We start from the raw sequence: 80,894 nt of genomic DNA, 5'->3' as shown, positions 1-80,894 counted from the left end.
ACTTAGCTAAGTGTGATCGCACAACATATTTATATTGACCTAGCCAAAGGCGATCGCTTATCCGCCTACATACAATTTTAAAGCGATCGCTAGCTATTGTTTTAGTAATTATACTGATACATTAACGTTAACTTTTCTCTTCCAGTGATTTAGTTGGTATTTCAATAGCTGTAACATCAATTGTGCCTTCTGGTGTGAAGCGCTGAAAATGTCCTTGTTTTACTGACAGTGCTTCTCCACAATTCGGACACTGCAATTGACTGTTATTTAAGCCTGTAAATTCGTAATTACAAACAGGACATTGATCAGTCACTAAATTGCGTTGCAGCCACCAGCGAAATCCAAAGAAGGCGACAACGGGTGTCAACATGAAGAAGCCAACGATAATTAGCAACGAATTCACCAACCAGCCTAAGCCTAATGACGCCAGCAACCAGAAAACGGCTAACACTGTGAGCCAAGGGCGAAGATTTTCAAGACTCAATTGCAAAGATTTAAGGCTCATTTTTTAAATATTGTCTTGCTCTTCTTCTAGGATAGCGAGTTTAGTTGAGAGTCAAAAGCCAAAATTCAATTACCAAAAGTCAAGAAATATTACTCAAGCTTTGGGACTATCTGCTTACGACTCAGGATAAAAGCAGTTCTTGTAGTCGCTGTTGAAAGGCTTCCATACCAAAAACAGCGATCGCTTGTTCTCTCAGCCATTGTCCATCACAACGTTGATCATTCCCTTGGAGAATTTCTATACAAGCTTTTGCTACTGCTTCTGGATCACGATGTGGTACTCGCCATCCTAGTTTACCATCCTGCAAGGGGTCAGCAGAACCATCATCATCACCGGATAACACCGGCACACCACAAGTCATCGCCTCTAAATAAACAATGCCAAAGCCTTCTTGAGAGGGCATAATGTAGGCATCGGCAAGGCGATAGTGTGCCATTAACTCTTCTGTAGGCACAAAACCTGCAAAAACCACGCGATCGCTCACACCTAAATCTTTTGCTAGCTGGGCTAATCGGGGTTGGTCATCGCCGCGACCAATTACTAAATATTTAATTTCTGGGAAAACTTTAGCTATTTGAGGTAGTGCGCGAATAGTTACATCTACACCTTTGTAAATATCTCCTGACCATAGTCGCGCCACAGTCATTAATACTTTTGTACTATCTAATCCATATTTCTCGACTAATTCTGGCTGTTTAGATCCAGGAATAAATTTATTGCTATCAATGGCACAAGCTAACATCTTTATTTTTTGAGGATCTAGACCATTGGCGGCGCAAGCGCGATCTCGGCTGTAGCGACTAATAGTCCAGATACTATTTGCTGATGCTAGTGCGCGTTGTTCCTGCTTTTTGAGTGGTTCCCACACTTCCTTGCCATATGTAAGTACGGTGTAGGGAATCCCCAACGGCTGACAAAGAGTTTGAATCAGTACTGCCAAGTTAATATGTCCGCAGAAAACGTGCTGGGGACGTTTGTACACGAGAAACTTGAGTAAAGCCACTGCCATTGTCAGCCTTCCTATTTGGGAGAACTGATTCTGAAAGTAATGGAATTTTAAATTATCAGATTCAAAAGGATTTGAGCAGTGAGAACTATCTCGCAATAAAAAAACTTCGGCTCTACAACCTGGTTTCAACTCTGAATATGCACGAAAAATATCTTTGACATAAGATTGAATACCACCTTCTCGGGCAAAAATTTCTAAGAACACGAAGACGTGGTTAGCTGCTCCATGAACTTTTTCGGCTAAATTGAGGTTTTCTCCCACTGTATCAATCAACATTTATGTTTTTTATACTCCGAGAGAGGGTACAGATGCAGGTGTAAATGAGCTAAGACGCAAGTTAGGCGAGTATTCCATTGTGCCATCGCTCTATATCTGCTGGTACCAATTTCTCTAATAGTTCCTCAGAACGAAATTGAAGTTCCCAAAGCAGGTTTTTTAACTTTGCAGGGATGAACTACTGCTGGACGTTTTTCTGCTTAGAGGACTTTAGCATTGATAATTACAAATCTTTTCTATTCTCATCCCATGTAAAATTTATTGATCCCAGTACTATATTCTGCTGGTTAATTAATTTTTCGTATTCGTCTCATAGCTTCAGCCCCGTCTCTAGCAAAATCTCTATAAAATGTTTATACAAATAACAAAAATTACCTCAGGGCTGAAGTCGCTTTGTCATGGTTATGGCATTCTTTCTAATTTTTACCTTCTTTAGCATATTTAACGATCAGTAAACAATTTCTCCCATCTGCGCTGCGTTCGTAGACAACATGGTCAGCCAATCGTCGCAGGAGAAACCATCCATATCCCCCAACTTGCAGAGTGCCTGGTTGTGGCTCGGCGATGGCATCGGGATTAAACGGTTTTCCATGATCCCAAATTCTCATCTCTAGTCTATTAATCCACAGGCTAACTTCAATTTCGATGGTAGTTTCCGGTGGTAAAGCACGATGAGCATGACGGACTGCGTTGGTAAAACCCTCTGCTAATGCTAAATTAAGGCGATAAAGTTGGCTTTCTGACCAGCCAAGTTGAGATAGATATTGTAAACAAAATTGCTCAAACCATTGTTGTACGTAGTTTAGGAGCTTAAGTTCGCTCTTCACCGTCAGATGGTCGTGCTGCACTATGCTAAGCATTGACCTTGACTTGAATATAAGATGAGTAAAAGATGTCTATATTGGTCGTATTTTGGCGATTTTAGATTTGGGAATCTTGTTTTTTACCAAAACTAAAAATCCCAGATGCTACCTGGATGAATAAAATTGACGCCTGTAAGTCGCAAAAGTACATCTGCCAAAAGTATGAGCAGCTTTCCAAGAACACTTCCTGGGTGATTGCGTCAGCAGTTGCCAGGAGGAAAACCCTCCCCATAACTACTAAATTCGGTAGATGCTCTAGAAACTACAGGCGTCAAAGGCTTGGTGTTAACTAAATTAGAATAATCCCAAAGTCAGAGATTTATCTAATGGGAGGGCAGCACCAATACCCAACCACAGGGTGACAAGAGTGCCAAAGAGGAATACTGTAGTTGCAACTGGACGACGGAAGGGATTTTGGAATTTATTGACGTTCTCAATGAAGGGAACGAGGATTAATCCCAAAGGCACTGAGGCCATTGCTAGCACTCCTAAAAGTTTGTTAGGAAGCGATCGCAAAATCTGGAATACAGGATACAAATACCACTCCGGCAAAATTTCCAGTGGTGTAGCAAAAGGATTTGCTGGTTCACCTGTCATTGCAGGATCTAGTACAGCTAGAGCCACAATACACGCGAAGGAACCCATAATCACAATGGGGAATACATACAATAGGTCATTAGGCCAAGCGGGTTCGCCATAGTAGTTATGACCCATGCCTTTGGCGAGTTTGGCTCTTAACTGAGGATCGCTCAGATCGGGTTTTTTTTGCGTTGCCATGTTTGAATGCGCTCTCCTGCTCAAATTCAGTTAAAGCATTTGTGGAAGCCATCAGCTATGAGGCAACCCTGGACTGCGGCAAGCCGCTTGGAGGGGGTCTACAGCTTTCAGCTTAAAATACAGCCTTTGTTTTTATTGTCGCTTATGAGTGATTTTTTTCTGATTTCTCATAAGTTTAAAACAAACAACTGAATCTGCAAACTGAAAGCTGTTGCCTTTTCGCATTTTGGCTGAATTTAGATTACAAAGGTCCGGAAATACCTTGTTTGCGGATCATCAAGAAGTGGAACAGCATGAAGACTGCAATTAACCAAGGTAGTACAAAGGTGTGAGCGCTGTAGTAGCGAGTCAATGTAGCTTGACCAACACTAGAACCACCGCGCAACATATCAGAAATCAAAACGCCAACTACGGGAATTGCTTCTGGTACGCCGCTAACGATTTTTACAGCCCAGTAACCTACTTGATCCCAAGGTAGGGAGTAACCTGTAACACCAAAAGAAACAGTGATTACAGCTAGGATGACACCACTTACCCAGGTCAATTCGCGGGGCTTTTTGAAGCCTCCTGTGAGGTACACCCGGAAGGTGTGCAAAATCATCATTAACACCATCATGCTGGCAGACCAGCGGTGAATGGAGCGGATTAGCCAACCGAAGCTCACCTCATTCATGATGTACTCTACTGAAGAGTAAGCTTCAGCTACAGTTGGCTTGTAGTAGAACGTCATGGCAAATCCAGTGGCGAACTGGATGAGAAAGCAAGTTAGGGTAATGCCGCCCAGGCAATAAAAGATATTTACATGGGGAGGGACGTACTTGCTAGTGACATCCTCAGCTAGCGCCTGAATCTCCAAGCGCTCCTCGAACCAGTCGTAAACGTTGGCCATACAATCTCAAGTTCCTAAAAATCGGTTGCGGTTGATCAATCTCCCAATTAGCAATTTTGGGATTTTCACAAAAGGGAGTTAGTTCGTTTGCTTTGGAGCCTTCAAAGTGATAAGAGTTTTCAGAAACTTAACACTCTGTAAATATGGAATATATTGCGTTCTCTTTGCAAGCCAACACAAAAAATGCTGGACACCAAGTAGATCTTATCGTTTGCTGAGTGGAATACACCGCATCAGTTGTCTTGACAAGTTGATGAGAGCAATGCACCACTTCTATAAAAAAAGTAACATAGTTGAGATATAGATTTCATCAATAACGAGGTAAACGGGCAGTTTTCAGCAATTTGGGATCAGGTGAAATAGAAAATGGGGTTCATGCACAAACAGGTTTTTCGGTTAGGATTTTCACTGCTAATGGCATTTTGGTTGGCGTTGGGCGCCCTCATCCAACCAGCAGTAGCTTTGACGGATGAGCAAAAGCTAGTTTCAGAAGTTTGGCGAATTGTCAATCGTACTTATTTAGATGAGACGTTTAACCATCAAAATTGGTCGGCGGCGAGGCAAAAGGCATTAGAGAAGCCGCTGAAAAACAATCAAGCAGCTTATGCAGCAATTCAGAATATGCTGAAGTCTTTGGGCGACCCTTTTACCCGCTTTTTAGACCCGGAGCAGTACCGGAGTTTGCAAGTCAATACGTCGGGTGAACTGACTGGGGTGGGTTTACAAATTGCCCTGAATCCGGAGACTGGAAGGCTAGAAGTAGTGTCACCCATTGTGGATTCACCAGCAGATAAAGCCGGAATTAAACCACGCGATCGCATTCTCAAAATCGAAGGCATTTCCACAGAAGATTTGACCCTCGACGAAGCAGCAACTAGGATGCGGGGCCCCGTTGGTAGTCTAGTTACCCTGTTGATTGAACGAGATGGGGTAGGGGAAAAAGAAGTGAGAATAGTGCGCGATCGCATTGAGCTTAACCCTGTGGTGTCTGACTTGCGTTTTTCTTCCCAAGGAACACCCATTGGCTACCTGCGCTTAACTCAATTTAACGCTAACGCTTCTACAGAATTAGCACATGCTATTTCTAGTTTAGAGAAAAAAGGCGCTGCTGCCTATATTTTAGATTTGCGAAATAATCCCGGTGGGTTATTACAATCAGGAGTAGAAATTGCCCGCCTGTGGTTAAATTCCGGTACCATTGTTTACACGGTCAATCGCCAAGGTATTCAGGGCAGTTTTGAATCATTTGGCCCTGCCTTGACAGATGATCCATTAGTAATTTTAGTCAATCAAGGAACCGCCAGCGCTAGTGAAATTCTTGCTGGGGCCCTACAAGACAATGGTCGCGCCCAGCTAGTAGGGGAAACTACCTTTGGTAAAGGCTTAATCCAGTCTTTGTTTGAATTATCAGACGGTTCTGGCTTGGCAGTCACAATTGCTAAGTACGAAACACCTAATCATCGGGATATCAACAAATTAGGTATTAAGCCAGATAAAGTAATTGCCCAAGAATCAATTACCCGCGAACAAATTGCCACCAACGCCGATGTGCAATATCAAGGAGCATTGGAATTGTTAAAGACAAATTCTGTATTGGCGGGAGTGGGAAGTAGGGAGTAGGGCGTAGGGAGTGGGGAGTTTTTTCCTCATCTCTCTACCTCAGCACTCACAAGTCCCTGATAAGCATTCTCTATGAAACGTTTGCCTCTGAGGAAGCCTGTGTTAGCGCCTGGACAGATGTACTGTAGGGTTTCTGGGGTGAAGCGTGCTTGTAGTAATTGAAGACTTTTAATTTGTCTTGGCCAGTGAAATGTTTTTGCTGTCCGCTGTAGTACTGGTTCTCCTTGGTGATTGGGGACTAAATGGCGACCAGAAAACAGCACACCTCCCTGTTTACTGTAGTAGAGACAAGATGAACCGGGAGAATGCCCCGGTGTCCAAATTACTTGTGTTGTAGCCGTGAGTGTAAAATTTTGGGTAAAGGTGGTTACAGTTAATCCAGGTAATAAATAAGCTTCTTGCTCTTGAATGAGAACTTCGGAGCTAAAGATTTGTTGAATTTCTGAAGTTTTACCAATAGCACCTCTATGAGTGAGAAATAGCCAACGCACGCCGCCATGCGATCGCAAAAAATCTTGATTTGTTTGATCTAAAGCCGGGGAATCGATGAGGATATTGCCTTCATTTCCTACAATAAGGTAAGAGGTTCCCCCTAATGTGTCTCGATTTGGCGGAAAGGCAAAGATACTATCTAGTACTGGACGTGGTGGCTTGGCTATCTGACTTGGCTGTTGAGGTAAGGGACACATGAGCAAAAACCGAACTGAGGAGTGGTAAAAATTGGGTGACAGAGTTGAACTTCTTAAGAATTTACATTTGAGACTTAATAAGTTCTGTTAACCGTTGTAGACAAATTGGGGTTTAGAGTCTGTCTAGTAGTGAAGGCTGTGGTACCGACACGCTGGTGGGACATATTTTTAAAATTACTGAAGAGCAAATGACATCTTGGTTTCTCCTCCTATTGGGACTAGCTACTTATCTAATGGTGCAGCGCAGTGTCGCTAACATCACCCGGACACCAGTCTGGTTGTTGTGGTTGGTGTTAATGACACCAGCATTGATATTAAGCGGGTGGACGATAAGGTATGGGACACAACCACCCCCGCCGGCAGCACTGATCATTTGGCCGTCAATTATCTGCCTTCTGTTATACTGGCTGTTGTTTCAATGGGGCCGTCGAGCGCCAAAAGATCCACAAACGGAACCCCCAGCTATTGAACCACAGTCGGCTATCCATCCTACCGCAGAAGCAGTAACAGTGCGTCCCATTGAACCAACGGAAGAAACCCAACTACGAAATTGTTTTCCCTGGTCTGTTTACTACATCCAAAACATTGAGTACAGACCCCAGGCTGTTGTCTGTCGTGGTCAGATCAGAACTACCCCTACTAAGGCTTATCAGCAGATTAAGGCTAATATCGAAGCACAATTTGGCGATCGCTTCTTGCTCATCTTTCAAGAAGGTTTTAATGGTAAACCTTTCTTTGTGCTGGTTCCTAACGCTCAAGCTGCTAAAAATGCCAATGCCACTAAGCCAGAACGGTTAACACGTCCAGGATTAGCTTTATTTTTACTATTCGCTACTTTACTGACAACTACTTTTGTAGGGTCAACACTCGCCGGTTTTCAACCACAAGAATTTGTCTCTCAACCAAGTATTTTGTTACAGGGCTTACCCTATGCTTTAGGGTTGATGACTATTTTAGGTATCCACGAACTTGGTCATTATATGACCGCTCGGCATTACAAAATTCGCACAACCCTGCCTTATTTTATCCCTCTGCCATTTTTCTTAGGCACTTTTGGCGCATTTATTCAAATGCGTAGTCCCATACCCAACCGGAAAGCTTTATTTGATGTGAGTATCGCTGGGCCTATTGCAGGTTTTGTGATCACATTACCGTTTTTAATCTGGGGTTTGGCTAATTCGGAGGTGGTTCCCATGACTGATCAAACAGCATTGTTGAATCCTGAAGCACTCAACCCCAAATATTCAATTTTATTGGCACTGCTGGCGAAGTTAGCATTAGGGAGCGAATTAACAGCACAATCTGCTATCAACCTGCATCCTATAGCAATTGCTGGTTTTCTGGGACTAATTGTCACAGCTTTGAATTTGATGCCTGTGGGACAACTCGATGGGGGTCATATTGTCCATGCCATGTTTGGACAGAGAACCGCAATGGTTATCGGTCAAATTTCCCGCTTGTTACTGCTACTGCTTTCTTTAGTCCAGTCAGGATTTTTTATCTGGGCGATTATTTTATTATTCATCCCCTTGATTGATGAACCCGCCTTAAACGATGTCACCGAATTAGATAATGGTCGTGACATTTTAGGATTGATGGCAATGGCACTGCTGGTAATTATTGTGCTGCCAGTACCGCAGGCGATCGCTAACTTCTTACAAATGTAAATAAAGGAAAAGGAAACGGGGAAGACTTTAGGTTTGTAAGACATCTTTCTTCACCACCTCTATCCACTCCTTTCTGATGATTAAATGAACTTTTTCTGAGCCAAAACTGAGGGTTGAAGAGACTTTTTATTTCATGGTAAATCCTTAATTGTGGTTCAGAGAAGAGATGTAAATTTAACATCCAGAAGGAGATAAATTTATGGTGCTTACACATCCTTTAACTATTGCTGCGGCTTCTGTTTTCATTGCTATTAGTACGCAAAGTCAAGCATTAGCATTAGTGAATTCATCAAAGTCTGTCCTAAATTTGGTATCTAGTAATACTAGAATCCAAGCCCCCAAACAGCCTATTTTAATCGCAGAAGATAATACATATTGGGGGCCAGAGCGTGATTTTCAAATTTTTATGCCAGGGGAAGTTATCAAAAATACCCTTGATCAACTGACATCTATCAGTGCTAATCAACGGGTGTACACCATTATACACAGAAACTTTCCACAAGCTTCTAGTATACCTATTCCCCAGTTGCGGCAAGTGTTACGAACTGCAATGAGGGAAACTATTGGTCGCCAAGGCAAAATTATTCAAACTACTAATCTGGTAATTAATAAACATCCAGGCTTACAGTTACTGATACAGCATTCTGATGGGACTCTGGGACAATATCGCGCATTTGTGGTTAATCAGCGTCTTTACTTTATGGGAACTGTAACAAAAGATGAGTTAACTACAGAATCTGTGGATTTCTTCGACTCTTTTCGGGTTTATCCTGAGCGAATCCCTTATTCAAACCTGAATTTTTATTAATTGTATATAAAACACAAATTAGTTTTATATATCTCTTGCTAAAAAGTAAGCAATTTTAGTTATTTCATACCAATAAATAACTTTTGTTTATTTACATACAACCTAAGTAAAACACTCAAATCAAGTTTAATTAGCAGTAAATAAAAGTTAATGTTTTTTCTAAATCATGAATTAAAGTTTATGCACATATTACCCTGGAATCCTTGGAAATATATTGGCAATAAAAAAAATCTCGATACATTTAGAATGATTGATTGGGCAGCCATATTTTTCAGAATTATTAAATCTGAAGCGAGGCAAAAAATGAATACAATACAAGTATTGTTGGCAATACGTCAGTATATTCTATTTTTATTTTTAATCCAAAAATATCCTGATATCAGAATGGTTCCTAATCAACAAATTGATGTAGTTTTACACGCACATATGGCTAATCTTCAGCAATTTGAGCAAGACTGCCTGTATCTCTTTAATACATGCTTGCAACATATTCCGGATTTTGGAGTTATGGGAGAGGCAGAACGTTTAGAATGGCAATTAGCTTTTGCTCAAACTCAAGAACTATTCGAGCTAAATTATGGGCAAAATACTATGGGTAATTCTCCAGCGGCTTGTTGTGAAATTCTGTTGGGGTGTACATAGTTTATTTGCTAATAAAATATTTTTATAAACTAGATACCCTACATCTTTAAATAGTAGGGTATGTAATACTTATATATCAAGCGATCGCAGCAAATTTTGAGTTTCTTCAACTTCTGGTAGCATCCCCAGTTTCTCAAAATTCTCTAATGCTTTAGTTGCCCAATAATGAGCATCTACTAACTTCCCTTGTGCCTTAGCTAGAGAGGTTAATGAGCGCTGACAAAATGCAGCGCGGCTTTTGTCTTCATTAGCTTCGGCTACACGTAATCCTTCTGTTAGCAGTCGTTCCGCTTCATCTAGTCTGGATTGTTTGATGGCAATATCAGCCAGCCAATTTTGCGTACAGAAAATGGCACGTATCCAGTTCATCGATTGTGCAATTTCTAAAGTTTCTTGAAATATTATTTTGGCTTGCGTATATTTTTTATTTTTAAATAAAATCTCACCTTGATAATATCGAATTTGCACTAACTGCCGCGATCGCTGCTGTTCATCTAGTTTTTTTTGTGCCAGTGCCAGTATTTCTTGTGCTTGTATTAGCCAAATCTGTGCCTCGTCTAATCTTTGCTGTTGAATGCGTAAAACTGCAATATTTCTGGCCAACGTCAATCTAAATAAAGCTTCTTGATGGTGACGTAACTCCCAAGCCTTAGTAAATAGTTTGTCTGCTTCTTCTAATTGCTGCGGCTTTCCCATCGATGTCAGCGTCCAACCCCGGTGAACCATCACTTGTGCTAAGACTGACCAGTCCCCACGTTGTTCGGCTGCGGAAATTAACCAGGCTGTCCAAGTTAGACGTTCTTCCCAGTATCGTAAGCGACTTTCTCGCCTACCCATCATATATGTATAGGCTTCAATATTTTGCCAGAAATTTAACATCTCAGCATATCGACCCTCGATTACACACCACTCAATAGCAGCTTGTAAATTTTGCCACTCTTCCTCCAAACCATCAAATTGTCCTTGCCATCCTTTAGCATCCTGTCCGATATACCTCTGGGAAAAGTGTAAGTACCATTGAATCCACCTCTCCCTTGCTTCTAATTCAAAGTCAGGGTGATTCTTCAGTTCGGCAAGGGCATACTCGCGGGTGAGTGGTAGCATACTATAGCGATTATTCTCTTGTCTAACTAACGAAAGTCCCCGCAATCTAGCTAAGTCAGCACTTGTGGTATGCAAATTCATTTCGGACACTGCAACTTGCACCAAAGCATCCTGTAAAGCAGGTATGGGAAATAACGCTAGTGCCATAAGTAACTTGTGAGCTGATTTTCCTATCAGTGGTTTTACGGAATTCTCAAAGCAAAAACGTGCCACGTCTCCCCTAGATTCAGAGACTTGTCCCAAAACTTCCTGAATAGGATAACCGTTATATAATTGACCTATGGCATAGCTAATGGCGACTGGAATACCTCCTGTAACTTTGTAAAGTGCTTGAATAGCTTGGTGTGTGAGATGTACTCCCTTTTCTTGGGCTTCGTGCTTAATTAAACAAATGCCATCTGATTCTGGCATAGATGTTAAACGCACAGGTACAAACACAATTTGTTCACGGGTAGTAATTACTGCCTTAACGGTTGGTGGTAATTCATACAAAAAGGCCAACACATCCTGCTGATTATCCACCGTCTCCAAATTATCTACAATTAACAATGTCTGCTGACAGGAAAGAGCTTCTTTAATTAAATCTAATTGCTCTTCAAAACTAACCCCTGTAATATCTAATTCATTTAATAACCGAGCAATTTGTTGAAAGATATCACGTAAAGTTCTTCTGGGAGCTAAACTTGGTAAAAAACCAGAGGAAGTTAGATAAAATTCTTTAGCTGAAGTAAAAATAATAGTATCAAAAGTAGGTACACCAAGAAAACCTTCGTTATTTTTGCTGGCATCCACACAAAGATAAGCAGCTTGAAGAACAAGAGTTGTTTTACCCACACCACCAATACCATCAACGCTAACTAAATGTGCAGAATGCCTGGGTGACAGTAATTCTAGCAACCGGGCAATTTCTTCTTCTCGACCAACAAATGTTGTGCAACTAGGTGCAGGTAAGTTGTGGCGTGGGCGTTTGGCAGGAATTGATGAAGAAACTAAAGGCGGTTCGATGGGGATAGTAGTTTTATCTGTGTCATTTTGAAGATAGTTTGGTTCTCGTAGTAATTTTTCTAATACTAGTTTTACAGTATTAATACGTATTTTTTGCCCTGTAGCATCTGATAATAATTCCCAAAGCTTGGGACAAAACACCCGCTGTACAGTGCTGTCAGAATATCCAGTTACCTGAATTTCTTTCAGCTTTTTACCTGTAAATACCTGCTCTAGAATCGACTTTTGTACATCTGTTAAAGATAATCCTGTTTTGGGGGTAACTAAAGTATTTGCTACTCTTATGAGTTCCGATATTTTTTCAGTGCCCATCTGTCAACTGGAAATAAGTCCTGGTAGTGAGCTTACCTTAATTTCTAGAATAAATTTATACCTGTAACAAATTGAGCGAAAAAACTGAAAATGTTGAATATTTTGAACTTAAATGTTGAATATTTGGCTGAAATTATAGCTACAAAATTAACAATATTTCTGATACTTTAAAAACAAAGCGCCTCTGTAAATTCATATAAAGGCAATATTAGGCACTCAACAAAGTATTGAGCAACTGCCTAAGAATAAATTTCAGTTTTTTGCACAGAAAATTATTATCCAGATAACAACATGTTGAGTTTTATTAAAGCTGCACTCAGCTTAATTTCTCCTGCCTTGATTTTGATTTTTGTACTAACGCCTATCGCTAAAGCTCAAGCTGGAAATTTATCATCTAGTCAAAATTCAATAGACGTGACGACAGAAGAGAACAGCACTGAATACTGGCAAAAAGTTAATCAATATATACAACTAGATGCTGTACAAGTTACTTCAGTTTCTCAGCTTGCTGATGTGCAGCCGACTGATTGGGCATTTCAAGCATTGCAGTCTTTAGTTGAGCGTTATGGTTGTATTGCTGGATACCCTGATGCCAGCTTTAGGGGTAGTCGCGTCATAACTCGCTTTGAGTTTGCGGCTGCATTCAACGCCTGTTTAGACAAAGTTAACCAAGGTATTACTGCTGATATTAACAACGTAGTTGTCAAGGAAGATTTAGCAACTTTACAAAAGCTGCAAGAAGAATTTGCGGCGGAAATTGCTACCTTACAGAGTAGAGTTGATGTTGTAGAAGCACGTACCGAACAGCTAGAACAACAGCAATTTTCCACAACTACAAAACTCAATGGTCAATTTATTTTGGCTGCTGTAGATGCGTTTGGGGATGCTAGTAGTAATGGTGATGGAGACGATAGCAATCTTACATTTTCTAGTCGAGTGCGCCTCAATTTCAGAACCACCTTTATCGGACAAGATGAGTTACTTGCCCGTATTCAAGCGAGTAATGTGATTAATCCTCATGCACCTGGAAATGAAGCTCGCGTAGGTTTCCAATCTGATACAACTAGTAATGCGGTACTCAGTAAGTTGCAATATCGTTTTCCGCTCAACGAACAAGTATCAATTTTAGCAGCTACAGGCTTTAATACTTACTTTGATGATGGGGATGTTATTAACCCTCTACAAAGCGATGCCAATGCTACAATCTCTCGCTTTGGTCGATACAATGCCATTTATCGTTTAGGTGGAGATACGGGTGTCATACTTACTTATTGGCCGAATAAAAATATTAAAGCAGAGGCTATGTATCTAGCGAAAAATGCCAACAACCCTCGGAGTGGCTTGTTTAACAGTGGCTATGGTGCATTAGGGCAGATTATATTTTATCCCAATAGTCAAGATCCAGATACCAAATTTGCTTTTAGCTACGTTAATGCTTATAACGAGGATGGTTTAGCCCATAATACTGGCAGTTTAGCATCTAACCTAGGAGGCAGAAAAGTTGCTTCTAATTCCTATGGCGTGCAAGCAAATGTCAAAATTAGTAGTGGTTTTCAACTTGGTGGATGGGCCGGCTATACCAATGCACGGGTGCTAACTGGAGAAGTTACAGGTAATGCTGATATTTGGAACTGGGCGGTTACTCTGTCCTTTCCTAATTTGGGCAAAACAGGTAATTTGGGAGGAATTATTATAGGAATGCAGCCTAAATTGACTAGTACTTCAGCATCTCTATCAGGTTTACCTCGTCGTGACCCAGATACTGGATTTCACCTTGAAGGATTTTATCGGTATCAAATTAATGCCAAAATTAGCATTACTCCTGGTTTGGTTTGGCTGACAGCACCAAATCACGACAGCCAGAATGGGGACATTTTTTTGGGAGTTATTAGAACTACCCTAGAAATATAAACAAAAATTTACAGCATAAGTCATAGACTTTACCCCTGTTAAGGTGTACCAATAAAGTACTACTCATAAGCCTCATTTTACGTTGTGTCCACAACCCTGAAACCTAAATTTGAGCGCAAATCTGATTTTTTGCTTTGAAATTTTTATGGGTGCAAGACTGAAACCCTTATTAATTGCTTAGTACAAATGTTCACATTAACAGGGGTAGTCATAGACTTGTACCTATGGAATGCATAGAATATTCATCTGGTAAAAAAGACTATTTCACTAGATATTGCAAAAAACATGACTATGGTACAGAATTATTACGTAAGTGAAAATTCTGAGAAATAAGCGTAACTTTAAGTAAAAACCTAAGTATTGACTAGTTGATTTGTGACGTGCCACACCCGTGAAGGATTATACCAAGTATTAAAAAATAACTCATTTTCATCACCAGGTGCTACTGATGCCAACGTTGAATTTAATTCGTCTCATGACCGCAAACAAGCTACAGGAATTGGTATTTTAGTCCAAGCAAATTCTAGCGATAGAGCCAGTGATGAATATAGTTTTACTCTTCTGCATACTCCAGAAAGAGATACTCCACAAAGATAATCATTTTTTGGCTATTTTTAGCAATCCCTGGAAATTTATGTCTCAAATATCATGCGAACTGTCAAGGCTTCTGAACGCGGAAAACGGTTGATTAGGGAATCTAGAAGCAACAAAATTGAACAAGCCAGAAATAAAATCATTGCCAAGCAAGGCAGAATTGACAGGGCTTGGGATATGGATGAAATGTTTCTCAGGGAAGCAAGTAAAATTCTTGAGCCGCATCAAAACTGGGATAATGCTTACACATTTGCAGTAGCATCAGCGACGTGGAAACGCTTTCGGGACGCAAAGCAACCCATTAAGGCTGATACTTTTAGGGCTTTTTGCCAAGTCTTAGATTTAGACTGGGAAGATGTTATAGAAAATGACGCAGATAGCCGCAAAAAAAAATTTAAGCGAAGCGCCAGATATATCAAGTTTTTATGGTCGCACTCAAGAATTAGCAGAACTTCAAAAATGGCTGACGCAAGAACGCTGTCAGTTAGTTATTTTGCATGGTATGGGAGGAATTGGGAAAAGTGCTTTAGCTCGTCGTTTAGTAGATAAAATTATTCACCAGTATGATTATGTAATTTGGCTCTCTTTAGCATCAGCACCACCATTTTCAGAAATTATACTCAAACTCATGCAGTTTCTGACTCACGGTGAACAAGAAGCAGATGATATCGCGCCAATCATGCGGTGTTTACATCGTCACAGATGCTTAATAGTGCTAGATAGTTGGGAAGAATTAATAGAAGATGAAAGTGAAAATTACACCAAATATAACAACTTTGTAGAAATAGTTGCCCAAGAATCCCACCGCAGCAGTTTATTATTGCTGACTAGAAAATTAACCCATAATATTGACATCTTAAAAGGTAAATTAATTCGCTTCAAAAAACTAACAGAAATTACACCCGAAGCTGCTAGACAAATTTTCTTGGCAGAAGGTATGTCTGGTACAGATAGGCAATTAGCTGAATTAAGTCAGCGTTATAGAAATCCCTTAATGATTAAAGTAGTTGCCCAACAAGTAAAGAGGGTATTTTCTGCTGATATATCACCATTTATTGATATGTCAGTTTTTGTGGGTGATGCGATTACAAAATTCTTGGATGAGCAATTTCAAGGATTAGCAAAAATAGAAATCAATTTAATTTATTGGTTAGCTATCAGGCGCAATTCAGCTACCTGGAATCAGTTATCACATGACAGTGAGCAATTTTTATCGGATCAACAATTATTTCAGACATTAAATAATTTAATAGCACGCCATTCATTTATATCCAACAATGTTGAAGATATTCCCACCATTTATATTTTAGATCCAGTCATACTTAAGTATACCACTGAGCGATTTGTTCATGAAATTTTTCGGGAAATTCTACACTTATTAAATTATCAAAATCTTCAAGGTTCTGAACTGCTGATCACCCATAGTTTCATCACACAAAATCCGCAAGATGAGGAGCTAAATCAAGAACAAATGCGGCGAATTGTCAAACCTATTCAAAAAATGTTGGTAGCTAAGTTAGGTAGTCAACAGCAATTAAAAGATGAATTGACACAAGTGATATCTCTTTTGCAGTATCAAGGCTTATCTCCAGGGTATGCGTACCAGAATATTTCACAATTGATTTCAGTTTGTCAGTGAGGGACGGGGAAACCAGGGAGAGAAATTTTGACGTTCGCCTTGTGGTATTAGCCCAAAGTATTCTTCCCTGCGCCCTGTCCTCTTTCTTTAGGGAATCACTAACTAGAACTAGAGGTAGAATTAGCAGCCTCTGATACCTTGGCCGCAGACGGACTACCACCCATGCGAATTTCCGAAGTAAAGGAAGCCATGCTAAAGCCACCAAAACGCTTGAGGATACTGACTCGCATCCGTAAATTGGGACTGGCAAACCATAAACGTTCTTCAGACCACATGGTTTCATATTCTGTGGTGAGAGTTAAAGCACCATCGCTACCCATCTTGTAGCTTCCAGCAACAGGTGCTTTTTCGGCGTAACCCATTTCTCTGAGTAACTTGCCTTCTTGTGGATTATCGGCATCGGGGACTGAAACTAACACGGTAGATCCATTGTGTTTTTCTTCATCCCATTCCATCGTGCCATTCCAGGTAACTCTAGCACCACAGGATGCTAAGTGAGGCGCAATTTCGTACTGTTGACACAGTTTAATGACCTCTGGATGATCAGCGGCGAGGGTTTCAATAACGATATCTGATTTACCGTCTTCTGCTTGTTTAAAAGCCAAATGGTGACTAGTGCGATGGGAAAACCATTTACCAGCACTCAATTCAAAAAATTCTTCAATATTCATGTTCATGAATGAAATTACCCTGCATCAAAACTCTAAAAATCCCACTTAATTTATTAAAAGGTAGCAGGAGAAGTTGATATTAAGCTTGATAACCTTGTTCTTCAAGCCTTTTGAGGGAAATACTCGCTGCTGCTGCTACATTGGGATGGCTGTCTTTTTCTAAATATTTTAAAGCGGAAATGGTCTTAATAGTAGGAAGATTTCCTAAGGCTTCTGCAAGACGTTGCCTTACTAACCAATCATCAGATTGGGCAAAGCGCAGGATACTATCTACAGAATCAATGTCTTGAATTTCTCCTAGTGCGGAGATAGCAGCTTCTTGTAATACTGTTTCCTTGCTATCTAAGGCTTGAATGAGAATTTCCCGCGCGCGTGGATCTTTAATATTACCCAGGGAAACGGCGGCGCTAAAACGTACTAGCCAATCAGTATCTTCATAAAATGTCCTTGCCAGTACCTCAAAGGCTCTAGTATCACCTAAATATCCCAATGCACCAGCAGCATCGGCACGAATACCGTAGTCTGGGTCATTTTCTAAAATTTTGACCAGAATTGAATAACATTCTGCTGTGGGTTTAATTCCTAAGGCAAATATTGCCATCGATCGCAGTTGCAGAGATTCATCATCCAACACCTTTTTAATTAAAGGTACTGCGTCTTCAGGGGGTATATGACGCAAACTGGCAAGGGCTACCATGCGATCGCGTAAGTCTGGACTTTCTAACTGAGCAGAGATTTCCTCTAGGGGTAGAGCAGCCATTTAATTCTCAGCAATTTCTTTACTTATCTTTACTTTAACTGATTCTTGAATGAGGCTGTAGCTATCAACCCTGAAGAGGTGGTTAACTTACTTAATACTTTTGGTAGATGACTATATACCTATAAAGAAAGATAAAAGGCTCTGCTAAACAGGGTACCATTTGCCTTAATCCTGATAATTGCTGTGCTATTTACATTTCATGCAGTGAGACTATAAACACCTTGCCGCAAATATTACCCCGGATATCGGGGTTTTTTTAGCAGTATTTTAAGACAGGCTATAAGCTTAACGTACTTATTTTTTTCACCGTATAAAAACTAGTACCTCAAATTAACAATTTTTTACTGATTTTTTTTATTTTATAATTGTTATATTTATAACATCGATCATGCTTTTTCCTAGCAAAAAAGTATTTTTTGACAAAAAGAATTGCGTATTTTTACCGTAAGAAAGATATGAAGACCAATTTAAATTCACTAAATACATCAAATAATACGGTTATTTAGTTAAGTATTTCACTAAACTAAGTACTTTAAGTAAGTGATGACGAATATGTATAAAGGGGTTAGAGTTAGTTCACAAAGAGATTAGATATAGGTAAAAAGCTGAAGTTATCAGACAACGGCTTTTGATATAGAGTTAGAGTTCAGTAATCCACTCTAAAGAACCGTAGTAGTCCAGCTACGGTTTTTTTGTTATGAGATATTCTCTCAAGTATTATGAGAGTGCTTGATTTAACTTAATCAGCAATTCAGAAAGTTTTTTTTAATTAAGAGTGCCACTTTGTATATTTAATCTCTATTATTGGGAATAATAAATTTATAAATCATCATTGATATTCTCAAATCCAGGCTTGAAAAAAGTACTGGATTTTTTTATGCACATAAATAAATATCGATCAGTCCATTTTTTCTCATGAGAATTGCTGTAATTGGAGTCTGAATATTATATTATCTCAATAAATTCACTAGGATTATTTTTTTTGTATGTATCGATTATTATCATTAGTTTAGTGGTATCACCGCGCCATAAAGCACCTTCATAGGAATAAGAAGAATATATAGTTTCTTTTTTTTCAAAAGTATGTTTTTCAAAAAAATTAGTATCTTAGTTGCAGTGATAATTGCTTCAATTGGTAGCACAGCAAATGCAGAAATTACTGATAATGGTTTTTCCTTGGATATTCAAGTAGGAGCCGATAATTATGGCAATCCGATTATCCTTGATTTGGCATCTGTGAAAGGAACCGAGTATACTCTTTCACAGAAACATGGCGATGGTGTGGCGAAAACGACGTTGCAAGCTGCTTGTAATCAGGGTAAGCTTTATGTCACAAGATTGGCTGTCTATAACTCCACAGGGCAGTTAACCAGTGATCAGACAATTAAAAAAGAAATTGTTCTCAAACCTGGCAATGCTGACGCTAACGCTACCTCTATGCAAATTGTTTGTCGAGCAGCAAATAAGCTTGGTAGTGAGTAAGGATGACTTAACGGTCGTCTCTATGGTAGTGGCAATCATTGACATCTCCGAAAAAGAATCTACGGACGTAGCAGTGCTATCTCTCTACAAGAGTTCGGGATAACGCATATTTAATTTCTGGAGATGTCTAATGCCCCATTACCCATATTTTTAACTTAATTTTTTTCTTGCCGTTGTTTGAGTTTTAGCATAATTTCTGCGTGCATCTCGCGGGTAATTGGGTAAAAATATGTGAGAAATAAGCCACAAATTAGGAAAAATGTGGGTAGAGGGCCAACAGCAAGGCGAATAGCTAATAATGCCGAGTCTGGTTGTATGGGTAGTGTAGTTTGTCCTGGTATATTTGCTTGAAAACCAGATGCTTGCAAGGCGTTACCTACTAAAAACAATCCCAAAGCTAAACCCAGTTTTTGTAGTAATACCATGAAGCCGTAAAAAATTCCTTCTCGGCGTTGTCCAGTTTGGAGTTCATCTAATTCAATTACATCTGGAATCAGCGACCAGGGGACTAGATAAGCAGTAGATACGCCAAAACCTGCCATGACAGCCATCAAATACATTAAACCGATTTGACCAGGCTGGAGAAAAAATAGTCCCCCGGCGGCTATTATCCATAAACTCATGCCCATAAAATAAACTGGTCTTTTGCCAATTTTCTTGCTCAAAGCACTCCAGACAAACAACATAAGTAAAGCAGTCCCCTGTACTGCAATCATGACTGAGGGGACATCTGAATCTTGGAGACGCATATAATTAACGACAAAATAGGGAATAATGCTGGCTGTAACCTGCACCCCTAACCAAGAAAAGAGATATATACCGATAACAAATAGAAAAGGCCGATTGGTAAAAACGATTTTGAGTTGTTCAAAGAAGGGTATGGATGGAGTTGCTGCGGCTTGGCTGCGTTTGGCTTCAAAAGCTAAGACGCGATCGCGGACACCAAAAATGCAACAATAAAGAGCCACAACCGAAATTACTGCACAAATTGCGGCTAAAACTAAATATTGTTGCTGACGATCGGCGATGGTCGAAAAAACCACTTGTGCCAAAATTAAAGATAAAATACTGCCACCAATGGAAAAAGCAAAGCGAAAGCTATTCAAAGTTGTGCGTTCGTCATAATCTTGAGTTAATTCTGGAGTCATTGCCGTATAAGGCAAACTGACAACGGTGTAAAACACCTGAGACATTAACCCAACTACCACGTAGTACCAAAATAATGGCCAAACATTAGTACTCGGATCGGCACTAAATTGCGGTACAATCCACTGCAAGAAAAAGATAATGCCAAAAGGAATTGCTCCGTATAACATCCAAGGGAGACGACGACCCCAGCGACGAGATTTAGTTCTATCTGACAGCACCCCAATAATCGGATCATTGATGGCATCCCAGATTTTACCAATCATTAAAACGCTGCCAGCCAAACCAGGCGGAATCCCCGCAACATTGGTAAAGAAAACCAACAGAAAAAATATCGAAATATTGCCAGTAATCGCTGGGCCTAAATCTCCCGCACCGTAAGCCAGTTTTGTTTTAAGATTTAGTTTTTGACTCTCAGGAGTAATTTGGGCAAAGTCATCTGCCGAGTCGGTCATAATAGCTTGCGCTCATACTAAAATGTTGACTTTAGTATCACCTACAAATCTCCTTTCTTATGCCAGACCTTTACGTTTCTTGGTCAGATTATCACCAAAAAATTGAACACCTGGCGGTTCAAATTTACCAATCTGGTTGGAAATTCAATCAAATTGTCTGTCTTGCTAGAGGGGGGCTGCGAGTGGGAGATATTCTTTCCCGTATATACCAACAGCCTCTGGCAATTTTAGCGACATCATCTTACAGTGGCCCCGGTCAGCAAACAAGAGGAGCTTTAACCTTTTCTCGCCACTTAACAATGACAACCGAAAATTTAGGTACGCGTATTCTCCTAGTGGATGACTTGGTGGACTCTGGAATTACACTCCAACAGACTATCCCTTGGTTAAAGCAAAATAGTGATTTTGTCGTTGACGAAATTCGCAGTGCTGTACTCTGGTATAAAGCCTGCTCCGTCATTACACCTGATTATTATGTCGATCATTTGCCCGATAACCCCTGGATTCACCAACCTTTTGAACACTACGAACAGATGAACCTGGCAGAATTAACTGCAAAGACCAGTAAGTTGACGGAAATAAATCAAATTATGTTAAATAATGTCACAAAAATATGAAATAAGCTTTTATTGACACTCCCACACATTTCTAGCTGTAGGAGTGTCAAGCTGTCCTAGTCTCAATTCACTCCATGAAACCAGCGAAAAACTCCAGAGTTTCTTTCAGGGCTTTGATAAAAATATCAATTTCTTCGCGGGTGTTGTAAAAAGATAAACTTACCCGTGCGGTTCCCGGTAAATCCAAGTAACGGTGTAATGGTTGAGTGCAGTGGTGTCCAGAACGAATGGCCACACCTTCTTGATCTAATAATGTAGATAAGTCATTGGGGTGGACATCGGCGGCTGTAAATGCAGCTAAAGCAGCTCTACCCTCACCTTGAGCATTTGGTTTGGGCCCGTAAACTTGAATTTGGGGAACTTGTGCTAATTGCTGGAATAAATAAGCAGTTAACTCTGCTTCGTAGGCGTGGATTTTATCCATACCAATATTACTCAGATAATCTATCGCCGCACCAAGAGCGATCGCTTCCGCAATGGCTGGGGTACCAGCTTCAAATTTATGTGGTAATTCTGCGTAGGTAGAATGATCTAAATACACATCGGCAATCATTTCACCACCACCAAAAAATGGCGGCATAGATTCGAGTAATTCTAACTTGCCATACAAAAAGCCGATGCCAGTGGGGGCGCACATTTTATGCCCAGATGCCACCAACCAATCACAGTCGATTTCCTGCACATCCACAGGCATATGAGGGACACTTTGGCAAGCATCAATTAATACTTTCGCACCGTATCTGTGAGCTATATTGGTAATTTCTACTACTGGGTTAATACAACCCAAAGTATTAGAAACATGAGCTACTGCTACCAATTTGGTTTTGTCAGAAATCAGTTGTTGGAACTGTGATAAATCAAAACTTCTCTCTGGTGTAAGTTCGACAAACTTCAACACCGCACCCGTTTTTTGTGATACAAATTGCCAGGGAACAATATTACTGTGGTGTTCCATCACCGACAGAATAATTTCATCTCCCGCTTGCAAATTGTTCATTCCCCAGCTGTAAGCTACCAGATTAATGGCTTCACTTGCGTTGCGGGTGTAGATAATTTCCTGGCGTGATGCAGCATTGATAAATTTAGCAACTTTGTCTCGCGCTGCTTCATAAGCATCAGTAGCTTTAGCACTTAAAGTATGCGCGCCGCGATGCACATTGGCATTGTATTGTTCGTAATAATCCCGCAGGGTATTTAACACCAACAAAGGTTTCTGGGAGGTAGCAGCATTATCCAGATACACCAAAGGTTTACCGTTAACTTCCTGATGCAGTATGGGGAAGTCAGCGCGCACCTTATCAGCTAGGGTTTTGGTAGGGGTGAAAGTCATCGGTAATTAGTTATGAGTCATGAGTCATGAGTCATTAGTCATTAGTCAAAGACTTGAGACTGTTGACTGTGTTTAACAGGGTATCTTGCAAAGAAGCCACTGGAATTTGGTTAATAATTTCCGCAGCAAAGGCGTTAATTAACAACTTACGTGCATCGGTTTCATTAATCCCCCGACTTTGGAGATAGAAAATTTCATCATCTTCCAATTGACTGACAGTTGCACCGTGAGCGCATTTCACATTGTCAGCGGTAATTTCCAGTTGAGGTTTAGTATCAACCCTCGCCTTCGGTGACAGTAGTAAATTGCGATTTAATTGGCCTGCATCCGTTAACTGTGCTGGCTTTGGCACAAAAACCTTACCATTGAACACCGCATGAGCGCGATCGCCGACGATACATTTATGCAATTGTTTACTACTACCATGAGGATGATTCAGTGCGATCGCACTGTGAGTATCAGCTAACTGCTTACCAGAAATCATCGTCAACCCATTAAGAGTAGTTTGGGTTTGTTCACCAGTCTGGAAAATCTCTAAATTATGGCGTGATAACTTCCCACCACAACTAAAAGCATGACAAGTATAGCGACTATCACGAGCTTGAGTTACAGCCGTCTTCCCAATATGAAAAGCCTCTAAACCATCACGCTCAATCCTCGTGTGAGTTACTTCGGCATTTTCACCAACCCAAATTTCCGTAACTGTATTGGTGAAATAAACCCCCTCTGTTTCTGGAGTAGTGACATAATCTTCCACAAAACCAATACTGCTACCAGTTTCCGCCACCACCAAACAACGCGGCTGGGAAATCACAGCATCCTCACCCACCACCGAAACAAACAGCAAATGAATTGGTGACTCAACAACCACATTTTTCGCCACCAACACCACCGCTGCATCAGTCATCCCAGCAGTATTCAGAGCAGTAAAAACCTCCTGAGAAACCTCAGACTGAGCCAAATACTTCCTAATATTCTCCGACTCAGACAACCCAGCCAAATTACTGACAGTCACCCCAGTCGGTAAACCTGCAACAGCCGATAACTCTGGCGCATAAACACCATTCACAAACACCAAACGGTTAACAGCCTCAGGTAAAATCAACCCTGAAATATCAACAGCAGTTAATTCCCTATCAACCCGAAATTGCACCTGACGCAGCGCCGACAAATCAGTAAACCGCCATTCCTCATCACGAGTATTGGGAATCACCGCATGACGCACCCAATGAGCCGCACCTTGGCGTAATTCCTGTAACCAATCCTCGCCTTTCGCTGGAGTCACTTCCTGTAACAACCCAGTCAAAAAAGCATCTCTATCCACCAAACTAGCAACTGAAGGAGAAACTTGCATCGTCATTACACACCCACCTCAGCAGCTTCCAGCACCCAGTCATAACCGCGAGACTCTAATTCCAGTGCTAATTCCTTACCGCCACTGGTGAGAATGCGACCATTTGCCATCACATGGACAAAATCCGGCACAATATAATTAAGTAACCGTTGGTAGTGAGTAATCATAATCGTGGCATTTTCCGGACTAGTTAATTGATTAACGCCATTAGCCACAATCTTCAGCGCATCAATATCCAAACCCGAATCAGTTTCATCCAGAATTGCCAACTTTGGCTCTAACAAAGCCATTTGCAAAATTTCATTCCGCTTCTTCTCACCACCAGAGAAACCTTCATTCAAACTTCTATTGAGAAAAGCCGGATTCATTTTTACCACATCCAACTTTTCTTCAATTAAATCATCAAAATCAAAAGCGTCTAATTCTTCTAAACCCTGAGCTTTACGGCGAGAATTGTACGCCACTCGCAAGAAATCTAAATTACTTACACCCGGAATTTCTAATGGATATTGAAAAGCCAAAAACACACCTAATCTTGCGCGTTCCTCAGGCTCCATTTCCAACAGATTCTGTCCTTGGAAAATTACTTCCCCACCAGTCACTTCATAGGCGGGATGTCCTGTTAATACCTTAGAAAAAGTACTCTTACCAGAACCATTTGGCCCCATAATGGCATGAATTTCACCAGCGCGTATCTCCAGATTCAAACCCTTAAGAATCGGAGTCCCATCAACATTAGCCGTCAAATTTTTAACTGACAGCACAACTTCACTATTTTCAATAATCATGTTCTCTCTTCTCTTCTTTATTTGGTTTGTAGTAGGCGCTAAAGCGCCTTTTTGAAAGCACTGAAGTGCTTACTACAAGCATTACCCAACGCTACCTTCTAACTTCAGACTCAATAATTTATCAGCTTCTACCGCAAATTCCATCGGTAGCTGATTAAATACATCTTTGCAGAAACCGCTAATCATCATGGAAATAGCGTCCTCCGACGAAATACCTCGTTGAGCAAAGAAGAATAGCTGATCTTCTCCAATCTTAGAAGTAGAAGCTTCATGCTCCACTCTTGCAGTATTATTCTGCACTTGAATATAAGGGAAAGTATTCGCATGGGCATTATCCCCAATTAGCATCGAGTCACATTGAGAATAATTTCTCGCACCCTTAGCGTTGGGATTAACTTTCACCAAACCCCGATAGCTATTGCTAGAGTTACCCGCTGATATCCCCTTAGAAATAATGGTGCTGCGAGTGTTATTACCTACGTGAATCATCTTCGTACCCGTATCAGCTTGCTGCATATTATTTGTCAGCGCCACCGAGTAAAATTCACCTACAGAGTTATCACCCACCAATACACAACTAGGATATTTCCAAGTAATGGCTGAACCGGTTTCTACTTGAGTCCAGGAAATTTTGGAATTTACACCCTGACACAAACCGCGCTTGGTGACAAAGTTGTAAATCCCGCCTTTGCCTTTTTCATCGCCGGCGTACCAGTTCTGCACGGTGGAATATTTAATTTCCGCATTATCCAGCGCCACAAGTTCTACCACAGCCGCGTGTAGTTGGTTGCTGTCATACATCGGCGCAGTGCAACCTTCTAGATAAGAAACATAGCTACCTTCTTCAGCGACAATCAAAGTCCGTTCAAACTGTCCTGTATCACCGGAGTTGATGCGGAAGTAGGTAGATAATTCCATTGGGCATTTCACACCCTTGGGAATATAAACGAAAGAACCATCGCTGAAGACAGCCGCATTCAAAGCCGCAAAGTAATTATCGGCTGCGGGAACGACGCTACCCAGGTATTTCTTGACAAGTTCTGGATGTTCTTGCAATGCTTCGGAAATTGAACAGAAGATGACTCCATCTTCGGCTAGCTTGTCCTTAAATGTCGTAGCCACGGAAACGCTATCGAAAATTGCATCGACGGCGACGTTGGCTAGTCGCTTTTGTTCAGACAGGGAAATGCCTAGCTTCTCGAAGGTTTCTAAGAGAGTGGGATCTACTTCATCCAAACTGTTGAGTTTTGCTTTCTTTTTCTTAGGCGCGGAATAGTAGATAATATTCTGATAATCTATGGACGGATACTTGACACTAGGCCAAGTTGGTTCCGTCATTTTTTGCCACTGGCGATAAGCCCTGAGGCGGAAATCCAACATGAACTGCGGCTCGTTCTTCTTGGCGGAGATCAAGCGGATCACGTCCTCGTTTAGTCCACGCGGAATAGTGTCGGCTTCGATATCGGTGATAAAGCCGTACTTGTAGGGTTGGTTGACTAAGGTTTTGACAGTGGCACTCATCGGTATTAGTCTCTCGTGTTCAGAACTGAAATCTCGAAATCTCTTTAAGGATGGAAGACGGGCTGGGGCCTAGCCAATTCCTTGCTCGCGTTACGAGTGGTTGAATGGCTGTTAATATATAAGTTAAGAGTAAAACAACACGACTGTTGTTTAATTTATTTTCATTTTACGCTAAATTAACAACAACAATGTTGTTAAAGTCAAATTTTCTCAAAAAATTTTGGGACGTTCGCGAAGCGTCTTGTCAAGAAGATGGCGATTACCCACCAGTCCTCAACCAAGCAAGATATTTTGGAGTATCTGCTGAAACGCTCACAAGCAACTGCTTTGGAGTTGGCCGAAGTTTTAGATGTTAGTCCCCAAGCGATTCGTCGTCATCTCAAAGATTTGGAGACGGAAGAGCTAGTTGTATATTCATCTGTACAAACGGGGATGGGACGACCCCAGCACATATATCAATTAAGTCGTCAAGGACGCGATCGCCTGTACAGAAAAATCAATAATCATCAAAGCGATCGCTACGGCGAATTTGCTGTTTCGCTGCTGGATACCCTAGCGGAAACCGTAGGACGCGAACAAGTCAGCACAATTTTACAAAAACAATGGGAAAGGAAAGCTCAAGAATACCGCGATCGCCTGGGTCATGGTTCACTGCAAGAGCGTGTAGCTAACTTAGTGGAACTGAGAAAATCTGAAGGTTTCATGGCAGAGTATCACTCTGTAGAATCAGATACATCTTCCCCACAGGATAGCTTCATCTTTATGGAACATAACTGTGCGATTTCCAACGTCGCTGAGTCTTTTCCCAGCATTTGTGGTCATGAATTAGAAATGTTTGCCGCTGTTCTCCCCGATTGTCAGGTAGAACGTACTCATTGGATTATCAATGGTGAACATCGTTGCGGCTATTTGGTGCAAGCACGTAAAGTACAGGCTGATGAATAAATTTTGTTTTCACATCCAGTGTAGATCATGGGTCATAGCTTAGTAGTAAAAGCTTTTACTAATTGGTAATTACCTATTGTTCATGACTCAACATTTAATAACTAATTTAAAAAATAAATTTATGGAGACACAACCACAGCAACCTTCCACACAGTTTCTCACCCTAGAAGAGTCAGCCAAAGTAGATGCTGCTTTGTTGTCATCCTCAGAAAAGTTTTTAACAAGATTAACAATTTCATCCCTCAAGCTACTCAAGTATATTGCTCAAGAGTATGGTGTTGCTATGGAAGATTTAACCACACAGCAACTAATTACTTGGTTTGAAAAAGATGCCAAGACCAAGCGTGAACAAGGAATTGAAGCTTCTTATCTCAAATGGTGATTTATCATTCATCAATAAAAAGCACCTGGAAAATAGGTGCTTGATTAATTATTAGTTCTTAACTATTACTTTTTATGCTCTGTAAGCATGAGATCTAGGGCTGCGTGTACCGACAACTGCACCTATTAGCGAAGCCGCTAAACCCAATAATGAACCAATAACAAAACTCCACAAAGCTCTAGAAGTTGCAGCAGCAATATCACGAGCTTGCTGTGCAGTTACTTCCGTTTGTGTTCCAGGAGTTACACCAGGTTGTTGTTGTACTTGATTAATAATTTCTCCTGCATTAGCCGCAGCAACACCAAATGTGCCAGTCACGCCACTCGCTAATAACCACGCACTTAGTGCTAAGGTAGTTGCCCAAAGAATTGCGCCATTGAGAAGCGCTGTATTGCGATTCATTGGCCCACAAGCACGGGCTGTTACCCAACCGCCAACGAATAAAGAAATCAATAAAGCGACAGTTGACCAAATGCCTACATTACCAGCAACATCAGGAGTTATAGTTCTAGGCGCTCCTGAATCGGCAATACTACCTGCCCCAATTGCACCAAACAAAGAACTCAAGATTAATTGTGTAGCTAAAGCAACTAACACACCAGCAATTATTGGACCCCAACGGACACGATCATGATATTCAGCTACTCTCCCTGCTACTCCAGGCTCATCAATAACATCATCATTTACGCGATTTACGTATGACATAGACTATGTTCTCCATTGCTGCTTCAGCAAAGTTTTGCTTAGGTATACTTAAAATAGCTCTCTTTAAAAACATTAAACGGCTATAAATTATTTTTAATATCTATCAATAGAAGGAATTAGATAATCTATCTTGAGTAAGAATAAAGCGAAATTTATTTATATTTTTTAATATACTTTATTGATTCTTTATGTCTGATTTTTTTGAATGACTATTTGATTTTAATATATATTTTAGATATATTTAAAACGTCTTTTATTACATCTCAATTATTTTGCATACTTGCTAGAGGAACTTTTATTTATGGCTAATGAGTATACCCATTAGCCACAAGCCAGACAAAACCCAAAATTTAACGCATTTTTACAGCGGTACCCGTGGCAGTAATCAGTAACAAAACTCCCGACTGATCAACATTGATGGTACCCGTATCAAATTCAATGCCAATGACGGCATCTGCACCTAAACGCTGCGCCCGTTGTTTTAATTCTTCTATGGCCTTCTGTTGACCCTCCTCAAATAAACGCTCGTAGCTAGCAGTACGTCCACCGATAACATCACGAATGCTGGCAAAAAAATCTCGGATAAAATTACTGCCGTAGACGACTTCTGCTGTGACAATACCTAAATATGATTCAATTACAGCACCTTGAATCACATCAGTCGTAGTTACAATCATTAATTAGTCCTGTAAATGGTAAATTTAGTCATTAGTCATGATTAAAAGGAAACAGGGAAACTTCTTCTTGATTCTCTCATCTTCCTCATATCCCCACCTCCCCAACTGTTCTGCGTAAGGGACTTCCAACTAAATAAATGTCTAATTCCTGGGTAAGCAGGGGAGCAGGGGGGAGAAAGACAACCTTGCATCCCAGTAAATTGGATAATTTAATTTCTGGGACTCCGTAATATACTGAGTACTTATAAATGATAGCCAATTCCTGATTCAGTATAAACTCAGGACGTTTTGTGCTGGAAAAAAGGATCTAGCTTGACAATTTATTAATATTTTATGAAGGTGAATAAATACAGTTTTCAAAAGTGAATATTTTTGTTTTAATGTACAAAAAAAAGTCCTCTAGAATTTCAGGAAATTTACGGTGTACAAACGCATATCACTTATAGTTGGCCTTCTGTCATTAGGATTTTGTACCATTACCATCCCCTCAGCGGTTCAGGCTCAGGTACTAATGGCACAAACGACTAACCCAGAACTGAAACGGCTTTTCGAGGAAGGCAAGAGGCTTGTAGAAGCTAACGACTATAATGGGGCGATCGCTATTTATGAGCGAGCAGCTAGCATCGAGCCAAAGAATGCTAGAGTCCATTCGGGTATTGGCTACCTCCACGCCCAACAAGGGAATTTCCAACCAGCACTGGCTGCTTATCGTCGGGCGATCGCTATTGACGGTAATAACAGTGATTTTTACTATGCTGTGGGTTATGTCAAAGGTAATTTGGGTGATACCAATGGGGCCAAAGAAGCTTACCGTCGTGCCATCCAACTCAACCGCAATAACTTGAATGCCTATTTGGGATTAGGTATTACCCAAGCTCGGATGGGAGACTTTACAGCCGCTAATTGGGCATATGAAGAAGCTATTAAACTTGATCCAAATAATGCCCAGACCTATGAGTTTATGGCTGCAATGTATAAACAGCGACAACAAACCTCACGAGCCAGCGACTTACTCAGACAAGCGCGTAACTTGTACCAACGGCGGAATGACTACAATGGCGTCAACAGAGTAGAAGGTATGTTGCGAGAATTAGGAGGTTGATATTTATTTAGCATCTGTTTCTACCATTTTAGATTGTAGTCAGTCCCAGACACATACCATTACTTACTGGTTTAGAAGCGGGGAAAAACTCATATTCTCAGTCCCGTGCGCTATCATCTCCTGCTTTTGTAACACCTAATTGCTTCATCACTAAATCTTCACCGTGAATAGAATGCAGTTTTTTCCATACAGCTCAAGGAGTTGCACATAATAATGAAAATTTGCCATTGATGTCAATTAGACGTCAACACTATTAATTAATCATGGGACGGGTGGAGACACCCATCCCCCAAGAAAACTAGGAATGTTTTTTATTTGGCAGTTCCTAAACTGGGAGTAGAAAGATTTTTACTTGGAAAAGCATTTGTCACACCAGCCCAGTTACTAGCAATTGGCATTCGCCAACCAGTACCAAAGGCACGATCGGTAATTTTTAATCCAGGGGGTGCTTGTCGCCGCTTAAATTCTGCCCTGGCCACCATTTGGATTACTCGGTTGACAATTACCGGATCATGTCCTGCGGCGACAATTTGTGATGCTGATTGGTGGTTGTGAATTAAGCGTTGCAAGATGTCGTCTAAAATATCGTAGGAGGGTAGAGAATCTTGATCTACTTGACCTGGTTTAAGTTCAGCACTGGGTGCTTTAGTTAGGATATTTTGGGGAATGATTTCGTTGTGGCGATTTAACCAATCACACAGTGAATAAACACGAGTTTTCGGCACATCGGCAATGACTGCCAAACCACCGTTCATGTCACCGTAAAGGGTGCAGTAACCCACTGCCATTTCTGACTTGTTACCTGTAGATAACAATAGATATCCGAATTTATTTGCGATCGCCATCAATAAGTTACCGCGAATCCGGGACTGGATATTTTCTTCGGCAATGCCAAACTCAGTACCAGCAAACATTTCGGCTAAGGTGTGATCGAATCCTTGCATTAACTCCCCAATCTTCAATAGCTTGGTTTCGATACCCAAATTTTCGGCTAATGCCAAAGCATCACTAACAGAATGTTCGGAACTATAAGGAGAAGGCATCAATACACCGAGGACATTTTCTTTACCAAGGGCAGCAGTTGCGATCGCTGCTACCAATGCCGAATCAATTCCTCCACTTAAACCCAGGACAACTTGAGAAAACCGACATTTGCGGGCATAGTCTTGGACTCCCAAAACTAAAGCTTGCCAAATTTCCTCTTCTGCTGACTCATATACAGGGGCGACAGAACTTAACTGTAAATCTCGCTGCGCTGCGTCAAATTCAAGTGTGACTAAATCGCTGACAAAACCACGGGCCCGACACATAATTTCACCTTGACGATTCAAGGCAAAACTGCGACCATCAAAAATTAAATCGTCATTGCCTCCTACTTGGTTAGCATAAATCATCGGTTGTTGAAAACGTACCGCGCTATGCTTCAGCATCGATTCCCGATAGTCCTGCTTACCCACGCTGTAAGGTGAGGCAGACAAATTGACAATTACATCCACCCGGAGAATTGCTAAGTCAGCAATGGGATTTACCGCATAACTGCGTTTACCTAAAAACTCTTCATCATTCCACAAATCTTCGCAAATAGTAACACCAATATCAATTTCATCTAGAGTGAAATAACTAGCTTGTAATCCTGATTCAAAATAGCGATTTTCATCAAAGACATCATAAGTAGGTAACAGGCGCTTATGAAAGACTTGCTTGATTTTACCTTTTTCTAACAAAGCGATGCTATTAAATAAACTTTTGCCGCCTGTAGTATGCGCTTTTAAATTTTGAGAAACAGTTCCTACCAACACAGCTAAATTAGGCGGTAAATCTTGGGCTAGCTGTTGCAATGTCTTACCCATCGCCACCACAAAACTAGGATTTAATAATAAATCCCTTGGAGGATAGCCACACAAAGACAGTTCTGGTGTTAATAATAAACGCGCACCTGTGGCTGCTGCTTGTTGCGCTGCTTCCAGAATTTTTTGAGCATTTCCAGGCAAATCACCAATTGTGGGATTTAGTTGAGCGATGGCAATTTTCATTGTGGATGTGGGATGTTGGATTGTACAAAAAAATAATTGAGCTTTTAGTGGTCAACAGCAGTCAATAAATTGACCGATAACTGATGCAAGTAATGGGTTCCCTGTTTCTATTTATTAGTTTCTATGTTACTTAATGAGATTGCCAATTTTTCAATTCTTCATCAATAAAATAACTGACCAAATCTCGATATAAATTTTCAATGACGTCGGGATTTAAACCCGCTGCTTCAGCCCAAAGTCTTCTTTGCTGTAACATAGCATTAAACCTTTCTGGGGCTTACACTTTCTTCGTTATTTTTGAAATTTGCTGCTGCTTTCACGTATTCAAAGCGGTTACCAAAAGCAGTAATAATCTGATGATCAATTGTATCAATTTCTTTACGAATTTCCTGGATGTTCGCACATTCTTTTGCTGCTTTCATAAATGTATTGCCTGAGATTTTGGTAGTTAAATAAAAACTAAAGGTTTGTCTTTGAAGGGTGCAAAAGCCTCAGCATCAAACTTATATAAACTAGCTGGACGACCAGCACCCCGGGATACTTTAATTCCGGTATCAGATAAAAACCCTAATTTGAGTAACCGGGCCCGAAAGTTAGAATAATCGGCAAAATTATCCCCTAAAATTGTGGTGTATAACTGATACAAATCATTCAACGTAAACATGGCCGGCAAAACATCAAAAGCTACTGGGCTATATTCCAATTTATTTCGCAACCGCCTGTGTCCATAAGCCAAAACTTCATTATGATCAAAAGCTAATTGGGGTACTTGCTTGACTGGATACCAAGCAATCCCAGCGACTTTATCAGCAATTAATTCTGCTTCTTCAAACCTCACCAGCGCAAAATAACTAACTGATAGATAACGTACACCATAACTATCAGTAGCTTCCCGTGGGTCACGATGAGGGCCCCCAAAGGTATATAACTGCTCTAAATAAAGATTATTAACCCTGATTTTCTCCGCCATAATGCGATAGGCAGCATCTTCTAAAGACTCCCCTTGACGTACCAAAGTACCGGGAAGACTCCAAGAATTGACAAATGGTTCCTGCTGTCGCATGACTAAAAGCACTAGCAGCCGATTTTGAGCAGTATCTACAGAAAAAATTACATTATCAACACCAACCTTGAAATCGGCCAAAGGTTGTTGAGTGGAGTCGAAACAAGGTTGTTGATTTAGCGGAGTTGGTATCTTTTTGTGGTTGCGTCCTGGCATTTGTACAAATGCTCTTGATGAATATAAGCGACAATGGGGGGAGTAAGAGCTTCAGTATCTCCATGTTCACGATATGCTGTGGAGGACACGTCTATACCTGTTAAGCTAGCGATCGCAACTTGACCACCCAGATTTTGCACTGCCTCCAAGCTAGACTGATCTATGGCATATCCCGGTCGTGGCACAATTAACAGCTGCACCTGCTGTAACAAATCTTCAATACGATACCAGCGCGGCAATTGATTTAACAAATCCGAACCAATCACCAAAGTAAAGTCAGTATCCTCACCCCAACGGAATTTTGCCTTTTCCACTGTTTCCAGTGTTCTGAAGCTACTCAAATCCTGTTCTAAAGCAATATTCTGCCGTGGCGTATCGATATCCGTAATCAACAATCGCAGCATAGTTGCCCGATGTGCCAAAGGCGTTTGATGCGACTTAAACGGATTATCAGCCGCCCAAACAGCCACCCAATCATAACACTCAGATAACCACCTCAGAATCTTTTGATGTCCAGCAGTTGGTGGATCAGCACTAGTCCCAAACAAAGCAATTCTCATCATCTTACTTCGCGCCCTTTGCTTCCTTTGCGGTTTGTTTCTCCGTCTCTTCCGTCAACCTTTGCAACCCAGCCGAAATCTCCACCGACATCATCCCAGGATTCTGCAAACGCCGTACCTCCTCAGGCAAACTAGCCACAGAGGCCGCAGTCCGTTGGCGAATTTCCTGTAAACTTGCAGTTGGTTGCACCCGTTCACCCGCCTTCACCACTAACTGCAACAAAGGTTCTCCTGAGATATTACCTTCATCCACCAACGCCAAAGTGTCCTTTGATACCTTACCTCCTGTAAGCGGTCGTAAAATTTGCTTGCGTCCGGGATAAGTCGCCTTACCGCTAGACTTTTTCATCACCGGGATCCCATCAATTTCCACGAGTTTATAGACTCCATTGACAGGCGCACCTGTAACTAATCGTGTTCCCAACCCATAACCATCAATTTCTGCACCCGCAGCCTTGAGTCTGGCAATTTCCCACTCATCTAAATCACCACTAGCAAAAATTGACACATCAGGTAGGAGCGATCGCACTTGTTTTGATAAAGTAACCAAATCCCCAGAATCTAACCTCACACCAGTTAATTCCATTTCTCCAGCCTTGACTTTTGCCGCTAACTGCTGGGCAGCAGCGATGGTATCGTAAGTATCAATTAACAATGGCGCACCCGGAAAATAGCGATGAAAAGCACTAAAAGCCTGCTCTTCACTACCTGCCATTGCTGACAGTGCCATAACTAAAGCGTGAGCCATCGTACCACTTGGCTGTTCACCCAGTTGTAACGCCGCTAACACATTGGACGTAGAATCTAAACCCCCAGCCAAAGCAGCCCGCGCCGCCCATAAAGATGCTTGGGGACTAAATGCCCGCCTAGTGCCAAATTCCAAAAGTGGTGCTTCTTCCCCCGCAATATCCCGCAGACGTGCGGCTCTGGTGGCAATTAAAGTTTGATAGTTAATGGTATTGAGTAAATAAGTTTCCACTAACTGTGCTTGCCATAAAGGTGCTTCTACCCGTAACAATGGTTCATTAGCAAATACGGCTGTTCCTTCCGGTACTGCCCAAACATCGCCCGTGAAACATCCCTCAGCTAACAATGACCAAAAGCTTTCTTTTGCATGAGTAAAAATTCCCGTAGCCTGTAAAGCTTGTATCTGAGAGGAACTAAAGCGAAAATTTTGTAAATATTCCAGTACCTGCGCCAGTCCCATAGCTATTAGGTAGCCAAAATTTTCTGGCAACTTTCGCACAAATAATTCAAAGCAGGCCCGTCGTTGTTCTACACCTTCACCTGTATAACAAGCTGCCATTGTCAGCTGGTAAAGGTCAGTGAGTAGGCTGTAATCAGCTGCACACAGGGTAAGTTCTTGTTTCTCTGTGCTGTCCAAGTCTGGAAAAATTGTCATGCAAGAGCTTCCTTACAAGAATGCTTCTTTTTATTATGGTAAGATTTACCATAAATAATGTCAACTATAAAACCAGCAAAGTCTGTTAACGGGGTTATACAGCCCAAGAAGCAGATTTTAATCCTAAAAAAGTAAATTAATTAATATATGTTAATAGTTAATTTTAATAATATTAGAGGACAAAAAACTCTTGCTGGGGAGAGAAAAATAAATATCAAAGTATTTAGGACTTACGCACTCGCTACGAAAATCAAGGCTTTGAGATTGCTTCTCTACGGTCGCAATGACGAAAATACGTGGTTGGTTACGTAAGTCCTGGTATTCTTGAATCAGGAATCAACAGTTATTATTTTGTGATAATTTTAGATATTAAGATACAAGTTATACTTCAATTAGACTAAAGTATTGCAAAGATACTTGACACTTGATTGCAGATATTTTCGATATATTGCGAATTAATCCCAAACCAGAATATCAGCACTAGAGTAGATAAATTAACAATCACTCGACTCAAAAATAGGAGTCCTAGATATGGCTATTTCCAGAATGCTTGATAGGATCACTCAATATATTTCTGAAGCAGTAATGCGGATTTTCGGGCCTACCGATGATGCCTATCCGATAATTGGGGTACAACCATTTACGGGGAAACCTTATAAACGAGGCACAGCCCACAGTTGGTAAATCATGACTATCAAATCTAATATCAAGGCGTGGGAAAAATCTCACGCCTTTCTGTTTTTCATCAATAAGTCGACTCAAAGACAGAATTTTGTTGTTGCTGTAACCAATCCTTACCTATCTGGATAGTGATATCAGAATCAAGAATACCAGTGCTTTCCACGCGCACTTCGCCAAATCCTAAAATATTACGAACTGCATCGGCGTTATCACTGTCGCCTTGCTGGGCGATAATATTAGTTACCTCTAAAGGTTCATGCCAAGGTGTAGAGATTTGGATATTGCGATAGCCAAATTCGTTTAAACTTTTGATTAAAGGTCTGAGGTCAGAGCGATCGCTACCTGTGCTGTCTTGAATGTATACTCGTAAAGAGCGGGTATTAATTTCTCGAAGTTCACGAGTTAATTCCAAACCAAAATGTTGCGACATCATTCTAGCAATACCAGTTTCACTGGGTAGCCAATAGCTAGCAATATATTCATCCTTTTGGCTAAAGCGACCTGGTAGCATAAACATGTGCATATTGGAACGATTGGTTCGCACACCAAAACCCACTAACGCAACTAATTCTTCAACTGTTAAGTTAGTGTCGATATTTTCCTTAACTACATTGAGAACTTTGGGTAATTGAGCTACTGTGACCGGGTTCAAGGTCTGATCCATCAAAGCACGGATCACCATTTGTTGACGTTGCACCCGACCAATGTCCCCTAGTTCATCCTGACGAAAGCGCAATAGTTGCAGAGCTTTATCACCGTCAAGATGCTGTTTACCTGCCTTTAAATTAATATACAAGCGCTGGGAATCATCTTGGTATTTCAAGTCTTTGGGTACATTGACTGTTACCCCACCCAAGGCATCAATTAGCTTACCAACTCCGAGAACGTTAATGCGGATATAGCGATCAATTCCTACACCACCCAGGAGATTACTCACACTTTTGGCAGTTAAAGCTGGCCCGCCATCAATATTGGCATGGTTCAGCTTTTTCACGCCATAGCCAGTTACTTCTGTACGCGTATCTCTAGGAATAGAGAGCATGGCTACTTTTTTGTTTGCTGGATCAAACTTGATCAACAGCATGACATCAGATAGCCCTTCAAAAGAGTTTACCTGTGGCTCATAGCCTAAATTCTGCAATTCCGGGGGAGCATTTTGAACATCGGATGGGAGTACACTCATCCCCATGACTAAAAGATTGACAGGACGAGTTAATTCCGAAAATCGCAACCCACTTCCAGAGATGCGATCGCTATCAAAAACTGCCTCATCCTGGGGACTTAACTGTGCTTGCTGCAACGGCGTACTGGTCAAAGAAACCGCCAACAGTGCGCCCGCCGTTGCTGACACCATTGCTATACCGCCCATTCCTACCCAGAACAATAGCCAACGTCCAGATTGAGGATTACGGGCCCTTTTCTTCAATTTGAGGGCTTTTGTTGACTGGTTTTCTTCCGCCGAAGTTCTTTGACTGGTCACAGACTTCCTCACACTTACTGAATCAAACTCGGTAAATTTTCTGACTAATTAATATGCAAAAAAATTAACCTATAAAAGTTAACTCTTAATTAACTGTGCCAACTTTTTCACTGTGGTGTTAACCACAACACTTATAGCAGGATTTCTCCTAGCTTTGAAGCAAATCCGGAAATGATTTATTGCAGTATGACAACAATAAGTCGGTTTGACCAGATCTGAATAGAAGATTATTTGTAATTTGGTGAAATTTAAGTAAAAATACTCGTAAATACATTTTTCTAGCTGACATAAATTAAGACAAATACTTGCCCAATACCCGTTCAGCAAGTTGACTGAAACCCGATACACGGTGAGATTTGCCTTGAATGAGTCGAATAATTAGCCAGACACTAACCAAAAAGTAACCAGATGTTAGAAAGCTATTGAGGATTAAGATACGCAATGTAAAAAATTCTGAAGTTGCTGCCCCTGTTGCCAACAGGAAATACCCCAACAGCCAAGTAAATGCCAAAGTAATAGACAGACGACTCACAGCCAGTTGTTCCCGTGTTCCTTGGCGGCGATAGAGAGTCCACAAGGATGGAAAAAATCCAATTACTGGAATTAAATACAAAAACAATTGTTTTTTGGAAGTAGCCGCGTCTTGAGTGTACTGGGAATCGTCCATTGGTTCAAGATTTTCCATGAGGGTAAGTCTAATCCTATAACTAGAGGGATGAAATACGGTGATGTAGTTAGAGATAATAGGCTGTAGAGAAAGTTTTTATTCAGTTCTATCCCGCAATCGGCTAAAGATGCAGACACGCAAGCTACTCAACTGGTGGCAGACACTTACACCCATAGCGCGAATTGGGGCGATCGCCTTATTCGCCCCACTTTTAGTTCTCAATGGTTGGGCTATTTCGGCAATTTTCCATTATTTCCACTCTCTGATAGTTATTTTAGTAGGAGCTTCAGTGCTAGCATTTCTGCTTAACTATCCTGTGAGTTGGATGGAGCGTCAAGGTGCTAGGCGAGAACAAGTTGCTATTTTAGTCTTTTTGTTAGCCTTATCGGTGCTATTGGCTTTGGGCGTGACTTTGTTTCCCCTAGCTTTGACTCAAGCCCAACAATTGGTGGCTCGATTGCCAGAGTTAATCGACTCTGGACGTTCTCAGTTAATGATGTTAAATGAGAAAGCTGAAACCCTGAACTTACCAATTAACCTTGATGCTCTTGTAGTGCAAATTAACGATCGCGTCAAGGGACAACTACAAGCGATCGCCGGACAAGTTCTCAATCTCGCCGTGGTGACTTTCACTAGCCTGCTAGATTTTCTGTTAACGATGGTTTTGACTTTTTATCTTTTGCAGCACGGTGGTGAACTTTGGCAAAGCTTAGTGGAATGGCTACCCACCAGATTTCGTAAACCTTTTTCTCAAACAGTCCGCCTCAGCTTTCAAAACTTTTTTATCACCCAACTGATTTTATCTACCTGTATGGCATCAGCGTTGATTCCGACGTTTTTGTGGCTGAAGGTGCCATTTGGTTTGTTATTTGGCTTAACTATCGGCATCATGGCCCTTGTACCCTTTGGTGGTTCCGTGGGTATCGCCCTGACAACTTCCTTAGTAGCACTGCAAGATTTCGGCATGGGAATTAGAGTTTTAATTGCCGCAGTCATCGTCCAACAAATTTTAGAAAACTTGATTGCACCCCGGATTTTAGGTAGTTTCACTGGATTAAACCCAGTTTGGATTCTGATTTCTGTGCTTACAGGAGCAAGAATTGGGGGACTTTTAGGGGTAATTGTAGCAGTACCCACAGCTGTAATTATTAAGACTGCTTTAACCGCCCTACGTCCTCATGGATTAAATGGCGAAACTGAAGAGAAACCTGCACCAGCACCAGAAGAATCACTAAAACCTGAAGTCAATAATTCCTTAAGTATTTCCGAACCAACCTTACCCTAACCCCTAGCGGGAAGTCAAAAGTCAAAATAAACAAGTTTAGATGATGGATTATCCATTGATTGGTTTTGTCAAAATCTAAAATTCTCTAGCTTCTCATTGTGGATCTGTAATTGCACCCATAAACAAAATGCTACCTGTTTGATGATCACGAATAACACAGAAAAAGGGCCGGTCAACAATCATGCGGAAAGGTTCAGGTTTTTCTCTAAAAGCCGTGGGTACCATTCCCACTGATGTAGAGGCTGCTGCTTCTGTACCTTCTTCATTGACTTCCAAAAATGTTTTATGCTTAACCTGACTAATTTTGAGATTTGTACCCATGTCTGAAAAATTAGCTTGATTACTAAAAGCTTCTGCCATCCCTAAAGCTGTCAGCGCATCGTTGAGTGTGACATCATAGTCGGTTTTGAATCTGGGTACACGAATAAATCCATCTCGATTTTGGAACTTAGTCATCCATTTTTCCCAGTTCTCAAAATTCAAGTTTTGATAAAAGGTATTGAGGTTAGATTCCTCTTTAGGCAAGAAGATGTAAAAACTGACTTTACCATCCTCTCCATAAGGTAAACTTACCGCCTGAAACTTGTCATTTTCATAGTAGCGATATTCGCCGGTTTGCGACATCATCGGATGTTGTTTCTGTACGCCAGATGAAGTGAAAAAGGGCTGTTCGGCAGTTTGTGACTTATCAAACTGATTAGTCCATTGCCCTTTAAAATATATGGCATTAATCAAAAACAACACCTGATCTGGTTCAATTTGTTCGACTATTTTGTTAATTTTGCCGCGAGTATTCTCTTGCACCCAATTATTAATAGTATTGAGAGATGTCGCATCTTGAAAGTCTAAATTCGTTACCTTCGCGTTGTAAACATCTTGAGTGCGTTTGATAAAACTTGGCTGCAAAGTAGCATCTTCATTTGCCCACAGCGAGTTAGCAATAGTTAGTTGCACATTTGGATCAGGATTTTCCAGTAATTCTCTTAATGTGGCGTAAGCAGAGTTAATTTCTGGTAGATTCATACCTTGTAATTCCAGCGCTTTAGCCATTGCTTGTTGAGTGGAACCACTCGCACCATTGTAGGTCATAGCCAAGGCGATCGCTACACTTGAAGGTGAAACAAAAACGTTGTTGTTTCTACTAGGCTGTTTTAAAATTTCCGAAAAAAGTTTGAAGCCAAATTTGTTATTAGCATTCACTAATTTTGTATCAGAAATTAGTTTTTTTTTAGGCAATGGAGTTACTGACTGAGCTAATCCAGATTCTGTCAGGGTATTGGTACTACTATTGACCGGGGAACACCCTAATACACCAAAAAGAACAACACTAGCCGCTGCCAAAACGTAGCGTCTTCCTAAACTCACACCGTAACGTCTTTGCAGAAAATCGTTTTTCACACCACTCAATTTCTGCCTATTCATTCTGCCACCTCTCTTACCAAATATATTTAGCTGTATCGCAAAAATGACGCTAGCTAAATCATGTTTCACTTGCTTACTATTGCATTTACAACAACACAAATATTAAGCGGTTACAGTTTTGGTAACAGTGAGTTGGTAGGGACAATTAAATATAACTTATGGCATCTAATAATTGGGGCAGCTAGATTAATTAAGTTGGCAACAATTTGGAGCTTTTAAAGAAAAATTCTAACTAAATGTATTTTAAAGTACCAATTAATAAAATTCCCCATCTTATTTAATTTATAATCATAAGTAAATTTAATCAATTAAATAAAATTTAGGAATTTACTGCACAATGATAACTACTATACATTTTACATTAAATCAGATAGATAGCAACTTTTTGATTCAGGCAAGATCACCGGATTACATAACAGTTTGATAGGTATTTTTGCTTATTATTAGTAACCTAGTAAACAAAATTTCCAAGGTATAGACCATTATCTATTATACTTCCTAGAAAAATTTTTGTTTTATTTTTTTTGATAGGTTCTGCAAACGTAATTTTGTCACCCGAATTGCTGTCAAATCCTTGATATTAGGAGGAAAGTTCTTTTTGTGATCAAAAAATGTATTTAATTCCTCCAGAATTACTTGGAACCGCTTGATAATATTTTCAGATCGGTACTCGGCAAAAAAGTTTTCTGATAAAGTAGTGTTTTCTGAGTATTTCAGCACATTTAGAATACGTTGGACATCATACTCTTGAGAATAACAGGTAATTTTATGACAATTAAATCCTGGATCTAAGTAATCTGACAAACCACCATTAATACTAGAAAATACCTGACAACCACAAGCAAGAGCTTCCATTGGTTGTAGACCAAAACCTTCACTCACGCGCTGTTGCGCCCAATATTCACCAGAGTCATAAAGGTAAACTTTGGCTTGATTAAATAAACCTGGCAAATCCTCTACATAAGAATCTACTAATTTCACAGCACATTTTTGTTGCAAAGCAGGAATCAATTCTTGCAGTAAATATTCAGAAGATTTGCGAGCTTGGACTAAAACATCAATATTTCGCTGAAGATGCAAATTTTGAAATTCGTTACTAATTTCGTTGGGCAAATAATAAATCAGAGAATTAAGAGACTTTTGCCCCCAATATCCCATTGTGTTACGGCTAACAGTAATAATGGGAACACTCGCAGGTAGCTGGAAGTTGTAACCTGCACTATGGGCATGGTAAACGACGTTGTATTGCTTAAGCTTTTTAGCGAGTTTAGCTACATCAAATCCCCAGCTAATCACAAAAATTACATCATCTAAATTTTTTTCCGCAAGCAAATCATTGATAAACAATTTGCCTGTTTCCCTTTGACGGTAAGTGACAACCTCCGCACTACAAATCTTCTGAGCCAGATGAACTGTTTTTAACTCTGCCCAAAGACCCCCGCAAGCAAATTTACCATCTGTGCCTGGAACTAAAAAATAAAGCTTTCTCATGCAATCACTCTTGATAATATTTACTCTTGCCAGCTTACCTTGACAAAATGCCCTTGTCGTCCCCAAACGTCACGAGTCAATGTAATATTTTCAATTGCCAGGTTAAACGGAATGGCCGTTGTCAGGTATCGCTGCGCCATAAAACCTAAATCTGGTGCGATTTCCGCGGCTGTAGTAGCAGCTAATCCCAAACCTATCAATTGCTCCACTGGTCGGAATGGCAGCAACAAATTTACCCCCACAGCTAACCCGGCTGTCAACAGCATAGCCACTGATACATTTGTGCCACAACGGGGATGTACAGCCAAATCCCATTCACCATTAACCAACCGATTTAAGCCTAGTATGACCGCACGTCGCAAATCACTAATATTCACTTCTCCATAAAGGTAAAATCCTTGTTCTGTAGACAAACCACCTAGTAATTCGTTATCTACTTGAACCTTAATGGGTTGATATTTGGAGGTACGGACACTGTTGGATTCACTCAGAACCCAAACCGTAGCATGTTCTAAGGCGTGAACCTGTCGCAACATGATCATTTCTTTCAACCCAGGGATGAATGCTAGCTGCTTGAGTAAATCAGCATCTTGTGTGGGTTGAGGTGCTGTAAAATCAAAACTCAAAAAATCAAAGGGAGACGAGCTACTTTGCATAGAAGCGGAAGTATTCATGAGAACACTTTACTCCAAGTTGATGGAGCAACATAGATTTCTTACAAATGTAGCGCTTGAGGTAGTAGTTTGTTGCTAATTTTTGTTAGAGAGTGGTGAGGGGTCACAGCTGGTATAGCTCCGCCCCTCTAAATATTGTTAAGCACAACAGGATTTTTTCAAGTTCTGGCTTGGTGTTGTATCCGCAACTTTTACTACAAAAACTTCCCAACGGTTGCCATCTGGGTCTGTTACCCACACCTTATCTTGCACAGCATAACAACAGTCCGTATTGTCTTCAGTAAACAATGCTAGCCCTGCCTCTGTAAACCGTTGTATGGCAGATTGCACTTCTTGAGTACTTTCAACTTGTACACCCAAATGAGACAATGCACCACCAGACTGGACATTACTTCCTCGGTTGAGAGTCAGGTTTAATGCCGGATGAGAAATATCAAACTTAGCGTAGTCCGCTTTATATTTGACAGGTTCCACATCAAACATTGCGCGATAAAAGGCTACGGACTTTTCAATATCATTGACATTCAAAGCCACATGAGTTTTCAAAACTGCCATAATTTCAGCTCCTTGATATTACAAATTACTAATACAGCGTGGATCTCGCAATGTAGCTTTTTGCGGTTCCCTGGGAAACCAATTTGCTGTGCGTTTACAAACTTCAACCAGCATTAACATTACTGGTACTTCAATTAAAACCCCTACCACTGTAGCCAGTGCTGCACCTGAATTTAACCCAAACAACATCACAGCCGTCGCAATGGCAACTTCAAAGTGATTGCTGGCTCCAATTAATGCTGCGGGGGCGGCATCTTCATAAGATATATTCAATTTTAATGCTGCCACATAACTAATTAAGAAAATGAAATTAGTTTGAATGAAAAGTGGTACAGCAATTAGCACAATGTGTAAGGGATTATCAACAATAACTTCACCTTTAAATGCAAATAGCAAGACCAAAGTAATGAGCAGGGCAGTAATTGAAATTGGAGTGAGATACTTTAAAAACCGCCTTTCAAACCACTCTCTACCTTTGTGTTTGAAAATCCAGTAACGGCTGTACATTCCTGCTGCTAATGGCAAACCAACATAAATTATCACTGATAAAACTATGGTTTGCCACGGCACTATTAAATCATTGGCTGCTAGTAACCATCTGCCCAAAGGTGCATACAAAAACAACATCAACAGCGAATTAACCGCCACCATCACCAAAGTGTGTCCTTGATTAGCGTAGGAAAGATATCCCCACATCAAGACCATTGCCGTACAAGGAGCGATTCCCAATAAAATTGTCCCAGCAATGTAGGAATTTACTATTTCTACTTCGTTACCACGAATTAATTCTGTACCTGTAATTAATGGACGAAATAACCAACCCAAGAAAAACTGAGCAAATGCCACCATTGTGAATGGTTTAATTAACCAGTTAACCACTAAGGTGAGAATTACAGGTTTGGGGGCGCGGACAGCATTGATAGCTTGGGTAAAGTCAATTTTCACCATGATGGGGTACATCATGAAGAAAAGACATACCGCAATGGGAATTGACACTTGATAAATACTCATCGCATCTAGCGCCACAGCCACCCCAGGAAATAATCTTCCTAGTGCAATACCCGCCACGATGCACAAAAACACCCAAACGGTGAGGTATTTTTCAAAAAAACTGAGATTACTCCCAGCCTGCACTGGGGCTGCATTAGCTTTTGTATTCATCGATATCACCTTGAGATGGGTATTGGGAGATGAAGAAGAGACTTAACTCAATTCTTCCTATTCTCCACCTTCAGCTTTCCACGCAATAGCTTTGGCGGGTTTGGGGTCGGGTAGCTTCATAGTCACCAGTCCGGCTGCTAGTACTAACAATGTGGATGTCCACAGACAACCTACTAAGTCGAAATATTGAAAGACTAATCCTGATAAGACTGTGCCGGCTAGTCGTCCACCAGAGTTAGCCATGTAGTAGAAACCGACATTCAGCGCTACTTTATCGTCGTCGGTGAAGGCTAAAACTAAATAAGAGTGAACGGCGGAATTAAAAGCGAATACTACACCAAATACCAGTAGTCCTCCCACAATGGCAATATTACCAGGGACACCCAATTGTAATGCTAAGGCGATCGCAGCTGGCACAATGGTGAGGGTAAATGTCCAAAACTGGATAGTCTTTGATTGGGGTGGCTGACCAGAACCAAATCGCTGAATTAACACTGGCGCTAAGAACTGAATAATGCCATAGCCAATTACCCAACAAGCCAAAAAGCCACCGACTTGATAGAATGACCAGCCTAAAGTTCCCCTCAAGAAAACTGGTAAACCGACAACAAACCAAACGTCCCGTGAACCAAATAGAAAGAATCGAGCAGCTGAGAGAATATTAATTTCTCTGCTTTTAGAAAAGAGTTGGCTAAACTTGACTTTCGTTTTGATTTTACCCATGCCTCTGGGCAACATGAACCCAGTGAATAAAATCAAGAACAGTCCCCCGGCCATAATCCATAGGGCATTGTTAAACCCAACAGAAGTTAACAAGACACTACCGACAAAGAAGCCAACTCCTTTGAGGGCATTTTTGGAACCGGTTAATACTGCCACCCATTTAAATAAAGATGATTGGGCTTCTTGGGGAACAACCAAGCGAATGGCACTTTTAGAACTCATTTTAGTTAAATCTTTGGCAACCCCAGAAAAGGCCTGTGCTACCATCACATAACCGACAGCCATCCATTCAGCCCAATCTGGATTCAGCCAAGACAGCATCACCATCGAGAACACTTGTAACCCGATACCAGTGTAAAGAGTTATCTTTAATCCAAATTGCGAACCAATCCAACCACCTAAAAAATTAGTAACAACGCCAAATATTTCATAGAACAGAAATAAGGAAGCGATTTGTAATGGTGTGTAGCCAATACTGTCAAAATACAGCAGTACCAGCATTCGCAAAGCACCATCAGTAATGGTGAAACCCCAGTAGGCTAGGGTAACGAGGATATAGTTTTTAAGATTGCCTTTAGAAGCTGTAGAAGTCATGAAAAATTGGGGAGTAGGGAGTAGGAAGTGGGGAGAAGAAACCGCCTAATGACCAATGACTAATGACTTAAAGCAATTTTTCGGGCGAGTTCAACCATGCGGTTGGCGTAGCCCCATTCGTTGTCGTACCAAGCGAGTATTTTGACTTGAGTTTCGTCTACCACCATTGTGGAGAGGGCATCAATGATGGAAGAACGTGGGTCATCTTTGTAATCGATGGATACTAAGGGACGTTCTTCGTAACCTAAGATGCCTTTGAGGGGTGCTTGTTCTGAAGCGGTTTTTAATAAACTATTGATTTCTTCTACTGTCGTCGGACGCACAACTTCAAATACACAGTCTGTTAAAGAAGCGTTGAGTAATGGCACTCTGACAGCTATACCGTTGAGTTTGCCGTTGAGTTCGGGATAAATTAAACCGATGGCTGTAGCAGAACCGGTGGTGGTGGGAATTAAAGATAAGCTGGTAGCCCGCGCCCGACGTAAGTCTTTATGAGGTGCATCAACAATAGTTTGAGTATTGGTGTTGTCATGGATGGTGGTAATAATTCCATGTTTAATACCCAAACCCTCATGAATTACCTTGACTACGGGGGCTAAACAGTTGGTGGTACATGAAGCAGAAGTCAAAAGATGATGCTTTTCTGGTTCATATAGATGGTCATTTACCCCCATGACTATATTTAAAGCTTCTTCCTTCACAGGGGCGGCCACAATTACCTTTTGTACCCCTCTTTTGAAATAAGGATCGAGGGTGGCGGGGGTACGGAATTTACCGGAACATTCTAGTACTACATCAACACCAAATTCTTCCCAAGGCACGTCACCAGGTTTACTATATTCACTAAAGCTCAGAGGTGTACCGTCAATTAAGACACGTTCCCCTTCTGCTTCTACTTCTGGTGTCCAACGTCCATGAACAGAGTCAAACTTCAACAAGTGTGCAGATGTAACAGCCCCACCTTTGATTTCGTTGATGTGAACAAACTCTAATTCTGGCCAACCCCACGCAGCGCGCAAGGCTAACCGTCCAATGCGACCGAATCCATTGATGCCTACACGAACTGTCATGGACTTTTTGGGGTGATGTGAAAAAGTTATGTTTATATCATTTCAAAAAAACTTGATATGTCAATCAGTCTAATGGCACTGTACATAAAAATTCATCAAAAAAAATTGATGTATCAGTCAAGCTTATATAATTTGTAAGAGCAGCCAAGGTTGGTTGATGATCAGCGGAGGGTTTCAAGGCTGATCATCTTTGCTAAATTTGATAGGCGATCGCTTAAAATTTAGAAGTTGGTGATTTCTATCTTCCCAAGAGAATGTCTCAGTCAAGTTTTCAGCGTGCCAATACTCTTAAATCGGCTTTTTTGGCTTGTAATGTTGAGCCACTTGAACCGGCAGAAATGGAACGGTATTATGTCGATCTATCGGTGGTGCGAAAAACTTCGGCTATTGATAATGTCAGCACAATTTTGGACTTTCAAGATGCAGGTGATTTTACAACAATTTTATTTACAGGTCATCGTGGTTGTGGTAAGAGTACGGAGTTAAAAAAATTCAAAGTCTTTGGGAAAACAATTATCGGGTTATTTATTTAGAAGCGAATGAAGAGACAGATATTAATGATGCCCGGTATACAGATTTATATTTAATTGTCATTAAACAAGTTGAATTTGAATTACGGAAATTAGGTTTGACTTTTAATGAAAAGCTATTAAAAAGTTTTGAAACATGGTTTAAAGACATTACTCAAGAAACTGAGCAAAGTGTTGAAAAATCAGTCAATCTAGAAGCAGAAGCAACTCTCAGCCCTACAGCTCCATTTCTCGCCAAACTTATGGTCAAATTGTTGGCGCAAATTAAAGGCTCAGACAAGCAAAAGACAACTATTCGGCAAACTCTAGAAAAAGATTTATCTCGCCTGAAATCTGATACCAATCTGTTATTAAGCGATGCTTATACAAAATTGCGCCAAAAGTTTCCTGAATGCAAGGGTTTACTAATTATCTTTGATAATTTGGATCGGGTTCCGCCTGTAGTAGCAGAACATTTATTCTTTGATTATGCGGCGCAGATGCAGGAATTAAATTGTACAATCATTTATACAGTACCGATTTCAATTCTTTGCTCACCGAAAAATCCCCTGAATCAATTTGAGGTTTAAGGTTTGGTAATTCCCGTTCAATCACCAACCAAACAACATCTAAATCGATTTCAAAATAGTTATGAGTTAAAATATTTCGCATCCCAATCATTTGCGACCAAGGAACATCTGGATTTGCCTCACGAATATCGGCAGATAATACACGTGATGCTTCTCCAATAATTTGTAGGTGTTGAATAAACCAAGTTTGAATTAGTTCGTTGTCTTCAAAAGCTTTTCGACCTTGAACTGCATACTTGTCGATACGTTCGATAGCTTCTAAAATATCGCGCAACTTTTCACTATTATCCCTCACAACGGAACTGCCTCATTTAATACCCGCTCTCGAATGCGCGATCGCAATCCCTTTTCTGTGACGATATCGACTTCACAACCAAGTATTTCTTGTAACTCCATCAATAATCCACCCAAATCAAAAAGGCTACGTCCTGTCTCCATTTCAACTAAAAAATCGACATCACTGTTAACATCAGCTTCACCATGGGCTACAGAGCCAAAAATTCTGATATTATATGCTCCGTATTTTGTTGCTATTTGCAAAATTTCTTCCCGTTTGGCTGTCAGGATTTCATAGATATTCATAACTTAATACAAATATGTAGGTCAATTATCAATGCGATGTCTAACGACAAGACGCGTTGCATCTACGCATTTTGTAATTTTTTGGAGGTGCGATTGTGGTTGATTACAAGTGGAGTGTGATCATTATACAATTTCCACTGATTGAGTATTAATTTCTGTTAGATTGGTTAATCTAGTATCGTTTGTAAACAAAATTGTATTCAAAGATTGTGCAGTTGCAGCAACAATTGCATCAGGAAGTTTGAGTCTATATTGTTTTCGGAGTGAGATAGTTAAAAATTTGATATTATTATCAATACCCATGACTGTAATACAATTTAAAAAGTTCATAATTTGTTTTTCTTCTTCTAAACTGAGACTAGAATAAGAGAGCAATTCAATCTCAGTAATTATTGAAGCAAAATATTTCCCTAATGGTAGAGGATTGGCTAACTTACAACCCAATAAATATAGGATGATATTTGTATCCAGTAAAATTAAAGGCAGCTCATCTCCATTCATTCCTAATTTGCTGCTGATATTCTAAAGGATCTTGAGTCAGAGTTATTGTACCTGCAAATCGATTTAAATCAATATTCGCTTGTTGTTCAGATTGATAAGTTTGTAATATTTTCTCTATTTTTTGCCAATCTTGATAATCAATTAAAACTGCAACTGGACGCATAGATTCATCAGTTACAATTTTTTTGTTAATAGGCAGCATACTTTTACATTGAATTTAGGGATTGACTTTTTTATCTTAGCTTTTTGCGATCGGATATTTTGGCTATATGGTCAATAATCCTGGTTGTATACTGAGATAAATTTTGGGCGATGTAAGTATAAATTGCAGATAGGTTTTCTACGGCTGTTTCTGTCCAAAAAAGTTTCACTCTGGTAGCCCAAATTTTGCCCTAACTTCCTGTTGTCCCTTCCGCAAAATATCTTGATAAATTACTGATTCTTGCATAATATCCTCACATTGAATTATCTCTAATCTGCTTCCCTGTTCCCTTTCATATCACAACAACGGGCGGGTGATATTTGGCTAATACAGCGATAATCAGCTAAATATTCTTCTAAAACGGCAAATTGAGATACATGGAGACTGTAATAAATCCAGCGTCCTTCTTGGCGGGCATTAACTAATCTGGCTTCTTTGAGGGTTTTGAGGTGAAAAGATAGTTTAGACTGACTAACCCCCAAAGCATCGCATAAGTCGCACACACACTGTTCTTGCTGTTTTAGTAGCTCTAATACACTAATCCTAATGGGATCAGAAAGGGCATGAAAGCCAGCAGCAATTAACTGAGAATTGGTAGCAGAGGGGGTGGGCATCAGTGACATTTTTAGAAGGTATGCTATCTATCTTTATTCTGAACCAGAGACTACGGCTTCGGGTTGATAGCGAATACCAGCTTGTTTAAATCTGTGCAAAACTTCGCCTAAGCGATCGCAGTCTGCAATTAAACTTATCCGCACATAGCCTTCACCTGCAACCCCAAAGGCGTTACCGGGGGTGACAACAACGCCAGTTTGCTGCAATACATCCAAAGCAAAATCAGTGGAACCCATACCCACAGGACATTTCACCCACAGATACATGGTGGCTTTGGTTGTGGGAATGTCCCAACCTAACTTTCCTAAACCTTGAATTAAGAAATCGCGCCGGGTACGGTAACGTTGCTGGACTTCATGCAAGTATACATCTGGTAGTTGCAAGGCGGTTTCGGCTGCGGTTTGTAAGGCGGCAAAAATCCCATAATCTAAGTTGGTTTTTAAAGTCCGTAAACCTTGAATCACATGGCGGTTCCCCACCACAAAACCCACGCGCCAACCAGCCATGTTATAGGTTTTCGATAAGGTGTGAAATTCTACGCCAATTTCTTTAGCACCGGGAATTTCTAATAAGCTTGTGGGTTGATATCCATCGAAAGCTAGCTCGGCGTAACATAAATCATGCACCAGCAGAATTTCATATTTACGCGCAAAAGCCACGATTTCTTCAAAAAATTCGCGGGGGGCTGTAGCGGCTGTGGGATTACTGGGATAGTTGAAATAGAGAATTTTGGCTTGTTCGGCCACTGCGTCGGGAATGGCTGCTAAATCTATTAACCAGTTGTTTTCTGGTTTGAGAATTAAGCTATGAATTTTCCCCCCAGCAATTAAGGGGCCGCGAAAATGGGCAGGATAGGCGGGAGAAGGAACCAGTACTAAATCACCAGGATTAATGTAGGCGATCGCTAGATGGGTTAATCCTTCTTTAGAACCCAATAGAGGTAAGGCTTCACTGTCAGGATCAAGTACCACACCATAGCGGCGCTTGTACCAATTAGTAATGGCACGGCGGAAACTCGCAGTACCTTCAAAGGGTGGATAACCGTGATTGGCGGGATTTTGCAAGGCAGCCATCGCCGCTTCTACCACTGGCTGTGGTGTGGCACCATCGGGGTTACCCATGCCCAAATCAATTAAATCTAGCCCTTGTTCTCGTGCTTTAGCCTTGAGTTCGTCCAGACGGGCAAACACATAAGGAGGCAATTGTTGTACACGTTCTGCGGGGGTAATCCAATTCAAGCTCATTCTGAAACCTCTTCACTCATTCCCCTAGTGGAGACACGATTTGTCACCTCTCTACTATCTGTTGGTGCAGTTGTAGAAATCATCGCTGCCATCAACTGTTCTAATGCCACTTTAAAAGGTAGTCGATGGATATCTGAATTAGGATCTAAGGCGATTTCGGCGGCTGTTTGTAACTCGCCTAGTGTCATGTTGCCTAATCCCAAATGCTCTAATTTTTGCGGCAGTCCAATCTCTGCGTAAAACTTTAATAGCTGTTGTCGTGCGGAGGTTGCTAGTTGATTACCCTGAATCATTTCTTCTAGACGCAGTTGTACCAAAATACCGTAGGCAACCTTTTCGCCATGTATACTGCTATGTCCGGCGATGTGAGTTAACCCGTTATGTACGGCATGGGCAGCTACGGTGCGACATTGCGCCCCCCCTAGTCCACCAATTACCCCAGCCAATAATACGGTAGCATCGACGACTTCTTTCCAAATCTCACTACCTGGTTCTTGCAGGGCCATAGCTGCTTTTTGCAATAAAATATCTCGCAAAACTCGCGCTTGTTGCACGGCGGAAATAATTAAAGTTTGTTGGGAATTACCACTACTAACAGAAGCTTCATACCATTTAGCGATCGCATCCCCAATTCCGGCTACTAATGTATGTGGTGGTGCAGTTTGAATTAAATCATAATCAAGTATCAATAAATCAGGACAGTGAGACAGCGCCACATCGTAAAGAAAAGCACCTGTCTCAGAATAAACATTGGAAAGGGCAGTCCAAGCGGCACAGGTAGCTGCCGATGTGGGAATTGTCACCACTGGCAACTGCAACTGATGAGCTACTAATTTAGCTGTATCTAACGCTTTACCGCCACCAACACCAATAATTACATCAGCTTGATGCTCTTTCGCTGCCTTTGTTAAAGCTTTTAAGCTAGCTTCACAGCAATCTGCACCATAGGAAGCTGAGGCAGTTGGTAACTTTTGCTTGGTTAAAATTGGTTGCAAACTCTTTTCGCACATGGCGAGCGTAGAATTACCCGCCACAATTAAAGGACGACTTCCCAACCGGGCAATCTCTGCTGGTGCTGCCTGTAACACGCCAGACCCACGAATTATTTTGCCTGGGGCAACAGTCAGTGTCAATATCGAGCTAGATGTTTGAGTAGACAAAGCTTGTGTATAAAGATGATTGGGCATATAAATACTAGTTTGCCAAAACATTAAGATTTTTTAATGAAATTTTCGGCTTATGTCCCGGAATTTTTGTTTTTATGCTCATATCCGCATGATTATTCGAGACAAATTGCCATTACTAGTGATTTATTTGACTTACATAGGCTTTAATCTACTGATAAAATAAACTAGATGTTTATCAACTGTTTGAATGGCTTGACTCTAAACTATGCCCATTCGCCTCAAATTCTCAACTCTGGAATTGTTGAATAATAAAATAAATGAAGAGTTAAATGTACATGAGCTTAGTCAATAAAATCTTAATCTAAACCTAATGATTATTGTATATTAAAACACAGAAAAAATAATGTAAAAGTTATTTTGCTCTGGCTACAGTCACCACTTTAATTTTTGTTGCTATGGGCTGCACTAGGCGCTGAAAAACTCAGTACAACTCCAATAGCCTGATTGCCTCTTGCCTGCCTACACTACCCAAACTCTCTAAGGGACCCAATTTAAAAAATAATCAGTCACTGTGTAGGCAGGGGAGCAGGGAGCAGGGGGGAAAGAAAAATATCACCTGAATAAATTGAGTAATTTATTCTCTGGAAGTCCTTAAAACATCAGCCGACAAACAGCTAAAGATGCCAAAATTCCCGCAGCATCAGCACAGAGAGCCGCTGGAAGTGTGTAGCTTGTGCGAATAATGCCAATGCTACCAAAATAAACTGCCATCACGTAAAAAGTCGTTTCTGTTGACCCTTGCATGGTGGAAACGAGAAAAGACAGAAAACTATTGGGGTCATTTTTAACAATTTCTGACATCAACCCAAATGAGCCACTACCTGACAGGGGGCGAATTAATGCCATTGGTAAGGCTTCTGGTGGCAGGGTGATGAGAGAGGTAATGGGAGAAACTATCGCTGTCAGAATATCGAGAGCGCCACTAGCACGAAACATACCAATAGCGACAAAAATTGCGACTAAAAAAGGAATAATCCGAATGGCAATTTCAAAGCCTTCTTTTGCTCCTTCGGTGAGGATTTCGTAAACTTTCACACCTCGGAAATAACCAAACAAGAGGAACAGACAAATGAGAATCGGTAGTAGCCAGTTGGAAAGGTTACTGACAAAAGCCATACTGAACAGATAAGGAAATCCTCGGATTGAGAGGCGGTAAAAGACAGCGGCGAAAAATGCCACAATTAGCCCGCCGAAAACAATATTGCCCATCATCCCCGGAGGAATTAATTCAGACTCAGGAATTTCATCAGATGCAGTTTTGGCGTCTAGGTTGTTAGTCTCTGACTCATACGCCAACGGTGTCAGCTCAGATGATTGTTTACGGGCGAGAATTTTACTAGCAATAATGGCAACAGATGTAGAGACGATAGTAGCAATAATGGAAGGCAAGATAATTCCCGCCGGATTGCTAGCCCCAGCACTGGCTCTGACAGTAATTACGCCTAAGGGTAACAGTGTCACCGATGAGGTATTAATGGCTAAAAACAAACACATTGCAGGTGTAGCCGTTCCCGGATGAGGATTGAGCTTATTCAGTTCTGCCATAGCTTTCAAACCCATTGGTGTGGCGGCATTTCCCAGTCCCAGGGCATTGGCTGCCATATTCATCACCATAGCTGACATGGCAGGGTGATTGGCTGGGATTTCGGGAAACAGTCGGCTCATCACCGGACGAATCAAACGGGCAATGAATCGCATCATACCTGCGGTTTCGGCAACCTTCATAATTCCCAACCACAACGCCATCGCCCCAATCAGTCCAATGGCCAGCGTGACTGCACTTTCAGCTGCTGTAAACGACGCTTCAGTTAATGCCCCCATATTGCCGTTATAAGCTGCAACTACAGTGGCGGAAACAATCAGGAACAGCCAAATGGCATTGAGTGGCGATGATGCTTTTTTCATCAAAAGTTGAAACTCTGATTAAATAATTTTTTGCATACTAAGCGATCGCACGGGCAATTGTGAAGACTAATCGCTCGATCATCCGATGTTACAGTATTTTTGCTCTGATAGTATGCAAATATAATAGGCCTCATAGCTAATTGGAACACTTATTTATACGAATTTGAGCAGGTAAACAATGAAACACAATTCATTATTTACTAACCGTATAGCAGTGCTGGCGACAATGCACCAAAAAGAAAGAGCGATCGCTCCGATTTTAGAAGCAGACTTAGGCATTCAAGTTATCGTGCTTGAAAATTTTAATACTGATATCTTCGGTACATTTACTCGAGAAATTCAACGCCCTGGTACTCAAATTGCAGCTGCTAGATTAAAAGCTGAAAAAGCATTAGAATTGACCGATGAAAATTTAGTAATAGCTAGTGAAGGTAGTTTTGCACCTCACCCCAGCATACCTTGGATTTCTAGTAATCGAGAAATTGTCATCATTTTAGATAAAAAACATAATTTAGAAATTATTGGAGAGGAGTTTTCTCTAGAAACTAATCATAACCATATAGTTGTGGAAAGTGTAGAACAGGCATTTCAGTTTGCCAATAAAATAGGATTTCCCTCACATGGTTTGGTAGTTATGTTTAGTGAATCTCCTCAATGTAGTCAGCAAGTTATTAAAGGGATTATTACTGAAGAACAACTTGTAGAAGCGGTACAATTCGTTCTCGAAAATTCGCCTACAGGGAAAGCACATCTAGAAACAGATATGCGGGCAATGTATAATCCTACACGCATGAATAATATTGCCAAAGCTACTGAAGATTTAGTCAGAAAAATTAACAGTCTTTGTCCAAAATGTTCTACGCCAGGTTTTGCAATTACAAAAAAAATTCCGGGTTTACCTTGTGCAATATGCCACTCCCCAACTCTTTTAACGCTAACTGTGATTTATCAATGTCAAAAATGTGGTTTTAGTCAAGAAAAACCATTTCCCAATGCAAGTCAATATGCTGATCCAGCACAATGTATGTATTGCAATCCTTAAAAAAAAATAGGGAGTAGTAGGGGGAGATGGATTTTGTTAGTAGTTTAAAGTTTTCCTCCTATTGCATGTTGTCTTACGCTTAGAGCCATAGTGGAACGAAGTAATTACAAATTTTTTGGACTTGTGTCAGAAATTTAATGCAAGTCTCAATGATAAAAATAGGCAAAGCTTATAGAAGTTGAGTTTTAAATAACTAATCAGTCTCTTCAAGAATTGACATTTTACAAAACTAGTGTAATTGGATAACCATAGGAGTAAGAAACACTTAAGGTTTGGAGGCAGCAGCGTATGGTTGCAGTTACTACTCAGTTAGAAAATACCAAAAAGCAAGCTCGCCTGACCATGCAAACAGTCGAGATTGGCGCTCAAACTACGGCTATTCGCTCTCTTGACTGGGATCGCGATCGCTTTGATATTGAGTTCGAGTTACACAACGGCACAACCTATAACTCGTTTCTTATTCAAGGTGAAAAAAAAGCTCTGATTGACACGTCTCATCGCAAGTTCGAGCAGTTGTATTTGGAGATATTGACAGGGTTAATTGACTTCTCAACGCTTGATTATTTAATTATTAGCCATACCGAACCAGATCACAGCGGTTTGGTGAAAGAGGTGTTGCAGTTAGCTCCCCAAATAACGGTAGTTGGCGCGAAAGTTGCCATCCAGTTTCTGCAAAATATGGTGCATCAACCATTTTCATCTTTGATTGTGAAAAATGGCGATCGCTTAAATTTAGGTAATGGGCATGAGTTGGAATTTGTTTCTGCCCCGAATCTGCATTGGCCAGACACTATTTTCACCTACGATGTGAAAACTCGCATCCTCTTTACCTGTGATGCATTTGGGATGCACTACTGTGACGACCATACCTTTGATGAAGATGCAGAACTAATTGCCACAGATTTTAAATATTACTACGATTGTCTCATGGCTCCCAATGCCCGTTCTGTTCTGTCTGCCATCAAGCGGATGGAAAAATTAGATGTGGGCATGATCGCCACAGGACACGGGCCTTTATTGCACAATTACTTGTCAGACTGGGTAAATCACTATCAACAGTGGAGCCAGGAACAGACAAAAATAGAGACTTTCGTTGCTCTGTTTTACTCAGAAGATTACGGTTGGAGCGATCAATTAGCCAGAGCGATCGCCCACGGTATCCAGAGGAATGGGATAGCGGTGGAATTGGTAGATTTAAGTGCTGCTGAAACTCATGAAGTTAGGGAATTAGTGAATCAAGCCGCAGGCTTAGTCATGGGAATGCCATCCCAATCTGATCAAAATGCCCATGCGGTTTTAAGTACCATTCTTGCAGCTGTACATCACAAGCAAGCCATAGGATTATTTGAAACTGGCGGCGGTGAAGATGAACCAATTTATCCTTTACGCAACAAATTTCAAGAGATTGGACTAACTGAAGCTTTCCCGCCGATTCTGATCAAAGAACCACCAACGCAGACTACCGAACAGATGTGTGATGAAGCGGGAACAGATATCGGACAGTGGTTAACACGCGATCGCACCATCAAACAAATGAAAGCCCTAGATAATAATTTAGAGCGAGCATTGGGAAGATTAAGTAGTGGACTTTATATTATTACCGTCCGTAAAGGAGACATCAAGAGTGCCATGTTAGCCTCTTGGGTGACACAAGCAAGCATGAACCCTTTAGGAGTTGCCATTGCAGTTGCCAAAGACAGAGCCATTGAATCATTACTCCACGTAGGCGATCGCTTTGTCCTCAACGTCTTAGAAGAAGATAATTACCAAAGTTTGATGAAACACTTCCTCAAGCGTTTTCCCCCTGGTGCAGATCGCTTTGCAGGTATCAAAACCTATGCCGCTAGCAATGGCTGTCCGATTCTGGTAGATACACTCGCATATATGGAATGCGAAGTCACAAGTCGCATGGAATGTAGTGATCACTGGATTATTTATAGCAACGTCCAAACCGGCAGAGTCTCTAAATTGGACGCCTTCACCGCCATTCACCACCGCAAAGTCGGAAATCATTATTAAGAAAGAGAACAGAAGAAGCAGGAGGCAGAGAGACAAGGGGACAAGGGGACAAGGAGAAAAACTTGGGAATAGTCACAAAAACTTACCCCCCATCTCCCCATCTCCCCATCTCCCCACTCTCCATTCATCAGGGTATTGAAACAATGCAACTACTTAAAAATGTGCCAGTCAAACCCATAAAGCGGGAAAGCTGGTTAAATCTGGGTCGAATTGTCCAAGCACTGGAACTGATTCAAGACTTGATTGTGATTTCGCTGTGCATGGGGCTATTTAGCTTTATGGTGCTGCAAATCCGCACTATGTTTCTCTCTCTTATCCCTCCAGTTCAGTTCCATGTTGTCATGGCAGATATTCTGTCATTGCTGATTTTAGTAGAGTTATTCCGCTTGTTAATCATTTATCTACAAGAGCAACGAGTTTCAATTGGCGTTGCTGTAGAAGTTTCCATTGTTTCTGTATTGCGAGAAATGATTGTGCGTGGAGTACTAGAAACCACATTTATGCAAGTTTTAGCTGCTTGTGCTTTTTTACTGGTTTTAGGCGTGTTGATGGTTATTAGAGTTTGGTTACCTCCAACCTTTGAAGGTATCGATCCAGAACATCAAGTCTCTAAGCGGTACAAAAAGCGTTTTCCCCAAGAAATGGCTGATGTCAATCATCATGCCGATTAATAACTAATAATTCATTGCTAATTTCTGAATTGTGAATTGATATCACCCTTCCCCACCAAGTAAATTTATGTCTCTTCTATCTTCTACCCCTACAAACACACGCCCCCGTGACGTTCAAGTTGCCGAAATTAGTACAAACACCTTAGTTTTGCGATCGCGTACTTGGGAACGCCTAAAATTTGAAGTTGAATATGCCCGCCAAAAAGGAACAACAGCTAATTCTTATCTCATCCAAGCTGAACGCACTGCTTTAATTGACCCTCCTGGGGAGTCTTTTACCGAAATTTTTCTGCAAGAATTAGCAAAACATCTAGATTTAACTCAGTTAAATTACATTATTCTCAATCACGTCAATCCTAACCGGATGGCAACTTTAAAAGTTCTCCTTGCACAAGCACCCCAAGCCAAAATAGTTTGTTCTAAACCCGGTGCTAATGCCTTGAAAACAACTTTTCCTGAATGGATGTCGAACATTCAGTCTGTGCGTGAAGATACACTTGACTTGGGAGGAGAACATCAACTGCAATTCATTACTGTACCCACTCCGCGTTGGCCTGATGGACTAATTACTTACGATGCTGCTACCCAAATTCTCTATACAGACAAGTTCTTCGGGGTTCATGTCTGTAACGATATCCTACTTGATGAAAACTGGAAGCAACTAGATGAGGATCGCCGCTACTATTTTGACTGTCTCCACGCTACCCAGTCCAAACAAGTGGAAGCAGCTTTAGAAAAATTAGCCCCTTTCAAAACTAAATTCTACGCTCCTGGTCATGGCCCCATTGTGCGCTATAGCCTCAGCCGCTTTACTTACGATTATCGTCAATGGTGTCAGGAACAGAAAACCCAAGAATTGCGAGTTGCTTTGCTTTATGCTTCTGCTTACGGTAACACGGCGATATTAGCCCAGGCGATCGCTCAAGGTTTAATTGAAAATGGAGTTTCTGTAGAATCAATCAACTGTGAACTTACAGATTCCACCGAAATTACCCGTGCAGTGGAAGCTAGCGACGGCTTTATCATCGGTTCTCCGACCTTAGGTGGTCATGCACCTACTCAAATTCAAACTGCTTTGGGAATTATCTTATCTACAGCAACGAAAACTAAATTAGCGGGAGTGTTTGGTTCCTATGGTTGGAGTGGTGAGGCTGTCGATTTAATAGAAAGCAAATTACTAGATGCTAGTTTCCGTTTGGGGTGTGAAACTATCCGTGTTCGCTTCAGTCCCACTGAATTCACGTTGCAGCAGTGTCAAGATGCAGGAGCAGAATTCGCCCAAGTTTTGAAACAAAATAAAAAATTTCGCGTTCCTCGGCAAGTAGTCACAGAAACGCATATTGATCGCACAGAACAAGCTGTGGGGCGAATCGCTGGTTCTCTCTGCGTAATAACACACCAACAAGACAATAGCCACAGTGGTATCTTGACATCTTGGGTATCCCAGGCTACCTTTAATCCCCCTGGTTTGATGATTGCGATCGCAGAAGATCAAAATGCCGATCTGCTCATTCATCCAGGTAATCAATTCGTCCTGAATATTCTCAAGGAAGGACGCAATCTGCGGCGATACTTCTCCTCTCGCAGTAGCACTGAAAACTCCTTTGCCGAATTAGGAATTAAAACTGCTAACAACGGTTGCTTGATTCTCAATAATGCCCTCGCTTATCTAGAATGTACTGTGCAACAGCAAATGGCATCTGGCGATCGCTGGTTAATTTATGCAACTGTGGACAACGGGGAAGTCCTAGAACCTATCGGTATTACCGCCATCCAGCAGCGCAAATCGGGTAGCCATTATTAAAAGGTTTTCAGCCTCAACATTCTTCCTGACTTTTCACATCATGTGGAAAGGTCCACGGACAATATAACTTCCAAATCAGGACTTCAAAGTCTCTCGCCTCGCAGGAGAGAGATTTAGAGAGAGGTTTTCCAGATATCGTGAAAAGTTAATTAGCCCAGCGCTCCTATGTCAAAATGAGAATAACTGAAGCGAAGGGCTACGCCCCGCCCTTGGTGAATGCTCCCAAAGCAAGACAAAGGATTGACCTGAGCAATGGCAGAAGAAAAAAATCATAATCAAGCGGGAGAGGTTGCTCCCAGCACTGTTGACAAACAGGCTCCCACTGACGCCGAAAAAAATGCTCCCAGCACTGACGAACCAGCAGCAACAGATATCCCTACTGCCAACACGCCAGATCCCAAAGCAGCGAACCCGGAAACTAACCCCAACGCCGCCAAGCCAAAAGCTGCACCCCCCAAGGGAGATAAACCCCCCGCAGCAGCCAAAGCCGCGAAAAAGGAAAAACCTCCCGCTGTAGAAGATAAGCCGTTTTTAGAGTTCATGGAGCAACACTACTTACCATCTTTACAGAAAGCGATCGCCGAAGAAGGTGTACAAGACTTAGATCTGTCTTTTGCCAAACAGAAGCTCCCCATTGCTGGCTTTCAATCATCTGAAGAATGCTGGCAAGTTATTGGTAGTTGGCAAAATGGTCAGCGCCAGTTTAACTTGTATTTCCCTGACGAAGATATTAGCGGGAAAAAGGGATTTTCTTGTAATGAAGGAAAAAAACCTAGCACCCTTGAGTCATTCTTAATTGATGAGCGGAGAATTACACTTGACCTTTTAGTGTTTGGCTTAGTCCAACGTTTAAACGGTCAAAAGTGGTTGGGTAGAAATTAGTTAAGTTCATCAAAATTGTAGGTGACGGCTCCAGTAATGGGGTCGTTGTCTATTCTCACATACCCTGATTTCAACATTTCTTTGAGAGTAGATTCTACTTCCGCGAAGCTGGCTCCTGTTGCACTGACACCTTGAGTTACCGTTAAAGCACCGCCCTTTTTTTCTGCGGCTTGAATCAGTGCCACCACAAGTTGATTACCCGTGGGACGGTAAACTTGAGAGGCGATCGCAGGTTGATTCACAGGTACACCCAAAGAAGATAACCCTGCTTTAGCTCTGAGGTTCTCTTCGTACTCATTAACCATATTAGGAATCAGCAACAGATCCACGAATTGTCCTATCCCAAAAATCCCACCAGTAAACAGCCACAAAAGACCCGTTCCTATTTTGCCATTGTATAAACGATGCAGCCCTCCTAGTCCAAAAAACAACGCTGCACTCAAAATATAAGAGACAAGAAGACGGTCTTTATGCTGATTATTTTCCAGATTCATCTTGTTTTCAACCCTTTGGATTTTTTTTGTGATCTCAGATGGATTGTTGATGCTGTTTTGTTTGAGGTTAGCAGGTCAGCTATATTCAGGGGCTGACAAATAAAAAAATAATCAAATCCCTGCGGGACGCTACGCGGTAAGCGCAGCTATTCCCGTTAGGGCTTTACTCTTTAGGGAGCAGGGGAAGTAAGGGTGAATACATTTGATAGTCGTATTAGATACAGGAATTGAGTAATTTAATTTTTGGATGCCCCTAATTCAACAGTCTTCAGTAATCATGATAATTCACTTTATATTTGTCAATTTTAAGTGCATAACTTAAGATAATATTGCTTAGTTGGATGTATTAAAAAACACCAAATTTTACTGGATATAGAAGTTATTTGTGCATGACCATGAGAGTGCGCCAATCTGTTGTCAAGCTAGTCCCTCACGGACAAAAGCTTACAATAAAGGCCTGAAAATGTTTCTTTTCTAGCCTCTAGTACAGCACAACATAACCGTGAATACCCTTGATATGACTACCAATTCTTGATTTTTAGTTCCGTAAATGTTGAAATATTGTTGCAACTCTTAACCTTTTATATACCTTTTTCCCGGCTTCACCTTGGTAGACTGAAATTTATACAAATAAATTATTGTCGTCTCCTGCGCCTTGTGAGAGCATTATCCTTGGCTGACTGGTGTACTCAAGATAATAAAGAGAAAAGAGCAATCAAGACATGGTAGATTCCCTCCAAAAACCAGGCTTTGAAGAAATGCGTCCAGGGGTTAAAACCCCGGCAAAAGAAACCCTGTTAACACCCCGGTTTTATACCACCGATTTTGATGAAATGGCGCGGATGGATATATCCGTCAATGAAGACGAGCTAAAAGCCATCCTCGAAGAGTTCCGTGTAGACTACAACCGCCATCACTTCGTTCGGGATGCCGAATTTGAACAATCCTGGGATCATATTGACGGGGAAACTCGCCAATTGTTTGTGGAATTCCTAGAACGGTCTTGTACAGCGGAATTTTCGGGATTTTTACTGTATAAAGAACTCGGCCGCCGTTTGAAGGGGAAAAGCCCTGTATTAGCTGAATGCTTCAACCTCATGTCAAGGGATGAAGCTCGTCATGCAGGCTTTTTGAACAAAGCGATGTCAGATTTTAATCTGTCACTAGATTTAGGCTTTTTGACCAAGAGCCGCGCTTACACCTTCTTTAAGCCTAAATTTATCTTCTACGCCACTTATCTTTCAGAAAAAATTGGTTATTGGCGGTATATCACCATTTATCGTCACCTAGAAGCAAATCCTGAAGATAGAATTTATCCGATTTTCCGCTTCTTTGAAAACTGGTGTCAAGATGAAAACCGTCATGGAGATTTCTTTGATGCCATCATGAGATCCCAGCCACAAATGTTGAATGACTGGAAAGCAAAGCTGTGGAGTCGCTTCTTCCTGTTGTCAGTGTTTGCGACAATGTATCTCAATGACATCCAGCGCAAAGACTTTTATGCTTCCATTGGGTTAGATGCACGGGAATACGACATCCATGTAATTAAAAAGACCAATGAAAATGCAGGTAGAGTCTTCCCATTAATGCTGGATGTAGAAAACCCAGAATTTTATCAGCGATTGGATGTATGTATCCAGAATAACGAAAAGTTAGCTGCGATCGCTAAGTCCAATACTCCCAAATTCCTGCAATTCTTCCAAAAGCTACCCATTTACGTTTCTCATGGCTGGCAGTTACTGAAGTTGTACTTGATGAAACCCATTGATACTGTTTCTACTCACGGAGCAGTTCGCTAGGTTGTAAACACTTTATACAACGATTTTGTGGTTCTGTTTAACAGGGCCACTTTTTTTATGCAAAACATTTAATATTTTAACAAAAATATAGCTTTCCTCAATCATTTGATATCAAATCCACATAAAGCATCACGATTAAATTTGCCTTGCTGTATCTCTTTTTTAGATTAAGTTGCAAAATATTAATAATTATTAAGTTTGTATTTTTTATAGTGAATTATATAAAGAATCTGAAAATTTATCCCGTAAATTTTGACTTTTTTAGTAAATTACAGCACTTGAAAAAGCATCCCTGAGATGCAAATCGAATCACCTTTTTTGATTGAGCATGATACTTTAGTAAAGGTTTAATAAGTTACTATAGAAATCTGACAGTCCTTACCTAATAAAAATTGTAGAACTGTGCAAATTCATCATCACTCAGACTTTGAACCTAGCCCAGAAGGTAATACTGAACAGGGTTTACAAAGAGTCCTCACCCGACTTGTCAAAACCATGCATCGGGATGCCTTAATTCAACAAACGACTCATGAACTAAGAGAATCACTCCAGGTTGATCGTGTGGTTTTGTATTACTTTTACTGTCAATGGCAAGGACAAGTAACTTTTGAAGCATTAAGTTCTGATGAATTTTCTATATTAGGTTCCACAGGGGCAGATAATTGTTTTAATGATGAGTATGCTGCCTTATATTTAGCTGGAAGAGTCAGAGCGCTCGCTGATATCGAATTAGCAGCAATTCACACTTGTCACCGAGATTTTCTCCGCAGTATTCAGGTGTGTGCTAACTTAGTTGTACCAATTTTAACTCCTAAAGGATTATGGGGATTACTAGTAGCACATCACTGTCAACAGCCTTATTCTTGGGCGCAATCTGATCTCGAACTGATGCAAATAGCAGCGCAAACTTTAGCCACAGATCCTTTAATCTTAGAGAGTTAGGCTTATTCAGGATGAGATAAATTTTTGTTTGTAGTCAGCGATTTATCGCTTTCTTGTGAAGTTTTAAAGGGCTAGAGCCTCTAACTACGAACTTTAATTTTATTAAGTCTTTTTACTTAGGGTTTGAATTTATTATTGCCTACTTAACTCAAACAATAGGGAGCAAATTTCCTTAACTTAGCGTCAACAATAGTTGATACATTTTGAGTTTACCCTGATGCACAAAAATTTTAGTAGTAAGCTGCCACTATTGCTAACATTCAGTTTATTTACTAGCTTTTTGCCTGCTTCTGGCTCCGTTTTATGTTCAGCTGTTGCCTTGGAAAAATTTGATCGCGTCAGCAGAAATTATGATAGACATGGAAGTAGAGGTACTGATGGGCGCTCTGGTAGAGATGGTAGAGATGGTCAAAATCAGACTATTTTTGTCGATGGTTCATCGGTAAATCTCGACCTTTCAGGACAAGATGGAGAAGATGGTGAAGACGGCAGTCGTGGTTATCGACCTACTTGCAATAGGCAACTGGGCAACGTACACTATGACATTCACGCACCAAATGGTGGTACAGGTGGAAATGGCGGTAGAGGCGGAGATGGTGGAAATGGGGGTTTCCTCACGGTTCATTACACTGATTTAGCAGACTTACGAAATATTTTCGTCCGTACAACCCCAGGAGAAGGCGGACGTGGTGGCCGGGGTGGTAGCGGTGCATTAGGTTGTAGGTGTCATAGACGGAGTTGGGAAGTGGAAACCTGTACAGGAACTCCTGGTCAACCCAATTATAAATGTACCAAGAGGCGTTACAGATGTTATGACGGCAGTTCTGGGAGCAGTGGTATTAATGGCAGAAATGGTAATAGAGGAAGCTTAGGAATCTTGAGTATTATTAACGGCAAGGAACCCTTAGCCGCCGATAATCCCACTCTCAAGCTACCAATTTCCGAACTTACTAGTCAGCAATTCAACCTGGCAAAAAATAAGTGGAATATTCGCCAAGGGGCAACTTCTTTATTAGCCCCTGGTTCTGTAATTGCCGACGAGTACCGAGAATTTGAACAACGCTTAGAAGAGAATTTTCAACTTGTTTGGCAGGAAAAACAACCCATCACTAGTTTTGAAAATCAAACTGTAACAGTGAATTTAACTGACAGCAAGCAAGTGGAAACTACTTTTCCTGAAGATTTATGGGTGGAAGGCAATACAAAAACCGAGGCTAATTTGACCACATTTACTGTTAACCATGCGATTCCCCAAAAGGATGTAACGCGGTTAGCAGTAGCAGAGTTTGCAGATGCAGGGGAAAACCTCAAATTCAATATTGTCGATTTGGCAGCAAAATCAGAGGTGATTCAAACTCAATTTCGGGTGAAATTTCGCGCACGGGAGAGGTTTGGCGGCTACAAAACTGAATATGACGGCGATATTCCTAACGAACTTGTCACCCGTGACCATAACCGTTTTATTCTCGCTTTGGGCAAGCTAAAAATTCCTGATTATGCTCTACGTCCTGGTGTCAACGTTGACATTGAGGTGCTAGCAACTCGCTCCTTAGGGGAACGTTCCGCACAGCAAACCATTAACTGGCAGAGTGCTATCCGCAGTCCTAGATAACATCTACCAAAAATTTAAGAGGGTTTTTTTCCGTCTGATACGATCTGTGCCAGAAGATTGCCGGCAAAATCTAGCAACTGATCCAGCAAAAAACCAATAATACCAATGTAAAGCACCGAGTCAATTATGTAATTGCTGTTGCCAGCTTTGTAAGCATTCCAAGCGAGAAATCCCAGTCCCTTGGGGCCTATCAGCATTTCTGTGGCAATAACTGTAAACCAAGCTACCCAAATACCCACTTTTAGAGCGTGAAATATATGAAAGATGGCTACGCGAAAGTTATTGCTCTGTCTCAGAAAATGTTGCATACCTATGGCGGTATTAATAATCATCGACCAGAGAGTTCCTAGAAAAACAATGACTATAGTTGCCGGTTCACTGTTATCTCCAAAAACGACGAGTCCAATGGGTAGCAAGGCGATAGGAGGGATACTATGTGGTATTTGAAATACTCGCTTGAATATCTGATAAACAGCGGCATTTATACCTATGAAATAACCGACAAAACCACCTAAAACAGCGGCTGGAATGTAACCTACAAATAACTTTTGTAAGCTAGCTAAAACATCTAAAAATATACTAGGTTCCATGCCTCAGTTCTCATTTGGAACGTCTGGGGAATACTGCGGCAATCACGAAAAATGGCGAATAGACAAACACTAAAAAGGTTATAAAAGTTTAGGGCTGTTTCATTTGGGCAATGCTAATTAACCAGCTAGAAAGCTTTTGCTATATAATAGTCTCACTTAACAAAGTTTTTTGTAGTGGGACATACTAGGCGCTAATATTGATATTCTCAAATAATGAAATAGCCCTGATTAAAGTTTTCTTGAATTAAATTTACCAGAAAATAAAAGTTTAATGAATAAATTAAATGAAATCTCAATAATTCATTTTCTGGTTACTGCTAGTAAAAATTACATTAAAAATAATATTCACCCGCAGGCTAGAAGCCTGGGGCTACAAAAACAAAGCCTGCCTATGCAGGCTAATTATATGGATTTTGGGAAAATGGAATTAACTATAGGATTCCTATTTGATTTTTGAACAAATTAAGTACCAATCGAAAAGGCTTATTCCCTACTCCCCACTCCCTATTCCCTACTCCCAGCCTACGCAAGTCAGTTCAATAATCAAAGCGGATCACTATAATACTGTTCACCAATAACTAATTATTTCCCCAAATTACGTTTCATTTGTTCCAACTCATCTTGAGTTTCCCAACGACGAAACTTTTCTTCTAAATCATCCAATCCACTAGAATAACTGCTAGTTGGACTCCACCAGCCATTGGTTTCTATGCACTCCTGAGTTTGCGCTTGAGTGCGGGCTTTTTCGGCTTCGGTTGCTTTGGCTTGCACCTCTTGTCGCCGCACTTGAATTTTCCGCAGCAGTTCTTGCGATTGGGCGATGCGTTCTTTTAGCCCTTGCATATGTCCCCAACGTTGGTTTCCTTCACGCAATAAGGCGGCTTCCCTATCTTGGGCTGCGGCTGCTAAATCTTGCCTACCAGCATCCTTGGCCTTTTGTACACGGATATGCCAACGTTGAATTTCTTGGGCGGTGGACAAAATTTCGTCTTGCGATCGCTTCTCTTGTAATTGTAAATCTGCAATCAATTTTAAAGTATCTTCCTCTTGCTGCCGCAGCTGTTCTAACAGCGCTTCTAACTCCAAATGTGGATTATTACGCAAGAATTCTTCTAAACGGTTTTCTAGAAACCGACTCAAATCATCAAATAAGCCCACGGACAGAACTCCAGAGGTCGAGTGTGTAACTAGTTTATTGTAGTAATTATTATGGTATGCCGAAAGTGAATTGTCATAGTATCCCTCTATGGGGTAGTCTCGATGATGTGGGGCTGATGGTTTAATATCCGTTAGGGTTAGTGTTTTACAAGGGTGTTACCCAATAGGTAATTCCCCGAACCACCTTATTTTGAAAACCAAACTGAGATAGTTCTTCCTCAGACAAACCGACATAAGTCCAATGAGGAACATCATTTTCTACAGTCTGAAACCAGCCATATTGATTGAGCGCTTGTCTTTGGCGATCATGAGAGACACGTAAATCTACCGCTAGTCCCCAAAGATGCTGTGATGTTCCCGGTGGTGCAACTATGCCCAAAATTGCTGTTTCTTTACCTTGTTTGACTTTTTCTAAAGTTTTATTGTTAGCATATTTGTGCCAAAATCTTAAATTCGTGGCAAAACTGCGAGTGCAATCACTAGCACCGTAACCAGATTTTAAAGGAATATTTGTGAGTTTTTGTGCCTTATTTAAAGCTGTAGCTGCCGACTCTTGTAAATAACAATCTCGACTACCATCTACTTTTGCCATGTTCAGATTAGCTTGAAAATCAAGAGTTTCCTGCTCATCGGCAAAAATAACTGTTGATGGTAGGGTAATTGCTGATTCCTGATTTACGAATGCTGCACCGTATGCACGGAGCAAAATATAGGCAAAAGTATCAGCCTGGGGAATAGCTGTTAAATTACGAGCGATCGCAGATAAAAAACGCTCTTTGTCGCTCAATTCTAAATTAGGGATATATCCCCGAAATTTTGGTTTTGTTGATGTCTGATCACAGGGTAATAAATTATTAACTACGCAAGTATTGACTGAGCGATCGCTTGGCATAAATTTGTAGTGATTTATGCTGGTACTAGAAATTATTGTCAAAGCAATAGAAATATAAATTACGAAAAATTTTATTTTTTTTGAGACATATTTCATATTCTCATAATATAAAGTTCCCATGATTTACTTTATAAAAAAAATGATGGAATTAAAATTAAAAAAATATCACAGGACTTACGCGAGTGTCACAAAAAATAAAATTTTTTTGCTTGTAGTAAGGGCTTCAGCCCTTATCTTGTCAAGCCCTGCGGGCATAGCTGCGCTTACCACAGAGCATCTCGCAGAGAGGACTAAAGTCCTCACTACAAACTTAAAATAATATGCCAGTTGCGTAAGTCCTATATCATTTAGTTACCAAATAATCATATTTAAAAAAGCTGAAATTAACTTTCTTGGCACCTTGGCGGGTCGTCTATAATTTCCAATTATTTTGATAGCTTATTTAACATCAAGATACCTCAATAAAACCACTAGATCGGTTAAAATTATTCATACACACTCAGCCCGCTAATCCTGTTAAGTATGACCATGCACAATTCCGTTGAATTCCAAGACGCTTTTGATGTCATTGTCGTCGGTGCAGGTCACTCCGGTTGCGAAGCCGCCCTTGCATCTGCCCGCCTCGGCTGTCGGACTCTGCTATTGACACTCAACTTGGATAAAATCGCTTGGCAACCTTGTAACCCAGCTGTAGGGGGCCCAGCTAAATCCCAGTTAACTCACGAAGTAGATGCACTCGGTGGGGAAATTGGTAAAGTGGCAGACCGCACTTATTTACAAAAACGTATCCTCAACTCTTCACGAGGCCCTGCGGTGTGGGCATTACGCGCCCAATCAGACAAGCGCGAATATGCTGCTGTCATGAAAACCATTGTCGAAAACCAAGAAAACTTAACCATCCGTGAAGGCATGGCCACAGACTTGGTGCTGGGTGCTAATGATGAAATCATTGGCGTTGAGACTTACTTTGGTGTAGCATTCCAATGCCAAGCCGTAATCTTGACAACCGGCACCTTCTTGGGCGGAAAAATTTGGGTTGGGAACAAATCCATGCCAGCAGGCCGAGCTGGGGAATTTGCGGCTGAGGGATTGACCGAAACTTTAAATCGTTTAGGCTTTGAAACCGGCAGACTAAAAACTGGGACTCCAGCCAGGGTAGACAAGCGCTCAGTTGACTACACTAAAATGACCATCCAGCCAGGGGATGAAGAAGTCCGCTGGTTTAGCTTTGACCCCCAAGCTTGGGTAGAAAGAGAACAAATACCTTGTTACATTACCCGCACCACAGCCGAAACTCATCGCCTGATTCGGGAAAATTTACATCTATCTCCCGTTTATGGTGGTTGGGTGGAAGCAAAAGGGCCTCGTTACTGCCCCAGCATTGAAGATAAGATTGTCCGCTTTGCTGATAAAGAAAGCCACCAAATATTTATTGAACCAGAAGGACGGGATATACCCGAACTATATATTCAAGGGTTTTCCACAGGATTGCCCGAAAATTTGCAACTGCAAATGTTACGTAGTCTCCCTGGTTTAGAAAACTGTTCGATGCTGCGTCCGGCTTATGCTGTGGAGTATGACTATTTACCAGCAACTCAATGTTTTCCCACACTGATGACCAAGAAAATTGCCGGGTTGTTTTGTGCAGGACAAATTAACGGCACCACTGGCTACGAAGAAGCAGCCGCCCAAGGAATTGTTGCGGGAATTAATGCTGCGCGGTTGGTTCGCGGTCAAGAAATGATTATTTTCCCCCGTGAGCAAAGTTATTTAGGGACACTGGTTGATGATTTGTGTACCAAAGACTTGCGGGAACCTTACCGGATGCTCACCAGTAGGTCTGAATATCGCCTACTACTACGTTCTGACAATGCCGACCAACGCATGACGCCCTTGGGACGAGAAATTGGCTTAATTGACGATCGCAGATGGAATTTGTTTACCCAAAAACAAACCCAGATTACTACTGAAAAAGCCCGTTTATATGCTACCAGAGTCAAAGAACATGAAGAAATAGGTCAGGCGATCGCTTCTGCATCTGGTCAAGCAATTAAAGGTTCCATTACCCTGGCTGACTTACTCCGCCGTCCAGGATTTCATTATGTTGACCTCGAAAGTCATGGACTAGGCAACCCCCACCTCCAGCAAGCCGAGAAAGAAGGCGCAGAAATTGACATTAAATATTCTGGCTATTTAGCTAGGCAACAAAATCAAATTGACCAGATTGCCCGTCAAGCACACCGCCAGTTACCTGCGGACTTGGACTACACAACAATTGATACCTTATCTAAAGAAGCACGGGAAAAACTCAGTAAGGTCAAACCGCTGACTCTCGGTCAAGCAGCACGCACCGGTGGCGTTAATCCAGCTGATATCAACGCCTTGCTAATATATTTAGAATTGCGTAAAACCAAGAACCAGTCAGAGTTTCGGGCGTTAGCTTAACTTAAACTTCATCAAGGTTGAGTATAGTAGATATGAAGGAGTTAGTATGATAGATGACATGACTTCAGTAATGGCATCGTCAGCAGTCTCCAGATTGAAGTTGAATTTAATACACCAAGCTACTAACTCTTCTAGTTGCAAGAGAGCTTGAAACCTTCTGCAAAAATCCTGATTTCCAGGTAATAGGGGCGGCATTGCCCCGTCCTGGCAGCCACAACCCAAAATGCCTTATGTTACAAGCAGCCAGAACCCATCTCATTATTCCAGAACCATCAGAGGACTTGATCACCAACGAACCTTGGTCGATAGAATTCTATGCTGATGGTTTGATGGATGAACTTTTTGCCGATATTGACGAAATTTTGGATGTTAGTGGGAATCTGCCTTCCCAAACTTTAAGGCATGGCAGTCGTACACCACGCATTATCGAAGAAACCTCGGCACGCGATTGGTTTTCTCCATCGAGTCAATCTGCTACCGCAGTAGCTTCAGAATACGAGCATCTGCCAACTATTAATGTGCCGCAGATTGTCTTACCAAATTCCCTAACTCGCACAGGCAAAACGGTTCCTCAAGTGAGGAACAAGCAAGTGAGTACAGTTATAGTTGACAAGCCTGGGGTAATTAGTAGATCCCTGAGAACTAGGCAATCCTGGAAAAAACTGTTGATTGCCGGAACAACTATTAGTGTGGCCATCGCCGGGACAATTTACTTGGTAAACTCTGGATTGCTGATTCTATTTACTTCCAAATTAACCCAGCCAGAACTTTATCTACAGCAAACCCAAACACAGCCTACTACCAAGGTAGATGTCCAAGCAGAGTTAGTTAACTATATGTTGGGAGCGCTGGCAATTATCGAGAAACAAGGGGAAGCCAGTAATCGCCAATTTGCTAACACCAGATTCAACAATCGCGGAATATCCAACCCTTCAAACTTAGCTGTAGCCAGTAATCAATCTATTGGTGATTTAGCGCCACCTCTAGCGGCTAATAATGTATCCCCCGCTAACCGTTCTACAAGTGTCGTCGAGCGCATTTACGTTCCTGTTTATCAAGCGCCGTCGCCCATGCGCTATGCGCCACCACCAAATCCTGGTGCGGCAACACAAACGCCACAGGTAGCAAAGAATCAATCTGATGCCGTGAAAACTGCCATGAACACAGCGCAACCGCCAGCCAAGCCTGCGGATGTGAATATGGTAGCCTCGGCCGTGCGTCCAGAATTGAAACCTGTAACCGTACAATCTGCACCAATTAGCGTACAGCAACAACCCGCGTCTTTACCTGGATTGCCAGTGGCCCCACTACGTCCCGCAGCACCTAGTCAACCTGCACCAGCCGTTACTCAGCAACAGGCATATGTACCTATTTCTGCCGCAACTGTTGCTAACCATACCTTAGAGGGGTTAATGGAATTAGGTGAAAAATCCGTGGCTTTATTTCAAATTGAAGGTGTAACTCGCCGGGTAAATATGGGAGAAAGCATCGGTGTCAGTGGTTGGACGCTAGTTGATGTGAGTAATGGTGAAGCGATCGTTCGTCGTAATGGCGAAGTGCGATCAATATTTGCAGGGCAGAGATTGTAATAGTTGTAATGCTTTTCAGCTAGCTTGACTTACTTTCATCTTCAGACGTACCTGTCTGGGGTAATTTACAATTGATTTTGTAGACTGCGGCTGCATCTACTCAATATTGTTTATGGAATACTTTTTTGCCGAGATAGCTATGCTGAATTATCTCTAGAATAGAGAGCGTATCATTGATTCTAGTTAATTAGTCAATAATACAGAAATTTTTCAGATTTTAGCTTCTTTGGTAATGTCCGTTTAACTTGGTTTATACAGAGAAAAAACAATGTACTGACGGGGTGAGGAATCTTTGTTGAGCTTTTCCGCATCCTGTCAAAACTCCTCATATTGGAGAGGTTAATTTAAGCGATCGCTTTACTAGTTGGTATATTTGTACAAGTAGTTAGCCAAGCGATCGCTGTAAACTAAAGGTGTAACTAAAAGTTATCCAATGAAGTCTTTGCAAGAATACACTATTGTTATTCGTCCCGATGACAATGGCACATTTGTTGCTTATGTCCCAGCAATTGTTGGTTGTCATGCTTGGGGACAAACACCAGATGAAGCGCGTGCCGAACTCGTTTATGTTTTGGAAATGATTCAAGAAGAATATGAAGAACAAGGGCGTTCTTTACCTGAAGATGTTGAATTAAGGATTGCAAATGCCAGCTAAAGCCCGTGAATTAGAAAAGGTAGCACGGAAACTTGGTTTTGAAAAAGTGCGGCAGAAAGGCAGTCATGCTCGTTGGCAACATTTAGATGGAAGAGCAACAACAATTCCTATTCATGGCAACGCTGAAATTGGTCAATGGTTATTTTATGAAATTTTGAAACAGTTGGGTATTACTGAGGAAGAGTTTAACCCACATTCCGCACCCCCCGGTGTCACAATCGGTAATTTCGTATTTTTGAATTCATTTTAGGATGTTTTTTATACAAAAAGGTCGAAATCTTAGGTGGCGATCGCTAATCCCAAACCCCCAAACGACCATTTTTCGTTGTGTGACAGTTTAGGGTGCGGAAGATGGGTTTAACCAACTTCGATAAATATGTGTACTAATATTAAGCGATCGCACCCTCATATCAAAGAATGCGATCGCCTGCGTACAACGAAACTGATATTATCTATCAACCACCAGCCACAGCCGGGACAATACTCACTTCATCGCCATCTTTTAGGGGTGTATCTATCCCTTCTAAAAAGCGAATATCTTCGCTATTAACATATAAATTTAAAAAGCGTCGCGGCTGTCCTTTTTCATCGCACAAACGTGATTTGATACCAGGGCAGTTGGCCTCTAAGGAATCAAATAGTTCGCCAATGTTGGTACCACTACAGGTTAGGGTAGCTTGGTTATTGGTAAATTTTTGCAGAGCAGTAGGAACTAAAACTGTAACAGCCATAGAAGTAGAAATTTAGGAGTGAAAAGTAAGGAGTTAAGAGTCAAGTTAATAGTTGAAAGTTAGGAAGGAAACTCTTAACTCACAAGTTATAACTAAACGAGAACTTGTTGCCATTCTAAGCGGTCAAGTGTGCGAGAGCGCTCTAAAGCACGTTCAAAACTATCGAGTTTGGCATCAATTGTCAAAGGTTCGCCAACGTAGCCTTGGACGGCTTCTTGGGTTTTCAAACCATTGCCAGTAATATAAACCACGGTAGTTTCATCTGGGTCAATTTTGCCAGCTTCTACTAGTTTTTTCAGCACGGCAATAGTTGTACCACCTGCTGTTTCTGTGAAAATGCCTTCTGTTTCTGCTAGCAGCTTGATTCCTTCAATAATTTCTGCATCATTGACTGATTCAATGTTACCGCCAGTTTTCTGGGCAAGCTCAACAGCATAAACACCGTCAGCGGGATTGCCAATGGCGAGTGATTTAGCAATTGTATTCGGTTTCACGGGTTTAATAAAGTCGCGTCCTTCTTTGAAGGCTTGGGCGATGGGTGAACAACCTTCAGCTTGCGCGCCACTGAAGCGGACATCTTTAGCGTCTACTAAACCCACTTCTACAAATTCTTGGAAACCTTTATAAATTTTGGTAAATAGTGAACCAGATGCTAAGGGAGCAACAACATGATCTGGTAGTTCCCAACCTAATTGTTCTGCAACTTCAAAGCCCAGGGTTTTGGAACCTTCAGAATAATAAGGACGTAGATTAATATTAACAAAACCCCAACCATGTGTATTGGCAACTTCCGAACACAGGCGATTTACCTGGTCATAATTACCCTTCACTGCCATGAGTGTGGGACTGTAAATTAAGCTCCCCAGGATTTTACCAGCTTCTAAATCTGCGGGAATAAATACACAACAATCTAAACCGGCGTGGGCGGCGATCGCAGCTGTAGAATTTGCCAAGTTACCAGTGCTAGCACAGGAAACAGTAGTAAAACCTAATTCACGTGCGCGGCTGAGAGCGACTGACACCACCCGATCCTTAAAGCTGAGGGTGGGCATATTTACAGCGTCATTTTTGATGTAAAGCTTATTTAGACCCAGGCGACGAGCAAGACGGTGGGAACGTACCAGGGGAGTCATACCTGTTCCCACATCAATCACATTGTCAGTTAAGACGGGCAAAAAGGGGCGGTAGCGCCAAATTGAATTGGGCCCAGCGGCTATTTTTTCACGGGTGATGGTCAGGCGTAGCTCACTGTAGTCGTATTTGACTTCCAGTGGCCCAAAGCATAATTCACAAACATGACTGGCTTGGAGTTCGTATTCCGCGCCGCATTCCTTACACTTCAAAGCTTTTAAAGTGGCGTTTGTTGTTTGGGTGTCTTTAGTTATTGCCTGAGTCATAAATGAAGCCTTCCCTGTTTGTCAGTCAACTGTCGCCTGATAGTAACACGAGTAAAAATACCAGTCAAACATACCCGACTATTTTTATCGGGTATTGTTGAGTAGTTAATCTCACACTCAGGTGTAACACTGACTCAAACCCTTAGATAGAGCAGTCAAACAGGCATGACACACCATTAGTCAGAGGAGAAGAGACTTCTGACTTTTTAGGATGGACGGGAGGACACACACAAAAGCTTTGAAGTACTAAGAGTAGAGACTGAAATTTTGTTAATCCCGACTAGGCGATCGCTCTAAGTAATCAAGGCACAAAACAGGAGCCATCCCTATGACAATGACAGGACTAGATATCTTCGATACAACAGTTCAAACAACTATTCCTTGGGTCAATGACTTGTGTAATAAGCTGGGTTGGGAAAGTAAGCACCAAGTATTTCAGGCATTACGAGCGACATTGCACGCTCTGCGCGATCGCCTGACTGTACCAGAAGCTGCCCATTTAGGAGCGCAATTACCCATTCTTTTGGGAGGATTTTACTACGAAAATTGGCGCCCTGGTGCGACACCCACAAAAGAACGCAATAAAGAAGCATTCTTACAGCATATTCGTGATTACTTCCGCAACACTGATCCAGAAATCGATGCAGAACGTGTTGTTCGCGCTGTATTCCAGCTACTTTCTGAGCGCGTTACTCAAGGCGAAATTGAAGATGTGATTAATATGATGCCACCGGCTTTGCGAGAACTCTGGACTGAAGAAGTACGAGCTTAATTTAATACCATAATTTTTGGTAAAAAAAGGCGGTTGGCATACGGAACCAACTGCTTTTTTATATAGTTAAAATTGGGGGTAAATTTATTACCTGTGATTCTTATGACTACAGTTAGCGAATATTTATTTCATAGGTTAGAAAGCTTAGGTGTTCAACATATATTTGGTGTACCGGGAGACTATGTTTTAGATTTAATGGATGTCTTAAACCAAACTCCCATCAAATTAATTTGTAATTGCAACGAATTAAATGCGGGTTATGCGGCGGATGCTTATGGACGGGTACGGGGATTAGGTGCAGTTTGTGTTACTTACGGTGTTGGTGGCTTTAGTTTAGTCAATGCGGTGGTTGGTGCGTATGCAGAACGAGTTCCCTTGGTAGTAATTAGTGGAGCGCCTAACAGTTCTGTGAGCAAAGACAACCTGCTATTACACCACACCACGGGAGACTATAACCTCCAGTTTTCCATTATGGAAAAAGTAACGGTTGCTTCTGTCATTCTCACCAATGCAAGTCAAGCAGCAAGTCAAATTGATCAAACATTAGCAGCTTGTCTGCATTACAAACGACCTGTTTATATCGAAATTCCTGTGGATTTGGTGCATCAACCTTGCATTTTGCCGGAAACTTATCCAGATTCATCATTCAAATTAATAAATCCAGAGACATTAACAGCAGCAGTTGAAGAAGCTGTGGAAGAAGCAGTTGACTTATTAGAAACGGCACAACGTCCTGTAATTTTAGCAGGTGTGGAATTTAATCGCTTTCATTTACAAAATAAGCTGCTGCAACTGTTAGAAACTACTGGTTATCCCCTAGCTACCACCATGCTGGGTAAATCTTGTATTTCCGAGATGCACCCACAATTTATTGGTAACTATGTAGGTGCTTTGAGTCGAGATTATGTCTGTCAACGAATTGAAACAGCTGATTGTGTGCTGTGTCTGGGTGCCATTATGTCTGATATGAATTTGGGAGGATATACAGCTAACCTAGATGAGCGCAAGTTAATTAATGCCAACTCCGAGAAAGTGAAGATTAAGCACCATTTTTATCAACCTGTTTATCTAGGAGATTTCATTGATGGTTTAATTGGCAAGTTGCAGAAAAAAGACGCTGAAACTTTAGAAATCACACCGGCTTCTCATATACTTTCTCAAAGTTTTATTTCCCAACCAGAAGCCAAATTAACAAATCGGCGGTTTTATGAACGCATCAACCATTTTCTGGAAGATAAATTTATTGTCATAGCAGATACCGGGGATGCAATTGTCTCGGCAATGGATTTATTCATGCCCCAAGATACCGATTTTATTGGTCAAGCCTTTTATTTATCTATTGGTTATGCGATTCCTGCTTGTTTGGGTGCAGCTATGGCTGATCCTCATCGTCGTCCCATAATTTTTGTCGGGGATGGCGCTTTTCAGATGACTGCTCAAGAATTATCTACAATTATTAGGTATAAACTTAATCCCATTATTTTCTTAATTAATAATGATGGCTATACCATTGAACGTGTAATTCAAGATGGCCCCTATAATGATATTCAACCTTGGAAGTATCATCAAATACCCCAAATTTTTGGCGAAAGTTGGAGTTGCGAAGTTTCCACAGAAGGCGAATTAGAAGCAGCTTTAGTCCAAGCTAAAACCAATATTCACTGCGTTTCTTTTATTGAAATTCACCTCGATAGATTTGATTGTTCTCAAGGATTAACTCGTCTCGGTAAGGCTGTCAACAAAAAGGCACAGACTTAACCACCACTCACAGGTGGAATTAGTACAACTTCATCGCCATCTTGCAGCAGGCTATCTGGTTCAACAAATATTAAATTAATGCCAAAACGAGTGATATCGCGCCATTTAGTCAGTTCTGGGTGTTCAACAATCAGGCGATCGCATACTGCGCTGACTGGTGTATCCTGGGGCAATTCCAGTATCAGTTCTGATACTCCATAGGCTTCTTGATAAGCTGCGAACAACTTGACGGTGACTGTAATTGTAGACTGGGACATAAAAAAATGAGAATAGTCTGGGATTTACACCCTAGACTAGAGTCAACAGTGAAACTTGTAATCTATTACTCATAGCTTAAAGCTTTTGTCCTCAGCATAGCTGGGCTGTTTCATTTTTTCAAAGCCTTACAGGTTAATGGGCAATCAAATGATATGCTATGCGATAGGCGTAAAGCCCTAGCGGGCATAGCTGCGCTTACCGCGGTAGCGTGCCGGAGGCTCTAGCCATGCCCTCCGGGTTTATCGCCTCCGTGGGCGCTTTGTGCCATCGCCTCTAGGGCTGCACCCCGCGTAATTCAAGCTTTGAGACAGTGAATAGCGAAGCGTCAAGCCCTAACGAGCTGCCGGAGGCTCTAGCAATCCCAAGCCTTGCGAGCGCTTCATTCCGCTCCGCTATATTCGCAATGACATTGTGTAATTAATTTTGTTTAACTACTTATCCAATCTGGTGAGAGCATCTTAAAAAATCTGCTCTAATTTTTGAAAATCACGCTGCACCTCAAGCCACAAAGCCTTATTGTTAGGGTCTGTCTTGAGGGCTTTTTTGAGGTAAATCCTGGCTTTTAACAGTTGATTTTCCGAAATTAAAGCCCGTCCCCAAATCTGATAAGCAACGGCTTGCCATTGGCGCACTTCTGCGTCTGTGGGTAAACGTGCAGCCAAAGCTTCCGCGAGGGCGATCGCTTGGGGAAATCTTCTTTCTTTTAAAAACCCTTGCAATTGCTCATAAGTCTTCCACTTAAGCCGCTGTTCTATTTCTCCAATGTTAGGAGGCTTGGGTGGCGGCGGTTTTTCAGCGGTTACAGTGGCCGTTGGTGTTTTTTCTGGGCGGGTAGCCTTTGTCTCATCATGCCCAGACGCATAAGATTGACTTGAAGGTGGGGCTATCTCCTCGGAAGGTACTACCGTTAAAAGGAGTCTGTAAGCCTCTGTCAAAGCAATAAACTTATCTTTAGCTCTTATATCGCTGGGATTAATATCGGGATGATATTGCTGCGCCAATCGCCTGTACGACGATTTTATGTCAGCAAACGAAGCGCCCGACCTTAAACCTAATAAACGGTAGCAATCTCCAAGATCCATTTTGATCTATCAGCTATCTAATAATTAGCCTTCGGCTATGAGCTTCCAGCCTTAAGGTTTTAATTATAAAGACTAATTGAATAATTGATGGTTCAATAGTGACGGTTTTTTTTGAGGCTGGGGAATAGGGAACTAGGAACTCCTTCTAGAAATAAAGAACAAAAAGGAGATGAGGGAGAAAATGACCCTACTCCCTACTCCCTACTCCCCATTCCCCCCTTCCTACGGTCGTTCTTCAATTACACGGTCAATTAACCCGTATTCTTTGGCTTCAGCCGCAGACATGAAAAAGTCACGATCCATGTCTTTTTCAATCTTGGCTAAAGGTTGACCAGTCTTTTCTGCATAAATGCCATTTAGTTGGTGACGAATCCGCAAAATTTCTCTGGCTTCAATTTCGATGTCACTGGCTTGTCCACGGGTACCACCAGAGGGCTGGTGAATCATAATCCGGGAATGAGGCAATGCCATGCGTTTGCCTTTGGTGCCAGCTGCCAACAGAAATGATCCCATAGAAGCGGCTAAACCCACACAAATTGTCACCACATCTGATTTGATGTGTTGCATTGTGTCAAAAATTGCCATCCCAGAAGTAACCATACCACCGGGAGAATTGATGTATAAATAAATATCCTTACCTGGATCATCTGAGTCCAGATACAGCATTACAGCAATAATTTGGTTAGCAATTTCATCATCTACATCTCGCCCCAAGAAAATAATTCTTTCCCGGTAAAGGCGATCGTAGATGCTAATCCAATCTGTATATTGTCCGCCGGGCATCCGGTAAGGAACTTTAGGCACGCCTATAGGCATTTTCGTTACTCCGCTTGTAATTTAATGGGGATATGAGCCAGTTCTCAACTCAGCACTTTTAAAAGGGACTAGAGGCTAGTTCTTTACTCAGCATTCTTTTAAAGAACACTGGCTGGTAATGGGGGATTGGCGAGTTCTTCTTTTTCAAATACTCGGTCAATCAAACCGTATTCCTTAGCCTCATAGGGAGTCATGTAGAAGAGACGATCCATATCCTTGGTAATTTTTTCTGTTGCTTGTCCGGTAGTCTCCGACAAAATATCAACCAACGACACTTTATTCACCAGAACTTCTTTTGCCCGAATTTGAATATCCGTTGCTTGACCTTGGGCGTAGCTCTTAGGTTGGTGCAGGATAATAGAAGAGTGGGGCAAACTAGCGCGACAGCCTTTTGTGCCAGCACTGAGTAACATTGCTGCCATACCCATTGCCGAACCAACACAAATGGTGTGAATGGGAGGCTTAATATATTTCATGGTGTCATAAATGGCGAAGGCTTCGGTTTCAAAGCCAATGGGTTCGCCACTGTAACCGGAGGTTCCCGTCGAGTTGATATAAATTTTTATCGGCTTCTCTGGGTCGTCTGACTGTAAATACAGCAATTCGGCGATAATCAATTCTGTAACCGCAGGAACCAATGGCATTCCCAGATAGACAATTCGTTCCTTCATTAACAAGGAAGGTAAATCTGGTGGCGGTGTCCGGTAGAAGTTATCACCGTAATAAGGGGCTTGAACAGCCTTGATGGGGGAATTGTCCATAGCAACTGAATCGCCTGAAACTATGCCGTTAACTGTAATACATCCTAACGCGATGCTAGTTGACATCAAGTGCGGATTTCTCGCTAATTTTGGAGATTGGGGACTGAGGGGATGGGGAGATGGGGGGA

The 80,894-nt window shown here is 41.3% G+C and carries 80 protein-coding genes; 30 read left to right on the top strand and 50 right to left on the bottom strand.

From position 1 onward, the window contains the following. Window positions 1–127 precede the first annotated feature (127 nt). From ACM0OS_RS07910 to petB, 5 genes are all read right to left on the bottom strand, one after another. Window positions 128–505 carry a hypothetical protein gene (locus tag ACM0OS_RS07910; protein WP_414542617.1) on the bottom strand — a complete coding sequence of 126 codons (378 nt, stop codon included), beginning with the start codon at window positions 503–505 and terminating at the stop codon, window positions 128–130. 121 nt (window positions 506–626) lie between these two features. Next, a complete protein-coding gene (locus tag ACM0OS_RS07905; protein ID WP_414542616.1) occupies window positions 627–1,790 on the bottom strand; it encodes a glycosyltransferase in 1,164 nt (387 codons plus the stop codon). A 416-nt stretch (window positions 1,791–2,206) separates the two neighbouring features. After that, a complete protein-coding gene (locus ACM0OS_RS07900; protein ID WP_414542615.1) occupies window positions 2,207–2,650 on the bottom strand; it encodes an ATP-binding protein in 444 nt (147 codons plus the stop codon). A gap of 297 nt (window positions 2,651–2,947) precedes the next feature. Next, a complete protein-coding gene (gene petD / locus ACM0OS_RS07895; RefSeq protein WP_414542614.1) occupies window positions 2,948–3,430 on the bottom strand; it encodes a cytochrome b6-f complex subunit IV in 483 nt (160 codons plus the stop codon). A 241-nt stretch (window positions 3,431–3,671) separates the two neighbouring features. After that, the gene (gene petB / locus ACM0OS_RS07890) at window positions 3,672–4,319 is read right to left on the bottom strand and encodes a cytochrome b6 (protein ID WP_414542613.1); all 648 of its coding nucleotides are present in this window, start codon (window positions 4,317–4,319) and stop codon (window positions 3,672–3,674) included. A 366-nt stretch (window positions 4,320–4,685) separates the two neighbouring features. Here petB and ctpA point away from each other — a divergent pair, with 366 nt between their 5' ends. Beyond that, window positions 4,686–5,939: a carboxyl-terminal processing protease CtpA gene (gene ctpA, locus ACM0OS_RS07885; RefSeq protein WP_414542612.1), complete on the top strand. Its 1,254-nt coding sequence runs from the start codon at window positions 4,686–4,688 to the stop codon at window positions 5,937–5,939. 26 nt (window positions 5,940–5,965) lie between these two features. Here the strand turns inward: ctpA and ACM0OS_RS07880 are convergent, their stop codons facing one another. Beyond that, window positions 5,966–6,628, bottom strand: coding sequence for an MBL fold metallo-hydrolase (locus tag ACM0OS_RS07880; RefSeq protein WP_414542611.1), 663 nt, complete (start codon window positions 6,626–6,628; stop codon window positions 5,966–5,968). Between the two features lie 188 nt (window positions 6,629–6,816). On the opposite strand from ACM0OS_RS07880, the gene ACM0OS_RS07875 reads away from it, so the two are divergent. The 3 genes from ACM0OS_RS07875 (at window position 6,817) to ACM0OS_RS07865 (ending at window position 9,745) form a co-directional block, all read left to right on the top strand. After that, window positions 6,817–8,295: a site-2 protease family protein gene (locus tag ACM0OS_RS07875; RefSeq protein WP_414542610.1), complete on the top strand. Its 1,479-nt coding sequence runs from the start codon at window positions 6,817–6,819 to the stop codon at window positions 8,293–8,295. Window positions 8,296–8,494: 199 nt separating this feature from the next. Then, window positions 8,495–9,103 carry a hypothetical protein gene (locus ACM0OS_RS07870; RefSeq protein WP_414542609.1) on the top strand — a complete coding sequence of 203 codons (609 nt, stop codon included), beginning with the start codon at window positions 8,495–8,497 and terminating at the stop codon, window positions 9,101–9,103. A 180-nt stretch (window positions 9,104–9,283) separates the two neighbouring features. Beyond that, window positions 9,284–9,745, top strand: coding sequence for a hypothetical protein (locus tag ACM0OS_RS07865; RefSeq protein ID WP_414542608.1), 462 nt, complete (start codon window positions 9,284–9,286; stop codon window positions 9,743–9,745). 69 nt (window positions 9,746–9,814) lie between these two features. Here ACM0OS_RS07865 and ACM0OS_RS07860 read toward each other — a convergent pair whose 3' ends face one another. Next, window positions 9,815–12,166, bottom strand: a complete 2,352-nt coding sequence (locus ACM0OS_RS07860; RefSeq protein ID WP_414542607.1) for a tetratricopeptide repeat protein — start codon at window positions 12,164–12,166, stop codon at window positions 9,815–9,817. Window positions 12,167–12,457: 291 nt separating this feature from the next. Here ACM0OS_RS07860 and ACM0OS_RS07855 point away from each other — a divergent pair, with 291 nt between their 5' ends. The 3 genes from ACM0OS_RS07855 (at window position 12,458) to ACM0OS_RS07845 (ending at window position 16,310) form a co-directional block, all read left to right on the top strand. After that, window positions 12,458–14,077, top strand: a complete 1,620-nt coding sequence (locus tag ACM0OS_RS07855) for an iron uptake porin (RefSeq protein ID WP_414542606.1) — start codon at window positions 12,458–12,460, stop codon at window positions 14,075–14,077. 375 nt (window positions 14,078–14,452) lie between these two features. Beyond that, the gene (locus tag ACM0OS_RS07850) at window positions 14,453–14,674 is read left to right on the top strand and encodes a hypothetical protein (RefSeq protein WP_414542605.1); all 222 of its coding nucleotides are present in this window, start codon (window positions 14,453–14,455) and stop codon (window positions 14,672–14,674) included. Between the two features lie 364 nt (window positions 14,675–15,038). Next, window positions 15,039–16,310: an NB-ARC domain-containing protein gene (locus ACM0OS_RS07845; protein WP_414542604.1), complete on the top strand. Its 1,272-nt coding sequence runs from the start codon at window positions 15,039–15,041 to the stop codon at window positions 16,308–16,310. Between the two features lie 98 nt (window positions 16,311–16,408). On the opposite strand, the gene ACM0OS_RS07840 is transcribed toward ACM0OS_RS07845, so the two are convergent. Continuing rightward, on the bottom strand, window positions 16,409–16,981 hold the full coding sequence (locus tag ACM0OS_RS07840; protein WP_414542621.1) for a phycobiliprotein lyase: 573 nt from the start codon (window positions 16,979–16,981) through the stop codon (window positions 16,409–16,411). 79 nt (window positions 16,982–17,060) lie between these two features. Further along, the gene (locus tag ACM0OS_RS07835; RefSeq protein ID WP_414542603.1) at window positions 17,061–17,741 is read right to left on the bottom strand and encodes a HEAT repeat domain-containing protein; all 681 of its coding nucleotides are present in this window, start codon (window positions 17,739–17,741) and stop codon (window positions 17,061–17,063) included. Window positions 17,742–18,824: 1,083 nt separating this feature from the next. On the opposite strand from ACM0OS_RS07835, the gene ACM0OS_RS07830 reads away from it, so the two are divergent. Continuing rightward, complete coding sequence (locus tag ACM0OS_RS07830) at window positions 18,825–19,223, top strand: hypothetical protein (RefSeq protein WP_414542602.1); 399 nt, start codon at window positions 18,825–18,827, stop codon at window positions 19,221–19,223. 155 nt (window positions 19,224–19,378) lie between these two features. On the opposite strand, the gene ACM0OS_RS07825 is transcribed toward ACM0OS_RS07830, so the two are convergent. Next, window positions 19,379–20,824, bottom strand: a complete 1,446-nt coding sequence (locus tag ACM0OS_RS07825) for an MFS transporter (protein ID WP_414542601.1) — start codon at window positions 20,822–20,824, stop codon at window positions 19,379–19,381. 59 nt (window positions 20,825–20,883) lie between these two features. On the opposite strand from ACM0OS_RS07825, the gene ACM0OS_RS07820 reads away from it, so the two are divergent. Then, window positions 20,884–21,441: a phosphoribosyltransferase gene (locus ACM0OS_RS07820; RefSeq protein WP_414542600.1), complete on the top strand. Its 558-nt coding sequence runs from the start codon at window positions 20,884–20,886 to the stop codon at window positions 21,439–21,441. Window positions 21,442–21,508: 67 nt separating this feature from the next. Here the strand turns inward: ACM0OS_RS07820 and ACM0OS_RS07815 are convergent, their stop codons facing one another. The 4 genes from ACM0OS_RS07815 to sufB form a co-directional block, all read right to left on the bottom strand. After that, entirely contained in the window at window positions 21,509–22,771 is a 1,263-nt protein-coding gene (locus ACM0OS_RS07815; protein ID WP_414542599.1) for a SufS family cysteine desulfurase, read from the bottom strand. A 34-nt stretch (window positions 22,772–22,805) separates the two neighbouring features. Then, complete coding sequence (sufD, locus tag ACM0OS_RS07810; RefSeq protein ID WP_414542598.1) at window positions 22,806–24,131, bottom strand: Fe-S cluster assembly protein SufD; 1,326 nt, start codon at window positions 24,129–24,131, stop codon at window positions 22,806–22,808. Continuing rightward, window positions 24,131–24,913: a Fe-S cluster assembly ATPase SufC gene (gene sufC / locus ACM0OS_RS07805; protein WP_414542597.1), complete on the bottom strand. Its 783-nt coding sequence runs from the start codon at window positions 24,911–24,913 to the stop codon at window positions 24,131–24,133. Before sufC ends, sufD begins: the two co-directional genes overlap by 1 nt. Window positions 24,914–24,994: 81 nt before the next feature. Next, window positions 24,995–26,434 carry a Fe-S cluster assembly protein SufB gene (gene sufB, locus ACM0OS_RS07800; protein WP_414542596.1) on the bottom strand — a complete coding sequence of 480 codons (1,440 nt, stop codon included), beginning with the start codon at window positions 26,432–26,434 and terminating at the stop codon, window positions 24,995–24,997. Between the two features lie 252 nt (window positions 26,435–26,686). Between sufB and sufR the strand changes: the two genes are divergently transcribed. Further along, a complete protein-coding gene (gene sufR / locus ACM0OS_RS07795; protein WP_414542595.1) occupies window positions 26,687–27,379 on the top strand; it encodes an iron-sulfur cluster biosynthesis transcriptional regulator SufR in 693 nt (230 codons plus the stop codon). A 121-nt stretch (window positions 27,380–27,500) separates the two neighbouring features. Beyond that, complete coding sequence (locus ACM0OS_RS07790) at window positions 27,501–27,761, top strand: hypothetical protein (protein WP_414542594.1); 261 nt, start codon at window positions 27,501–27,503, stop codon at window positions 27,759–27,761. Window positions 27,762–27,833: 72 nt separating this feature from the next. Here the strand turns inward: ACM0OS_RS07790 and ACM0OS_RS07785 are convergent, their stop codons facing one another. Together ACM0OS_RS07785 and ACM0OS_RS07780 are read right to left on the bottom strand one after the other, a co-directional pair. Next, complete coding sequence (locus ACM0OS_RS07785) at window positions 27,834–28,466, bottom strand: hypothetical protein (RefSeq protein WP_414542593.1); 633 nt, start codon at window positions 28,464–28,466, stop codon at window positions 27,834–27,836. Window positions 28,467–28,816: 350 nt separating this feature from the next. Then, window positions 28,817–29,143 carry a YbjQ family protein gene (locus ACM0OS_RS07780; protein ID WP_414542592.1) on the bottom strand — a complete coding sequence of 109 codons (327 nt, stop codon included), beginning with the start codon at window positions 29,141–29,143 and terminating at the stop codon, window positions 28,817–28,819. A gap of 421 nt (window positions 29,144–29,564) precedes the next feature. Between ACM0OS_RS07780 and ACM0OS_RS07775 the strand changes: the two genes are divergently transcribed. Next, entirely contained in the window at window positions 29,565–30,245 is a 681-nt protein-coding gene (locus tag ACM0OS_RS07775; protein WP_414542591.1) for a tetratricopeptide repeat protein, read from the top strand. 311 nt (window positions 30,246–30,556) lie between these two features. Here ACM0OS_RS07775 and ACM0OS_RS07770 read toward each other — a convergent pair whose 3' ends face one another. The 6 genes from ACM0OS_RS07770 to ACM0OS_RS07745 form a co-directional block, all read right to left on the bottom strand. Continuing rightward, window positions 30,557–32,278 (bottom strand): NAD+ synthase, encoded by a 1,722-nt coding sequence (locus ACM0OS_RS07770; protein WP_414542590.1) that lies wholly within the window; start codon window positions 32,276–32,278, stop codon window positions 30,557–30,559. Between the two features lie 130 nt (window positions 32,279–32,408). After that, window positions 32,409–32,534: a hypothetical protein gene (locus ACM0OS_RS07765; RefSeq protein ID WP_414542589.1), complete on the bottom strand. Its 126-nt coding sequence runs from the start codon at window positions 32,532–32,534 to the stop codon at window positions 32,409–32,411. A 4-nt stretch (window positions 32,535–32,538) separates the two neighbouring features. After that, a complete protein-coding gene (locus tag ACM0OS_RS07760) occupies window positions 32,539–32,700 on the bottom strand; it encodes a chorismate mutase (protein WP_414542588.1) in 162 nt (53 codons plus the stop codon). Between the two features lie 26 nt (window positions 32,701–32,726). After that, the gene (locus ACM0OS_RS07755) at window positions 32,727–33,497 is read right to left on the bottom strand and encodes an NUDIX hydrolase (protein WP_414542587.1); all 771 of its coding nucleotides are present in this window, start codon (window positions 33,495–33,497) and stop codon (window positions 32,727–32,729) included. Continuing rightward, the gene (locus ACM0OS_RS07750) at window positions 33,458–34,057 is read right to left on the bottom strand and encodes a nicotinate-nucleotide adenylyltransferase (RefSeq protein WP_414542620.1); all 600 of its coding nucleotides are present in this window, start codon (window positions 34,055–34,057) and stop codon (window positions 33,458–33,460) included. Before ACM0OS_RS07750 ends, ACM0OS_RS07755 begins: the two co-directional genes overlap by 40 nt. Window positions 34,058–34,061: 4 nt before the next feature. Then, the gene (locus tag ACM0OS_RS07745; RefSeq protein WP_414542586.1) at window positions 34,062–35,459 is read right to left on the bottom strand and encodes a nicotinate phosphoribosyltransferase; all 1,398 of its coding nucleotides are present in this window, start codon (window positions 35,457–35,459) and stop codon (window positions 34,062–34,064) included. Between the two features lie 531 nt (window positions 35,460–35,990). On the opposite strand from ACM0OS_RS07745, the gene ACM0OS_RS07740 reads away from it, so the two are divergent. After that, on the top strand, window positions 35,991–36,143 hold the full coding sequence (locus ACM0OS_RS07740; protein WP_414542585.1) for a nicotinate phosphoribosyltransferase: 153 nt from the start codon (window positions 35,991–35,993) through the stop codon (window positions 36,141–36,143). A 61-nt stretch (window positions 36,144–36,204) separates the two neighbouring features. Here the strand turns inward: ACM0OS_RS07740 and ACM0OS_RS07735 are convergent, their stop codons facing one another. Continuing rightward, complete coding sequence (locus ACM0OS_RS07735) at window positions 36,205–37,620, bottom strand: LCP family protein (protein WP_414542584.1); 1,416 nt, start codon at window positions 37,618–37,620, stop codon at window positions 36,205–36,207. A 292-nt stretch (window positions 37,621–37,912) separates the two neighbouring features. Further along, entirely contained in the window at window positions 37,913–38,305 is a 393-nt protein-coding gene (locus ACM0OS_RS07730; RefSeq protein WP_414542583.1) for a hypothetical protein, read from the bottom strand. 109 nt (window positions 38,306–38,414) lie between these two features. Here ACM0OS_RS07730 and ACM0OS_RS07725 point away from each other — a divergent pair, with 109 nt between their 5' ends. Continuing rightward, on the top strand, window positions 38,415–39,572 hold the full coding sequence (locus ACM0OS_RS07725; RefSeq protein ID WP_414542582.1) for an AI-2E family transporter: 1,158 nt from the start codon (window positions 38,415–38,417) through the stop codon (window positions 39,570–39,572). Between the two features lie 93 nt (window positions 39,573–39,665). Here ACM0OS_RS07725 and ACM0OS_RS07720 read toward each other — a convergent pair whose 3' ends face one another. The 7 genes from ACM0OS_RS07720 to ACM0OS_RS07690 all read right to left on the bottom strand — a co-directional run bounded on the left by ACM0OS_RS07720 (window position 39,666) and on the right by ACM0OS_RS07690 (window position 47,262). After that, window positions 39,666–40,994 (bottom strand): serpin family protein, encoded by a 1,329-nt coding sequence (locus ACM0OS_RS07720; protein WP_414542581.1) that lies wholly within the window; start codon window positions 40,992–40,994, stop codon window positions 39,666–39,668. A gap of 498 nt (window positions 40,995–41,492) precedes the next feature. Further along, window positions 41,493–42,485 carry a glycosyltransferase gene (locus ACM0OS_RS07715; protein WP_414542580.1) on the bottom strand — a complete coding sequence of 331 codons (993 nt, stop codon included), beginning with the start codon at window positions 42,483–42,485 and terminating at the stop codon, window positions 41,493–41,495. A gap of 20 nt (window positions 42,486–42,505) precedes the next feature. Continuing rightward, window positions 42,506–43,159: a DUF6391 domain-containing protein gene (locus ACM0OS_RS07710; RefSeq protein WP_414542579.1), complete on the bottom strand. Its 654-nt coding sequence runs from the start codon at window positions 43,157–43,159 to the stop codon at window positions 42,506–42,508. Window positions 43,160–43,297: 138 nt separating this feature from the next. Further along, on the bottom strand, window positions 43,298–43,714 hold the full coding sequence (locus ACM0OS_RS07705; protein WP_414542578.1) for an ArsI/CadI family heavy metal resistance metalloenzyme: 417 nt from the start codon (window positions 43,712–43,714) through the stop codon (window positions 43,298–43,300). Window positions 43,715–43,732: 18 nt separating this feature from the next. Continuing rightward, a complete protein-coding gene (gene arsB / locus ACM0OS_RS07700; RefSeq protein WP_414542577.1) occupies window positions 43,733–44,875 on the bottom strand; it encodes an ACR3 family arsenite efflux transporter in 1,143 nt (380 codons plus the stop codon). Between the two features lie 57 nt (window positions 44,876–44,932). After that, window positions 44,933–46,192 (bottom strand): organoarsenical effux MFS transporter ArsJ, encoded by a 1,260-nt coding sequence (arsJ, locus tag ACM0OS_RS07695; RefSeq protein ID WP_414542576.1) that lies wholly within the window; start codon window positions 46,190–46,192, stop codon window positions 44,933–44,935. A 59-nt stretch (window positions 46,193–46,251) separates the two neighbouring features. After that, complete coding sequence (locus tag ACM0OS_RS07690) at window positions 46,252–47,262, bottom strand: ArsJ-associated glyceraldehyde-3-phosphate dehydrogenase (protein WP_414542575.1); 1,011 nt, start codon at window positions 47,260–47,262, stop codon at window positions 46,252–46,254. A 254-nt stretch (window positions 47,263–47,516) separates the two neighbouring features. Here ACM0OS_RS07690 and ACM0OS_RS07685 point away from each other — a divergent pair, with 254 nt between their 5' ends. Next, on the top strand, window positions 47,517–47,795 hold the full coding sequence (locus ACM0OS_RS07685; RefSeq protein ID WP_414542574.1) for a hypothetical protein: 279 nt from the start codon (window positions 47,517–47,519) through the stop codon (window positions 47,793–47,795). A gap of 95 nt (window positions 47,796–47,890) precedes the next feature. Further along, window positions 47,891–48,361: a hypothetical protein gene (locus tag ACM0OS_RS07680; RefSeq protein WP_414542573.1), complete on the top strand. Its 471-nt coding sequence runs from the start codon at window positions 47,891–47,893 to the stop codon at window positions 48,359–48,361. Here the strand turns inward: ACM0OS_RS07680 and ACM0OS_RS07675 are convergent. The 9 genes from ACM0OS_RS07675 to ACM0OS_RS07635 all read right to left on the bottom strand — a co-directional run bounded on the left by ACM0OS_RS07675 (window position 48,294) and on the right by ACM0OS_RS07635 (window position 54,597). Next, window positions 48,294–48,656 carry a DUF86 domain-containing protein gene (locus tag ACM0OS_RS07675; protein WP_414542572.1) on the bottom strand — a complete coding sequence of 121 codons (363 nt, stop codon included), beginning with the start codon at window positions 48,654–48,656 and terminating at the stop codon, window positions 48,294–48,296. The genes ACM0OS_RS07680 and ACM0OS_RS07675 overlap by 68 nt on opposite strands. After that, window positions 48,653–48,943, bottom strand: a complete 291-nt coding sequence (locus ACM0OS_RS07670) for a nucleotidyltransferase family protein (RefSeq protein ID WP_414542571.1) — start codon at window positions 48,941–48,943, stop codon at window positions 48,653–48,655. The genes ACM0OS_RS07675 and ACM0OS_RS07670 overlap by 4 nt, the downstream gene beginning before the upstream one ends. A gap of 123 nt (window positions 48,944–49,066) precedes the next feature. Then, window positions 49,067–49,444, bottom strand: a complete 378-nt coding sequence (locus ACM0OS_RS07665) for a PIN domain-containing protein (protein WP_414542570.1) — start codon at window positions 49,442–49,444, stop codon at window positions 49,067–49,069. After that, window positions 49,431–49,646: a hypothetical protein gene (locus ACM0OS_RS07660; protein ID WP_414542569.1), complete on the bottom strand. Its 216-nt coding sequence runs from the start codon at window positions 49,644–49,646 to the stop codon at window positions 49,431–49,433. Before ACM0OS_RS07660 ends, ACM0OS_RS07665 begins: the two co-directional genes overlap by 14 nt. A gap of 31 nt (window positions 49,647–49,677) precedes the next feature. After that, a complete protein-coding gene (locus tag ACM0OS_RS07655) occupies window positions 49,678–49,815 on the bottom strand; it encodes a hypothetical protein (protein ID WP_414542568.1) in 138 nt (45 codons plus the stop codon). Between the two features lie 100 nt (window positions 49,816–49,915). Then, window positions 49,916–50,260, bottom strand: a complete 345-nt coding sequence (locus ACM0OS_RS07650; protein ID WP_414542567.1) for an ArsR/SmtB family transcription factor — start codon at window positions 50,258–50,260, stop codon at window positions 49,916–49,918. A gap of 33 nt (window positions 50,261–50,293) precedes the next feature. Then, window positions 50,294–51,505, bottom strand: coding sequence for an aspartate aminotransferase (locus tag ACM0OS_RS07645; RefSeq protein WP_414542566.1), 1,212 nt, complete (start codon window positions 51,503–51,505; stop codon window positions 50,294–50,296). Continuing rightward, window positions 51,502–52,692, bottom strand: a complete 1,191-nt coding sequence (locus ACM0OS_RS07640; protein ID WP_414542619.1) for an iron-containing alcohol dehydrogenase family protein — start codon at window positions 52,690–52,692, stop codon at window positions 51,502–51,504. Before ACM0OS_RS07640 ends, ACM0OS_RS07645 begins: the two co-directional genes overlap by 4 nt. A gap of 591 nt (window positions 52,693–53,283) precedes the next feature. Beyond that, window positions 53,284–54,597 carry a nucleoside recognition domain-containing protein gene (locus ACM0OS_RS07635; RefSeq protein WP_414542565.1) on the bottom strand — a complete coding sequence of 438 codons (1,314 nt, stop codon included), beginning with the start codon at window positions 54,595–54,597 and terminating at the stop codon, window positions 53,284–53,286. Window positions 54,598–54,775: 178 nt separating this feature from the next. On the opposite strand from ACM0OS_RS07635, the gene ACM0OS_RS07630 reads away from it, so the two are divergent. The 5 genes from ACM0OS_RS07630 to ACM0OS_RS07610 all read left to right on the top strand — a co-directional run bounded on the left by ACM0OS_RS07630 (window position 54,776) and on the right by ACM0OS_RS07610 (window position 61,015). Next, complete coding sequence (locus ACM0OS_RS07630) at window positions 54,776–55,639, top strand: DUF6671 family protein (protein WP_414542564.1); 864 nt, start codon at window positions 54,776–54,778, stop codon at window positions 55,637–55,639. Between the two features lie 288 nt (window positions 55,640–55,927). Further along, complete coding sequence (locus ACM0OS_RS07625) at window positions 55,928–57,658, top strand: diflavin flavoprotein (protein WP_414542563.1); 1,731 nt, start codon at window positions 55,928–55,930, stop codon at window positions 57,656–57,658. Window positions 57,659–57,801: 143 nt separating this feature from the next. Beyond that, entirely contained in the window at window positions 57,802–58,329 is a 528-nt protein-coding gene (locus ACM0OS_RS07620) for a phosphate-starvation-inducible PsiE family protein (protein ID WP_414542562.1), read from the top strand. A 67-nt stretch (window positions 58,330–58,396) separates the two neighbouring features. After that, the gene (locus ACM0OS_RS07615; protein ID WP_414542561.1) at window positions 58,397–60,133 is read left to right on the top strand and encodes a diflavin flavoprotein; all 1,737 of its coding nucleotides are present in this window, start codon (window positions 58,397–58,399) and stop codon (window positions 60,131–60,133) included. A 252-nt stretch (window positions 60,134–60,385) separates the two neighbouring features. After that, window positions 60,386–61,015 carry a DUF2996 domain-containing protein gene (locus ACM0OS_RS07610; RefSeq protein ID WP_414542560.1) on the top strand — a complete coding sequence of 210 codons (630 nt, stop codon included), beginning with the start codon at window positions 60,386–60,388 and terminating at the stop codon, window positions 61,013–61,015. Here the strand turns inward: ACM0OS_RS07610 and ACM0OS_RS07605 are convergent. Further along, window positions 61,012–61,509, bottom strand: coding sequence for a TM2 domain-containing protein (locus tag ACM0OS_RS07605; protein WP_414542559.1), 498 nt, complete (start codon window positions 61,507–61,509; stop codon window positions 61,012–61,014). The genes ACM0OS_RS07610 and ACM0OS_RS07605 overlap by 4 nt on opposite strands. A gap of 722 nt (window positions 61,510–62,231) precedes the next feature. Between ACM0OS_RS07605 and acsF the strand changes: the two genes are divergently transcribed. The 3 genes from acsF to ACM0OS_RS07590 all read left to right on the top strand — a co-directional run bounded on the left by acsF (window position 62,232) and on the right by ACM0OS_RS07590 (window position 65,862). Next, complete coding sequence (gene acsF / locus ACM0OS_RS07600) at window positions 62,232–63,308, top strand: magnesium-protoporphyrin IX monomethyl ester (oxidative) cyclase (protein ID WP_414542558.1); 1,077 nt, start codon at window positions 62,232–62,234, stop codon at window positions 63,306–63,308. A gap of 402 nt (window positions 63,309–63,710) precedes the next feature. Continuing rightward, the gene (locus ACM0OS_RS07595) at window positions 63,711–64,250 is read left to right on the top strand and encodes a GAF domain-containing protein (protein WP_414542557.1); all 540 of its coding nucleotides are present in this window, start codon (window positions 63,711–63,713) and stop codon (window positions 64,248–64,250) included. Between the two features lie 217 nt (window positions 64,251–64,467). After that, on the top strand, window positions 64,468–65,862 hold the full coding sequence (locus tag ACM0OS_RS07590; protein ID WP_414542556.1) for a collagen-like protein: 1,395 nt from the start codon (window positions 64,468–64,470) through the stop codon (window positions 65,860–65,862). Between the two features lie 14 nt (window positions 65,863–65,876). Here ACM0OS_RS07590 and ACM0OS_RS07585 read toward each other — a convergent pair whose 3' ends face one another. The 3 genes from ACM0OS_RS07585 to ACM0OS_RS07575 form a co-directional block, all read right to left on the bottom strand. Then, the gene (locus tag ACM0OS_RS07585) at window positions 65,877–66,452 is read right to left on the bottom strand and encodes an ABC transporter permease (protein WP_414542555.1); all 576 of its coding nucleotides are present in this window, start codon (window positions 66,450–66,452) and stop codon (window positions 65,877–65,879) included. A gap of 582 nt (window positions 66,453–67,034) precedes the next feature. Then, complete coding sequence (locus ACM0OS_RS07580) at window positions 67,035–67,610, bottom strand: TIGR04376 family protein (protein WP_414542554.1); 576 nt, start codon at window positions 67,608–67,610, stop codon at window positions 67,035–67,037. Between the two features lie 145 nt (window positions 67,611–67,755). Next, the gene (locus ACM0OS_RS07575) at window positions 67,756–68,502 is read right to left on the bottom strand and encodes a D-alanyl-D-alanine carboxypeptidase family protein (RefSeq protein WP_414542553.1); all 747 of its coding nucleotides are present in this window, start codon (window positions 68,500–68,502) and stop codon (window positions 67,756–67,758) included. Between the two features lie 522 nt (window positions 68,503–69,024). Between ACM0OS_RS07575 and mnmG the strand changes: the two genes are divergently transcribed. The 4 genes from mnmG (at window position 69,025) to ACM0OS_RS07555 (ending at window position 73,441) form a co-directional block, all read left to right on the top strand. Continuing rightward, window positions 69,025–70,947 (top strand): tRNA uridine-5-carboxymethylaminomethyl(34) synthesis enzyme MnmG, encoded by a 1,923-nt coding sequence (gene mnmG / locus ACM0OS_RS07570; RefSeq protein ID WP_414542552.1) that lies wholly within the window; start codon window positions 69,025–69,027, stop codon window positions 70,945–70,947. A gap of 230 nt (window positions 70,948–71,177) precedes the next feature. After that, complete coding sequence (locus tag ACM0OS_RS07565; protein ID WP_414542551.1) at window positions 71,178–72,536, top strand: hypothetical protein; 1,359 nt, start codon at window positions 71,178–71,180, stop codon at window positions 72,534–72,536. A gap of 433 nt (window positions 72,537–72,969) precedes the next feature. Further along, window positions 72,970–73,191 (top strand): type II toxin-antitoxin system HicB family antitoxin, encoded by a 222-nt coding sequence (locus ACM0OS_RS07560; RefSeq protein ID WP_414542550.1) that lies wholly within the window; start codon window positions 72,970–72,972, stop codon window positions 73,189–73,191. Further along, window positions 73,181–73,441: a type II toxin-antitoxin system HicA family toxin gene (locus ACM0OS_RS07555; RefSeq protein ID WP_414542549.1), complete on the top strand. Its 261-nt coding sequence runs from the start codon at window positions 73,181–73,183 to the stop codon at window positions 73,439–73,441. The genes ACM0OS_RS07560 and ACM0OS_RS07555 overlap by 11 nt, the downstream gene beginning before the upstream one ends. Before the next feature lie 205 nt (window positions 73,442–73,646). Here the strand turns inward: ACM0OS_RS07555 and ACM0OS_RS07550 are convergent, their stop codons facing one another. Both ACM0OS_RS07550 and thrC read right to left on the bottom strand, forming a co-directional pair. Then, on the bottom strand, window positions 73,647–73,922 hold the full coding sequence (locus tag ACM0OS_RS07550) for a MoaD/ThiS family protein (protein ID WP_414542548.1): 276 nt from the start codon (window positions 73,920–73,922) through the stop codon (window positions 73,647–73,649). Between the two features lie 92 nt (window positions 73,923–74,014). Further along, complete coding sequence (thrC, locus tag ACM0OS_RS07545; protein WP_414542547.1) at window positions 74,015–75,319, bottom strand: threonine synthase; 1,305 nt, start codon at window positions 75,317–75,319, stop codon at window positions 74,015–74,017. Between the two features lie 328 nt (window positions 75,320–75,647). Between thrC and ACM0OS_RS07540 the strand changes: the two genes are divergently transcribed. Then, the gene (locus ACM0OS_RS07540) at window positions 75,648–76,091 is read left to right on the top strand and encodes a DUF2267 domain-containing protein (RefSeq protein ID WP_414542546.1); all 444 of its coding nucleotides are present in this window, start codon (window positions 75,648–75,650) and stop codon (window positions 76,089–76,091) included. A gap of 102 nt (window positions 76,092–76,193) precedes the next feature. Continuing rightward, on the top strand, window positions 76,194–77,849 hold the full coding sequence (locus ACM0OS_RS07535) for an alpha-keto acid decarboxylase family protein (protein WP_414542545.1): 1,656 nt from the start codon (window positions 76,194–76,196) through the stop codon (window positions 77,847–77,849). Here ACM0OS_RS07535 and ACM0OS_RS07530 read toward each other — a convergent pair. The 4 genes from ACM0OS_RS07530 to ACM0OS_RS07515 form a co-directional block, all read right to left on the bottom strand. Beyond that, window positions 77,846–78,106, bottom strand: coding sequence for a MoaD/ThiS family protein (locus ACM0OS_RS07530; protein WP_414542544.1), 261 nt, complete (start codon window positions 78,104–78,106; stop codon window positions 77,846–77,848). The genes ACM0OS_RS07535 and ACM0OS_RS07530 overlap by 4 nt on opposite strands. Before the next feature lie 459 nt (window positions 78,107–78,565). Then, on the bottom strand, window positions 78,566–79,189 hold the full coding sequence (locus ACM0OS_RS07525) for a J domain-containing protein (RefSeq protein WP_414542543.1): 624 nt from the start codon (window positions 79,187–79,189) through the stop codon (window positions 78,566–78,568). Between the two features lie 222 nt (window positions 79,190–79,411). Beyond that, window positions 79,412–80,005 (bottom strand): ATP-dependent Clp protease proteolytic subunit, encoded by a 594-nt coding sequence (locus ACM0OS_RS07520; protein WP_414542542.1) that lies wholly within the window; start codon window positions 80,003–80,005, stop codon window positions 79,412–79,414. 98 nt (window positions 80,006–80,103) lie between these two features. Beyond that, window positions 80,104–80,766 (bottom strand): ATP-dependent Clp protease proteolytic subunit, encoded by a 663-nt coding sequence (locus ACM0OS_RS07515; RefSeq protein ID WP_414542618.1) that lies wholly within the window; start codon window positions 80,764–80,766, stop codon window positions 80,104–80,106. Between the last annotated feature and the right edge of the window lie 128 nt (window positions 80,767–80,894).

Source organism: Nostoc sp. CCY0012 (assembly GCF_963920855.1).
Lineage (GTDB): Bacteria > Cyanobacteriota > Cyanobacteriia > Cyanobacteriales > Nostocaceae > Cyanocohniella.
The sequence above is the reverse complement of the archived record's forward strand: the minus strand, read 5'-3'. Positions and strand labels throughout refer to the sequence as shown.

Excerpts from the sequence above, each read along its gene's own strand:
- ACM0OS_RS07910 (WP_414542617.1), bottom strand. The coding sequence starts at position 505 with ATGAGCCTTAAATCTTTGCAATTGAGTCTTGAAAATCTTCGCCCTTGG.
- ACM0OS_RS07905 (WP_414542616.1), bottom strand. The coding sequence starts at position 1,790 with ATGTTGATTGATACAGTGGGAGAAAACCTCAATTTAGCCGAAAAAGTT.
- ACM0OS_RS07900 (WP_414542615.1), bottom strand. The coding sequence starts at position 2,650 with ATGCTTAGCATAGTGCAGCACGACCATCTGACGGTGAAGAGCGAACTT.
- petD (WP_414542614.1), bottom strand. The coding sequence starts at position 3,430 with ATGGCAACGCAAAAAAAACCCGATCTGAGCGATCCTCAGTTAAGAGCC.
- petB (WP_414542613.1), bottom strand. The coding sequence starts at position 4,319 with ATGGCCAACGTTTACGACTGGTTCGAGGAGCGCTTGGAGATTCAGGCG.
- ctpA (WP_414542612.1), top strand. The coding sequence starts at position 4,686 with ATGGGGTTCATGCACAAACAGGTTTTTCGGTTAGGATTTTCACTGCTA.
- ACM0OS_RS07880 (WP_414542611.1), bottom strand. The coding sequence starts at position 6,628 with ATGTGTCCCTTACCTCAACAGCCAAGTCAGATAGCCAAGCCACCACGT.
- ACM0OS_RS07875 (WP_414542610.1), top strand. The coding sequence starts at position 6,817 with ATGACATCTTGGTTTCTCCTCCTATTGGGACTAGCTACTTATCTAATG.
- ACM0OS_RS07870 (WP_414542609.1), top strand. The coding sequence starts at position 8,495 with ATGGTGCTTACACATCCTTTAACTATTGCTGCGGCTTCTGTTTTCATT.
- ACM0OS_RS07865 (WP_414542608.1), top strand. The coding sequence starts at position 9,284 with ATGCACATATTACCCTGGAATCCTTGGAAATATATTGGCAATAAAAAA.
- ACM0OS_RS07860 (WP_414542607.1), bottom strand. The coding sequence starts at position 12,166 with ATGGGCACTGAAAAAATATCGGAACTCATAAGAGTAGCAAATACTTTA.
- ACM0OS_RS07855 (WP_414542606.1), top strand. The coding sequence starts at position 12,458 with ATGTTGAGTTTTATTAAAGCTGCACTCAGCTTAATTTCTCCTGCCTTG.
- ACM0OS_RS07845 (WP_414542604.1), top strand. The coding sequence starts at position 15,039 with ATGACGCAGATAGCCGCAAAAAAAAATTTAAGCGAAGCGCCAGATATA.
- ACM0OS_RS07840 (WP_414542621.1), bottom strand. The coding sequence starts at position 16,981 with ATGAATATTGAAGAATTTTTTGAATTGAGTGCTGGTAAATGGTTTTCC.
- ACM0OS_RS07835 (WP_414542603.1), bottom strand. The coding sequence starts at position 17,741 with ATGGCTGCTCTACCCCTAGAGGAAATCTCTGCTCAGTTAGAAAGTCCA.
- ACM0OS_RS07830 (WP_414542602.1), top strand. The coding sequence starts at position 18,825 with ATGTTTTTCAAAAAAATTAGTATCTTAGTTGCAGTGATAATTGCTTCA.
- ACM0OS_RS07825 (WP_414542601.1), bottom strand. The coding sequence starts at position 20,824 with ATGACCGACTCGGCAGATGACTTTGCCCAAATTACTCCTGAGAGTCAA.
- ACM0OS_RS07820 (WP_414542600.1), top strand. The coding sequence starts at position 20,884 with ATGCCAGACCTTTACGTTTCTTGGTCAGATTATCACCAAAAAATTGAA.
- ACM0OS_RS07815 (WP_414542599.1), bottom strand. The coding sequence starts at position 22,771 with ATGACTTTCACCCCTACCAAAACCCTAGCTGATAAGGTGCGCGCTGAC.
- sufD (WP_414542598.1), bottom strand. The coding sequence starts at position 24,131 with ATGACGATGCAAGTTTCTCCTTCAGTTGCTAGTTTGGTGGATAGAGAT.
- sufC (WP_414542597.1), bottom strand. The coding sequence starts at position 24,913 with ATGATTATTGAAAATAGTGAAGTTGTGCTGTCAGTTAAAAATTTGACG.
- sufB (WP_414542596.1), bottom strand. The coding sequence starts at position 26,434 with ATGAGTGCCACTGTCAAAACCTTAGTCAACCAACCCTACAAGTACGGC.
- sufR (WP_414542595.1), top strand. The coding sequence starts at position 26,687 with ATGGCGATTACCCACCAGTCCTCAACCAAGCAAGATATTTTGGAGTAT.
- ACM0OS_RS07790 (WP_414542594.1), top strand. The coding sequence starts at position 27,501 with ATGGAGACACAACCACAGCAACCTTCCACACAGTTTCTCACCCTAGAA.
- ACM0OS_RS07785 (WP_414542593.1), bottom strand. The coding sequence starts at position 28,466 with ATGTCATACGTAAATCGCGTAAATGATGATGTTATTGATGAGCCTGGA.
- ACM0OS_RS07780 (WP_414542592.1), bottom strand. The coding sequence starts at position 29,143 with ATGATTGTAACTACGACTGATGTGATTCAAGGTGCTGTAATTGAATCA.
- ACM0OS_RS07770 (WP_414542590.1), bottom strand. The coding sequence starts at position 32,278 with ATGAAAATTGCCATCGCTCAACTAAATCCCACAATTGGTGATTTGCCT.
- ACM0OS_RS07765 (WP_414542589.1), bottom strand. The coding sequence starts at position 32,534 with ATGTTACAGCAAAGAAGACTTTGGGCTGAAGCAGCGGGTTTAAATCCC.
- ACM0OS_RS07760 (WP_414542588.1), bottom strand. The coding sequence starts at position 32,700 with ATGAAAGCAGCAAAAGAATGTGCGAACATCCAGGAAATTCGTAAAGAA.
- ACM0OS_RS07755 (WP_414542587.1), bottom strand. The coding sequence starts at position 33,497 with ATGCCAGGACGCAACCACAAAAAGATACCAACTCCGCTAAATCAACAA.
- ACM0OS_RS07750 (WP_414542620.1), bottom strand. The coding sequence starts at position 34,057 with ATGAGAATTGCTTTGTTTGGGACTAGTGCTGATCCACCAACTGCTGGA.
- ACM0OS_RS07745 (WP_414542586.1), bottom strand. The coding sequence starts at position 35,459 with ATGACAATTTTTCCAGACTTGGACAGCACAGAGAAACAAGAACTTACC.
- ACM0OS_RS07740 (WP_414542585.1), top strand. The coding sequence starts at position 35,991 with ATGGCTATTTCCAGAATGCTTGATAGGATCACTCAATATATTTCTGAA.
- ACM0OS_RS07730 (WP_414542583.1), bottom strand. The coding sequence starts at position 38,305 with ATGGAAAATCTTGAACCAATGGACGATTCCCAGTACACTCAAGACGCG.
- ACM0OS_RS07725 (WP_414542582.1), top strand. The coding sequence starts at position 38,415 with ATGCAGACACGCAAGCTACTCAACTGGTGGCAGACACTTACACCCATA.
- ACM0OS_RS07720 (WP_414542581.1), bottom strand. The coding sequence starts at position 40,994 with ATGAATAGGCAGAAATTGAGTGGTGTGAAAAACGATTTTCTGCAAAGA.
- ACM0OS_RS07715 (WP_414542580.1), bottom strand. The coding sequence starts at position 42,485 with ATGAGAAAGCTTTATTTTTTAGTTCCAGGCACAGATGGTAAATTTGCT.
- ACM0OS_RS07710 (WP_414542579.1), bottom strand. The coding sequence starts at position 43,159 with ATGAATACTTCCGCTTCTATGCAAAGTAGCTCGTCTCCCTTTGATTTT.
- ACM0OS_RS07705 (WP_414542578.1), bottom strand. The coding sequence starts at position 43,714 with ATGGCAGTTTTGAAAACTCATGTGGCTTTGAATGTCAATGATATTGAA.
- arsB (WP_414542577.1), bottom strand. The coding sequence starts at position 44,875 with ATGAATACAAAAGCTAATGCAGCCCCAGTGCAGGCTGGGAGTAATCTC.
- arsJ (WP_414542576.1), bottom strand. The coding sequence starts at position 46,192 with ATGACTTCTACAGCTTCTAAAGGCAATCTTAAAAACTATATCCTCGTT.
- ACM0OS_RS07690 (WP_414542575.1), bottom strand. The coding sequence starts at position 47,262 with ATGACAGTTCGTGTAGGCATCAATGGATTCGGTCGCATTGGACGGTTA.
- ACM0OS_RS07685 (WP_414542574.1), top strand. The coding sequence starts at position 47,517 with ATGTCTCAGTCAAGTTTTCAGCGTGCCAATACTCTTAAATCGGCTTTT.
- ACM0OS_RS07670 (WP_414542571.1), bottom strand. The coding sequence starts at position 48,943 with ATGAATATCTATGAAATCCTGACAGCCAAACGGGAAGAAATTTTGCAA.
- ACM0OS_RS07665 (WP_414542570.1), bottom strand. The coding sequence starts at position 49,444 with ATGAATGGAGATGAGCTGCCTTTAATTTTACTGGATACAAATATCATC.
- ACM0OS_RS07660 (WP_414542569.1), bottom strand. The coding sequence starts at position 49,646 with ATGCTGCCTATTAACAAAAAAATTGTAACTGATGAATCTATGCGTCCA.
- ACM0OS_RS07650 (WP_414542567.1), bottom strand. The coding sequence starts at position 50,260 with ATGCCCACCCCCTCTGCTACCAATTCTCAGTTAATTGCTGCTGGCTTT.
- ACM0OS_RS07645 (WP_414542566.1), bottom strand. The coding sequence starts at position 51,505 with ATGAGCTTGAATTGGATTACCCCCGCAGAACGTGTACAACAATTGCCT.
- ACM0OS_RS07640 (WP_414542619.1), bottom strand. The coding sequence starts at position 52,692 with ATGCCCAATCATCTTTATACACAAGCTTTGTCTACTCAAACATCTAGC.
- ACM0OS_RS07635 (WP_414542565.1), bottom strand. The coding sequence starts at position 54,597 with ATGAAAAAAGCATCATCGCCACTCAATGCCATTTGGCTGTTCCTGATT.
- ACM0OS_RS07630 (WP_414542564.1), top strand. The coding sequence starts at position 54,776 with ATGAAACACAATTCATTATTTACTAACCGTATAGCAGTGCTGGCGACA.
- ACM0OS_RS07625 (WP_414542563.1), top strand. The coding sequence starts at position 55,928 with ATGGTTGCAGTTACTACTCAGTTAGAAAATACCAAAAAGCAAGCTCGC.
- ACM0OS_RS07620 (WP_414542562.1), top strand. The coding sequence starts at position 57,802 with ATGCAACTACTTAAAAATGTGCCAGTCAAACCCATAAAGCGGGAAAGC.
- ACM0OS_RS07615 (WP_414542561.1), top strand. The coding sequence starts at position 58,397 with ATGTCTCTTCTATCTTCTACCCCTACAAACACACGCCCCCGTGACGTT.
- ACM0OS_RS07610 (WP_414542560.1), top strand. The coding sequence starts at position 60,386 with ATGGCAGAAGAAAAAAATCATAATCAAGCGGGAGAGGTTGCTCCCAGC.
- ACM0OS_RS07605 (WP_414542559.1), bottom strand. The coding sequence starts at position 61,509 with ATGAATCTGGAAAATAATCAGCATAAAGACCGTCTTCTTGTCTCTTAT.
- acsF (WP_414542558.1), top strand. The coding sequence starts at position 62,232 with ATGGTAGATTCCCTCCAAAAACCAGGCTTTGAAGAAATGCGTCCAGGG.
- ACM0OS_RS07590 (WP_414542556.1), top strand. The coding sequence starts at position 64,468 with ATGCACAAAAATTTTAGTAGTAAGCTGCCACTATTGCTAACATTCAGT.
- ACM0OS_RS07585 (WP_414542555.1), bottom strand. The coding sequence starts at position 66,452 with ATGGAACCTAGTATATTTTTAGATGTTTTAGCTAGCTTACAAAAGTTA.
- ACM0OS_RS07575 (WP_414542553.1), bottom strand. The coding sequence starts at position 68,502 with ATGCCAAGCGATCGCTCAGTCAATACTTGCGTAGTTAATAATTTATTA.
- mnmG (WP_414542552.1), top strand. The coding sequence starts at position 69,025 with ATGACCATGCACAATTCCGTTGAATTCCAAGACGCTTTTGATGTCATT.
- ACM0OS_RS07565 (WP_414542551.1), top strand. The coding sequence starts at position 71,178 with ATGTTACAAGCAGCCAGAACCCATCTCATTATTCCAGAACCATCAGAG.
- ACM0OS_RS07560 (WP_414542550.1), top strand. The coding sequence starts at position 72,970 with ATGAAGTCTTTGCAAGAATACACTATTGTTATTCGTCCCGATGACAAT.
- ACM0OS_RS07555 (WP_414542549.1), top strand. The coding sequence starts at position 73,181 with ATGCCAGCTAAAGCCCGTGAATTAGAAAAGGTAGCACGGAAACTTGGT.
- ACM0OS_RS07550 (WP_414542548.1), bottom strand. The coding sequence starts at position 73,922 with ATGGCTGTTACAGTTTTAGTTCCTACTGCTCTGCAAAAATTTACCAAT.
- thrC (WP_414542547.1), bottom strand. The coding sequence starts at position 75,319 with ATGACTCAGGCAATAACTAAAGACACCCAAACAACAAACGCCACTTTA.
- ACM0OS_RS07540 (WP_414542546.1), top strand. The coding sequence starts at position 75,648 with ATGACAATGACAGGACTAGATATCTTCGATACAACAGTTCAAACAACT.
- ACM0OS_RS07535 (WP_414542545.1), top strand. The coding sequence starts at position 76,194 with ATGACTACAGTTAGCGAATATTTATTTCATAGGTTAGAAAGCTTAGGT.
- ACM0OS_RS07530 (WP_414542544.1), bottom strand. The coding sequence starts at position 78,106 with ATGTCCCAGTCTACAATTACAGTCACCGTCAAGTTGTTCGCAGCTTAT.
- ACM0OS_RS07525 (WP_414542543.1), bottom strand. The coding sequence starts at position 79,189 with ATGGATCTTGGAGATTGCTACCGTTTATTAGGTTTAAGGTCGGGCGCT.
- ACM0OS_RS07520 (WP_414542542.1), bottom strand. The coding sequence starts at position 80,005 with ATGCCTATAGGCGTGCCTAAAGTTCCTTACCGGATGCCCGGCGGACAA.
- ACM0OS_RS07515 (WP_414542618.1), bottom strand. The coding sequence starts at position 80,766 with ATGGACAATTCCCCCATCAAGGCTGTTCAAGCCCCTTATTACGGTGAT.